This is a genomic window from Rubripirellula lacrimiformis (assembly GCF_007741535.1).
GTDB classification, from domain to species: domain Bacteria; phylum Planctomycetota; class Planctomycetia; order Pirellulales; family Pirellulaceae; genus Rubripirellula; species Rubripirellula lacrimiformis.
Genome location: NZ_CP036525.1, coordinates 6,574,536 through 6,689,878 on the forward strand (window position 1 = coordinate 6,574,536; position 115,343 = coordinate 6,689,878).

Below are 115,343 nucleotides of genomic sequence, written 5' to 3' on the forward strand. Positions count from 1 at the left end.
GTCGTGAGATGTCGGGTTAAGTCCCTTAACGAGCGAAACCCTTATCTTTAGTTGCCAGCGGGTAATGCCGGGGACTCTAAAGAGACTGCCGGTGTCAAACCGGAGGAAGGTGGGGATGACGTCAAGTCCTCATGGCCTTTATGTCTAGGGCTGCACACGTCCTACAATGGTACGGACAAACGGACGCTAAGCCGCGAGGTGGAGCAAATCCTAGAAACCGTACCTCAGTTCGGATTGCAGGCTGCAACTCGCCTGCATGAAGCCGGAATCGCTAGTAATCGTAGGTCAGCATACTACGGTGAATGTGTTCCTGAGCCTTGTACACACCGCCCGTCAAGCCACGAAAGTTGGAAGGGCCCGAAGTCGTTAAGCTAACCCTCACGGGAGGCAGGCGCCGAAGGTCAGTTCGACAATTGGGACTAAGTCGTAACAAGGTAGCCGTAGGGGAACCTGCGGCTGGATCACCTCCTTTCTAAGGATTCTTAGAACATGGTGTTCTCGGGTGACCGAGATCATCGAATCTGTGAAAATGACACTCCAACTGACTCAACAGAAAACACCGCCCTCGGGCGAGCTTCATCACCAACATATCAGCGAAAGACCCGCTTTGGCACGTCGCCAGCCAAAGCGGGTTTTTTCGTGCGCGCTCAGAATCGCAATTTCAACCTACGCGTCGACATACGCGTGGCACAAACTCGCGTGGCACAAACTCGCGTCGCCAAACTCGTAGCGCAACTCGCCAAGAGTTTCGGCCACCGCACCGCGTTCATTCAACGTTGGTGCGCATAAGGACGACACCCCAAACGCTTCATTCCCCACGTCCCATCCGTTTCGCAGCACGGGAATGCATGATTGCCGGATCAGCGTCGCTGCGTTACGAAATCCGTACGCACACCGCATTTTGTCGCCAAATGTAGGCCGGACCAAGCGAAGCGCCGCTCCGGCATCCCATCGACGTAACGGATGGACAAAATTGCCGGATGGGCGTCGCTCCGCTCCTTCATCCGGCCTACGTCGTCACTTCTCGTCGTCACTTCTCGTGGCCAAACTCGTAGCGCAACTCGCCAAGAGTTTCGGCCGCCGCACCGCGTTCATTCAACGTTGGTGCGCATAGAAACAACGCCCCGAACGTTTCATCACCCACGTTCCAATCGTTTCGTGGCACGGGAATGCGTGATTGCCGGATGGGCGTCGCTGCGCTCCTTCATCCGGCCTACATTTCTCACTCCTCTCACCGAGGCGATTTTCGGCGGGGCGGTTGGGTTGGCGCGGGGGCCCCGGCGACGGCGGCCATTGATCGGGGGGCTAGACCGGCCGCGATGAACAATTGATTCATCCCCACCATCAATCGGTGCCATGCGTCGATCGCCTCGGGCGTCCCGATCTGCAACGCGTCGCTTCGATCAAATCCCTTTTCACTGATCTGAATGATGGGATCCAGATGCAACAGAGCCTCGATCATCAAATGGTTTCGGCAATCCTGTTGGTCCAACCCCTCGTCATCGTAGATCCACAAATGCTGCTGCAGTGACTTGTCGATCGCCGCCAATGCAGCTTGCCGTGGAGTGTCGGCGATCAGGATTCCCTGGACGGGACCACATTGCACATAGAACTTTGCCACTGGATTTCTCCTCCGTGAGGGCGGATCATTCGGAATCCCCGGACAGACGTCCGAAGCATCGCCAATGCCGACGATTTTCATCATCCGATCAGCGACAAAAGAATGATCGCCCACAGGCATGACACGTTAGGTCACACCCGCTGAAACCGCCCTGATTCCAGTGTGTTTGCGATGCGTCCGGCGTACCGGTTGCGATGCGATGCCAGCCTTCGTGCCCCCCCTTGGCGGCACGCTGTTATGGCTGAGGCTGATCCTCGGGTTGAACCGCAGGCTGGACCGGTTCACCGAACTGGAACGTCAACAGCTCGGATCCAATTTCCGCGATCACGCGGCCGGTCACCGATTGAACATTCAGACGAACTTCCAGTTCATTGTTGCCACTGTGAATCGGCCGTCGTTCCTCCTTGAACCACTCTCGTCCGTCACGAAGATCCAGCCCCATAACGTCCAAGTACTTGCTCCGGCTCTGGACCGAATGAGTAAACGGGCTACGTGCCAAAATCAGGATGGGTGTGGCTGGTGCTTGCGTCAACGTGCATCCCCACGGTTTATCGAACTCAGTTCCCCAGCGAAGCGAGCCATCGTTCATCGAAATGGCAAACACCCCATGCGTGGTTTGGTGATACGCACCATCCCCGGTGCGAAGCTGTTCGATCATCTGAACTTTGGGCCGAACGATGCGTCGCTTGGGCAAGATGATCATCTGGTCATCCAACAACGTTGCGTACACCTCGTCCAGATCGTCAAAGGCGGGCAATTCGGGACGCCCGATCTCTCGACCATCAACCAAGTCCCAAATCAAAGCCTGGCCGCTACTTTCCAGCATCACCAGGTAACGTCCATCCACGATTCGGCCATAGGCAGCCCCCGCGGATTCCCCATCCGCAGTCTTCCCCGTGACCGTTTGTTGTTTGACTTGGTCGGTGAACGGGTCGACAAGCACCAACCGAAACGGACCCGCCACGTCGGCTGCGCCAGAGACCAAGTCATAGCCCAACACATGCCGGCCAACGGATTCCCAGACTTCGCCGTGAGTCCAACGTTTCGTTTCAACTTTGCGTCCATCCAGCACATCAAAGAAGACGATCTCGGAAGTCACCGGTGAAACCACCGCAACCAATTCACCGTTGCTGACAACGACGCCACTGCGTGGTGCGGTTGAATTCCGCCACAGGGTTTCCTTGGTCATCAAATCGACCGCCACTAGGTCACCGCCCTGAAGCATCAGCACGCGATCGCCCAGGATCGGGCCCATCTTGAATTCGGGAATCACCTTCGCCGCACTTGCCGAATTCATATAGCGATGGATCACTTGTTCGCCGAACGGGGTCGGCACCCCGCGACGGTTGGCGATCGGGTTTCCATCACCCGACAAATTCCGCTGCCACAAAACCGCCTCGGTATCATTCCCCAATAGCCCATACAGATTGATCATCGCCAATCCGTTGGGCAACAAGACCGACATCACGCCGCCACTGATCTGCGCCTCTTTGTCGATCTCTTCACTCTGGCGGCTGCCTTCGATCGGGATCATCCGCGGCGTCCCGTTCGGGTCGCGCAGTGCGAACGGCAGTGTCCCGTCGCTAATCAATTTCCAACCTTTGAAACGCTGGCCGGCAAGCACTTCGGTCTTGGACACCCGCTGGGAATGATTCCCAAAGCGAGTCCGCAGTTGACGAGATTCCCAATTCACCGAAACCTTTTCAGGCCAGTTGGCCGCAAAGATATTCACCTTCGCCGGCTGATCATCCTGCGCCGATGCATCGCCTTGTTTTTCGATCGCACGCAACACAGCCAACGAATCTTCGACCAATCCACCCTGCGCGTAGGCTTCGGCCAACAGCACCGCATCCTCGGAAGGCCAGTTGGCAAGATCGCTTGCCGAAAACAATCGAGTCCCCAACAGCATCCGTTCCAGCCTTAGAAAGTCACCTGCACTCTGATAACGTTGGGCCAGTTCATCGCGAACCGTTTTAACGCCTTCGAATGGCCGGAAATGACGATAGAAACGTTCTTGATCACTGGTCGAACTACTGGTGCGTTTGCCGGCGACGCTCGCCAACATTTCATTGATCGATTGAATGTCGTCTTCCGATGCAACCCGTGCGACTTCGTCCACCCGCGCCGCCAACCAACTATCCAACGTGCATTGCCGGGTCAGGTCATCAATCACCTGATCGGCAACCGAATCGGACATCGGCTCGGCAAGCAACAGCGACGAAAAGTCGATCAACAGTTTTCCGGCTTCCAGCGAATCCTGCTTATCAAGTGCAGATCGAATTCGCAGCGATAACAGTTCGACCCGTTGGGCAGGCCGATCGATCAGCGAGTCCAAGGTTTCGATCAACGCCGGATCAACATCCGCGTTCTGACGCAGCAAACCCAGCATGGCCGAAATGCTAAGCAAATGAACTTCGTCGTTATCGGGTTCCATCTGACGAGCCCGCTCTAGGTACTCCAACGCCTCGCTGCGCTGTTCGCGCTGGATCAGCAATTCCGACTTTCGCACCAGCGCCTCGAAATCGTTGGGATCGTTCTTCAGCATGCGGTTCACGATCGGTTCCAACGTGGCTTCGCCAAACGCGACGGCCAACGATGTCGGCCCCTGCGCGATCACGTCCCCGTCGACCGCAATCAAATTGCCCAACGGGTATCGGGTGTTGCGGCGTTGGAGAATGCTTCCGTCTTTCAAAGAAACTTGAATCAATTGATTCGTGGTCGTCGGCACCAAATAGGTTCCCTTTCCGAAAACGCCACGACCCGAAATCTGTTGTCCGGTGGTCAGTAGATCGCGAGTCGTCCATACGCCGGTACCGCTGCTATCCAACGAAAACGCACGCACCGCGTTCCCGCCGACGACATAAAATTGTCCATCACGAATCCCTGCCAAATACCGCATCTGCACGCGAGGCTTTTCGGCGAACAACGACTTGCCTGTTAGCAGGTCGAAACCGAACAAGCGATCCGATTCGATTGGCGTGACCAACACGGACATCCCGTCGGCGATTGCAGCACCGTTGTCCCAACGCTGCATCAACTGACTCGCTTCGACTCCCCGCCCCCGACCGCTTAACGATCGCAACATCTCTGTATTTCGTTCGTACATGGCCCCCCATCGCAACATCCGATCCGCTAGATCAATGGCAACCGTTGCGCCAGCACCGGTAGGACAGATCAGCACGCCCTCGTGATAGGTGGGCACCGCTCCGCCGACGCGACGGATGGGATCGTTATCGATGCCGCCCGATTCAACAGCCACCAAATGTTGTCGCCATATTTCGTTACCGGTCTCCGGGTCCAGACAACAAAGATTGATATCCCCCGCAATTTCGACCATCACGTACAGCCGACCATCGACGGGCAACGGAGGCCCCAGGAAGAACGCATCCGAAAGCGTCGACGCATCGTCTGCACCGGCGCCCAACATCCACGACAACTTGCCTTCGGTTGCCATTTCCAAAGCCACCAAGGTGTTGGTGCTCGTCTCGGCTGGGCGAGTGCCACGGAAGTTCATCATCGGATTGAACGACATCATCTCGACCTCGCCGAGATTGTCCAACATGAACGCGCGCGTTCCATCGCTGGTGACCTGGCCGTATGGAACATCGTTCCAAACCCGCTGGCCCAACAGATCGCCGACACCATCCTCCTGCGTCAAATCGTCGAATGCCAATTCGTCATCGTCGGCAGACTCGGCGACAGGTTGCCAGGGGTAAGTCCACACCCGCTTTCCCGTCCGATAATCGACCCCGACCAACCGCTCGGTCGTCCGCATCAGAAGATGGTCACCAACCCGGATTGGCATCCAACTAGGCGGCGGCAGCTTCCCGCTAGATGCCAGTTCCTCTGCCGCGACCCGCAGCGTTCTCTCTTGCCGCGGACTTGCCGTCGTGCCCAGCATCCAACGTAAATTCGTTAACGGAATCTGACCGGCCGATCCACCATTCCGGCTGGGAGACGCCCCAAACATCGCATAGTCCGACCCCGCATCGCGATCGAACCCGTCAAGCTGCCGCGAACGATCACTCAACCAATCAGCCTGCTGATCGACCGACGGAACGGTCAATGTGGATTCGGAATTCCCACTGCCGATCGCCATTTCACCGGGCGGCAGCGCTGGCACCGGACGCTTCGCCAACTGGCACGCCGACGCATGCAACACCAACACCGACTGACCAAGATGCTGCACCGCACGATCTTGTGTGACGACATCATCCAACAACAAAGACGCTGCCAAAGGATGTCCCAAATACATCTGTTCTTGGGCAAGCAACCAGGACGCTTCGAATCCAGAGAATGTATGGAAGTATCGCCGCCGCACCATCTGAACCTTTTCCCAGTCGCGATCCACGCTGGCCTGATTCAATAACTTCTTTGCGGTCGCGCCGTAACGAAGCTGGTAGGTTTCCATCGCTGCAGCCGGCAATCCACCGATCATCTGCCGAGCGGTGCGCAGCAAACTTTTCTGGACGGGTTGGCCAGGTCCGACCTCTGCATCGGCCAGGAAAAAGTCTTGACCCGACAGATCCGATTCATCCAACTGATCGGCATCTCGCGCCAACAGATCCCCCAGCACGACGACGGCATCACTGCTTCGCTGTTCTTCAAGCGCACGCTCGGCTTCGCGAAGCCGCTGCTCGACCACCCGTGGTGCATCGATAAAACGCCCCGACGCAACCCCCGAAACCGGACGTATGAACCCTTGCGCGAAAACGACCGATCCAACAAAAAACGGGGCCAGCAAACCCAACCCCGCCAATGCGACCATCCGTCGGATAGGCTCACCGAAACTCTGGATACCAGTAGTGGCGAACCAGGGACGATGCGATTGTCGCCGGGAGCACGAAGAAAGAAAAGCAACCACGTTGAAACCTGTCCTTGAAGAAGCCGTCGAGACTCCGTTCATTGTACAGTCCCCAAGGGATCTGCCAGCGGTCTGAAACGGCGAACTTGTCGCCATCAAGGATTCCGAAGCGACCGACCGCCGCCTACGACGAATCCCCCACCAAGGCGGGAAGGCCCCTACAAGAATTGGCCAGCAGCGAATGACCGGATAGGCCCCGATTGGCCCCACCCGATACGCTGATTTCCAGATGGATGACGCATACCAAGTTGGCAGGTCTAGACCTTCAAATGGTCAACGATCTGGTCGAACACTTCGTCGGGCGATCGCATCCCATCCACCGTTCGGACAAGATCGCGACCGGCGTAATAGTCCAAAACTGGCGCCGTCTGAGTATGAAAGACGCGCAGCCGCGCCGAAATGGTCTCGGCATTATCGTCCGCGCGGTCCTCGATCAGCGACCGCTTCAGCAATCGGTCGACCAGGGCTTCCTGCTGCGCGGCCAAGTGCAGGACGAGATTGATCTCGTCATCTTTCTGGGCCAGATAGTCATCCAGCAGTCGTGCCTGATTCACCGTTCGCGGGAACCCATCGAACAAACAACCGCCGGAGCAGTCCGACTGAGCCAATCGCTTGATCACGATTCGCATGACAAGATAATCGGGGGCCAAACGGCCGCCATCGATATAGCTGGCGACGACTCGTCCCAGCGCAGACTCGTTACGCGTCTCACGCAACATTTCGCCGGTGGATAGATGGGGAATCTGCAACCGCTCGGTCAAGCGATTGCACTGCGTCCCTTTGCCGGCGCCGGGCGGACCAATGAAGATGATTCGCATCGAAACATCCTCTTCGCTGCGCCGATTGATTGACAACACATCCGTTGCGGACGCCCGACCATCGTGATGGTGGGCAATCCGAACGCAAACCGAAAAACGTCTAGACGACTGGCGAAACGCCGCCACCCGCACCTTCAAGCAAACCGCGATAGTTCCGCATCACCAGGTGGCTGTCGATCTTTTGCACCAGGTCAAACGCCACACTGACTGCAATCAGCAATCCAGTACCGCCGTAGAAACCGGCGATCGAATAAGGCACGCCCAGCGAACCGTAAACAATCGTTGGCACGATCGCGACGATCGAAAGGAAGGCCGCACCGACGTAAGTGATCCGGACCATGACCTTTTCGAGGTAGTCCGTCGTCCGCTTGCCAGGCCGATACCCGGGAATGAACGTTCCGCTGTCACGAAGGTTGTCCGACATTTCCTTCGGATTGAAGGTGATGGCGGTCCAGAAGTAGCAGAAGAAGAAAATTAGCACGACGTAGAACAGGTTGAACACGAACGACCCTTGGTCATTCAATGTCAAACCGATCAGGTTCAATGGTTTGAACAGTGCACTTTCGCTACCGACAAAGCTGGCCAATCCACCCATCAACATGCCGGGGATGATCAGCAAACTGCTGGCGAAAATGATCGGCATCACGCCGGCCTGGTTGATCCGCAGCGGAAGGTGTTGGCGAGTTCCACCATAGACGCGGCGACCGCGAGTGAACTTAGCCGATTGAGTAGGAATCTTACGTTGCCCCAGCGTGATGAACACCACTCCAAAAACAACACCGACAAACAGAACAACCAACAACACCAAGGTTTCGATCCCGATCTGTCCGCGGCTAAGCCCCGTCAATTCGGTCTTCATGTTGCGAACCAATTCGTACAGTGCCTTTGGCATCTGAGCCAAAATCCCTGCCATGATCAGAAGGCTGATCCCGTTGCCAATTCCGTGCTCGTCGATCTGTTCGCCCAACCACATCAAGAACACGGTACCGCAGGTCATCACCAAGACGGCAACAAACTGCCAACCCCAGAACAATGAACCGTCGGCCGCCATGAAGTTCGGGTTGATGTCACCGTTGCCCGACGGGCCACCGGACATCAGCATGAACTTCAAATACATGTAGCTCTGCACGACGCAGATCAACACGGTCAGGTAACGAGTGTATTCGTTCAGTTTCTTGCGGCCTGCTTCGCCCTCTTTCTTCAGTTCCTCGAGCGGCTTGTAGACGCTCCCGAGCAACTGGAAAATGATCGATGCCGAAATGTATGGCATGATCCCGAGGCCAAAGATCGTTGCTTCGCGCAAATCGCTCGCAGCAAACAGCGTAATTTTCTCGAAGAACTCCGATGCGGTCCCACCAGCGTCACCGATGTTCGTAGCGATCATTGGTAGCGGAATGTGGAAACCGATCCGATAAATCGCCAACAATCCGATCGTCAGCATGACCTTCTTACGAAGCTCAGGAATCGAGAAAATGATGCGCAGCTTTTCAAACATGCGTCAGGTCCGTCTTGGATTCGCGGGGGCAAGTGAAACGAAAGCGTTCACCGCCGGGGAGAATTTTGGGGGAGTTTACCGGTTTGCGATCGGCGTGGCGATAGCAGGCTGGTGTGTTATGGATGAACGCCCAGTCGATGACACTAACTTGTTATTGGAAACAAGCCGGTGACTTCGGCTGGGCGTTCAACGAATGCCGATTGGATGACCCAAAGGGACAACTATTTCTTTGCTTCAGCCTTCAGTGCTGCGACTCGTTCGTCCGGAGTCCGCTTCGCAACCAGCTTGTTGATCGTTCCGCCAGCAGCGGTGATCTTCTCTTCAGCCGACTTGCTGAATCGGTGAGCCGATACGGTCAGTTTCTTGGTCAGTTCGCCATCGCCGAGGATCTTTACCTCGTCGAAAGTTCCCTTTGCCAAGTCTTTGGCGGCCAAGGCTTCCAATGTGACTTCGTCACCATCGTTGAACGCTTCGTTCAGACGTGCAACGTTCACCGCGAACACGGTCAGTGCCCAACGATTATTGAAACCACGCTTTGGAATGCGCCGAATCATCGGCATCGCACCGCCTTGGAAGGTCGGCTTGCGGCTGTAACCACTACGGCTCTTGTGACCATTGTGGCCGCGTCCAGAAGTCTTGCCGTGGCCGCTACCGGAACCACGTCCGATGCGTTTGCGAGGCCGTTTCTTCTGAATGCCGCGGTGGACATCGTTAAGTTGCATGACAAAAGACCGATAAAAACGTTGTCTGTTTACAAATGTGTTGGTGCTGCGTGGCCCCGCCAATGGAACCGCAGTTGAACTAGCCGGCTAGTTCTTCGACCGACAACCCACGCAGGGCAGCGACCTGATCAACCGTCCGCAACTGCGAAAGTGCATTGACGGTCGCTTTGACCAACGTCACAGGATTATTGGTGCCGTAGGACTTGGTCAGAATATCGTGAATTCCGGTCGCTTCGCAAACCGCACGCACAGCTTGACCAGCAATGATACCGGTACCAGCACCCGCTGGGATCAGAATCACCTTTGCCGCGCCGTACTTGCCGATGACTTGGTGAGGGATGCTGCCCTCGACCAAAGGAACATCGATCAGGCTTCGGCTAGCTTGCTTTTGAGCCTTTTGGACGCTTGGCGGAACTTCGTTCGCTTTTCCGTAGCCCCAACCAACCTTGCCGCTGCCGTCGCCGACAACAACCATGGCTGCAAAGCTAAAGCGACGACCACCTTTGACCACAGCCGCACAACGCTTGATCTTGACGACGCGATCGAGCATTCCGTCGGGTACGCTCGATTCTTCTTGCTTACGCTTGCCGCGTCCGCCGCCACCGCCGCCGCGATTTTGTGATGAGTTACTGATGGTTCTAATCCTCTTAAAGGACGCTTACGTCGTTGTAGGTTGTTGGAGGGTTCGGCAAACTTCGTCGACCGATTTAAAACTGCAGTCCGCTTTCGCGAGCAGCTTCGGCAAACGCTTTGACGCGTCCATGATATTTGTTATGGCCGCGGTCCATCTTGACCACGGTGATGCCAGCAGCGGTTGCCCGTTCGGCGATCATCTTACCAACCGAAGCGGCAGCGTCACAGTTGCCACCGATCTTGATCGATGCAGCTTTGTCCCGAGTGCTGGCGCTGACCAGCGTCTTGCCGGCCGCGTCGTCGATCAACTGGACGCTGAAGTGTTTCAGCGAACGGTGGATGCACAAACGCGGGTGCGTTGAATTGCCCCGCAGATTGTTGCGAACGTGGTTACGGCGCCGGAGACGCTTCTTTTGGATGATCTTGTTCTTGTCCATTTTGTGTCCGATCGATTGTGGATCGGCCTTAGCAATGGTTCGTTGGGCAAGCGAGTTGTTTGGCAAGCTCGCAAATGAATTCGAATGTTTTGTGCGGTGACCGGACTACTTCGTAGCCGACTTACCAGCCTTGATCTTAACTTGTTCGCCTTGATAACGAACACCCTTGCCCTTGTAAGGCTCGGGTTTACGCAGCGATCGGATCTCAGCTGCAAACTGGCCGACGGCCTGCTTGTCACAGCCTTGAATGACGACGTGCGTTTGATCGGGACAGGTCACGGTCAAATTGTCAGGGATCTTGCGATGCAGTTCGTTAGCAAAGCCAACACGCAACTGAAGGACACCGTTTGAAATCGCAGCCAGATAACCGACGCCGACGATTTCGAGCTTCTTTTCATAGCCCTTCGTCACGCCTTCGATCATATTGGCAACGATCGCTCGGGTCAGCCCGTGCAGCTCGCGAGCCACACGTTCATCGCTGTCGCGTGTCACGATTACTTCGTTGCTGTCTTCGTTCAACGCCACGGTTACTTCCGGGCGGTGTTCGAACGACAACTTGCCTTTGGAACCCTCGACGTCAATCGTGCAGCCAGAAATCGATACTTTCGCACCGTCGACCAAGGGCACCGGTTTGTTTCCAACGCGACTCATAACAAATGCTTTTGCTTCAAACAGGTACGTATTTTATCAATTCACAGCCGGGCCACATCGGCCAATTGGGCTCTGCTGTATCGCCTACGATTCGCTATTAAGCGATTTCGCAGACAACTTCACCACCCAGGTTGTCACGTCGCGCTTCGCGATCGCTGAGAACCCCACGGCTGGTGCTAATGATTCGGATACCCAGGCCGCCTAGGACGGGCTTGAGTTCCTTGCCGCGGCTGTAAAGCCGACGACCTGGCTTGCTGACGCGTTTGATCGTTTGGATCACGCGTTCGCCGTTGGGACCGTATTTCAGTTCCAAACGTAGCGTCGACGAAGGATTTTCCTCGTCAATTTCCTTCCAATCCCAGATAAAGCCTTCGCGCTTTAGCACGTCGGCGATGCCCTTCTTGAAACGGCTGGATGGAATATCGACATAAGGCTTCTCGACGCGAACCGCGTTACGGATACGTGTCAGCATGTCGGCAATTGGATCAGTCATCATAATGTTGTCGGCTCCCCTGTAGGATCGTTAATCACCAGCTGGCCTTACGAACGCCCGGGATCAATCCCAGGTTAGCGTTCTCTCGGAAACAAATCCGACACAGCCCGAACTTACGGTAAACCGATCGAGGACGACCACAAAACTTGCAGCGGTTCTCTTTTCGAGAGCTGAATTTCGGCGGACGATTCGCCTTTGCGACTTTCGATTTACTTGCCACGGGGTGACTCAGGTTTCTTGTTACAGGTCCAATGATTGTTTGTTAAAACCGTTTAGATCAGGCTTTCGCCATCCCTAAGCAGCTCCGGTAGCTTTCTTGTCCGCTTTGAACGGCATGCCGAACAAAGCCAACATTTCGCGAGCTTCATCGTTCGTATTCGCTGACGTCACGATGGTGATATTCATCCCTTGCGGGCGTGTGTATTTATCCGGGTTCAACTCTGGGAAGACCAATTGCTCGGTCAGCCCCATGGTGTAGTTTCCCCGACCATCGAACGCTTTGCGACTGATTCCGCGAAAGTCACGAACACGTGGCAGCACGATCGAAATCAACCGATCCATGAACTCGAACATCCGCTGGCGACGCAGGGTCACCATGCATCCGATCGGCATGCCTTCACGCAACCGGAAGTTTGCGATCGACTTACGGGCGATGGTGATCACTGGTTTTTGGCCAGCGATGTCGGTCATCGCTTCGTACGCCAGGTCAAGAATCTTCTTATCCCCGATCGCTTGGCCAACACCCATGTTCAGGGTGACCTTTTCGATCGTTGGGATTTGGTGTGGATTCTTGTAGCCGAACTTGTTCACCAATTCTGGTCGAATGGTGTCCTCGTATCGGACCTGCATGCGTGGTTTGTCGGACATGGAAATATTCGTTATCTGTTTTGCAGTGTTCAGTAATACAAAGCCGGTTACCGACCTTGGTCACGCCGAAGAGGCGTACTTCGTTGCGTGGCGTCTAGGACGCCGTGTATTATCTTACGCCTTGGCGGCGTGTTGGGCTCGTGCCGGAGCGATCTTGCCCAGGCTGTTGCCAGTTTTCTTGGCGTAACGTTCTTTGCTTCCATCAGCCAGGAAACGAACGCCGACGCGAGTTCGCTTGCCGTCGGCGGGATCCACCAACATGACGTTGCTGGCCGCGATCGGCATTTCTTTGTTCAGTCGTCCGCCCTGCGGATTTTTCTGGCTGCGACGCACGTGCTTCCAAACACGTCCTGCACCCTCGACGACGATCTTGTTGGCTTTGCGATCGATCTTCAGGACCTTGCCGCGGTGACCTTTGTCAGCGCCGGCGATCACTTCGACCTCGTCATCAATGCGAAAATTCATGGCAGAAACAGGTGTAGGGTATTAAGTTTTGGGTATTAGGTCGTAGCGGCGGTGTTTTGGGAATGGGCGTTCTGGCGATATCCGCCGATAAGCGTCACTTTCCCCGTCAAAACCGGTGCTAAACCACTTCGTTGGCCAGCGAAACAATTTTCATGAAGCTACGATCACGAAGCTCACGAGCAACCGCACCGAAAATGCGGGTTCCGCGAGGGCCTTTATCCTTGTCGATCAAAACCACAGCGTTGCTGTCGAATTTGATGTAACTGCCGTCAGCACGGCGAGTGGGTTGTTTGGTTCGCACGATGACCGCCCGGACGATAGCCTTTTTCTTGACTTCGCTGCCTGGGATCACACTTTTAACGCTGCAGACAATCACGTCACCCAAGCCGGCGACGCGGCGACGTGAACCGCCGAGGACTTTGATGCACATCACTTGGCGTGCACCAGTGTTGTCCGCAACGTCGAGTCGAGTTTCTTGTTGAATCATTTTCGTAAAGTCTTGTTAAATCTTTTCAGGTCGTTTGACGCACGTCAGGTTCGATGCGGGCATCGGCACGGTCGGTGCCGAATCCCTCGGACGCCTAACCTCTAGCCTTCGGCCGACTCTTCGCCACCACTGGCGGCCGCAACGGCATCCAGTTCGGCTTGCTTCCGTGCGGCACGCAAGGCAGCAACGTCAACTTCGGTGCTCTTTTCCAGCACTCGAACCAAACGCCATCGCTTTAGCTTCGACAACGGTTCGGATTCGATGATTTCGACGCGATCGCCGGCACCCGAGTCGTTGTTCTCATCATGCACATAGCAGACGGTACGACGACGAATGTACTTTTTGTACTTCGGGTGTTTGACCAAACGGGCAATTTCGACACGACGAGTCTTGCTCATCTTGTCACTGGTCACGATTCCGGAGACGACACGCTTAGGCATGGAACTTCTGTCCGATGTTTCTTTTATTCAGCAGTTGATTTGTTTGATTCGGCCAACACTTGCAGCGTTGCTTACTTCGCAGCAGCTACTTGCAGGCGCTGAGTTTGGATCGTCTTGATCCGTGCAATCATGCGACGATTCTTCATGATCTCGCTGGGCGTATTCAAACGCTCTGACTGCGATTGGAATCGCAAACGGAACAGAGTCTGAGCGGCCTCTTTGGCGGTCGCCTCGAGCTGCTCGTCGCTCATCTCGCGTAATTCAGTGATGTTGCTCATTGGAAAGCAATTAGGTAATAGGTGTTGGGTATTGGGTTATCAGGCTATCGAAGCAACAAGCCGGCGACAGACAATGCTGTCACCCGACACCTGTTACCTAAAACCAATCTTTAAGCAGGCCGACGTTCGACGAATCGAACTTTCACCGGCAGCTTGCTGGCCAAACGAGCGAAACAAACCTTTGCTTGTTGTTCCGTCACTCCGCCGAGCTCATAAAGGATCGTGCCAGGCTTGACGACCGCGGCCCAAAAGTCAGGCTCACCCTTACCTTTCCCCATCCGAGTTTCCAGCGGTGTGCTGGTCACTGATTTGTCGGGAAAGATTCGAATGTAAAGCTTGCCTTCGCCGCGGACGTACTGCTGTGCAGCAATACGACCGGCTTCGATCGTCGTGGCTTTGATCCAACCGGCATCCAAAGACTGGATGCCATAGTCACCAAAGACGACCGTATTGCCGCGAGTCGCACTACCTTTTATGCGACCTCTTTGGCTTTTTCGATGCTTGACCCGTTTGGGCATCAACGCCATCGGTTTCGTCTCCGTAAGTACCTTGGTTGATCCACACTTGAATCCCGATGTGCCCCTGTGGCGTCATCGCTTCGGTGAATCCGTAATCAATTTTTGCTTGTAGCGTGCTCAATGGAATCGAGCCTGCAATCTGCTTTTCGCGACGAGCCATTTCGGCACCGCCTAGTCGGCCGGCCAATTGAACTTTGATGCCTTTGGCACCAGCATCCATGGTCGTCTCGAGCGTTCGTTTCATCGTCCGGCGGAAACTGGACCGCTTGGACAGTTGTTGTGCGATATCCTGAGCCACCAATTGGGCTTGCAGTTCAGGGCGTCCGACTTCTTCAACCTTCAGGTTGATTCGGCGGCCGATCAGGTTCTGCAACTCAGCTTGCAGAACTTCGATCTCTTGCCCCTTCTTGCCAATGATCAGGCCAGGTCGAGCGACGTACATCATCACGCGAACTTCGTCGCGAGTACGTTCGATCTCGATCCGGTCGATCCCGGCACTCTTGTATTGTGTCTTTTTGGGATGGTTGGTAATGAAGTTACGCAACTTGCGATCTTCGACCAACAAATCGGCAAAGTCTTGCTTGGACGCATACCACCGACTGCTCCACCCACGGGTGACACCAGTACGGAAAGCGATTGGATTGACTTTTTGGCCCATCAGGGACTCGTTGTCTTTATGAGGGTTGGATGCGGTTGAATCAGACTTCGTCAATTGGCGTCAAAGCGACGCGAATATGACTGCTTCGTTTTTTGATCATGAACGCCGTGCCACGGGCACGAGGTCGGATCCGCTTGAACATTGGTCCGCCATCGACGCAGACTTCCGTTACCACCAATTCTTCGATTCGGTGGCTGCGACCGTTGTTTTGGTCAGGGTCCTGAGCATTGCCAATGGCGCTCTGGATAACTTTTTCCAGCATGCGGGCTCCACGCTGCGGCTGATACTTCAAAGTATCAAGCGCTTCGTCGGCGTACATGCCTCGCACCAAGTTCGCTAGTAAGCGAACCTTTTGGGCGCTGATTCGGGCACCTTTGTGCCGTGCATTGAATGTTGCCATGATTGTTTGCCTCGAAGTTTTACTTCTTGCCGCCCTTGCCGCTGTGACCCTTGAACGTCCGGGTCGGTGCAAATTCGCCCAACTTGTGGCCTACCATGTCCTCGGACACTTGCACTTTGACATGCTTGCGACCGTCGTGGACCATGAAGGTCTTGTTGATGAACTCAGGAACGATCGTGCACGCACGAGCCCAGGTCTTGATCGGTTCGTTGCCGCCGCCTTCGATCTGCTTCTGCACTTTGAAGAACAGCTTCGGATCGACGTACGGGCCTTTCTTGAGACTTCGACTCATAGGGGACGGTTTTAGGTGTTAGGTAGTGGTTGTTAGGAAACAAGCTGGTCTTGACTGTGATCGGCCTAGTGCAGCTTCAACTGGCCATAGCGACGACTCTTGCGACGGCGAACGATCGAGCTGTTACTGCCCTTCCGACGCTGACGAGTTGAACCGCCCTTAGCACTCTTGCCCTGCGGGCTAACCGGGTGACGTCCACCCTTGGTCCGGCCTTCACCACCACCGTGCGGGTGATCTACCGGGTTCATGGCTGTACCACGAACGTGCGGTCGACGACCCAACCAACGAGCCCGACCGGCTTTCCCGAGTCGAACCTTCATGTGGTCGGTGTTTCCGACTTGACCAATGACTGCACGACAGGTGCTTGGAACCCGTCGGATTTCGCCGCTAGGCAAAGCCAACTGAGCCCAATCGGCCTCACGTGCCATCAAAGTCGCTTGAGTTCCAGCCGATCGACAAAGAACCGCACCACGTCCGGCGCGAAGTTCAATGCAACAGATCGTTGTTCCCAAGGGAATGTTTTTCAGCGGCAGACTGTTGCCGACAACTGGGGCGGCGTCAGGTCCGTTCTGGACCTTGGCTCCTGCCTTCAATCCAGCCGGTGCGATGACGTACACTTTTTCGCCGTCGCTGTATTTCAGCAGTGCAATCCGAGCCGAACGGTTCGGGTCGTACTGGACCGAATCAACGGTTGCCATCACGCCATCTTTGGCACGACGAAAATCAACCACCCGGTACATCTGCTTGTGACCGCCACCGCGGTGACGTGCAGTGATTTTACCTTGGTTATTTCGTCCGCCGGTCTTTCGCTTTGGCTTCAACAGCGACCGTTCGGGCTTGTAGCCCTTGGTCAAGTCAGCGAAATCGCTGACCGACGCATTTCTGCGTCCGGCGCTGGTCGGCTTGTATATTCGGATGCCCATAATCAGTTTTCAGTTAGCAGTGTTCGATGTTCAGCAGTACGACGCGACGAATCAGACCTAGAAGAAATCAATGCGGTGATCTTCATGCAGTTGAACAATCGCCTTCTTCCAATCACTCGTCCGACCGTAGCGGAACTTGTAGCGTCGGAGCTTGCCCTTGCGAGTTTGCGTCCGAACCTTCTTAACCTTCACACTGAACAACTCTTCAACCGCAGTTTTCACGTCCAACTTGGTCGCGTCACGGTGGATTTGAAAAGCGTATTGATTGTTGCGTGAAGCCCGGTGCACACCTTTTTCGGTGACCAACGGACGCAGCAAAACTTGATGCGATTCAAGCTGAATGCCGTTTCCGGAACCAGCTGATGGTGATGGTGCTTGTGGTTTCATTTCTAATTCGCTTCGCTTGTTCGATTTTTCGCTTGACCAAGACAACCGTCATCACGGCGACCGGCGCCGGACAGACCAGTCTACTCAGCTACGTCTTCGTGGACATTCGCACTGAACGAACCGTCCTTGATCTTGTCCAACGCATCCCGAGTGATCAGCACTCGCTTCGGCTTCAGCACCGACAACGCATTCAGTTCCCGAACTGGGTGAACGACAACACCAGCGATGTTGCGTCCGCTCTTGTAAATTCCAGCGTCCTGTTCGGCCGTTGCCACCAAGGTGGTCGTTCCTTCAAGCCCCAAAGCCTTCAGCACACCAGCCATTTGCTTGGTACTGGGCGAATCGAAGCCCAACTTGTCGATCACGACCAATTCGCCGTCATCAATCCGCGAACGGACCGCCATACGTGTTGCCAAACGCAAAGCCTTCTTATTCAAGCGATAGCTATAATCGCGAGGCTTTACCGTCTTAGCAACACCACCACCAACGCGGACTGGCGAACGACGGCTACCTGCACGTGCGTTCCCGGTTCCCTTTTGGCGATACATCTTCTTGGTCGTACCGGAAACTTCACCACGAGTCCGCGTGTTGTGCGATCCCTGACGAAGGTTTGCTTGGTACATAACCACCGCATCGTGCAACAACTGCTTGTTGACGCGATTGGCAATTTGTTCGGTGTCGATTTCGTACGTGCCGACTTCGCTGCCGGACTCGTTAAAAACAGTTAGTGATGCCATAACCTTAACCCACCTTGTTCGTTTCGCGGATCGTAACAAACCCGCCATTTGGCCCAGGAACTGCACCGCGGACGAGAATCAAGTTGTTCTCGGCATCAACGCGGACAAGCTCAAGATTTCGCGAAGTCGTTTTCGTGTTGCCGTATTGGCCAGCCATCTTCTTACCGGCGAAGGTACGACTTGGCGAGGCACTCATACCAGTACCACCAGCGTGGCGGTGACACTTCTTGACACCGTGCGAGGCACGCTGACCAGAGAAGTTGTGCCGTTTCATGACACCAGAGAAACCGCGGCCTTTGCTAGTGCCGGTAACGTCGACCCGCTTGACTTCAGCAAACTGATCCGCAGTAACCGTCGCACCAACTTCCAAAGAGGTTTCGCCGCGGAATTCGCGAACAAAACGCTGTGGCTCGCAATCAGCTTTCGCCTGGAGCTCAACACCGGCGCCGGACAACTTCTTACTACGCTTGCTTTCCAACTTAGCGACGTGGCCTCGCTCGGCTCGTTTCGCCAAGCGACGCGGCTTGTCTTCGAAACCCAACTGAACGGCTTGATAGCCATCGCGATCTTGACTGCGAACCTGCAGCACATGACACGGACCGGCCTGAATCACGGTCACAGGAACTGCCCGACCGTCTTCCAAGTAAATCTGAGTCATCCCGACTTTGCGGCCGAGGATTGATGGTGACATAGCTTCTCTTCGCCCCGTTTGTTGCGGAGCGTCCGTCGTTCGTGTTGAATCCCAAGTTCGCCCGTGCCGAACTTCCAGTGACACCGAAATCTTCGAGACCTCGCCACACGCCGTGCCTTCAAGACACAAACCGCGACAGCAAAACCGAGACTGCGATGCACCAAAGTTATCGACCGGGCTTCCGTTTCATCCGGAAACCACTCGTGAAGTAACTTCGCGTTGGTGCCGACCGACCGCCCCACAGAGTGCGGGACAAGACGACCGATATAAAAAACTCTTAACTACCGTGCCGAGGCTTTGATTTTGATATCAACGCCGGCAGGCAGGCTTAACTTATTCAATGCTTCAATCGTCTTGGCGGTTGCCTGAACGATATCGATCAGACGTTTGTGAGTTCGAATCTCGTACTGTTGACGAGACTTCTTATTCACAAACGGTCCCGACAGAACGGTGTAACGTTCGATACGGGTCGGCAACGGAATCGGACCGTGAACTTCACTGTGCGTTCGCTTTACCGTGTCGACAATTTCTTGCGCACTCTGATCCAGGACGGCGTGATCGTACGCTTCCATACGAATCCGAATGACTTCGCTTGCTCCAGCAGACACTGATGGATGACCGGTAAATAGGAGGTGTTATAAAGTGGGTCCGCCAGCGATTGAGATGAGCTCGGAGAGACCTGCTCACCTGAATTCTTTCTGAATCGCCAGCTCGTGCGAGCCGATCTCGCTTCGAGAGAGCGGAAAATGTACGGCCGGTTGCTAAATGCGTCAACGGCTGTTGGGCTTTTGAGAAGAAAAGTTTTCAATTCAGGGAAGAAAACACGTGGCAGATAGGCAACCAGGGAACAATAGCGATGATTTAGCCGTGTTTTCATGCGATCAAACCGCCGTGCCAATTCCAGAACAACCAGCATTGTCCGACCAAACCGACCCGATTGATCCGGCCACGAACCGTTTTCGCGCTCGGTCGGACTGGTTTCTTCGCGCTTTGATGGGGCTGACGGCGATCTTGCCGATCGGATTGCTGGGGGTCGCCGGCAGTTTGCGGCCCAACAGCGCCGGACTGGGGACTCACCAGCAATTGGGGCTGCCGCCCTGTTCCATGCGAGTCATTTTCGGCATTCGCTGTCCGGCGTGCGGGATGACAACATCCTGGTCCTATTTTACTCGGGGGCAGTGGCCGGCGAGCGCCGAGGCGAATATCGCGGGCTTTTTGCTCGCTCTCATAGCCGTCGCGTTCTCTCCGATCGCGATTCGAGCCGCCATCACTGGCCGGATGCCATCACGCGGCACCCAGCGATACGCGACTCTGGCACTGGTTTCGATCGCGGCGATCGCCTCGGTCCAGTGGCTAGTCCGACTTTGGGTCGCTTAAACCCGCGGCAGTGAGTGTTCCATCGGGTTTACACGAGGCTCGGCAATGGCCTTCCGATCGGGCGGTGCACCCAGATCGACAAACCTGCACCGCGAAGAAATGAATTATCGGTGTGGCGAACATCGTCAAAAACTTCGTATGACGGCCCCAACACGCCATTTTTTTTGTTGATTCGGCCCTCCCCCGAAGGATTCGTCGCGATGTCGACTGCCCCAGCTGCCCCGTCCCGCCTGCACCGCCGACGCCTGGCCACCAGCGTCGCGCTCGGGTGCATCACGATCAGTGCGATCTTCCAGTCCGGATGTCTCGGATTGGCGTCCAACCTGATGCACGCAGTCGGCATGGACATGATCCCAGCGGAATACGAAGGGTTCGAAGACGCCGCCGTCGCAATCGTGACGGTGACCGATGGCAGCCAATATTCCAACGATATCGCATCGCGAGACCTTAGCCGCCGGGTCGGCGAAGTCCTGACCCGCAAGGTCAAGAAAATCCAACTGGTTCGCGACGACCTGATCGAACAGTGGCGTGATACCAACGGCTGGGATTCACTGGATTTCCAGTCCATCGGCAAAGGCGTCAACGCCAAACAAGTCCTAGCGATCGAGTTGAACGGGCTGCGACTTCGCGACGGCGCGACACTCTTCCAAGGCAGCGCCGACGTGTCGATCAAGGTGATCGACGTCGAAACGGGCAACGTGGTCTATTCGCGAAGCCTGGACGAATACACCTATCCGTCGATGACCGGCCAACACACCAGCGAGACCACCGAAACCAGATTCCGCAAGCTGTACCTCAGCATGCTAGCCAACGAAATCGGACGCTCGTTCCACCCCTACGACTTGAACGAGCGAATCGCACTGGACAGCAAAATCGCCAGCCAATGATGGTCTGACCGAGAGCCTGAACGGCGGACAAAATCGACAAACCAACAGCTCCACTGGTCGCCGGTTTCCGCAAGAAAGGGCAAGCCAGTGAAGTAGGCCGGATCCAGGAGCGAAGCGACGCCGATCCGGCAATCACAAACCCCGCGTGCGCATCAGCACGGGATCGTCCATGACGACGACCAGCAGGCCGCTATCGTAAACGGCTGATTCAATCGACAAAGTCTTGATGACTTCCCGCTACGAATCGCTTCCTAGCGTTTGCGTCTTGCTGCGAAGGCCGCCATGGATGTATAGCTATAGCCGGAAAGCCCTTCGGCTGAACCGATTCCCATTTTTGCTGCTGTTTGAGCCTGGAAGTCATGTCGCGTTTCTTTTTCGGAATGATCGTCGGTGCGTCGCTGCTGTACGTGGCAATGCATTACCACGTCGTTCGCGGCCAAGAAGGCGTTTTCTTGGTGGCAAAGATCAGCAACAACCTTTCCGATGTTTACGTCGACACGCGTCAGTACACGCTGAACGATTGGAAGCAGCACAAACCGTTGGCCGCGGCGATCATGCAAAGCAAGCAATCGCACCTGCTGGAAGACGCGTCGCTGAACGGATTCCGAACGACCGTGTCGGGATTGGTCGACGGCCTCTTCAGCGACCGATAGGGACAGCGATCCCCACCAGGCTGCAAACACCGGCGAGATCGCGATTCGCTCGCCAGCGGCGTCTTCACGCGTCTTCACGCGTCTTCACGCGTCTTCACGCGTCTTCACGCGACTTCCCATGGGCCGCACGCCCCAACGCCAGCACGCCGCGCAATGGGCGAAACCGGATTGATCCGCACCCAATGCGTAACGCGATCATTGGTTGCGATCGCTCCAGTTTCTAATCGGATCCAGAATCCGGGCTGGTAGTCCGATTCACTTCTGTAGGCCGCCCGCTGGACACTGCGGTGCCTGGCCGAACGTTTGCCTTGCAGCACCGGCAAACTCAACCTCCCACCTTCCTGATCGCCCTCCCGGCGGCCTCAATGGAATTGATGACCCATGTCAATGTACCGCAATCGTTATTTCCTGGCCGGCATCCTGCTGATCTTGCTGGGAGTTCAGTTTCGCATGGTTGACTCGTTCGTCTTGAACGAATCCACGACTCGAGCGTTGGCCCGGGTCACCAAGAGCACGCCTGTGGCTGACAACTCCAGCATGACCTCGTTCATGATGCAGGTGCATCCCAAACCGATGAAACGCGTCACCCCACCGCGATGGTTGGGATTGGCCATGATCGCGGTCGGTGCGGTGATTGGCTGTCATGCAATCGTGATCCCACGTCACAACCACTGATTCGACCACCGACAAGCAACCCGTCCCCGGGTCGAACGGGGATGAAGCACTGACAGCGATCGAGAACCGGAAAACCAATCGATGGTTTCCCACCCGCGAAGGAACGCGAACAGGCGAACGGAATACGGCCAATGCGTCCGAATCCTTGATGGATTCCAACGTCATCTGGCCCGAAATCGCTTCCCCCCCCAACTTCCTCGCTCCATTCGAGTTCGCCACAGATGTTTTTATTACCGATCATCCTTTGGTGGGCAAAAGAACCGATGCGATTTGCAATAGGCAAGACACGACGAACCATTTGCACCGCCATGATGGCCGCGATCGCCGTCGCTGCGACCGGGTCGGCGACCGACCAAAGTGCGTTTGCCGAAGACCGATTGGGACGCGGTGACCGGAACGCCGACGGCGCCGATCCCCAAGGCGGCAACCAGCGACTGGTCGTTGCAAAGGACGCCCCCCCAATCCTTCGCGAAGGAACCAAACTAGCGGCGACCGAAGGCCAGATCATCCTGCTGGGGCGACGTTGGGCCTTTGTCCCCGATACGGCGGATGAAAGCGATCGCGTTGCCAAACAGAAGACGCCCCAAACGTTTCGCCTAAGCAGCCGGCCGGTGATTTCCCCCGCCACATCCGCCGGATCGCGTTCACGATCGTCTCGATCCAATTCGGACTTAGCCAACGGTTCAGACGCCGCAATCCCGCCCGAAAAATCCAGCTGGAACTGGGGCAAAGGCCCCGAAAACACTCGAACCGAACAAGCCAGAAAGTTGCTCGGATCGATATCGATGGTCAAAACACGAAACGAATCGGACGGAAACGAGAACGCTTCGGCCCACCCGAAAACTCAGTTCCTGCTGACCGAAAACTTGAATCTACAACGCATCGTTGAAGCCATTCGCGACGACGCAGCGGACGAAAAGTGGGTACTGACCGGCGAAATCAGCGAGTACTTTGGCGAAAACCGACTGACCATCCGGACCGCCCAACGGTCCAACCACAAATAACGCCGCCCGATACCGCCGCTGCCCAGCGGAGGGACGCGTTCGGAAACAATCGGCAACCGGAGACCGCCAACCGGAGACCGGAGACCGCCAAGCAATCGCGCCAGCCGACACGCGATGAGGCTCATAAATTCGAGCCATCTCAGGCCGCAATTCACCCAAAGGGGAGATTCGACAACCTAATCACACGGCTAGGGGCATGCTGGCTCTGCAGAAGTTTGCACGTTCGCAACTGCAGTGATAGGCTTCCCCCGTGACGGCAACCGTTTCCGAACAAAATCAGAGAGACTCTCCTCTTATGTCCAACGACGAACTCCTTTGCGTTCGAGTGGAAGGTTCCGAGACGACTGTTTCTTTCTCGCCTGATCACATCAACCGAATGGAAACCGCACGGAGAATTTCCTGCGACCTATTCGAGTTGATCGAACATCAGCAGTCCGAAGAGACCGAATCCGATCACATCGTGCTGAACTTCGAAAACATCGATCGAATCGGCTCGGCCGGCTTGAACGAGCTGATTGGCATCAAAAGCAAAGCTCGCAGCCACGGTGTGCGACTGGTGCTCAGCAATGTCCAGGAATCCGTCCGCGACGTGTTTGCGATGACGCGACTGGAACGAATGTTCGAAATCGAAGGTCCCGAAGGCCCTGTGCCGACGCTGGGCTAAGCTACGGCATCGCTTACTGGGCAAGCTCTTATTGATCCGACGCGGGATCTTCGATCGGTGTGACGACGATCGTGTGGGTCACCGGCACGATGGCATCGGAGATCGCCTGAACCAGCGGAGCTCGAACGGCTTCGGTGCGTTTGACCGCCGCCTCGAAATCTTCCCGGCCCTCTTTGCCGTGGAAGATGTTCTTGACCTGTTCGGTCTCGTATCGCTGCTTTTGCGTGACCGCTTCGTCGGTCTTTCGAAAGACTTCGGAAAAGGGGTTGTTGGTGAATTCCTGAACCAGATTGATCCCCTTGGCCAGTTGGTCGGCGGTGAAGGTTTGCGACTGATCGCCCCAAGACACCTTGGCCGAACCACTTGGCAACGACGTGACGACCAAGGTGAACCGATTCAAGTCTTCGAAGAACGGCACAAGCGTCATTCCCGAACGCATCGAATTGGAATCATCCAATTTGCCTTCGGGGCAAAGCGGATGGCGACGGCTTGTGATCGTCATTTTTCCGGGTCCAGCATCGTCAACGGTGTGCCCATCGGATGCGTCCGCTTTGCCGGTACCAAAGTCCATCGTGAACGATCCGATGTTGCCGTCGATCCCGGTGGCGTGAAGGTACGCATAGGCCATCATCACGTGCCCCGCCCATCCGGGGTGAATCCCATCACGGCCGGCCACTTCGTAGGGCGGATCGGCACCGGCGTACTTTTTCGAAGTTGCAATTTGGGCTTTGTACATAGGCCAAAACACATCGGCGAATCGCACCTGTTCGGCCTCGGCAATCTCGATACCGATGTCGCGTAGCGCGCACAGGTTCAAGTTGTGTTCGTCCAGAGTCCCGTTTCGACTCTTCACCCAACTCGCGATTTTCCCGGAACAGCCTGGCGATCCCAAGACGACTCGCGCCCCAGCCGCCTTCAGTTTTCGGACGATCGCCGTGTAGTGATCGCGGTACCAACGGCCGTTGGTTTGGTCGAACGGACGATAGCGGGCGTCGTTCATTCCGTAGGACAAGGTCGCCACGGTAGGATCAAAACGCAGCACGTCCTGGTCCAAGCGACGCAACATTCCATCGGTCTTTTCGCCGCTCCAACCATATTGGCGTACCGAGATGTCCAGTTCTGGATGGCACAGCGTCAGGTACATTTCGATCAACCGCGAATACATCACTTGTTGAGTGATCGAGTCGCCCAAGATGGCCAAGCGGTCACCCTGGCGAAGCATCATTGGTCCCGGCTGAGGCGCCAGCATCGGATGAAACTTTTCCAGTTCCGGATCCGCCGGTTTCGACTCGTACGCGTAAGGACCCAATACGATCGGGGGCGACGCCACCAATTTTTCTTGGCTCCACACAAGATCGGTAGGCCCCATTGCCGCAGCAACGCAGCCCAACAACAGCATCAGTACATTTCGCATTCGGAGTCGCTTTCTAGAGATTCGAGGTTTGCAATGGTGTTGGTCGCTAGCGGCCCCAAGGATCATTCCCGAGCAAACACGGCTCGCAACATCCCTTCGGCTTTCGACCAGGTTTCGTATTCTTCGGTTTCTGGCACACTTCGGGCGGTGATTCCGCCACCGACCGGGATCTGCCAACGACCATGGGCCGACGTGATCGTTCGGATCAAGATGTTGAAATCCGCTTGGTCGCCGGCGCCGATGTAACCGATGGAACCACAATAAGCACCGCGAGGATGCTTTTCCAATTCGGCGATCGTTCGCATCGCCTCGATTTTGGGTGCCCCGGTAACACTGCCGCCGGGAAAGCAGGCCATCAACAGGTCGACCATCGATACATCGGGCAGCAAACGGCCTTCGACCACCGAGACTAAATGCTGGACAAATTCGTACCGTTCGACTTGGCAAAGCTGCCGAACGACGACCGAATCGTCTTCGCAAACACGCGACAAATCGTTACGCATCAGATCGACGATCATCACATTTTCGGCGCGGTCCTTCTCGCTTGCCACCAATTTCTGAGCCAGTTTCAGATCGATGTCGTCATGGCCGGTACGCCGCACCGTTCCCTTGATCGGACGCGTCTGAACGACGGGCCCTCGGACCTTCAAAAAGCCTTCGGGCGAACTCGACAGCACTTGGAAATCGCCGCCGTTGTAGTAGGCGCCAAATGGTGCCGGATTGGACTGACGCAGACTCTGGTAGAGCTCGCCTGCGGGCCGGTCAGCCTGACACAACAACCGCTGGGCCAAGTTGACTTGAAACGAATCGCCGTCGCAAATTCGGCGGACAATGTCGGCGACGGCGTCACAAAAACCTTGCCGAGTAAAATTGCTGACGACGCCTGCATGATCGGTCGCGAACTCGTATCCCGAACCGCCGTCCTGGCCAATCGGCGAACCCTCCGTGAGCTCGGGCGGGCAAACCGATGGCTCGCCGCCGACCGAGATCGAATGGGATATTGGCGGGCCAGCCAGCAAGGATTTGACGTCTGCGATGCGCTGCCGAGCAGCCGCCATACGCTGACCATCCGCCGGCGCAGTGATCCCGGACCAGCCCTGGGCGATGATCCATGCATGCCCGGTGGAATGATCCACCGCGATGGTCCAATCGTAGAGTCCGACGGAGATCGCAGGGGTGGGCAAATCGTCGTTCGCCGCACGCCCGATCGGTTCCAACCAATGTGCGGCTTCGTACCCGATCAAACCTGCCACGCCGCCTTGGAACGGAGGCAGATCGGGATCTAAATCCGACGTGATGGATTCACAAAGCTGTGCCAGGCCTGGCCAAGGGTCCGCGTCACCCGGTGACGCAACCAGCGATTGGATCGGGTCACAGGTCAAAAACGAATAGCGTCCCAATGCCGTGCCGTCACGATCGACGGGCCCCGAGGATGCGGAATCCAACCACAGGCAGCCAGCCCGTCCCGCCAGACGCTGAAACGCATCGAGCAAACAGAAATCTGCGGGCAAAGATTCAACCAACGGGAACTCAGATGATGACCGCTGCCGGTCCTGCGTCTCGCTCACGAATCCGACTGGACCTCGCCGGCCCCTCTGGGCTGAAACCGAAAGTTCTTGCTCTGCGAAAAGAACTCGATCGGGTTCTCGTAAACGACTTTTCGAATCAACGATTCGCGGTGGCCGCGACGCCGCATTTCGAAAATCAAATCGGGCACCGCGGTCGGCTTGCTGGGGCCCCAGTCACCCGCCGAATTCGCCAACAACCGTTCACCATCGTAACGTTCGATCATGTCCGCAGCCCGCTCGGGAGTGCACTTGGTGACCGGATACAGGGTCATGCCAGCCCAGAAACCGCGGTCCAAGACTTCGCCGATCGTGTGCTCCTCGACATGGTCCACCAAGACCCGCGATGGATCTAATCGAGAATCGTCGCAAAGCATGTCCAGAATCATGCGAGTTCCCTGGTATTTGTCTGCCAGGTGCGGCGTATGGATCAGGATCAACTGTTCGAACTTGGCCGCCAAATCCAAGTGTTCTAGGAAAATAGTGGCTTCGTTCTTGGTGTTCTTGTTCAGCCCGATTTCGCCGATCCCCAGGACATTGGGCGAGTCCAAGAATTCGGGAATCATCGCGATCACGTCGCGCGACAAGGATACGTTTTCGGCTTCCTTGGCGTTGATGCACAACCAAGTGAAGTGTTGGATCCCGTACTGCGCCGCCCGTTTGGGTTCGACATCGGTCAACTGCCGAAAGTAGTCACGAAAACCATCCGCGCTGCCACGGTCGTACCCCGCCCAAAAAGCAGGCTCGCTCATCGCAACGCAGCCCATTCGAGCCAGCGTGGCATAGTCGTCGGTGGTCCGAGAAACCATGTGGATGTGCGGGTCGATGTAGTCCATGGTGATCTTGTCAGTGGTTGGAGGCGGGAATTTGGGGCGGGGATTCAGCGGGACGGGCCGGTGACGTTCAAGGTTCCACCGTGCGTGGGATGCCAACAGCCACAGAGATCAGGGGTTGTCTCCCCCCGGTGTCAGAGTGAGGCTGCGATCGGCGGTGGCTGGCTTGATCACAACTGCATCGTTGAACGCCAATCCGATTGAAAGGGTCGCGAAAAAAGATGCTGCAATCTGGCGGCCCGATCGGCCCCGTCGCTGCTGGCACAGATCTCGATCGCAGCATCGATCTGTCCGCGACGGTCTTTCTGATCAGCCGATAGCCCAGCATGATCTTGGGCAGCGCGGTCAATCCGATCCAAAGTCGCGGCGACTTCCAACAACTTGGCGCGTACGTCCAAGAAAGATTCGTCCAAAATCAGATCAGCGTTACGGTTCATCGTCGGGGTCTACCGGAATCTAACGAGTGCGGTTGGATGGGGGATAGCGTGCAATTCGCCTGCGGCCCGCCTTCGAACAGTTTGGCAGTTCGGCGACGGCGAACGCAACCATACGGTCCATTATACCGATCCCGGATGGGGATGATTCTTGCCATCCATCATCCGCCTTGAATGGCGGGTTATCACGGGCACCAACGAGGCCGCCCGGGGGGGGTGGATCTGTGCGGTTCACGGCGTCCATTTTCTGCCGCGCCATGACGGCGGAGCGAACGATTTGCACCCGCAGAAGGGTTTCTCGAACCCGAGGAATCTTGAACTTGGGGTCCCTCGAACCGGCCTCCCCCCCGTCGGCGCCGCATTGTGGTAACGCCTGGGCTGGACACACCGATTGCACCATCGCCCCCCCTGTACCTGAACCTGATTCCCACGTTTCGGAGAAAGCCGGGCGGTTCAATGCGAGGTAGATTTCCAAACTGGCCCCACCTCCATTCCCGCTGCGCACACACCAACTGCGCACACACCAAAATCTGATCCATCTCGATCCGTTGGCAACATGCAAGGCATTTCCTCTACCTTTGAAACGCTTGCCACCACGCGAAATGAATCCGCGGCCGGTGTTCTGATCGATGCATTGAGCGACGCTGACCAGGGAACCCGAGAACTAGCACTGGCGGCTTTGCTAAGCCGAACCAATGACGATTCCCCGGCCAGATTGTTGGCCAACTGGGACAAAATCCAGCCGCAGGACCTGGTCCACATTCGCGGCAAACGAAACTGGATCTCCAAGGCAGTCGTCCAGTCGCTGAAATCTCATGACGACTCGCTGGGCCAGACGATCGAAGTTGCCAAGGTTTTGGGGATCAACGAAGCGATTCCCGATCTGATCCAACTCGCGGAATCTTGCGCCAACCATTCGATCCGCCAACAGGCCAGCTTGGCGGTCACCACCTTGGTCGCCCCGCTTGGCCGCGACGCCCGCAATGATCACCCACAGGGGACCGTACGAGACCCCATCCTGGCACGGCTATCGGATTCGGTTCAACGATTCTCGATGCATCGAAATGCTTTGCTAATCGAAGCCTTTCTGCTGACGGCCACCTGGGGTGACTCTGCACTTCGTCAGATCATCAACGACGGCGGGCCGATGCTGGACTTGATCTGCAAAAGCCTGGCCCAAAGCCAAACATCGGGCGTGATCGAACTGCTTGCCGGTTTTATCCATCGAAAATCGCTGCCGCCACGAATCATGGAACAGATGCGGTCGCGATCGGACGCCGCATTCCGAGACGAACTGCTGCGCTGCGTGGGCACCGATCCATCGCAAAAAGTAATTCGCAACCTGCGCGACATGAAGATGCCTCAATCATGCCGAGGCGGCGAAACCTTGATTTGCGAAGTTGCCCCCGACCGCCGCGCCGCCATCGTTCATCTGTACATCGCAGCGAACGACAATAACCTGGAAACCCTGCACCTGATCACGGCCGTCGTGCATCAAGGCGGTCCTGGATGTGTGACCGCTGCTGCCCTTGGCCTAGCGCGATGTGGCATTCCTACCTGCGAATTGTGGATGCAAGCTGCGGTTCTGATCGCCGACGGCGATGCCGAGGCGATCGCGTCGAACGAAAATGCGAAACTGCTGAATGACCTGATCGAACTGCTGGACCACGACGAACCCGCGCTGGTACGCGGGATCCAGCGTGTGCTTTCCCCCCTGCACACAGACGCGATCCTGCCGCAGTTCGAAACGCTGCGACTGCGCAGCCGACGAAGGCTGGGACGCGTGGTGATGATGGTCGACCCAAACGCAGTGGAACGAGTCCGTGACGCTCTGCGACACCCGGTATTGACCCGTCGCCTGCAAGCGATTGCGATGGCCGATGCACTTGCGATTGTCGACCTGTTGCCAGATTCCTTTACGCGAATTTCAAAGGAAGACCATCAGGAAGCACGCATGAAAGCGGCCGCTGCGATGGCCGATGCCAGAGGCAACGAGACACTGAAATTGCTGCAGGACATGGTCCAGATGCCCGAGAGCCCGGTACGTGACGCCGCTGTCGCCGCGCTCCAACAACGCCAATCCGCCCGATCCCGCTAGGTTCACCGCATGGCATTCTTGAATTCAGTGATCCAACACACCGCCTTGCTGGCAGAAACCCATCTGACCGAGCTCGCCGATCAATACCAAGATGCCGTCATTGAACCAGGAACTTCGTGGTGGTGGTACGCATGGATTCCAGCAACCATCATCCTGCTGGGCGGACTAGCAATGCGGTTTGCCGACCAAGCCCCAGCCATCACCAACACACCGCTGGGAATGCTCCGCGAACTGTGCAGCACACACCGAATCAAAGGCAAGTCGCGGGTGTTGCTAGAGGAGATCGCGGTAGCGGCGGCCATCGAGAACCCCGCCACGATCCTGCTGAACAGTCGCCGGTTTGACGAGGCAACCGCCATCGCAGCGAGAAGAATCACGTTGGACACCCGGCAAAAAGCATTGTTGGGAATCATACGACGCCGAGTCTTTGTCGACGATGCGGCATCGTAGCCGCCGCCCCGAACCCCGTTCGCCCCCGAGTGAACGCATAAAGCCGCAGGACGAAAACGCCGTCCCGCTTGGATTGCCGTGGAATGAACCGAAGGAGACGCGCAGGCCGGTGCACCGGAGCACTAGAACGACCGGGCAAACTCTGCGCCGAAGTACGAGCTTGGAGTTTGGAAGCGGGTTCACGGCCTGCTATTCCGACGGCAACTTAAACTTAAACTTAAACTTAAACTTAAACTTAAACTTAAACTTAAACTTAAACTCGAACTCGAACTCGAACTCGAACTCGAACTCGAACTCCTCGCCGGCACTCCCAAAACCCAAACTCAGCCGCGTGCCATCACCATCTCCCAAACGATCGTGTCACGCCCCCCATCCCAGCTGACTTATCACTGCCCTTCGTCGCCGGTTCGATCGTCCAAGGTTTCTTCGATCTTCGCGTAGCTAGTGATCATCGATTCCAACTGAGCTGCCAAGCGGTCCAGATCGCGACCATTGTCAAGCGATTCGGACAGCAACGGGCGTAGCCATTCTTGCATCAAGTGAAACTGGCCCTTGATCAATTCGGCCATCTCTCGGGGAACCTTGTATTGGACCAACACCTTTTGTTCGGGCGGAGCCAAGGCTTGTTGTGCGCTGATCTTTTCCAATTGTTTTCCGGTCGACGCCAACGATTGCGCCAACTCAGTGCCGGTCGCGGATAGGCTTTGACGCACCATATCAACTCGCGCGTCCATCCGTTCCTCGGCGCCATTGTCACGGGCCGCGATGGCACGAGAGAGGACTTGCCGGATCGATTCCAATCCGTCTCGCATCGACGCCAACTGACGCATCAACTGACCGGCCTGATCCTCGCTGTCCATGCCCGACATTCGAACACTTTCGACGTAGGCATACTTGATCCCGTCCCAACGTTCCTTTTCGTCGACCGACAGAATCCCCATCAGCTCTTTGAACTTCAACACGTTGGCTTCGTTATCGGTCGTCAACGTCTGGGCATCCTGTTCGTAGCTGCTAACGATCAATGACTGCAGCTCCGAATCATTCATTACGCTGGCTACTTTTTCCGCCATCCGGTTCATGTTCCGGTAACTTCCCTGCAACTTGAACGGAGGCTCGGTGCGGTACGCATCGGCCTGAGCCGCCGAACGGATGTAGGCTCGGTTCACTTTCAGCACGACGTCGCGCACCCGCAACAGCTTTCGCATCACTTCAAACATCTCGCGAACCTGATCCATCGACAGGTTGCTTTGCAGTTCGATGCCTTCCAGGGAATCGCGTCCTGCGGCGACGATGATCGCACGAGCGTCTTCGGGGGCGGCCGTTGAAAGGGGAGCCAGCACTTGATTGCTGGTCAAACAATTCTCGAGGTAACTCATTTCGAACGCATCCGCGGACTCGCCAATGATTTCGCCCAAGTTGTAAACGTCCGCTCGGTTGGAAAGCATATCGGGAACCTGAAAACGATCCCCCGATTCGGTGTACGGGTTGCCCGCCATGACAACAGCGACCCGCCGCCCACGAAGGTCATAGGTCCGTGTCTTGCCGTTCCGCACACCCTCGATTTTGCGAGTCGCATCGCATAGCGAGATAAACTTTTGCAGCAGTTCGGGGTGTGTATGTTGGATGTCGTCCAGATACAGCATGACGTTGTCGCCCATTTCGAGCGCCAAGTTCAATCTTTCGATCTCTTCCCGCGCCGCCGCATTGGGTGCTTCGGCCGGATCCAACGACGTCACACCGTGACCGATCGCCGGACCGTTGATCTTCATGAATACGATCCCCAATCGGTTGGCAACGTATTCCATCAACGTCGTCTTGCCGTACCCCGGCGGCGAGATCAACAGCAACAGCCCCATCCGATCGGTCCGCTTGTCCTCGCCGGCAGCGCCCATCTGTTTGGCCAAGTTATCGCCGATCAACGGCAGATAGACTTCGTCCAACAGTCGGTTTCGCACGAATGACGTCAACACGCGAGGCTTAAATTCTTCCAAACGCATACCGTCACGAGCGTCGTCGACCAATCGCGTTTTGGTTTCGTGCAGTCGGCGATAGCGTGGCACGACATCGCCACGGTAGCCACGCACGCGGGCCAGCATTTCATGGAAATGAACGGGCATCTTTCCAGACGCAATCCGCCCGTGACTGCCCGCCAAATGATCCAGAGTTCGAACGACCGGGGCATCAACCACCTTCATCGATCCAACACCACCATGGATCAGAATCCACGCCAATTCATCACGGTACCCAATGGCGGGGTCCGCCGAATCAGCATCCGCATAATCTTCCAAGAACGCATCCGCCCAGTTTCGTGCCAGTACAAACGAACGAATCGGATCGGCCACCTTTTCGAACTTAGCCGAAGACCTGGCATTGAACTTTTCCAACAGTTCCGCCGCCCGGTGACTCGCCACGGGCTTTTTCGGTGCGTGAGTCAACTCGTCAAACAAGTAGTGTGCGATCCGCTGCGGAGTCACTTGGTCGCCGAATAACGGCCCCCAAATTTCCTGATCCGCTGCTGACATCTCTGTTAGGCGTCCACGGAACTCGGCCGCGGGATGCGCCTGCGGGTAAGCCTTCGCCAAGGCGGCGAATCCACCGATCCAATCGACCAAGGCATTGCGATCCTTGGCGGCCAACAATTGAGTGAACCATAGCTGAGCCGCCGCACGGACCACGGGCGAATGCCGCAGCAATCCGATCTCGGAGTTCATTTCGATCAACGCGGCAAGAATCGCAGCGGCATCACGGTCATGAACGCCTTTGGAGTAACCTTCGTCGTATCGCCCCGACATTTGTTGTTGAATCAGCGTCACGCAGGCATCCAAGGCGTTCGGATCCGCAGCGGTTCCCGAGACGACCGGCAAACGCTGACCGCTTTCAAACAGGTCCACAGCCAAATACTCAGCCCGGTAGACGTCGCTGTTTTCGCTGATCAGTTCTTGATTCCACAAGTCCTGGGCAGCTTTCAAATCGGGATCGCGAAGCGGTTCAAAAAACTGAGTTCCCGTCAAATGCAGGCACATTTCACCGCCGCGCAACACCGTTGTCAGATCCAACGGCTGTGTGTTGACGGCAAAGCGCTGCTTGCCCAACCGGATGATGTCACCACCATCCTCGTACAAATCTTGACGATCCTTCAACTGGCGAGTGGAATCTTCGCGAATCGTTTTCAAACGGCTCTGCAAGTCTTCGACACGAACGGCATCGTCCAGATCGCCAAGCTGACCGATGATGTCGCGTACTTTTTCGACCATCAGGTCGCCGGCAAAGTAGGCTGCGATTTCGTCGGTCGACTCCATTTTGCCGACCCGCGAATCGATCCCTTTCAAAATCCGGCCAGCGGCCGACGCTAAAGATTCGGCTCGTCGATTTCGTTTCTCGACCAACTGAACCTTGCGAGATTCGAATGCCGCATAGACGTCTTCACGTCGCTGGGCCAACTGGACGACGAAGTCATCAAACTCGGCAAAACGCCCCTCCAACTCTTCCAACTGGACCATGACTTTCGTCAAGTATTCGTCGCATTTCGCGGGCGAATCGCTGACGTCCAAGTAGCCAGAAACGGTCTGTTCTAGCAGCTTCAACTGCGACGCAAATTCGGCCTTGCCTTCGACACTGGTCAGTTCACCGACCCGAGCCTTTAACGAACTTCGAACACGGTTCAACGACGCAAACACGTCGCCAATCGAATCGATAATTTCGGTCCGCTTGGTCGTATCCTCGATGCGCAGATTGCTGACCGTTTCCGTCAACAACTCCAACTGCGATCCCGCCTCGTCGATCTCTGTCCCAAGTTTTTTTGCATCAGATACCGTACCAACCTTGGCAACCTTGCCACCCGCGGTTTCGACTCGTTCGACGTAGGGGTCTAGGGATCCAGGCGTCAGCAAGAAATCCACACAACGGCGACTGAGCCGTTCCGATTGCTCGGCGGTTTCCTGTTCCAGTGTCTCGACGACGGCGGTGTCGACATAGCGAAGTTCGTTCAGCCCCAATGCGTGGCCACGCTGCTGGCGCAGTGAAGCCAGTGCGGCGACGTAGTCATCGATCGTTTCGAAGCGGCCACGCTGGATCGATTTGACCAACGCATCGACTGCGGTCTGGACCTCTTGGGTGCGTCCTTCGGTATCACGCCGAACTCGCACGACCTTTTCGAACTCTTCGACCGCCGCCCCCGCCGCTTGGCGAATTTTCTGCAACGGCTGTGATAACTGTTCGGCTTCTTCCTTGTCGATCCAGAAATAACTGTCCAGCACATCGGATGCCTTCTTGCCAAGATCGACATACAACCCTTCGTACGAGTCGTCTTTTTCGATCAACTGCAACAGTTCGTTGCATTCGGCCATTCCACGAACGATGTCTTTGTTGCCAATTTTGAACAACATCGAATCGGTTTGATTCTCTGGCACAAAGCTGGAATCGGTGAACGGGGTTTGCCAGATTTGAATGGCATGGTGTTTCTGTGGCTCGTCCTGAGTCCGAAAAACGACCATCTCGCCCCGTTCAAAGAACGTTTGCCCGCTGGACACCATCGGCGTTTCAACGCTCTGACGAATCAAGTTGTATCGCAGTTGGACGTAGGTACCCGATTGCCGATTGTAGAACAGGTACAGATAGTCCTCGCCATTGGGCGCGGCGATCGTGCGTTGGTAACGCATGTCCAACAAACCGTGGTCGAATCGTTTGAATTCGCCAGTTTGCAAATAGTACCCGCCCGGAAAAATGATCCCGTGATCGCCAGGCAGCATCACACAACAGCTAGCGATTTCATCCAAACGCATCGCTCGCCCGAGCTTGCCATTGAACAAAATGTAGCGAAAGTCATTCTCTTGATAGGGTTTGATTTTCATCAAAACCAAGTGCCCGACCACCGCATAGTAGATCTCGGAATCATCCAGAGTCTGGTCAGCGTGATCCACCGGTTCGGCGTAGATCCCTTGGCCGGTGTCGGTGTTGTTTTCGATCTTGATCGTCAGGTCACCACCGACCGTTTCGACAAATACACGATCCTCGATCGAAATGTGCGGGTGGGCCCCGTAGTGGTGCTGATCGCGTGTGGTGCGAGTCCAGCGGAATTCGTGCTGGGGCGGATCTTTGACTTCGTGATCGCTGCGATTGTCGATGTATTCGATCGTGTCGGCGGTTGCCCGCCACTTGAACGACTTGATATCACGTTCGGTCTTGCCAACCTGAAACACCATGTGCAGCATCGGCCCGACACGGAAGAAACGCGTGAACCGCGTGTCTTTGTAAAATCGGTACAGCTCGTGAAAATCGCTGACGAACCGTTTTTCCCCGATCACATCGAGCGACGATTCGTGGAACTGATTCTCACGCAGTTCGTAGACCGAAAATACGTCTGCCAATTCGATTTCGTTCTTCAGTCCGAATTGGACGTTGTAACCAAACAAAAATTCTTGACCGACCGACACGATGTCACGCGGCACACAATTGTGCTCGGTCGTGACGCGTTCGGTGGCGATCAGTGACGTTTCGATATTGCCGAATACGTCCGCGCGTGATTCGTTCAGCTTGGCCAAACGGTCACGAAGATCGGTTGCCGCTTCACGCAGTCGATTGCGCAGGACCTCGTAGGTACCAGCGGCAAGTTGAGTGTCAGTCATGCAAAGCTCCTGACGCGATCAACTCGCACGGTGGGCAAAGAGATTATCTGGCAAATCGATTCGGACATCGTCAATCGTTGTCGCTGGTGGATGGATGGCAAAGGTTTTCTGCCGCGGGTCTGGCGGCCGCCTGCTGACATGGCGAGCCACTGCCTTCAACATGCGGCTAGTGTCTTGCCGCTCACAAAATTGAATTCATAGGCTCGTCGGGCTGAAACCTCGTTGGCAACTTAGCCCGCTGGTTCGCTTAGGCGGACGCGGGCGGTCATACCGCCCGCGTTCGCACATCCAACGTTAGGCCTTCTTGCCGCCTATGGCTGGCTTGGCAGCTGCCAACAGTCGTCCGGCTTTTTGATCAGCGACGTTGGCGGTCCCGGCCATGCTTAGCAAGCTGGTCAGTTGCGATCGGACATCGTCGGCTTTGGTCATGCCCATCATTTTGGCAATCAAGGCCGCAATCGACAGGTCTTTGATGCCGTCGGTGTCAAGATTGAACTGTTTGACCAAACCCGAAAGCTGGTCTTGGAAATAGTCGGCATTGCCATCGAAGAACGTGTCCTTGATGTCCGTGGCGACTTTGCTGTTGTAAACAAAGCGGTCGATCGCCTTGCCGCCCTTGACGGCGCTGGTGATCTGGTCAAAGAACTCTCCATCACCACCAACAATATCGATGCGTGCACTCTTCAGCGCGTCGCCCATGACACTGGCTTGGCTTTCGGCGATGCCACGCTGTGCGTCGATGGCAGCGATTTCGACTGATTTTTCCTTGTCCAGTCGCAGCTTGAATTCTTCGTGATCCTTGCCGACGCTGTCCAACTGTTTCATCGCTTCGGCCTTTTCGGTAATCCCGATTGCTTCGCTGCGATACTTCTCTAGTTCGACATTGGCTTCTGCCAGACCCTGCTTCTCGCTGGCGGACGCCTTGGCTTCGATGACCTTCGCTTCGGCCAAACCACTGGCTGCCTGGGTCGCCATGGCTGCTTCGGCCAACATCTTGGCAGCTTCGGTTTCTTTCTCGGCGGCATCTCGACGTGCGTCGGCATCGATGCGGACCTTTTCGGCCAACAAGGTTGCTGAATCTCGTTCGGACTGTGCCGCTTTGGTGACGCGAATCAATTCTTCTTCGGCCTTCATGTCGGCCGCGGTGACTTGCACCTTCTTCAAACGATCGGCCTTGGCGATGTCTTCGGTGTCTTTGATTCGTTCTTGTTCTTCGACGACGGTGCGTTCGATCGCCACCCGCTCGCGAATCACTTCTTGAATGTTGCGTTTTTCAACTTCAATGGCCTTCTCTTTTTCGATCTCGGCCACACCTACCAAACGCAATCGTTCGGTCATTTCCAGATCGCGATCACGATTGACGCGTTCCAGTTCGACCGCGTCAGTTTTTTCTTTGTTCCGCATCGCGACCAAGACTTGGCGGCTCTTGTTTTCTTCGGCGACGCCCAGTTCTTCTTCGGTTTGAATCCGAGCACGTTCGGATTCCAAACGCTGCTCTTCGCGCACTTTGGCAGCCGACGCTTCCTCGCGTGATGTGATCTCAGCAATTTCGCGTTTCTGCTTCTCGACGGCTTCGACCCGTTGCCGTTCCAGCGACAGGATCGTTTCCTCGGCCTCGACGTCCTGCTTCTTCAGCGTCTTTTCTTTGTCCCGCGTGAACTGGTTCTCTTTGACCTTTTCGTTCGACGTCAGTTCGGTGATCTTCTTGATACCTTCGGCGTCCAGAATATTGGTCGGCGACAGCATCGACAGCGGGGTCTGTTCCAAGTAGTCAATGGCCGCGTCATCCAAACGGTATCCGTTCAAATCCGTACCGATGACCTTCAAGATCTCTTCTTTGAACTTGTCACGCTGGTCATACAGATCAACAAAATCGAACTGTTTCCCGACCGTTTTCAGTGCTTCGCTGAACTTGGCATCAAAAAGTTCACGCAGTGTTTCCAGTTCGCTACAGCGCCGGGCACCGATCGACTGGGCGACTTCCTTCATCTCTTCGTCGCTGTTATCGACACGAATGAAGAAGGCGACTTTGATGTCCGCCCGGATGTTGTCACGGCAAATCAGACCGGCGCTGCCTTCACGATCAATCTCGAAGCTTTTCAGCGTCAGATCCATGAATTCATATTGGTGGAACAACGGCACGATGAACTTGCCACCCGCCGTGGTGACATCCAAGCCGCCTAGACCCGATTTCACGATCGCTCGGTCGGGTCCGACCACGATGAAGTATTTTTTGAACGTCAGCAACAATGCCAAAAGGGCAAAGCACGCGATGTAGGTAGCGATCCATCCTCCCGAAAGAAAGTTGACCGCCAACAGTGGAGTAGACAGGGTCACGATGATGTCTCCGTAGGAAGATGAGTTACTTTGTAGATGCGTGTTTTTGAATCAAATTCGATGATGCGAACTTCTGTGCCCTTGGGGATGTCAGGCCCGTCGGTGCGGATGTTCAACAGCAAAGGGGCTGCGTTGGTGCGAAACTTTGCCTGCCCAAACTCGGATGTTGCTTGGGAGGTTGTGATTTCGCAGGTTGCACCGATCAACCGGGTTTGGTCATACGATGGTGGATCGACGAAGTAACCGACCAACGGCTGGGTCGCCAATTTGGTGATCCCGGTCGCGATGACCAAGTTGCGAATCGACAACAAGGTGCTGGTTAGCCAAGTGGGGTCGTAGCGATGGATATCGAAGTGGTGCCAAAGGCCGTAGGACACTGACCAAAATGCAACAGCGAAGACGCCACCCCACAGGATGACGGGCACCTTGGCAATGTTGGTCCAGCGAATTGTGGTTGCACCGATGCCGTGCAGAAAGTCGATGTCCACGTCCACTCCGCCAGCGTCTGGAACGTCGACGTCGACATCCAAATCGGGCAGATCCATCCCCAGATCGATCAAACCGACCAGGGCAAACAACGTATACAGAACCAGCAACGCCACTAGAATCGACGCGGGCCACACGGGACCGACGAACATTCGTTCAGCAAGCTGGGTCAGCGAATCGGTCACGGTTACGTCTAGCCTGTATGGGGGAACGTTGAAGCCTACGACCTAGGCACCGTCGGCCCGCCACCAGGGCGCTGATCCATCCTGAATTCTCCGCTTTGTTGGCGAACTTTGCCGAATTTGCGGAATCCTCCGTAGCCTAGCGCTGATCAAGCAAAAATGTCACGATGTCGACCAACTCGGCCTCGGTCAGCGCTTCATCCAGCCCAGCCGGCATGATCGATACCGCGCTGGCAGCGATCTGATCGATGTCGTCCGCAGCAATCGACTCCATCTTGCCGTTCGCCTGTTGCAACTGGATGGCCCCTCCGGCGTCCTCGACTACCACGCCCACAAAGGCACGTCCGTCGACGGTCAACACTTTGTGGGTTGTGTAATCCCGGACAATGCTGGCCGACGGAAACACGATCGATTCCAACAAATCGCTGGCGGATCGGTTGGCGCCGATGGTGGTCAGGTCAGGCCCAACTCGATTCCCTTGCTGGCCGATCCGGTGACAGGCACTGCATTTCGATTTCTCGCTATGGAAAACCATCCGCCCCCGCGCAGAATCCCCCTGGGACAGATGCTGACGAATGGAAGCCAGCCGATCCAGTTTCTGTTGCTGATGCTGTTTCAATCGATCCAAGATCCGGTTGGCCTGATCAAGAGTGTCGGGCGGGAACCTTAGAATCACATCAGAAAATTCATGGACGGCCAAACTTAGCAGCGCATCGGCGGAATCCATCGCATCCAGAAAGGATCGCGCAGCATCCGCGTCGACGGGACTGGCAAACAGCGGCAACAATTGACGCAATTGGGCGGGTGATGCATCGGGCAACAACTCAATCACTCGGGGCAACTGATCCGCCGCAATCTTGGTCGTACCGATGATCTGGATGACCTGATTGGATACCGACGGCGGCCCCAATCGATACCAAGCAAGCAAGCGATCCAACATCGACGATGACATGCCCGCACCGCCGGCGGCTCGGGCTGCCATCGCGCTGATTCGCAGCGAGATGGAACGCGTCTGATCGTCATAAATTTGAGCCAGCGGTTGATCAAAGGTATCCCCCGACATCGATGCGACCGCCGCGATTGTTGGATGAACAATCCTGTCATTATGATCGGACAGCCGTCGCTTGATCGAATCAATCCAACCGGGGTGCAAACCCGAGTGATTGCCATCGGCGATCGCACGCAACACCATCAACTGCGTTTGCTCCGGTGCACTCCCCTGCAATCCCATCGACGCCAGTTCCGCGACCGCTGGATCTGCGATGAACGCGGACATCAACTTCTCGATCGAATCGGACCAACCATTTCCATCGTCCACCTTCATAAGGTCCCGCATCCACTGAACGATCCTCGGCAACCACGCCGGATGCCCGATCGCAGTCTGAACTGCAAAACGGCGGGTAGGTGGATCGTTGGAAGTCAAACCCGATGCGATCTGCGAAAACGTCAATTCGTCAGGGCTGATCTGATCCAACGCGATCCAAACGCCACGTTGGACCGACGCATATTCCTTCGACTCGCGATCCAGTAAATCATCTTGCTCTACGGCGTCCCACGCCTGCCGAATCGCTGGCGAATCGCCGATTTCGATCAACGCGTAAATCATGGCATGTTCAGCGGACCGATCAATCGTATCGGACTGCAACGACCGGATCAGCGCGGGCACTGCGTCGACGGCACCGACCATCCCGAGCGTCGCGGCAGCTCGCCGGCGCACCCCCATCGATTCATCCGACAAACGCAAGATCAATGCGTCAACATTGACGTGCGGCCCACAGCGTGACAATCCCATGCATGCCGCTTGCCGAATCGTGGGATCCACGTCGTCTAGCGCGACAGCGATTGTCGTCGCAACATCGGACACCGCAGCATCATCAACGGCCAATCGCGTCAACGTCCAAACACTGTTTCGCCGAACCGTGGCATCATCGTCGGCAATCGACCGGCCCAGCGATGGCAACATCCGTTGTCCCCGCGCTGCAGATTCACTGATCGCACGCTGCCGAACCGCGAATCGCGGATCGCCCATTCGTTGGATCAGTTGCGACGGCGAAAGCATCGCCCAATCGATCTGAAGTCCACGCGGATCCAGGTCGGATACCAACTCGGGTGCTGACGTTTTCCGAATTCGATAGATGCCTCCCAACACATCGGGCTTGGCAAACTGGGACGTCGGACAACCTCGGTAAAACCATCCTCCCGTGTCGATCACCAACAAACTACCATCCGCGTCTTCCAACACGTCGGTGGGATGAAAATCGCGGCTAGTCGATGACAAGAATTCGTGCTGTGTCGCGGTATAGGTCGATCCGCTTGGTTGCAGATCAAGTCGAACGACCTTGCCGCCATTGAAGAAGGTCGCGAATAGGTTATCACGCCATCCATCATCCAACGCTCCGCTGCGATAACGTGTCATTCCAGAAACGGCGACATGTCCAAAACCATGCGTTGGTTCTAACACGTCGCCGGTGATCTTCATTTCTTCTAGCACTTGGCGTCGGTGTGGATACGCGCCACCGTGCAACCAGTGGACCAGCGCATCCACACGTGGGCGACTACGAATGATATTGACGCTGCCCAACAGATCACCCGAATCGGTGAAGTCAATTTCAACCGGGTTGTCCATGCCGCCGCCACAGTGGATCTGTTTATCGGAACCATCCGGCAGGCAGGAAAACAGATAGGAACCTTGACGCTGGCTGGTCACATTGCCAGCCTCGTCGCGAAATTCGTGACCGTGAAATCCGTCGGTCCAATACAACCGGCCATCGGGACCAAAGAAACAACCATGCACGCTGGCGGCATTGCCGTTGTAGCCAAACTTCGAAACCAGCACCTTGCGTTCATCGGCCACACCATCGCCATCGGTGTCGGTCAATCGCCAAATGTTCGGTGGGGATGCCACGTACAGTGACCCGTCATGCCAAACGCCACCCATCGGAAACGTCATCTTGTCAGCGAAAACGGTGGAAGCATCGAACCGCCCATCGCCATCGCGATCAACCAACTTGCGGATCGAATTGGGAAGTTGATCTTCCAACTGTTCCGCCGTTGCGTTCACGCCCGCGTTGTTGCAAACGTACAAGCAACCGGCGTCGTCAAAACAGGCCATCGTCGGATGGGTAACCAACGGTGGACCGGCGGCCAGTTCCACCGTGAATCCGGCGGGCACCTGGATTGATGCGGCGCCCAGCGGCGCGTCGCCGAAATCGTCCGCCCAGCAAAACCCCACAGCGATGCATCCACTTAGCCAGCACGATGCGGCCAACAAACGGCCCAAAAAGCGTTGATTCATGAAACGACTGCGACGATCAATGGAGGACGTAGGTGCGGTCTAAAACGGTCAACCGCCTACGATAGCCATCTGCGTCAACGATTGCGAACTGTTGCCCCGATCCTCCCTGAAGTTGATCCAACGAACCCTGATCGCCCGAGGTCCAAACTAGCGTGCGTCCCACCACCAATTTTGGACCACGCGTGGTCGGTCGGTGGGGACATTGGCCATCGACGAAAGCGATGGATAGTTGGCCACTTCGCCGACCAAGGTTGCCGAAGCGTTGACGGCGACCCCACCGCTAGCGATCAACACGTGGTGGATCTGCCTTGCGTGTCGAACCCGATGCAGCACGGCGATCGATTCGACCTGACGGGGCGTTGGCATGGTTGCCGAGGAGACGGAGGATGACGAAGTGGACGCCCACTGGGCGATCAATTGATGATGCCCGGGTGTCTTGACCGATCGCCTCAGCAACTCCGACACCGACGCCGCTTGGTAGATCGCTTCGAGAGATCCATAGACGGGGTACTTGCTGCGAATATCGTCAAAATGTTGATTGAAGTCGGCAACGAACATTTCCGTTCGAAAGTCCTTTGTCAAATTCCCTCGCGCCCCATCAGCCATCGCTCGCTCGTTCTCGCCCGACAAACGGATCGGCGAACCGGCGATTTCAAAAATGGTCCGCTCGGCGTCTGCGCGGACGCTGCGTGGTGACGCGGTGAACCAAAGTCGCAACAACAAACCATTGGGTGCCCCACGATCGATCGTGGCATCCGTCACATCCAAGTAGTTCATCGCATTCTCTGGCATCGGATGCACGCCCAACGCCAACTGTTTCATGTGCCGATCGGCTTCGACCATCAGATATCCGATCGATGTATCCCCCGGTGTTCCAAACACTTCGACTCGCTGCATCCCCAATGCCGCCATCAAAGCATCGGCCGACTTCCCGATCGGAATTCGATCCGCTTGCACATCGGCGGCTACCGCGGCAGAACGCTGAAGGCCGACCGTTGTTGGATCGATCGTGCAGCCAAACTTTTGTCCCGACAAAACGGATGCCAGCGAAGTGATCAAAAAATCCATCCGCAGCGCACCCTGCGTGGTCACGCGATCTCGCAGCACGCCATCGACCGACTCGATCCCGCCAACTTGACCCGCAATCACGATGTCATCACCACGGGGATCCAAAAACACGAAGCGGACATCCGACAATCCTGCAGTGTGCAACATCGCTGCAGACAATGGGGTTCCAGAGAACCGTCGGCGATTCGATTCGTCCAGCAACCGTCGCAGCGAAACGCAACGAAGTTGAGACGGCATCCGCCAACGATCCGCATCCGGCACCGCCGATGTTCGGCCGGCCAGCAACGATACTTTCAAATTTTCAAGTTCGTCCGATGCCGCGACTGTTTCACATGCATGAACGGTTCCCTCGGGGTCAACGTAAACGCCTTGCGAATATTCTTTCATCGAACTGGGGCCACCAAGAAGATCCCAGGTATCGGGCACAACGGTGGTCTGAATCAGGTCGATCAGCGAATCGAAATTGGCGAACGACGCACCGCCGGCTGCGCGAATATCATCGATCGCTTGCTGGCGAGCGGCGGGGGCGTTCATCGATCGAATCGTCGATTCGGCACCAGCCAGTTCGCCCGACGAACTTTGCGACGAGGCAATTTCAGCCAAAACGATCGGCTGTCGGTCAGCCGGCATCCCGCCCACCATCGCCGCGGCCGCCGCAAACTCACCCGCCGCCAAGTGGCTTGCAACATCCTCGGCCATGCCCCTGGTCGCACTCAGGCACACCAGCGTGCAACATGCGATTGCGATCGATCCCGTTGCCACTAACTTGCGTAGGTTCATTTCGGTCTCGCGTGTGTTGAAGAAGGAGTCATGCCGGTACGTTCGCCGGACATCATCTGTCGCCATCCGCAGCGACAAACATCAGCCGCTGGAAAGTGGCGGAACCGTATCCCAGAGATTATCGTCGAGTCGCTGTTGGGGCACGAACCGTGACTTGTAGTTCAGATGATCGTTGTCGGCGACGTACATCCCTAGATAAGCGTAACGCCGCCCCGAATCTTTCGCCCACTGAATTTGCTTCAAAATGGCGTAGGTCCCCAAACTGAACCGGCTGGCTGCGGGATCAAAGTGCGTGTAGACCGCGGAAATGGCCGATTCGCCCACGTCGACAATGGCGATCGCGATCAACGATCCGTCAAACCGGATTGATAGTTCGCGAGTATCGCAACACGTTTCGGTCAAAAACGATCGGTACGCTTCGGCTGTCACCGTTTCACCATCGGTGCCGAGATCACGAATCTGACGATGCTGGTTGAACAACCACACCCTGCGATCGTCGACCAGCGGCCGCCCCCATTGGACCTGCAGTTCACGGTCGCCGCGAACCAGAACGCGGCGCATGGAACGAGTCATCTGAAACTGGTCGACTTCGATTCGCGTTGGCTTGCACTCGCGGCACTGCGGGCACTCGGTGCGATAAAGGAACCCACCGCTGCGACGAAAACCGGCTGCCAACAATTGATCGGTCATGCGATCGGTGACCGGACCAACCGGCATTCGCAGCGGCATCCGAGCAACGACGTTGTCACGATACGGGCAGGGCTGCAGTTCGTCCTGGACAACGACCAGACGCAGTTCCCGCATCGCGTTGTCGGGCAGCGTTTCGGGATGACTCACACGTGAGCCCTCTTTCGCGAAGAAGCATCAATGGATAGACGCTCTCCATCTTACCCGATGCCGTGATACCGATGCGAACCCGCCCAATGGGTTGGCCGCTGGTTAGGGCCCGACAAGGCGGGCGCGAGCGTGGGGAAGGGGAGAGAGAGTTTAAGTTCGAGTTCGAGTTCGAGTTTAAGTTTCAGTTCAATACCGCTAAATTAGCGTTCCCAAAATCGAGCCTCCCTGCCAGGATCGTGGTGTTGAAATACATCACCCAGCAAGGAGGCTGCGATGAAAGAGCTTGGCGTTTTTTGTGGTTCAGAGCAAGCCAAATTTACGAGTCAGACCGTCAGCGAGCGAATCCGATGCCTCAAGAGGATCATCTCAAAACGCAAGGTCAATGCGATCATTGGCAAGGACAATCCTGACCGAAGGAAGTGTTCAAAATGCCCGGCTACCATGATGGTCTGGTTCACCATCGCACTGGGGCTTTTCGGCGATGATTCGTACCGACAAGTCTTTAAGTCACTGCACCGATTCGCCAAGAATGCGACACCGACTCGGAGTGCATTGACGCTGGCAAGAGCCAAGCTTGGAATTCCAGTGCTCGCCGAAGTCTACCGCAGTGTCGTGAAGTGCCTTTGTAATGAAACGACTCGCGGTGCCTTTTACCGTGGCTTACGATTGGTTGCCGTCGACGGGTTCGTTTTGGACTTACCCGACAGCGAAGCGAACTGCCGAGCCTTTGGAAAACCCAAGAACGGTTCTTCACTGGGAGCCTTTCCCCAGCTCCGGATCGTGGCGCTTTGCGAAGTCGGTTCGCACGTCTTCTTCGAATTCCTTGCCAAGCCGATTCGCTGTGGGGAAGTCACACTGGCCAAGCACGTTTATCGCAGCCTTCCTGCGGGTTCTTTGCTGACCTTTGACATCGGTTTTTTCGCCACAGAACTCGTAAAAATCGTCCTAGAACGGAAATCGCACTTCCTCGGTCGAGCGAAAGTCTCACGCATTCTCAAGCCGATCGAGACGCTGCGTGATGGATCTTACTTGGCAAAGATTTACGACACCGACTACGAACGAATTCACGATCGAAACGGAACCACCATTCGCGTCATCGAGTACACCTTGGATGACCCGCAACGTGTCGGACACAATGAAGTTCATCGCTTGGTCACCTCCATGCTTGATCCATTGGAACATCCCGCGACGGTGTTGATCGAACTGTATCACGAGCGTTGGGAAGAGGAGATCGCGATTGACGAGATCAAGACTCATGCACGCACTGCCGCGACGCTTCGCAGCCAGAGTCCAGCGGGTGTGATCCAAGAAGTCTACGGTCTGCTGACGGCACACTTCGTCGTTCGCAAAACGATGTTCGACGCGGCTTCGCAGGCGACAGTCGCGCCGCGTCGAATCTCATTCACTGGTGCATTGAAAATTCTCCGCGTTCGCCTCCCCGAGGCTCCTCGCAGCGATCGAGGGATCAAACAGTGGCACGATAACTTGATCGCCGAAATCAGCGAAGAAGTCTTGCCCGAACGTCGCAATCGAATCAATCCGCGAGTAATCAAAAAAACGCAAAGCAAGTGGCCCAAAGCACGGCCTGAACACCGAAAACTGCCGAAGCTCGAGAAGAAATTTCCAGACGCCGTCAAGGTGCTAATTTAGCGGTATTGAGTTTCAGTTTTCAAACCCGTTTCCCTGAGCTCAACTCGAACTCGAACTTGAACTTAAACTCGAACTTTTCCCCGGCGTTAAACGATGCCATCGCAGCGCAGCGATCCATCCCCGTCCTAGGCAATGGCCGGTCGATGGGCCCGACAAGGCGGGCGCGAACGTGGGGAAGGGGAGGGAGAGTTTAAGTTCGAGTTCGAGTTTGAGTTTAAGTTTTCAAACCCGTTTCCCTGAGCTCAACTTGAACTCGAACTCGAACTTGAACTCGAACTTTTCCCCGGTGCTAAACGATGGAGAAACCTCGACGCCACCTACCTTAACATCGACATCCGGCAGGCCAGCAATTCAAGTTTGCCAGCCCACCATTTGTCGAAGATCAATCCCACCACCACTGACCAGCGGCCAGATCGGCGGGACCGGCGGACTGTTTCACTTGCGTGTTTTCGCCCTTGGTGTCGATGGTGACGTGGTCTTTCTTCAGTGCGATGCGAGGCTGCATTTGGACGCCGCCACCGAGCGGGGTCATCAGTGTGTTGCCCTTCCAGATCGCGTTGACCGCGGTTTCCACTTGCTCGGGTGCTTGGTAGGTCTGAACGGTCACTTTCGATTCGTCCATCAACACGCTGGCGTCCCACTGGGCCTGTCCATAGAAATCTTGTTCTTGGATGTAGGCCGCTGCGATGGCCACATCGATCAATTGACGCAGTTCGCCATAGACTCGAACGCGTGACGCGATCAGGTTGAACTGTTCAGTGAAATCTCGGCAAAACGCTTGGCTGGCAGCATTGACGCGGCCACCCTTGACTCGTTTTCCACCGGCGGCGACCCGTTCGTTGGCTCCCACCAACTGGACACCACGTTCTTTGATCTTCATTGCCAAACCGTCTTCGCTAACGGCGACACCGTCGTAGTTCGGTTGGAAGTACCAACGTTCCATGGCGTTGGCTGCGACGCTGGATGGGCTGGCACGATCGACATAGCTTTGCAGTCGAACCGGCAGTCTTTCGAGTCCGATACCGACCAACTTCATTCGATAATCGGCTTCGACCAACACGCGGGCAAAGTGGGTGTCGGTGGGGATACCTTTGAAGGAAACCGTTTGCAGGCCCAGGTTGTTCTTCAGTCCCATTGCCAACCGGCGTGCATCGCTCGGTTGAACGCGGCCTCGAACCGAGGACAGAAAGTTCTGCATCGATTGCAGGCCTTCGGGGGTCGGATCGATCGAAACGCTGATCACCGAAGTCGCTTGGCTGCCAGGTGCGTAGGCGCGAAGTGCCGTCACCATGTCTTCTAGCAACACCACCGGGCGACCCGATTGCATCCCGATCAAACGGTCGGTCGGGTCGGCGAAGAATCCTTCGGCTGGCCCGGCGATCACGATGTCTTGAGTTTCGGGGTAATAGAAGACGTATTGAACGGACGTCAGCCCGGCCAAGGCCTTCATTTCGTCTTGGATGCTTTCGCCAGCAGCGATTCGATCGGCGATCGCAGCTTCCAAACGGTTCAGCGAAATCTTTCGCAGCGGGCTGGGATTCATCACGTTGGCGTCGCCAGCACCGACTTGGGCGCGGGCTGCGGCCAGACGCTGCACAGCGACTCGCGGATCAAACTGCTTGACCCGCAACACGCCGGTCGCATCGACGTCGATACCAGCGATCGGCTGACCGATCAGAAGCGTGTCTTGATTGGCGCTGCCATCCTGGGCATGCAGCGATTGCGAAGACGCCAGAGAGAGACCAGCGAGGGCCACGATGGCAAAGATGCGTTGGTACATGTTCATTGATGGGGGACGCCGAAGAAGTCAAACCGGGAAACGAACCGGGAAAAGGGGATTCCACACAGGCAGACCTGCCAGGTTTCCTCTCTGACGATAATCGCAAAATAGGCGTCCAGCAACAAAACAAGCGGTCCGTTTGGGTAAACAGGGCTACTTTCGAGCGGAATTTCGGGTCGTGCGGGATTTCTAGGTCCGGAGGCCTATCCAGCCCGGATCACTTGCCAGCCTGTCCCGATCCAATCCCACCGCAGCGTGCATCGGGGCAAAGATCCGTCCGATCTGCGTTTTTCGGCAAATTCCGCTGACGGGAACCTTGGAAGCCCAATTCGGGCCCCTGCACCAGCCACGACGGCGACGATGACCGGGGCTGGCGGGCCGAAAAGCGACGCTAGCCTGGGCCAAACCAGTCGCATGCTGGTCCAACCGGCGACCAGACCCTAAAATCCGCGGCTTGCACGACCACACGATTCCTAAACTTTTTCCCACGGAATAAATAATGAGCGGCGACTGTGACTTTGGTCTGATTGGATTGGCAGTGATGGGCGAGAACCTGGCCCTGAACGTCGAAAGCCGTGGGTACAAGGTCGCCGTTTACAATCGGACGACCTCCAAGGTAGATGCGTTGATGGAAGGCCGTGCGAAGGGCAAAAACTTCGTCGGAACTCACACCATCGAAGAGTTCGTCAAGTCAGTCAAACGACCTCGCAAGCTGATGATGCTGGTCAAAGCCGGCCCCGCGGTGGACGCGCTGATCGAACAATTGCTGCCTTTCTGCGAACCCGGTGACATCATCATCGACGGCGGAAACGAATTCTACGAAAACACCGAACGACGCACCAAGCAAGTCGAAGCGGCCGGCCTGCTGTACGTCGGCTGTGGCGTATCGGGTGGCGAAGAAGGTGCCTTGAAGGGCCCCAGCCTGATGCCAGGCGGTAGCGCCGACGCGTGGCCCCACATCAAAGAAATGTTCCAGTCGATCGCTGCCAAGGTTGGCCCCAACGACGACATCCCATGCTGCGAATGGCTGGGCAGTGGCGGTGCGGGCAACTACGTCAAAATGGTCCACAACGGCATCGAATACGGCGACATGCAGCTGATCTGCGAAGCCTACCAACTGCTGCACGAACTCGGCGGGCTGACCAACGACGAACTGTACGACGTCTTCGACGACTGGAACCGTGGCGAACTGCAAAGCTATCTGATCGAGATCACTCGCGACATTTTCAGCGTCAAAGACGACCAGGGTGGCAGCGATCACTTGGTCGACAAGATCCTGGACGTCGCGGGTGCCAAGGGAACCGGCAAATGGATGAGCCAACTGGCGCTGGACCTCGGTGTGCCTAGCACCCTGGTCACGACCGCCGTGTTCGCTCGCGGTCTGTCGGCTCAAAAAGAAGCGCGCGTGCGAGCCAGCAAGACACTCAACGGCCCCTCGCCATCGTCGAACCCCGAACTGCAAGCGATCGCAAAATCGCTGATTGGGGATCGAGCCGAATTCGTCGAAGCAGTCCGACAAGCACTGTACGCATCGAAAATCGTTTCGTACGCCCAAGGCTTTGTGCAACTGCAAGCCGCGTCGGCCGAACACGGTTGGGGCCTCGATTACGGGGCCGCTGCACTGCTATGGCGTGGCGGATGCATCATTCGCGCCCAATTCCTAGACCGTATCAAAGAAGCGTTTGACGCCGATGCGAACCTGGAAAACCTGCTGCTGACCGAGTACTTCGAGAACGCGGTCGAGAACGCTCAGGAAAAATGGCGCAAGGTTGTCGCCGTGGCGTCGGTGATGGGCATTCCCGTCCCCGCGTTCAGCACCGCCCTGTGCTACTACGACGGATACCGCATGGACCGCTTGCCCGCCAACTTGCTGCAAGCCCAACGTGACTACTTCGGTGCTCACACCTACCAGCGGACCGACAAAGAAGGCACCTTCCACACCGAATGGATCGATCTTCGCAAAGAACCCAAAGCCTAGTCGCAGCTGATGCCACCGCGCCTAGCGGTAGGCGATCTCAGCGCATCGATCAACTTCGAAAAGGGACGCAAGCCATCCGGCTGCGTCCCTTTTTTCGTGCCTATCGAAAAGTGAATGGTGCATCCACTTTAGGATGGATCAGGGATTGGAAACGGGATCGGGAGGGTGGGATCGACCGTTTGTTTTCCGGAGCGGGGTGGGAGGAGAAGAAGAAGTTCGAGTTCGAGTTTAAGTTCGAGTTTAAGTTTTAGACCTGGAAGACGTGCAGGAAACTTGAACTTGAACTTGCACTTGAACTTGCACTCCAAGCCCAGCAGTGTCAGTTCGACAGCACGGTCAGAAATTGCATGAAAGCGTGATCGTTGTCGGCCACGCGATGCTGCAGCGCGGTTGCCAGAATCCCTCGAACGGCTTCTCGATACGCTCGCGGCGAAACGTCATCGCGGTTCTCGATTTGCGCCAGCCGCTGCATCAGCTGCTGACTTCGATCCTGGCTTGGCGTGCTGGCGGCCAAACAGGCTCGCAGCGACACAACCAGTTCCGAGTCGCGGAGACCGCTTTCTCGGTGAGCGGCCAAGATGTCGACGACCAGCAGGCCCGACACATCCACCTGGTTCGAAGCCGACGACTGAGCCGCGCTGGCGCCCGTCGAATCAACGGCCCGCGGACGCCGGGACCTGCGCCGATCGGCTGCTTTGAGACTTCGTTTCAGGTCGTTGTTCTTGGCCATCTCAGATACTCACACCGGGGCGTCCTGCCTGAGAAAAGGACCCCAGGTAGGGCGATCACGATACCACGAACCAGGCCAGTAAGCAAACTTCGGCACCATTGCGCCAGTTCACAAAAACAACCTGAGTACAAAACGATCCCCACATGACCGCGTCCAATCCGATCGCCCCCCCGAAGCACAAACCGCAAACCAAGTAGGCGGGATCAAGGAGCGGAGCGACGCAGATCCGGCAATCACGCTCTCCCCACACATCTCTCCCCTTCCCTCTTGCTAGCTCCACCCCCAAACTCGCCCGAACGTCCGAACGGGCACGAAAAAAGCCCGCCATCGGATAGGGCACCGCTGCCGGGCTTCGAAGTGATCGATCGTCTTTGACGGGGTTCGGCCGAGGCCTACTTTCGCTTCAACATCGACGTCAGTTCTTCGTCCAACTCGGCCGCACGGACGTTGTGGCGGACGACTTTGCCGTCGGCGTCGATCAACATCATCGTGGGCAGGGTTTGGACACCGAGTGTTTTGGCCAGCCGGCTGGATTCCAGCCCACCAGGTTCGAACATTTGCACCCAAGGCAGGGGATTTTCACGCAGGTAGGCGGCCGCCGATTCGCCGGTGGCATCGACGTTGACGCCGACCAATTGCAGCCCAGCCCGCTGGTACGCCGCTTGCAATCGACGCAGCAATTTCATGTCCTGTTTGCAAGGTTCGCACCAAGTTGCCCAGTAGTGGACGACGACGGGCTTGCCACGCAGGCTCGCCAGGCTGAACGATTTTCCGTCGATCGTGCCGCCTTCCAATTCGATGCGACGTCCGACCGAATCCAAACGCCTAGCCGCTCCGGCTGCCTTTTCGCCGGCATCGGTGCCGGGGAACGCCGCAGCGACCTTTTTGTAATAGTCCAGCGCTTCGGCTTCCTTGTCCTCGAATTCCTTGCTGAGCGCCAGCTGCAGGTAGGCCTGAGCGGTCTCGGGGGTGCGAGGGTAGCGATCCACGAAACCGGTCAGGGCTTCTAAGTACCACTTTTGGACTTCGGCGAAATCGGCTTCGGGCGTTTGACGCAGCACGTATTCGGTACTGATCGCCTGATAGTCGGCATAGGCCGCCAACTGTTCGTCTTTGCTTCCGAAGCGTGGCGAGACTTTCCGCAACCGTTCCATCCCGTCGGGATAGGCACCGCTTTGGATGGCCAAGCTAAGCGTATCGACCAGCTGACGAACCCAAGAATCACGTACCGCGTCGCCTTCGGCATTGCTGATCAGATCTTCGATCACGTCCGCACGTTGACCATGCAGCTTCGCGATATCCGATTTATTGGTTGCCTCGGCCAGCTTGCCATCGACGGATTCCAATGCCGTCACCAAGCGCTGAGTCGCTTCGCCGATCCCGCCGGCTGCGGCACCGTTGGCGATACCTGATCCGCCTGGGGTGAAGAAGTTGCCGGTCGTTTGAGCGATCGCCTCGCCGTCACCACCCACCGAAGGCAGTTCGACCAATCGCCAAGCGTCGTCCGATCGGATCAAGGTACCGACCAACAACTGGCCGCCCTTGTCGGATTCTTCGAACATCGCAACGGCGTTTTCGTAAACCATCACGTCGGATGTCGAACCGTCGGTTCCCTCGGGCACGATCCCGGGAGGCGAAGCGGCGAACTGGACCCAACGGGCCTTGGATCCGACCGAGGACTGACGTTTCGCCAGCCCTTGGAAATCGCGAGCCGCACGATCCGCCTTGGCAGAGAGCAGTTCTGTTTTTTCTTTTCCGAGCCCTAGCGATTTCAGTTCGTCGGCGGTGATCAACAAACGCGCAAACCGAGCCGCGTCAGCGTCCCGCAGTGCAGCGACAAGTTCAGCCGAGACCTCTTCGGCCGAAATTTGTTTCCAACGGTCGATGCGGCCGTCTTCGTCATCATCCATCCCCCAGCGGGTGCCGCCGGTTCCCAACCAACGATACTGGTCCGCTTTGCCGTTGAAATCCTCGTCGACATCTCGATAGACCTCGACGCCGAATTTGTAATAGCTCCACAAGTCGATCTTCTTGTCGCCGTTGGTATCCGCAAATCGCCGCAGCATCATTCCGTCGGGCGAAACCACTTCCCACCCGAACCAACCCTTGCGGTCGATATCGTTCACGCTGCACTTGGCCGCGACATCGGGCGTGACCGTTTCAAAGTCGACACCGTCCTGAACAGGCTTCAGGGCCAATGCCGACACGGGGCTGGGCGAAGCAGCAACCGCAGACCCTGCCACGGACACCACCGATCCAGCCACGGCTCCGGCCACAATTAGTCGTAGACGTCGATTTCCAGCGATCATCCTGGTCCCACCTACGCGGGCTAGGAAACGTCGCAACAACAAATGATCCGTCATCCGGTTGAATCTCATCAGCAGAAAGGAAGGTTAGCTGCGAGACCCCCACCATTGATGGCGCCGGTCTCGCGGGGGCCACAATCACCATTGTGCCGAACCTAGCCGACAAAGAAAATGTCGATTCTGGACCAACAGCAACGATTCGGAACCAGTTTCTTCGACCTCCGAGCCGTTTATTTGCAGCGAAAATACCGGTAAAGACAGGCATTCTGGCCAGAAACCGGCAAGAAGATGCGAATTCGACTGCCAACTTCCCTTTACAGCGAAACCAGTTTCCGTAAACTTTGCCGCTCTGATCCAGCCACCTTCACGACTTGCTCGTAAACGGCGGCAGAGAACAGTACGGGCGTATAGCTCAGTTGGTTAGAGCGCGTCGCTGATAACGACGAGGTCCCAGATTCGAGTTCTGGTACGCCCATTTGATTGCCAGGCTGCAAACAGCAGCCCGGCGATGCCGAAAGGCACCAAGCCCGCACATCGCGGGCTTTTTTTTTGCACCTACGCCATTCCGGATCGGTTCACCGGCGCCTCGGCCGGGAATCGACAACGAGCCTTTCCCACGTCACCGCGGGTCTGGCTATCGCGGGTCTGGCTATCGAGGGCCAGTCATCTGGGGTCTGCCCATCGCGGATTTGGCGAGGCAATCTTCCTTCTTGAAACGCAGCCAGGCAGTCGCCCACCCGGCACGCCGCCACTCGCAGCCCAGCGAATCCGTTGCAACCGCGGATCAACCTGGGTAGCATCCGGCTTGCTGGTGGAAGAGATTTCCCAATCGTCCCCGGCAAACGTTAGCCCCGGCACCAGATAGGCCAGCCCGACGATGACCGAAATGCCACGGTTGACCGTGCTAGCAAATCGTCTTGCGACGAAACGCGGATCTTGCCCAAAGCCGACCAGTGGCATGCGTGGCCGACCGCCATTTCGACTGCCCTATTCCTTATCGGGCAAGCCTCGGCATTCCTTACTCGGCAAGCCTTGGCCAACCCAGACAACCTTTCCTCTGGCATACAATTCCCCGATACCTGTGCGCCGACTCCGCCACGCCCCCCGCCAATCGCCTCACCTGCAAAAAACCCCATGCTGCACCGATCACACACAACCATCCTGGCCAGCCTGCTGGCACTGACCATCGTTCCGCTTGTTGGCTGCGGCGGCAACGATACGAATCAAACCGGTGCCAGTTCGAACGAAATCCAGGACTACATCTCGGCCAACCCTGACAAGGCCGAATTGGCAGAGGACGGCCCCGTCAGCGAAACGGACGAGTTTGCCGCCGGCAACCAGTAACCGGCAGTCGAGCGCGGCGTCTGGATGGGAATCCGGCTGCTGCCAAACCGGCGGACCTTGTCGGATGGGGTCCCGCAGCGTCTAGAATTCACAGGCGAATCGGCAACCCACCGAAGGTTGCCCACGCCCTGCGCCTCAGTATCATTTTGATTTTGATTTTCATCTACCAGGCAAATCCATGAACATTTCCGTCCGCCGCAGCGGCTTCACGCTGGTCGAATTGCTTGTCGTGATCGCAATCATCGGCGTGTTGGTTGGGTTGCTGCTGCCAGCGGTCCAAGCCGCACGAGAGGCGGCGAGGCGAATGAGCTGCAGCAACAACTTCAAACAGATGGGACTGGGTTTCCACAACTACCACTCGGCATTCAACCAGCTGCCCAAAAGCCGCGGTGGCACATCCAGGCTTTACGGATCGACCTTGCAAGCACACCTGCCTCGATCGCCGGGCGGCCAATTTGGCGGCAACAACCGCAACAACCTCAGTGCGTTGGTCCCATTGCTGCCGTTCATCGAACAGCAGGGCCTGTGGGAACAGATCAGCAATCCCTTTGCGGTCACCGACCCAGCGACTCCGGAGCTTTACTACAGCGCGATGGGTCCTAACCCCGAAATGGGTCTGACCGGACACTCCAACGCACGCTACGACCCGTGGATGACGGATGTTGCGACCTATCGCTGTCCAAGCGATCCAGGAGCCGGGCTGCCGGCACAAGGGCGAACCAATTATGGCGTCGGCGTCGGCGATGCTCTGGGACAACAGAACACCGGCGGCGTCAAAGAAACTGGCGAGCCCGATGCGACCGAGTACCCACGTGCATCGAAGGCATGCCGTGGAATGTTCCGATCGCGTGTCCGAATGGCATTTCGTGATGTTCTAGACGGCCTTGCCAACACCGTCATGGCGGGCGAGATGAACACCGACCTGGGCGATCATGACGTCACAACCCAAGCCATCGATGATGCATCTTTCTCGGCCACGATCATCAACAACCCGTCGCTGTGCAGCACATCGATCCACATCGACCCGCAGCGTCCGTCGTACTGGGTGAACACATCCACGGCCTTTGCCGGAGGAGCCCAGATTCAACGCGGACTCAAATGGGCCTGTGGTTTCCCCGTTTTTTCAACGATCACCACGATCACGCCACCGAATTCGCCAATCTGCAGCACAGGCCCCAGCACCTGGCAACCAGGAATCTATGGCCCCAGCAGCCGCCACCAGGGCGGCGTGCACGTGTTGATGGGCGACGGGGCGGTGAAGTTCATCACCGATTCCATTGATACCGGAAACCAGACCGCTGGCAACATTTGGTGGAACGGAACCGGACTTCGCGCTGCCGGACAACCTAGCCCCTACGGGCTATGGGGCGCCCTGGGAACGCGAGCCACACGCGAAGTCATCGACCAAGAACTGTAAGCCCCCCACTCCCAAACACCCCGTCGTGAACTTCGCCAGCAGCCTCTCCCCAGCTATCCTCCCCACAAAAAGACGAGCCGGGCGGGGGATTCAAGCCGCACGGACCCGCGGGACGGGGCGCAATGCCCCCCGCAATGCCGCGCAAATGGGCCTCGATGCGGAATGCTAGGCTAGACCGCTATTATTCATAGCGAATCACGATCCCTCGCACCCGCTGCCGTGCCCCTGATGCCAGCGGCCCTTGCCAGCTCAGCATCCTGTCACAGGACCGATGCCGTTGTGCCTGCGATGCTTGCCCAGCCTTCTACCCTTGCAACGAGAGCAACGCGGTGACGAAATCGACGGCACAGACCGACCTGACAGTTGACGGGGTGGATCACAGCGTGATGGACGAAACCATGCTGGCAGAGCCAGCCAAGCCGCCATCCGACATCGATCCCGCCGGGAAAGCAAAACCCAGCAAAGCAGGGTCGTGGCGAATGGGCCTGGTGCTGGGCAGCGGACCTTCGATGAGCGAAGAATCGCATCGACGGCTGCAGGAACGACTGCGACTGGCATCGCTGCTGATGGGATCCGGGTTCGCCACGTACTTCATTTTGAAATTGCTGGGCATTTTCCATTCAACGGCCGAGCCTCGCCCGATCGTATTTTGGACTCACCTTGCCGTCACCATCGCTGAACTGGCCATCGGTTGGCGATTGTGCGTGAACTGCAAAATGGCGCTGCGGGGAATCCGGATCGTCGAGGCGATCGTTTTTGGTGGCCCCGCGATCTTCTTTGTGATGATCAACTTCCAAAACCTGAAAGATTCGCTCGCAGCGGGCTACATGGCGGACATCTCGCCGCCCTGGCTGCTGTTGCTGTTCACCTACGCACTTTTCATCCCCAACACTTGGCAACGAGCCGCTGCGGTGATTGTCCCGCTGGCGATGATTCCGCTGGGCATTACCGTGGGGGCCCGGCTGACATCCGGAACCTTTGCACAGGTGATGTCGGACGATCCCGATCTCCGATTCATGCTGATCCGGCTCTTTCTGACCATGATCTGGGCCGCCACGATCGCCATTTGGGGCGTGCGATCCATCCGATCACTGCGGCGTGAGGCCTTCGAGGCTCGCAAGATGGGCCAGTACCAGCTGAAGAAACTGCTGGGCAAGGGCGGCATGGGCGAAGTGTATTTGGCCGAGCACCGCATGCTGAAACGCCCCTGCGCCATCAAACTGATCCGCCCCGAGATGGCTCAATCGGCTCAAAACCTGGCCCGATTCGAACGCGAGGTGCAAGCCACCGCCAGATTAACTCACTGAAACACCGTCGAAATCTACGACTACGGCAACAGCGAAGACGGCACCTTCTACTACGTGATGGAATACCTTCCAGGGATGAACCTGGACGAAATCGTGAAGGGGAATCACCCATTGCCGGCCCAACGCGTGATCCACCTGCTAACCCAAGTATGCGACGCGCTGGCCGAGGCGCATTGCCAGGGGTTCATCCACCGCGACCTGAAACCTGCCAATATTTTTGCCGCCCGCCGCGGTGGGATGCACGATGTCGCCAAACTGCTGGACTTTGGCCTGGTCCGCCAAACCGCACCAGCATCGGGAACGTCCCAACCCGACAGCGACTCGGCGGACGACGGGCTGACCCGCGACGGGTCGATCACCGGGTCACCGCTGTACCTGTCGCCGGAACAGGCGATGGGCGAGCCCCCGGATCGGCGTAGCGACATCTATTCGCTTGGTGCGGTGGCCTATTACCTAACCACTGGGCAGCCGCCGTTCGTGGACTCCAACGCGATGCGGGTGATCATGTCCCATGCCCGAGACATCCCGACCAATCCGATGGTCCTGACCCCCGATCTGTCGCCGCAATTGGCCCAGGTCATCATGACCTGCTTGGAAAAGAAGCCCGAGAACCGTTTCGACAACGTGCATTTGCTCAAACACGCACTGCAGGATTGCGTGATCGATCGCCACTGGACCAATGACGACTCCGCGGCTTGGTGGAAAGACCATGGCTGCCCGCACAAAAAGAAGCTGGATGCCGAAATCCTACAACTCGCTGCAGTGTGAATGGGAACATCAAAATCGTCGAACGGTCCGAGTGGATCCTGATCGCGCCGAGCGATCACCCGTCGGGCTCTCGCGACAGCGAATCACCATTCCCCTGACGTCACCCCGGGAAACGGAACCTGGGCAGGAAGCGTTCCGAATGCAGGCAAAACACGGGCTGAATCTGGCGATCCGCCTTCGATTGCGATCACCCACTGTGTGGACGGCGAAGACGCATGTTCGCCGGGGCCCCACCAACCCACCCTGCCCGCCAGACCAAATGTCCGCCCCGCCCAGGGATGCTCTGGGGCGTAAAACCATCACCATCCGCACGATCTGAGCGTAAAAACTGGCCCCTGCGCATGAAAGTGACGAAAGGCATGTAAACAGGGCTTGCCTGGCAAATGCCTTCCCGTATACTTCCGCCCGTCCTACTAAGGATGGGCGTTCGCGGAACTGATTCAGGCCCGCAAACGTCGCTGGAAAGAGACACCGGATTCGCTGACGAAACCCAGGCAAACACTCCTGTCGCCCGTCACGAACTTCCTGTAATCTTTCTTCCCCGGGGGTATAGCTCAGTTGGGAGAGCATCTGCTTTGCAAGCAGAGGGTCGTCGGTTCAAGTCCGTCTACCTCCACTTTGGAAGTTTCGAAACCGGTTCATCCGATCGAAGCGACCATGGGAAACGTTGACCGATTCATTCGCTTGTGCAACAAACGAACCGAATCATCGACCTTCCCGAAACATTTTTCAAAAAACCGTCCTTTGGCCCTTGCGTCCAACGCCCGGATTTGCGAAAAACCCCGACCGCGACGAAAACAAACGTCGCCGAGAAGACCTCAAGAAAACATTTTAGATTTCTTGGCTCACCTCGGTTGACACGGCTCACCGGCCACTGTAATCTTCGCCCCTCACTGAGAAAACGACCGGCTGACTTCTTCACCTCGAAGAAGCTGGCCGGCTGTTTTCAACGACAGCGACTTCGCTCTTAAGGCCACAAGCCGGCGGCGAAAACTGATATTTGACAATTTGGTTGTTTGGTAGTTGGCATCTAAATAAGAAGCAACTGCGAAGCTTTGGACGACGGACTTCGGTCCGGAATTCGAAGCCTAGTAATATAGTTCTTTAAGAAGCGCGGCTAATGAAAGATCTTCGGATCGGAAGTTAGCCAATAGAATTCTAACATGATTCTGTGCGAGCTTGATGTCGTTCCACTGGCGAAGTCTTCACGGGCTAGTCTTTAAGGGCAGCATCAAGCACATGTGATATCGTTAATTATAGATAACTAACGAGATTACGGGTTTAGCCAACATTGAAGTAGTTCCGGTTTCGACCGGGGCTGTGTCAATGAAAGCTGAGTTCGGGATTTCGATGGCCAATCTATTAAGGGCACATGGGGGATGTCTTGGCGTTGAAAGAATGAAGGGCGTGGAAGTCTGCGAAAATCTTGGGGGAGCTGACAAACAAGTAATGATCCCGAGGTACCCGACTGCTGCACACTGAATACATAGGTGTGTTAGTAACAACCTGGTGAACTGAAACATCTAAGTAACCAGAGGAAGAGAAAGAAAAATCGATTCCGTCAGTAGCGGCGAGCGAAATCGGAATAGCCCAAACCGAGAGGGTTTCCCTCCCGGGGTTGTAGGACTCCAATATCGGATTGTGTGTTGTTAGTGGAATCTCTTGGAAAGGAGAACCACAGAGGGTGACAGTCCCGTACACGAAAATAAACACACACTGTAGGAGCACCTGAGTAGGTCCAGTCACGTGAAACCTGGACTGAATCGACGGGGACCATCCCGTAAGGCTAAATACTCTTCAACGACCGATAGCGAACCAGTAGCGTGAGTGAACGGTGAGAAGAACCCCTGCTAGGGGAGGAATGTGAACCTGAAACCATGTGCCTACAAGCGGTCGGAGCCCTATGGTCTAGCTTGCTAGAAAATGGGTGACGGCGTGCCTTTTGCATAATGATCCGGCGAGTTGTGGTAAACGGCTTGGTTAAGTCCTTCCGGGACGAAGCCCAAGGGAAACCGAGTCTGAATAGGGCGTATGTCGTTTGCTGCAGACGCGAAACCTGTGTGATCTACCCATGAGCAGGTTGAAGCGCGGGTTAAACTGCGTGGAGGACCGAACCCACTTAGGTTGAAAACTGAGGGGATGACTTGTGGGGAGGACTGAAAGTGTAATCAAACCAGGAGATAGCTCGTTCTCTCCGAAATATCTTGAGGGATAGCGTCGAGTTAATTAGTTACCGGGGGTAGAGAGACTGAATCGGATGGGGGCCCTTCCCAGGGTACCCCACCGAACCAAACTCCGAATACCGGTAGCCGTACCTCGGCAGTCAGTCCCTGGGGGATAAGCTCCAGGGTCGAGAGGGAAACAACCCAGATCGCCTGCTAAGGTCCCGAAGGACCACTTAGTCACTAAGGAAGTTGAAGTGCTGTGACAGCTGGGATGTTGGCTTAGAAGCAGCCACCATTTAAAAAGTGCGTAACAGCTTACCAGTCGAGCATTTCTGCGCCGATAATGAACGGGAGTAAGTGGTACACCGAAGCAGCGGATTCTAGATTTATCTAGAGTGGTAGGAGAGCGCCGATGATCAGATACGAGCCGTACGGTAACGAGCGGTGTCGGGGTCATCGGGTGATTATGCCGGAATGAGTAACGATAAAACAGGTGAGAATCCTGTTCGCCGAAAGCCTAAGGTTTCCTGGGGAAGGCAATTCCGCCCAGGGTTAGCCGGTACCTTACCCGAGGCCGAAAGGCGTAGGGGATGGATAGTGGGTCAATATTCCTACGCCAGGTACACATTCGATGCTGGGACGGCGTCCGGAAAGTGAGCGGTACGACTAGAAATGTCCGTAGCGACCACTGAGGTGTTGGGGGTTAAAAGACCCGACATAAGCCAAGGTATAGCTCGAGAGCACTTAAGTTCTCGAAGTCATTGGAAGGACGTCCAAGAAAAGCAGCTAAGTTATGTGTGTACTTGACCGTACTAAAACTGACACAGGTAGGCGAGATGAGAATTCTAAGGCGCTCGGGAGAACGGTGGTTAAGGAACTCTGCAAAATGGCCCCGTAAGTTCGCGATAAGGGGCGCCCTTGGCGGTTCACGCTGCTGAGGGCCACAGAAAATCGGCTCTAACGACTGTTTATCAAAAACACAGGTCTCTGCTAACACGCAAGTGGATGTATAGAGACTGACGCCTGCCCGGTGCTGGTAGGTTAAGGAAGAAGGTTAGCCTCACGGCGAAGCTTGCGACCGAAGCCCCAGTAAACGGCGGCCCTAACTATGAGGGTCCTAAGGTAGCGAAGTTCCTTGTCGGGTAAGTTCCGACCTGCATGAAAGGCGTAACGATTTGAGCACTGTCTCAACCACCGACCCGGTGAAATTGTAGTTGTGGTGAAGATGCCACATACCCGCGGTTAGACGGAAAGACCCCGTGAACCTTTACTGTAGGCTGATATTGGGTTGAGATATGTTCTGTGTAGGATAGCTGGGAGACTTTGAGATCGGCACGCTAGTGTCGAAGGAGTCGCTGTTGAAATACCAGCCTGGTCATATTTTAATTCTAACTTTGATCCCCTGAATCGGGGCAAAGGACAGTGTCAGTCGGGCAGTTTGACTGGGGCGGTCTCCTCCCAAAGAGTAACGGAGGAGTGCAATGGTACACTCAGCCTGGTCGGTAATCAGGCGTAGAGAGTAAAGTTAGAAGTGTGCTTGACTGCGAGACCCATAAGTCGAGCAGGGACGAAAGTCGGTCTTAGTGATCCGGTAATCCCGAATGGAAGGGTTATCGCTCATCAGATAAAAGGTACTCCGGGGATAACAGGCTTATCGCATCCGAGCGTCCACAGCGGCGATGCGGTTTGGCACCTCGATGTCGGCTCATCACATCCTGGGGGTGTAGAAGCTCCCAAGGGTTTGGCTGTTCGCCAATGAAAGTGGTACGTGAGCTGGGTTCAGACCGTCGTGAGACAGGTCGGTCCCTATCTGCCGTGGGCGTTCAAAACTTGAGGAGATTCAACTTTAGTACGAGAGGATTTAGTTGGACGTAGCTCTGGTGTACCAGTTGTCGCGCTAGCGGCACGGCTGGATAGCTAACTACGGATAGGATAAACGCTGAAAGCATCTAAGCGTGAAGCCCGCTCCGAGATTAGGTTTTGTAAGTCATTGCGACGAAAGTCCCCAAGAAGACGACTTGGTTGATAGGCTGGACGTGTAAGCTCGGTAACGAGTTAAGCTAACCAGTACTAACGGACGAAGGTTTGGCCATCGATATCCCGCACTCAGACTGTTGGAATTCGTGGCTTGAGCCGAGAAGTGAATCAGAGATGATTCAGCAAATGAAGAAGTATAGGTTCAAGCCTGCTTCGAAAAACAACTGTAACCGCATCTTATTTAGCGACGAGTTTGCCTAGGCAAATGAGTCACAACTACCAAACAACACGTCACGATCACGGTGAAATACCCGTGGTCGTGGCTTTCCGGCGACCATATCTTAAAGGTTATACCTGTTCCCATCCCGAACACAGAAGTCAAGCTTTAAGAGCCGATGATAGTGCATACCAGTGCGAAAGTAGGTATTGCCGGATTTTAAAAAACCTTCTTGGAACGCAAGTTCCAAGAAGGTTTTTTTATGCGCGCATCAGGACGAAAGGTCGGTCGCCTGCCAAGCAACCCCGTAGCGAGACTCGCCAAGAGTTTCGAAACCGACGCCCACAGGCCGAAAGTCTTGGCGACTTGCGCTACCGAAGCGCGAAGCCCGTAGCGAAACTCGCCAAGAGTTTCGAAACCGACGCCCACAGGCCGAAAGTCTTGGCGACTTGCGCTACCGAAGCGCGAAGCCCGTAGCGAGACTCGCCAAGAGTTTCGGCAGCGACGCCCACCGGCCGAAAGTCTTGGCGACTTGCGCTACCGAAGGGCGAAACCCGTAGCGAGACTCGCCAAGAGTTTCGGTAGCGACATCCACCGGCCGAAAGTCTTGGCGACTTGCGCTACCGAAAGGCTAAACCCGTAGCGAGACTCGCCAAGAGTTTCGGCAGCGACACCCACCGGCCGAAAGTCTTGGCGACTTGCGCTACCGAAGCGCGAAACCCGTAGCGAGACTCGCCAAGAGTTTCGGTAGCCGGCGCCCACCGGCCGAAAGTCTTGGCGACTTGCGCTACCGAAGCGCGATGCCCGTAGCGAGACTCGCCAAGAGTTTCGGTAGCGACACCCACCGGCCGAAAGTCTTGGCGACTTGCGCTACCGAAGCGAAACCCGTAGCGAGACTCGCCAAGAGTTTCGGCAGCGACGCCCACCGGCCGAAAGTCTTGGCGACTTGCGCTACGCAATGACGCCTCGCACCGATCCCGGAGCCAATTTTTCAATTGCGGCGACGCTGAACTTCGCTGTCCTCATCGCTCGGTTTCGGCGGTCTGCTATGATTGGCGTTCGGCGGTTCCCGAATCCGATTCGTCTCTTCTTTTGGAAGGTTGCCTATCTTGGCTGCTCCGTCCCGGCCCAAAATTTGGGCGATGCTTGGCGTCTTAGGTTTGGTGGTCGCGGCGCTGATTTATTTGAGTGGCGGATCAGACGATCAGTCGCAGTTGGTGGATTCACTGCGTCGAAAGAAGGCGGCATCGTTTACACCCGTGACCGATCGCGACGCGACTCCGGATATCGTGCAACTGACGCGAGACGTTGTCGCTCAGAAACGGGTCATTCCCGGTGCTTGGGTCGTCCAAAAGAACGATATTGCTCGCCCGCGTCTGGTTCTTCCCTTTCATTCACTCGATGGACATCCATCGCCAGCTCCTACAAGGGAGGCCGCAGATACGGCGGTTGCGGTCGCGACGGAGTTTCTTGGCGCCGATGCGTGCGTGGATTGCCATCAAGAGCGTCACCAGGGATTTGTGCACACCGCGCACCACCTGACCAGCAGCATGGTTCGCGATGGCGGAATACAGGGGCCGCTGAAATCGCCCGGGAATCAAATGACAACGGTCGACCCAGATCTTTCTTTTACCATGCAAGAAAAGGACGGTGTGGCCGTTCAAACCGTGGCGCTTGCCGATTGGAAGGTGGATGTTCCAATGGATATCATCACGGGATCAGGCAAAGTTGCGCAGACGTTTTTGTATTGGGACCAGGACCGACTATTTGAATCCTATGTCTCGTATTTCAGCGGTCCGCAGCAGTGGTTAGCCAGTCCGGGCTTTGTTGATTTGGATGCCAATTTTGTGCGACCGATCCTGCCGGAGTGCTTGGAATGCCACGTCACGTACATCCAGCAGACTGAACCACCCAATCGATACCTGACTTCGTCGGCGGTATGGGGCATTTCGTGCGAACGATGCCACGGACCGGGCAAATCGCACGTTGATTTTCACACGTCGAATCCCCAGGCAAAGGAACCTCGCCATATCTCTAACCCGAGCGATCTATCCAGAGAGCGACAGTTGGATATCTGTGGCCAGTGCCATTCGGGGGCGTTCGATTCGAAGAAACCTGCGTTCAGTTACCGCCCCGGCGAAGACCTGAGCGAATTCCATCAGACATTGAAGCCAGATTTCGACGATAGCGGAATCCACACCAGCAACCAATCGTCACGACTGCGGATGAGTGAGTGTTTCCAGAAGTCCGAAATGACGTGTACCGCGTGCCATGATCCCCATGTCCAGCAACGCGGCGATACAGATTTTTTTCGACAAGCGTGTTTGCAATGCCACGAATCGGAACACTGCGGGATGCGTTCCGAGCTTGCGTCTGAAGTTGCTGACCGTTGCGTCGAATGCCATATGCCAACCGCACAGATCGACGACTTGGCGGGAATGAAACTGCAGGGTCTGACATTGTCGATGGCGGACCACTTCATTCGGGTGGACCGGCAGGTCGCCGAGGAAGTCAACGCGTCGGTGATTGATTCCACCAAATGACACCGTCGGGTTCGTTGTTACCATTTTCGCGTAACAGATTGCTGATCGCGAAATCGACGGCTCCATCGTTGTCAAAATCAGCAACTTCGATCGACGCATGCTGGTGGATACTTTGCTGAAGCGATGTCTTCTTGAAGACGCCGGGTTCGGTTTGGATCAACATCAAAATGGACGCCATGTGCAGTTCCCCGACGTGATCGCCGACCGGACCAGCTATCAATGATCCGGCGACCACGTCCATATCGCCGTCGCCGTCAAAGTCAGCGGCTTTTGCTGTAAGAACGCCAGGCATTTCGCACAGTTGGTGATGTTCGTAGGGATAGGATCCGTCGTTTTCCAGCCAGCCGACGGCGTGGTACGGCTTGATCCCTCGGTCGAACGAGTCACCGTTGGTAAACAGAACATCCAGGTCGTCGTCCAGGTCCATGTCCACCAATTGAAGCCCGGATGAACCGTAGGCGGGGTCCGGAGCCTGGAAGATGACTTTTCGCTGGAACCCTCCTTCCCCATCGTTCAAGAATGCTTCGACGGTTTCGTGGCCCTGGCTGATCAAAGCGACGAAATCCATGTGCCCATCGCCATTGAGATCAGCGGCAGGAACATGAATCGTCCCATGGCGATCATCGACGACGTGAGGCAAGAAGTCATTGGCGGAAATGTTGGCGGGATCGATCGCATCGCCGGCCGCCGAGAGATTGTTTTCTAACATCACAATGCGGCCGCTGTTTCGCCAGCCAAATTCGGCGACCATCAAATCGATGTCTCCATCGCCATCAAAGTCCGCCGGTTGTACATCCGCAACTCGTCCCAATCCGTCCACCAGCACGATCTGTTGGAATTCTTCGCTATCGGGATCGCGACGCAACCAAACCACGCGTCCTAGATTGCTGTCGTTGGCATCGAACTCTCCGATATCAGCAACCACTAGGTCTTGATGACCGTCGTCGTCCAAATCGCATGCTTCGACATGCACCGGCTGAAACAGGGTGGCGAGTTGCTTGGTGATTCCGCCATCCTTTTGCGGCCAGTGAGCCACAACCGCACCGGTACCGATATCGCAATAAACCAACGCAGGCGAATCGGAGATCCCGATATCAAGCCAGCGGATATTGGCGATTCCCGGCGGCCGAGGCCGGCTTTCCCCCGGGGCGGTCAGACCGAAGCCTTGTTGATCGAACGGGATGTCGCACGGCGGATCTTTTTCGAACCATGGCGACCAATCGAATTTGCGAGGTGCCTGGGCTTTGAAAAATGTGATCACGTCATCGCGGTCGGGTACCTTCAGATCGGATCGCCCCGACAAGGTGTAAAGCATGAAGCCCTGGTCAACTTCGGCAACCCAATCGGATCGGATCGAACTGCTAGGCATCGGCATGACATGGCAATCGGCACAAAAGGACTCGATTTCACCTCGCACCTGCTCGACCCATTCCCGTTGATGAATGTTCGCAATCACGGGCGTATCCCTGGTGGCTGCCGAAGTCACGGGATCGGCAGCGGACGGCTGCCCGTCGGCAACAGTTTCGGACGCTCGATCGCGGCATCCAACACTGGCGGTAACGACCAGCAAGCATGATGCGAAGATTGAAAGTGTTCTAGATTTTGGCATTGGTACAATACGATTGTGAAATCGATGCATGACTTTCGGAAAGTGACTGAGTGACGAGGCCTCGCCTCGAAGCCGGGCAACACCATCCCCCCCCTGCGACGGACGGGTCTGACCGGTGGCGGCAGAATAAGGTCAGTACACTTCTTCACTGCTGCACCACTATTCTATTGCCAAGTCGATGCGCTGTCGCAATCGCGAGCATCCCCCCTAAGAACCTACGAGAACTAGACCGTGCTGGATCGCCAAACTGTTCGTCGATCATTTTCCGGGGCATCGTCTTGGGAATCGTTGGTTCGGCCGCGGCAATTCCAAGGCGGGCAGTCCGCCGGATCTCTATCCCGGTCACGGATTCGCCAACACCTGGCTGCTGTGATCGTCGGAATTGCGATGATTCCCGGCTGCACCCAGCAGCCCCAGCCCGATGTGCGGACACTTCCCGAACGCCCGCTTCGCAAACTGCAATCCGCAGCGAGTCGCCAACTGTGGCCTCAAGCTTGGCAATATGCAGACGCGGTTCTGGAAACGCACGGCGACGATGCGGACGCCATCGCAGCCGTGGCGATGGTGGCTCAGCAACTGGAAAAACCCGACCAGGTCGCGGAGCTACTCGCGAAGGCCTGCCGTGTCGAATCGTATCAAAACGACGATCGGGTGCGGCAAACGATGATCGCGATGGTCGCTGCCGGCAGGCTGTACTCTGCAATCGAACTGCTAGAAGACGCAACCCAGCCTCATCCGTCTCGGCACGTGACGCGGCGATGGTTGTACGATTTGTACATCAACGCCGGAAACACGTCGGCAGCCAAACCCCATGGCCAAACGCTGATCCGCCAACGTCAATTTGATCAGAAGCTGCTGCTGTCGATCAATTCGGACACTAGCGAAACCAGGGACGCTGGTTCCACCACCGAAATGGCCCGCCGGAATCCGGACGACAATCGTCCGCTCCTTCGTCGCGCGAAGATGCTGTTGGATTCAGGGGCAAACCAAGACGCCAGCGACCTGTTGCGACAAATCGTCGATCAGAACCCAGACTTTGCTCCCGCAGATGCCTTGCTAGGCCAGACGCTGGCGATCGCTGCGGACCGTGATGCATTCCTGCAGTGGGAAACCAAACCACACAACGACGCGACACGATCCGAAGCCGGGTACTGGATCGCCAAAGGCGATGCAGCGGTATCGGCCGGATCCCTCGGTGACGGGCTGCGTTATTTCTGGCAAGCGACTCAGCGGAATCCCGACCTTCCCGATCCGTGGTCAAAGATCCGGAACCTGATGCCCAAAATGGAAATCAGTGATCCGGAATTTTCCACCGCAATCACAGAACGTATCGAGCGTCTTCGACGAGTCCAGCAAACGATGGATCGCTTCGACCGGATGGGTGGCATTTCACGCCAGTTGGCCAGCGAAATCGCTACCGACCTGGCCGGGCTGGGACGACTTTGGGAAGCCGAAGCCTGGGCTTCGATGGCCACGACTCTGCCGCAAGACAAAAGCGTCGATGTTGAAAAGGTTCGAACGCAGATCATTGATCGGTTGAACGATCAGACTCCGTGGCAGATCACCGATGGGCATCGAGAACTGCAACCCGAATTGCCGCCTGCCGTGCAAGCAAAAATCTAGACCACCGCCGCCATGCGAAAGTCCGCCAAGGTGATTCCTCATCGAAGGTCGAACCCTCATGACGGTCTGTTGATTGAATGAGCCGTTTGGGCGATAGCCCCGGTTCTTGGGGGGACGTAACCGAGGCTATCGCCTAACGGATCATGAAATCAGCGACAGCGTTGACACCAGGAACCGCCCGAAACTTGGGAAGGCGTGGTTCACTGCGCCGGCGTTGGGAGCGCAAAAAAAACCGCCTCCCGGAAGTCCGGGAGGCGGCGAATGGAAATCGGTAGAACTCTAGGGCTTAGAATTCTTCGCTGATCACTTCTTTGCTAGCGCGAGTACCGAGAGCTCCCCACAATCCATAGGGGCTCTTCGCACCTGGATCGGGGAATGGAGCATTCGCGGTTCCAGCATCGATCGAATCGGTGATGAACTTGACAGCTCCGTCACCCATCAGCACGTGAACACCACCTTGGTGGCGACTGCTTGGAGGAGCGATCGCACCGTTTTCAGGCCAGCTATCGGCACAGATGCCTTTGTTGGGGCCCAAGATCGTGTTGACCGTTGCAAAGATCGGTCGAGCGTTGGCCCAACGTGATCCACGCGATGTTCCGCCACCTAGACCGCGAGGCTCGTCACCAGGCGATTGACCAGTTCCGGGACTGTCAGGATCGATCCAATACTGAGGACGCAATGGGTCCAAGAATTGTTCCTCACAGTGGTTCGGGTTGGTTTGGTAGGTACCACTGGTGGTCACTGCCAACGAAGTCCGTTTGTCGCCATCGCCTAGGTCCGAAGCGATTTCAGCCATTGCGATGGTATTGGACAATCCGTCCAAGATATCGCGGAAAGCCGACTTGTCGCGAGGAATGAAGAAACCACGGTTACGTGCTTTGTTCAAACCCATTGCCCAGCTGTTGGGCGTCAAGTTGCCGTTTTTGCCACCGTTCCAACGATTCATGTTGTCGCCAACACAAGGGGCGTAGTTGGTACGTCCCATCGCAGGAGCACCCTGGCCTGGGTCGCTTGGGCAACGCAGGAAAGGAAGGTCGGTCATCCAAGGCGAGTAGTAGTTCCGGTCAGATCCGCCTGGTGTTGGCGTTGGTCCCATGGGTGGGAACGTGATGTCCGGAGTGCCGTCACCATTGGTGTCAGCAGGGAACGGATTCGAAATCTGTTCCCAGGTTGCTTGAGCTTCGACGAACGGGGTCAAACCAACCAACATCGTCAGCAATTCGTGATTGCCGAAGTTGTTGTTGTTCCACCAATCATTCGCACCACCGGGACCCGCATTCAGCGGAGCAACGGGAGTCGTGCCGCCGTAATTGGTAGGCAACTGACTGAAAGCCGAGTGATAGTTGTGAACAGCCAATCCCAATTGCTTGAAATTGTTGCTACAGCTCATTCGACGAGCAGCTTCTCGTGCAGCTTGGACGGCTGGCAATAGCAGCCCCACCAAGACGCCGATGATGGCGATCACCACGAGGAGCTCGACCAGCGTAAAGCCGGCTCGAGGTTTCAAACGATTCAACATAAGGACTTCTCCAAAACGAAACAACGAAAAAGAAAACGCAAAAGAGTTCGAAAACAAGGGCGACATCTCTGCCGCCCTTTCGCTTGGCAAGCAATGAATCCTCGGTCGCGGATACAACCGGAAACCGATTCAAAGCGAGCCACTTGTGTATCTATGCAAGATTCGCAAATAGCAGACGGAAAACTAGTTCCCCATCTGTGCTGCCATTTCCTTGTCATATTCTGCTTGCTCAGCAGCGGTCAGCTCGACCGATTCTTCGGCGGCTTCCGGTGCAACCACTTCTGGTCCGCTGCCACCGCAACCGGTCAGCGAGAAGGAGAAACAGGCGGCCAAGAATGCAAGTGAAAGCAATTGTTTCATCAGGGGTAAATCCTTTCCTGGTCGTCGGCGCGCACATTTCCTACGCGACGGACGATTTAAAATTGAGATGCGCGGTAGCAACCGCGGTGTAAGAAAAACGCTCATCCGTTATCTTACCGTGAAGGCGCGTATCCACCGCCTTAAAAGGTGTCGCGGAGGTAAAAAATGTTAAAAAAGGTGCCTTCAACGCCATTTTCTTGGCGGATACCCCACCCCGATGGGTTGTTCCCAGGCTATTCTGGTGCTGATGCACACATGGACACACCCCGTCGGGGTGGGTGGTTCAGGGATCCAAGCGGAAAGCGTCCGCGTGGGACTCTGCGATAACCCAGGACAAATCACCTGTCAGCCCATCGAAATCTTGGGTTTGCCCACTGGGCCAAGTCACCGAGACCCGAACCGGTCCCTGATGATCCCCTAACCCCAGCACGATCTCGGGCTCGTCGCGGCAAAGATAGCCGTCACCGGTGGTCACTTGGTGATGATAGGTGCGATCCCCCGCGAAAACCTTGACCGAAGCCCCGATGGGATCTCGACAGGACTGGGTTCCGACCAACCGGAGTCGGATCCAGTGATGCGAAGTCGGGGTGCGATTGACCAAAATGGCGGACTTTTCGTTCAAATTCGTGACCGCGACGTCCTGCAACCCATCGCGATCGAAGTCCAGCCGCGCCATCGCTCGGCCCACGTGGGGAACGCCCCAATAGCCGCTTTCGTCATCGACTTTCTGGAGTTGATAGCGGCGATCTTTGAACACCAGCAACTGCATCGGCTGTTTGAACGGGCCAGTGGAGTCGGTGGAATCGTCGATGTAGCCGTTGGTGACGATCAGTTCGGGCAATCCATTCAGATCAAAATCCACCGCAGCGGTCCCGAAACCCAAAACATCAAAGCTGTGCCGATGCATGCCGGAACGAATAGAAAAGTCCCGAAACCCCGACTGGCAGCCATGAAAGAGCGATGATGGTTCGTTTTGAAAGTTGGTGATGTGCAGATCGGTAAGACCGTCCTGGTTCAAGTCGGCAGCCGCGATTCCCATCGATGCCGATGGATTCCCGTAGCTGCCAAACGCACAGCCACGAACCATCGCGTTCTCTTTCCAGTTCCGATCTTTCCCCGACGAACAGCTCCACAATCGATCGTTCCTTTGGTCGTTGCCGACAAAGATAGGGTTTCCGCCGGATGAATCTTGATGAGGGTTTCGAAGACCGACGACGATTCCCAACGACGTGTCGGGATTCTCCATCTTTGGCGAAATCACTTCGGTGGCATCCGATTCCCAGCCCTGTTCGGTTCCGAAGACGACAAGGTTCGGGGCGCCGGCAAAACTAGCGGGCCCGATCAGATACGTTGGACGGCCCTGTTCGTTGCGTGGTGGCTTGTCCCAAATCTTCTCGCTTTCGGCGTACGCCAAGACGATCAAATCCATCCATTGATCCGCGTTAACGTCAGCAATCGCAATCGACGCAGGCATCCATGTGGTTGGCTTGGTGATCATCACATCGCGGCGAAACGTGCCGTCGGTGTTATTGGTCAGCACGACAACGGATCCGAACTGATTGATCGCCAGGTCGTCAAATCCATCCTGATTCCAGTCGCCGGCGGTGACACCGATCGAATAGGAATCTTCGGATGATCCGGCCCATTGGCTGACCTCCACGACTTTTTGGCCCAGGTTTCGGTACAGCGGATTGGACGCGTCGGTCTTGAATTCAGGCGGATCCGCCGCCCCTTGGGCAAAATACAGATCACAGGCCCCGTCCAGGTCATAGTCCAACGCGGCCACACCGCCACCGAGAGCTTGGTAGATCGTGAAACCGTCTGACTGGTCGCTGGCGGCGACGCGAAACTGGTGATCCAACCCGACCGATTCGGCAACGTTGTTCCACCGTGCGGTTTCCGGTGGATTGGGACAGGAATGGTGTTTCCAAGCCAGTGGTGTCGCCCCGGATTGGCGCGATGCAAACGGGAACTTGCCGGCATCGCCCTTGGGCCATTTCATACCGGTCGGTGGAAACGCGTCCGGTGATTTTGCCAAGCGATTAAATTCAGTCTGCAGCGGCGTCATCTGCTCTGCCGAATCGCCCCGATGACTGGCAGCCATGGATCGCCATAACACAGCTTCCAAGGGTCGATCGAGCGGTTCCAGCCGATCGGCCAATTCATCCATTGTCTTCGCGATCGCGTCCCCTGCGGCGGGGTCATCTGTCCCGGTCATCGTTGCAATCTGATTGCTAAGCCGCATGGATTTCAGCAGATGTCGAAAGCGAACTTCCCATTTCTCGGCGCTGGTATCGTCGCCCGCCGTCAGGTAGGCCTGGCTAAGCCGCTGAATCGACGCGGCGTCGGTCCCGTCGATCGAAACCGCCACCGATAGTTGGGCGATTGCCGCATCCGTATCCCCCTGCCGCAGCGAAAGAATTCCTTTGGCGGCCCAGTAGTCCGAGTACATTTTTTGAAAGCGGTTGGCATCATCGATGCGTTTCAGAGCCGCTTCGTCCTGCTGGGATTCAGCCAAGATTCGAGTTCGAAACGCTTGCACGTCGGGCGGTACAAATTTGCCAGGCGATTCATCTTCGGCAGCCTGGAATTCGCTAGCCAACAAATCGGCAGCCGCCTGATAGGACCTTTGCTTGAACAGTTCACGAGCCTTGGCAACCGCCCCGATCGAGTCGGCGGCAACGGTATCACCGACGGAAATCAAGGTTGCCAGTTCCGATCGCCGGATATCACCGCTACGGCACAACGACCGCAAGGATCGCTTGGCTGCGTGTGGACGCCCCATCTGGGTCAACAATTTGGCTAGTCGACGATGGACCATGGCGGAATCGGGAACCGCGGCAAGAATCTTTCGATAGCACCCGATGGCTTCTTCCGGACGGCCCAATTGAATCAACCATTCCGACGCCGTCCCGAGCGCTGGCAACGCGGCGTCCGAGTTCTGGATGATCGGCTGTTGAAGCGTCTGCACCGCGTTTTCGAGGTCTCCTTGGGCAGCCATCAATTGCGCAAGCGTAAATACGGCTACCGGATCGTCCGGGTTGGCGACCAAATGCGATCGCAGGATCGCGTCGGCCTCGGCAAAGCCCTGACTTTGGATCAGCATCTGGACATGTTCGGCCTGAAAAGGCACGACCTTCGATTCCACCACATCGGATCTGGCCGCAGCCGGATCGACATCATCCAGTGAATTTTTCCCGGGCTGAACGGCAACCGGGTCAGCCGCTTGATCGGTGGGCGCTTGATCGGTGGGCGCTTGATCGGTGGGCGCTTGATCGGTGGGCGCTCGATCGGTGGGCGCTTGATCGGTGGGCGCTCGGGATGGGGGACCACAGCCGATCGCCAGCAGCAGAAGGACAGCGAACCAGCCCTGTAACAACGAACAGGGACGCAGGTGTTTTTTCGGTCGGTGATCATCCAGCACAGGGTCGCTCCGCATAGAAAAGTGTCCGGCGGACAACGACGGCAGCGCCGAGGTCCCCCAACGAATCCTAATACCGGCCGGTTCGGGATAGAATTTTTGCTGACGTCGCGGCGAACCCCGGTGACGATCTTGCGTTAACGCTGCAGCCACTTTCGACGAGAGGGTTCGCCATTCCAGGACCAAAAGCTGCGTCGACTTGGGTGACGAACCATCCGTCGCGGGCATTCCCAATGCGGACCTGGGCTGGCAATATAGCAGCTGCGCAGGTGCCAATCCAATTTGTGATCGGCTAAGGATCGGTCCCGAAACGACGCTGCGACTTGGTTGCCAGCGGCCGCAGCAAGGTTTTGACCGAAGCGTTGGGAGCGGAATTCGACATTTCCAGCCCAATCAACTCGTCGTAGCCGTCGACTTTCCCCAGGTCATTGATTGCCACCAGAATCCCGTCGGCAGGAATCAAATCCTTGGGATTCAATCACTTGAATTCTCTGATCCGCTGCGACGGTGCCAATCGCTTGGGTCTCGCCGCTTGGCCAATCCACAATGACGTCCGCTTGGGTTGCCGCCCCCAGCCCGAAGGAGACGACAGATTCGTTTCGGCATAGATAGCCATCCCCAGCGGTTACCATTTCCACACGTTCACATTTTCCAACCTGCACACGAATGAGTGCCCCAGTTCCATCTCGCTCGCTCTTCGTTCCCACCAAGTGAATCTGTAACCAATGGTGCCCACTTTGCGTTTGATTCAGTAACAGCGCCGAACGCTCACCGAGGTGCGTGACGACAAAGTCCGTTTTCCCATCCCGGTTCCAGTCAAGCTTTGCCAATCCACGTCCAAGATGCCCTTGATCCCAGTAACCCGAGTTCCTCTTAACCTCGACTTGTTTAAATTTCCCCCCTTCGTTGCGAATCAGTTGGCAGCGTTGGCGGAATGGTCCTGAGTTTTTGATGGAGTCATCAAGTTGCCCGTTGGTGACCACCAAATCTCGCCATCCATCATTGTCATAGTCAATCGCTTGGCAGCCAAAGCCGACCCTTGGACGAGTCGGGGAATCCAGGCCGTATTGGACACTGCGATCCTGGAACATTCCGTTGCCGTGCATGAACAGGCTAGAACTTTCGTTTTCAAAGTTGGCAATGTGGATGTCAAACAGCCCGTTGTTATCGAAGTCTGCGGCGGCGATGCCCATCGATCCCGTTGCAGTGCCATCAAACCCGTAGGCGCAGCCAATCAGGGACGCCACATTCGACCACTTTCCCCGCTCGGGATCACGGCCCCAGAGCTGATTGGGGTACAGGTCATTGCCCACAAAAATCTCGTTGCCAGGCATGCCATCAAAATTTGCGATGAGCACTCCTAGTCCTGGTAACCCAGCGGATTGTTCCATGCCAACGGATGGGCTGACACGCCCCTGGCCATCATTGATCATCAGTTGATCCGCGGTGTGGCTGAAATCACCCGGTGAAACCTGGTCAAGAACTCGATTCGATAAGTCTCTGGGCGGCTTTTTGGCGATTTGGGGATCGTCCACGTAGTAGACGCAAAAAAGATCCGGCAACGAGTCGTCAGTCACGTCCGCCATCGCGATCGACGAAGGCAGGCGTTGAAGATTGGGAGTATCAGCTAGCGGACGGCTGGTGAACGTTCCATCGCCGTTGTTGATCAGGAGCGTGTTCACGCCCAGGTTGGCTGAAACGAGATCAGGAAAACCGTCCTGGTTCCAGTCGCCACTGGCCACACCCAGCGAATACCGTGTCTCGCTCGCATCGGCGCGTTCGGTGACATCCAACAGCGAATGGCCGACGTGACGAAAGAGCTGATTGGAAAGTTGGCCACGGTAGGTTGGCGGTTCCGCAGCCCCTTGAGCAAAGTACAGGTCGCACGCACCGTCCAAATCAAAATCACAGACCGCAACTCCACCACCAAGTTGCTGGTAGATCGAAAATCCATTTCCCGTCGGCTCGGCAGCGACCTGGTACGTATGATCCAACGCGATCGCAGCAGAAAGATTCTCGAATTTGGCGGGCGCCGATTGGCCGATCCTGTGCGAGCAGACCGCAGGATTTTCCAGCGATGATGTTGCCACAAACACATTTTCTGGCAGCGGATACGTTAGCAAATTCGATCCATACAATCGAACGCTCGCCGATGGAAAACCACGCTTGGCAGCCACCAGACGTTCTCGCTGCTGGCGTAATCGAGTCAGCATTTGCCTCGTGTCGGCGTGCTCTGCGATCCCTTCCGCACCGGTAGCGGGATCCGAAAGCACGCCAACCGTTGCCACCCATTTCCAGAGAGTGGCTTCGAGTGGACGGTTGAGTTCCGCCAGTGATTCGGCAAGTTGCAATGCCTTTGCCGACTCTGCAGGGTCAGCGGCAGCCAATTCACGATTGAGTTTCATTGATTTCTTAATCGCGAACGAATAGTCTTGCCATAACTTTGCCTGTTCCACCTCACCGATGGTCTGCAGCGCTTGGCGAAGCCGGTTGACCGAGCGCAGGTCAGTAGGGTCACGGTCGATCGCTTCGGCCAGCGCTCGGATGGCCGTTTCGAACCGCTGCTGCCCCAATTCCAGTGTGCCAATCGCGGCCCAATAGTCAGCGTGTTTTTGGGTGTCTTCGTCAACTTGTGAAAGCCACCATTGGATGGCCGTGTCGTGTTGCCCCTCGCAAACCGCCCGGCCATAGAGCGCGACCACGGACGGCGGTGCCAGACCCTGGGCGATCATCGGACGCACTTGCTCGCCCGCCTCGCGATACCGTTTCTCGGTGAACAAATGCCTGGCGATCCCGGAGGAGCCGATCGGCCAGTACATTCGCTGGTTTGGATTCGCCGCGGCGTTTGACGTGTCTTCGGGGGCGTCATGCATCGCCGTCGACAACGAAATCAACGAATGAAGCTCGTCTTGCCGAATATTTCCTTGTCGGCATAATTCGCGAATATGTACGGCCGCTTCGTGTCGACGGCCTTGGCGGTTGAGCAGATAAGCGAGCTGACGCCGAGCTCGAATGGCGCTGGGAACGGCGGAGATTACTTGAAGGTATCGACGCTCGGCTTCATTGTACCGTTCCAACTGAAACAGCCAGTCGGCCGATTGTCCGAGGGCGGCAAGCCCGGCTTCGGGATGATCCCAGGGGATTTGCTCGAGTAGGTCAACGGCCATGTCCAGTTCGTTGGATCCCGCGGTTAGCATCGCCAAGAAGAACAGTGCCTCGGTATCATCGGGGCTGATTATTAAAACTTGCCGCAACCGAGACTTAGCGGCTTCGGGATCCCGACCGGCAAGCTGCCTGGATTCGTCCCGCAACCGCTTGCAAGTGCGTTTCTGATTCGCCACTCCAGATTCCACCTCGGCGATCGGCACCGACAAGGCTTGCGATGGAGCAGGTTTCTGCCGTTGGATATCATTGCTGGTCTGCTGCCCAGAACCTTCTGGTGAGACGCGTGAAATCTCCTCAGGGGGCAGGCGTTCGCAGCCAGTCATGCACTGCGCCGCAATCAGAATCCCGGTAGGCAACCATTTCATCAAACCATTCCTCTCGTGACTAGTCATCGGCAGAGCTTGATTTCGGTTCTCCCGGCCCTTGCAGCGTACCGGCAGCGAAGCGCACACGCAAATTATCGCTGGACACTGAATTCTTGCTCGTTCTGCGGTAGCCCCCTGTGGCGATTCTGCGCGAACGTTTCAGCCACCCTTTGTCGATGCCAGCCGCGGTGCGAGGGTTGGACCGTCGCTGGACGCCATGCATAATAGGCTTCCCCCCCCAGCATTCCCCTGGTTTCCCCTCCTGAAAGATTGGCGTCACTTGATCAACCAGCCGGAAAACGAGCCAGCAGCCGTCGACATCGATGGCAAAACGCCTTGGGGGCTGGCGACGCAACAGCCCGCGGTATCGTTTGTCATCCCAACGATGGACGAAGAACCGTCGCTCGCAAAACTGCATTCGGAAATCAGCCGAGTTTGTGCAGAGCAGCAGATCGAACACGAAATCATTTTTGTCGACGACGGGTCCAGTGACGGTTCATGGCGGTTGATCGCATCGCTGGTGGCAAGCCATCCGGGCACCGTGGGAATTCGATTTCGCCGCAACTTCGGCAAGGCGGCCGCGTTGGAAGCTGGGTTCGCCGCAGCAAGAGGAAAATTCATCCTGACGATGGACGCCGACTTGCAGGACGATCCCAAGGAAATCCCTCGTTTCCTAGCCAAGATGGACGAAGGTTTCGATGTCGTTAGCGGATGGAAACGTGTTCGGCATGACCCCTGGCATAAAGTGCTGCCCAGCCGCGTCTTCAATGGCATGGTGAGTCGATTGACCGGGGTGAAGTTGCATGATCACAATTGCGGATACAAATCGTATCGGCGCGAGATCTTTGACGAGGTTCGGCTGTACGGCGAACGGCATCGATTCGTTCCCGTGTTGGCGGCCGCCCGCGGATGGCAGGTCGGCGAGATCGAAGTGGAACACCACGCGCGTGAATTTGGCAGTTCCAAATACGGTGTTTCGCGGCTGGTCAAAGGGTTCCTGGATTTGCTGACGATCTATTTCGTGACCAGGTTTTCGGCACGTCCGCTGCACCTGATCGGCACCTTCGGTTTGCTTAGCTTTGCCGCCGGCGGGATGGGCATCGTGTATCTATCGGTTCGCTGGTGCGTGTCCCGGCTTTCAGATTCGATGGTCGATTTGCACCTGCACCAAACGGCCATCTTTTACTACTGCATTCTGTTTGTCCTGCTGGGATCCCAGCTCTTCTTGGCCGGATTGTTGGCGGAACTGATCGTTTCCAAGACCGACGACCGACGCACCGTTTACAACATCGCCGATCGATTGCCCAAGTGATCAGCCCGCCAGCTGTTCCTCCCTGTGAACCGCTTTCTTCTTTACCCGTCACCACTTCACAATTCCGTCATGCGTAAAGAAGAAACTGCTCGTCAACAAACCCGGTCCATCATGGGTCTGATGATCCTGATCTGTTTGTCGATCGCCGCAGGCCGTATCGCGGTCGTCACCAGTCCCGAGGGGAACACGGCGTTCCTGTCGGCGAACGACCGCAGTCGATGGTGCACCATTTCCAGCTTGGTCGAAGACGGCACCTACGCGATCGACCGACAGATCGCAATCAGCGATCCGGTGCATCGCAATCGCCGACCTTGGGGAACGATCGACAAGGTTCGGCACACAGGATCGGACGGGCAATTGCACTACTACAGCAGCAAGCCGCCGCTGTTGCCGACGATGATCGCAGGGGTCTACAAGATTCTGAACCTGTGCACCGGGATGACCATGACGGCACAGCCGATCTATGTTCCGCGAATCTTGTTGGCGTTGGTCAATCTGCCCCTGTTGGCAATCTTCCTGATCGCGACCGCGCGCGTGATGGAACAAGTTTGCCAGAGTCGGGCGGGTCGAATCACGGGGACGGCGGTGACCTGTTTTGCGACCATGATGTTGCCGTTCACCGTCTCGCTGAACAATCACTTGGTGGCCGCAGCGTCAACGGCATTGGCAATGGCGATCTACTTGTTCATCGCTGATCGCATCGCCGGTGCCCAACGTGGCGACCGACTGGGCGTTGGTTGGTGGTGGTACGGCGCCATCGGAATGGCATCCGCCTTTGCCGCTGCCAACGAATTGCCCGCACTTTCGATGACCGCGCTGTGGATGGTGCTGTGCTGTCTGTTGAACTGGCGTTCGGTGACACCCTTCATCGGTGGCGTGGCGGTGGTTGCGATCGGCTTTTTTGGCACCAATTGGATGGCGCACCAAAGTCTAAAGCCGGCCTACGGTCACCGTGGTGTCGGCAGCCTGATCGCTCGGATCGACTCGGCCGGCGACTCATCCAGCAATGATCCCGATTCGCCGTTGGCAACGGAAATCCAGTCGATCCTTTCCGACAAAGGCCTGGCACCGTCCGATGCGACTTTCCAAATCACCCCATCAGATGAAGCGGGGCGATTCGTGGTCCAGGCCGATGGGCACCTGTTCGCACTGGTCAACCAGGAATCCGCCTGGCAACTTTCCCACTGGGACGACTGGTACGAATACCCCGGCAGCTACTGGAAAGACGGCCGACGCCGCGGTGTCGACAGGGGCGAACCGTCCAAAGCGGTGTACCTGTTCCAAATGACATTGGGGCACTACGGCATCTTTTCGCTAACCCCCATCTGGCTATTGCTACCATTTGGGTTCGCGATTTCATTGCGAGTCGGCGCGTCGGAATACCGCTGGATGGCGGGCGCTACTTTGCTAGCAACCCTGGTTTGCATTCTGTTTTATGTCAATCGACCGATGATTGACCGCAATTACGGGGGCGTCAGCACGTGTTTTCGGTGGGTTTTGTGGTTCGCACCGCTGTGGTTAGCGATCATTGCACCGGTTTTAGACGAATGGTCCGAGAGCCCCAAGCGAAGGCGGATCACGGGTGCATTGTTTGCCGCCAGCGTCTTCTCGATGTCGACGGCGCTGGCGTCGCCGTGGCAATCCCCTTGGCTATACCGGTTTTGGCAGTTTTTGGGGTGGATCGGCGCTTAGCGGCAGGCGTACCATCGGCGATTAGGGTGTGCACAGTCTGTGCATCTTCACGCGCGAACCAAGGGACGGTTCGGCAAAGCCATCGGAAGGCACCACAGCATTGGCCGGCACGACGCAAAAGGCGCAGCCACGTCGATCGGGACGCATGTCGCGATGGTTGTTTGCTGCGCTGATCGTGGCCGCGTCGCTGTTGGCGATCCGTTCGTTGGCCCCACAAACGATCGGTGAAACGGCGCGTTGCAAATTTCTAAGCCAGCTTCGCGAGCATTATCCCAACCACGATGTCTCGGTCCGCCACGGGCACTTTGACCCCAACGTCGGGTTGGTGTTCGAAGATTTGCGGATCAGCGAACCGGCATCGTCGATGCTGCAATTCCGGTCTCGTGAAATGGTCCGGATCGAACGGCTGACGGTGATCGGGGATCTGCACGCCGAAAAGCTATTGGATCAACAGAATCCACTGGTGACTCGCCGTGTCTTGGTCGAGGGACTGACCGCCAACCTGTGGCTTGAAGACGACGACCAACTATCGATCCTGTCGTTGCTGCCCCTGCCAAAACTCGGGCCGGCCGCACCACGCATCGATCTGCGGCAGGTCCGATTGCGGCTATTGGGTGATTCCCCCAGCAGTCGCCCGATCGACGCCGAGATGTCCGAGGTGGTGATCCTGAACCACGTTCATCCCGATCAATCGGTCGACACGGACATCACCGTGGTCGGCGCCACGGACTTTGCCAACGACGTCAAGTTGAAGGTGTCGATGCGAGGCGGTTCACTGGACGTTCGCTGTGCGGCCAACGGCGTGCACTTCAACCGCCGTCTGTACGACAACCTGCCATCGGGTTGGCGACAAATGGTGCACCACGCCAAAGACCTGAACTGTGTCTGCGATTCATCGATTTCGTACCATCGAACCGCGGCGGGGAAAACCAACTACCAAATTCGAACGGCGATCCACGATGGGCGTTTCGCGCACACACGGTTGCCCGAACCCATTTCCCAGATCCGTGGCTTGATCGTGTGTGACCCATCGGGGCTGACGATCGAAGCATCGCAAGCCAACCTGGGTGACGCGATCATGCAGATCACCGGCAAGTTTGCTGACCTGAAATGGCCATGTCAGGCCGACCTGGAAATCCGCACCCGCGGATTGTTGTTGGACGATCGGTTGTCATCCGCACTGCCGGCATCCCTGCAAGAAGGGTGGCGAAAACTGCAGCCCTTTGGCCGCATCGATATCGACGCCAAATTGGCCCATCGCGACGGCCAGTGGCAAACCGATGCTGACTTGACCTGCAAAGGCGTCGACGTACGTTACGAAAAGTTCCCCTATCCGATCGAACAAGTCGTCGGCCCGATCCGACTTCGCAACAACATTCTGACGACCGAAGGTTTAAGCGGACGGATCGCCAGCCAATTGATGCAGTGCGCATTCCGGCTGCCCACCAAGCCAGAGATCACCCACGAAAAATCGTTAGTCGTCACCACCGACGGTCCCATCCCGATCGACAATTCGTTGCTGAAATCGTTGTCGCCGCGAGGCGCCGATACGACCGGGTTGGAATCATTCGTCCGCTCGCTACGCCCGCGTGGTTCGATCCAACTTGGGATGGCGGTTTTTGCGACCGATGCGCGGGGGCACCAAACCAAAAAGATTGAACTGAAAGTCATCGACGGTCACATGCGGTACGACAAATTCGCGTACCCGTTGTACAACGTGTCGGGCGGCATCGTCGTCGACAATGACCTGGTGACACTGTCGGGATTCCGTGCAACCAATGCCAATGCTGGCGTCATCACCTGTGATGGCACCTACCGAATGCCGACCACGCACACGCCGCCCGCCCAGTTCCGAATCACGGACGACCAGGTCGTCGCGCCGTCGGTATCCCGACTAGACATGAATTTCCAAGCATCGAACGTACCGATGGACGAATCGTTGCGGTCGTCGTTGCCATGGACGACTCAGCAAACCTGGGATGCGATCTCCCCGAGCGGTGTGCTGGACGAATTGAACTTACGGCTGGGCAAAACCGGCGTCGATGGTCCCATCCAATTGGACATCACGGCCCGTCAACGGGATCACGGACAGGTCACCAACCGCATCCTTAGTATCCGACCGTCATCGCTTCCCTATCGGTTGGATGTCACCGGCGGCGTGGTTCACTTTGATGGATCCAGTGTCAAAATCGAATCGTTGTACGCCAGCCATGATGCATCCAAGCTATCGGCCGAAGGGGTTTGCGTGCAGGACGACGATGGCCGCTGGGTGCTAACCGCACAACTCCATAGCGGCAGTCGGCTTCACCCGGATGCCGAGTTGATCGCGGCCCTGCCAAGTCAGATGCGGGAAGCGATGCGACGACTGCAACTTCGCGGTCCGGTCAGCATCCGTGGCAGCACACGATTGACGATCCCCGACGAAGCCCGCCCGGAACCGATCATCGATTGGGACTTGGACCTACAGCTGGAGGGCAACCGAATTGCGGATGTCGGACCGGTGCATTCGCTGCGTGGCGAGATCTCCATCAAAGGCACTCGAAACGAATCGATCTTGCAAGCCGACGGGCAAGTCAAAATTGACTCGATGCACATCGACGACCTGCAAGTCACAGGAATCAGAGGCCCGTTTTCAATCAACGACGATCGACTGTTGTTGGGCGGCAGATCGACACAGCGTCGCATTCCGGCATCGTTCCGCACATCGAACGTTGCCCCATCAATCAGCGGCCGATTGTTCGACGGTTCGATCGACATGGACGGCGAGGTGATCCTGTCGTCGGGAGACTTCGATGTTGGTGTCGCCGTCCAAAACGCACGCGTCCCGACCCTGTTGGCTGACTTCGGCTACGGCGATGCCGATCTGACGGGGACGTTCACCGGACAAACGAAACTACAGGGCAACCTGGGCAGCAGCGACTTACTAAAAGGCAATGGCGCGGCGCGAGTCACCGGAGCGAACCTGTATCAGTTGCCCATGATCGTGAAGGTCATGAACTTGATCAACCTGAAGCCGACCGAAGACGTGGCATTCACCGACGGGGAAGTCGAGTTCACGATCTTTGGCGATGCCGTCACGTTCAACGATCTACAGATTTGGGGCGACCTAGTATCGCTGCAAGGTGGCGGCACCATGAACCGACGCCAGGAATTGGACCTCACCTTCAACACCCGAGTCAGCCCTCAGAATACGTTCACCAAAATCATCCGACCGCTACGCAGCCAGCGATACACTTTGATGACGATCGACGTCACCGGACCACTTAGCAATGTCCAAATCGAACGCCGGGCGTTGGATGGCGTGGGAGAAACCCTGGGCAGAATCTTCCCCGGAATGGGCGGGCAAGAACCCGAAACATCCGCCGATTCAGGGGGTGGGTTTGGTGGCTGGTTCCGCTAGTTTTCGGGTTTGGATGGTGGAGCAGAGGAGAGTGCGAGCAGACGGGGTAGGACGAAAGTGGAGAAGGAAGGACGGGGAGTTTAAGTTCGAGTTTAAGTTCGAGTTTAAGTTCGACAAGTTGGAGGAGGAGGACAACGGTTTGATTAGAATGGGGGCGAGATGTGATGAGTCGAATGAGATTGTCCGTTTTCTAAGCCGGAGACTGTCCCGCGATGAATATCAATCCGACGCCAGCAGCGGCTTCCGTTGCAGGCGTGTCACGTGCCGTCGCCAAAGGTGGCGAAAGCGAAAAACAAGCAACTGACGCGACCAATAAATTGGCCGCATCGGAAACGCCCGGCGGCAACCACGCCGAACTCAGCGAGATCGACAAGGGAAGCCCCACCGGTGATCGCGGTGGCGATGGACGTCAAGACCTGGACACCTTCGAAGGTCATGACGATGAATCCCAGAATTCCGATGACAACGGTGAAACCGGATCATCGGACATCGCGGCGACGGCGAAGCAACCGACGACGGACGCCGATGGCCACTTGGATTTCGAAGCCTAGTGGTTTGCAACGAATCGAACGACAGATTCTCGCCAGCCAACCATCGCCGACCTTTCCGGGTTGATCACTAGCAGCCCGAGCGAATCGCAAATTTCGCGGTCAACGAAATCCCCGGTTCGCCCCGCAACCAGTTCGCCCCGCAACCAGTTTGCCCCGCCACCGGTTTGCCCCGCCACCGGTTCGCCCCGCCACCGGTTCGCCCCGCCACCATCGCTGTCCCCGGTCGGGCGTCCGCAGATCCAGCGCAATCGTCAGCGTCAGAATCCGTTTCCAAGACTTCGCGTCCCGAAGCATCGGTAGATTAGGAACCGCTACCACAGCGATCTACCATGACGATAGCCGTCGTTCTCCGACAGGCCAGCAGCGACGATTCTCTATTCCTCGTCGTGCTGCGATCATCGCTTCATTTTCTTCAGGCTGCCGTTATGACGGACCAGATCGAGCACATTGAATCCAACGTCCGCGGTTACGCAAAATTGTTTCCGACGGTTTTCGATACCGCGATCGGATCGACACTGTGCGACCAATCCGGAAAAACGTTCATCGACTTTTTCTGTGGCGCCGGAACGCTGAATTACGGGCACAACCATGCGGGAGCCAAAGAAGCGTTGCTGCGATACATTTCACGCAACGGCATCCAGCACTCGCTAGACACCGTGACGACTGCCAAAATCGATTTCTTGACAGCCTTCGAAAACACGATTCTAAAACCTCGGCAACTGGACTACGTCGTTCAGTTCACCGGGCCGACGGGAACCAATGCGGTCGAAGCCGCGATCAAACTGGCAAAGAAACGCACCGGCCGATCGCACATCGTTGCCTTTACCAACGCCTACCATGGCCACACACTCGGGTCGCTGGCGTTAACCGGCAATCGATATTTCCACAACGACCTGTACGGTTCTCATAACGACGTCACCCACTTGCCATTTGATCGATACCTGGGCGACTTCGACACCTCAGCGATCCTGGCCAAAATGCTATCGGATTCAAGCAGTGGGTTGCCACTGCCGGCGGCCGTGATCTTAGAAACCGTCCAAGGCGAAGGCGGCATCAACGTCGCCAGTACCCAGTGGCTTCGCAAGATTGCCGAACTTTGCACGGCTAACGACATCCTACTGATCATCGATGACATTCAGGTCGGCAACGGACGCACCGGAAAGTTCTTCAGTTTCGAAGAATCCGGCATCCATCCGGACATTGTCTGTTTGTCGAAATCGATTGGTGGCGGACTGCCGATGTCATTGGTTTTGATCCGCCGTGATGACGACGTCTGGCAACCAGGCGAACACACTGGCACGTTCCGCGGAAACAACTTGGCATTCGTCGCGGCGACGGCCGTCTTGAAACACTGGGACGATCCCCACTTCGAATCTCAGATCGAAACACGCAGTCGTGTGATCCAGGCTTGGTTGACGGAAACCTGCCAACGTTACTCATCGCAATCGTTTGACCGTCGCGGACGCGGACTGATTTGGGGCTTGGATGTGCGATGCGGCAAACTGGCTCGCCAGATCATCGATCGTTCGTTCGATGCGGGATTGCTGATCGAAGCCTCTGGCGCCGACGACCAGGTATTGAAACTGTTGCCCGCGTTGACGATTGAAATGCCGCTGCTGGTCGAAGGATTGAACATTCTGGATCGGGCGATCGCCGCGTCGATCCAACCGGCGAATTCGACCGCCGCCAATTCCACGGTTCTAACGCCGCACTTTCCTGCGCCTGCATTCTCGGGATTGCTGAGCGAATCGGCGGCATCGGGAACCACGCGTTCATGATTTCGTCGTCGATCCAACCGTCCGAAGACTTGGTCGCGTTTCCTCGGTTATGGTCGCGTCAGGTCGCCAGAACTCCGGACCGCATCGCGATCGTTTCCGAAGATGGCCAGTGGACGTACCGGCAACTCGATGCGATGTCGCTGCGGATCGCATCGCAGTTGCACGCCGCCGGCGTCCGCGCGGGCCGGTGTGTCGGGTTATGCGTCGATCGGTCGCCCGAGGCCATCGCGTCCATGCTGGGGATCATGCAACTAGGTGCCATCTTCGTGCCACTGGATCCCGAGTATCCGGTTGACCGACTTGCCTACATGGTTGCCGACGCCAACATCCACACGATTGTCGGCCATCCCCATCATCGCGATTCGATGGGCGACGCGATGTTGGACGATCAACGCGGGCCATGTCGCTGGATCGATTGTGATCCGAGTCTGTTCGGTTCAACGGGCACCGATGCGCCGATGAATCCCTCGGGCGATCCGGTCCGTTTCGACCTGCCCGAAATCGCGCCGACGGATCTGGTTTACATCATGTACACATCGGGGTCGACCGGACGCCCCAAGGGAGTTGAAATCGACCATCGGGCGTTGGCGACTTATTGTTTTGCCGATATCGATTGTTACCAGGTGGTCGAAAGCGACCGGACCTTACAGTTTTCGACACTGAACTTTGACATCGCGATTGAAGAGATCTTTCCGCCGCTGTTGACCGGCGGCGCCGTCGTCATCCGGCCGCGAGGGCGGGCAAGCGATTCGAACGAATTGTCCAGCCTGATCGACCGCTTTGATGTGACCGCCATCCATCTGGCCACCGCCTACTGGCACCAATGGGTCGATCTGATGGTCGCTGCCAAACAACGGGTACCAAGCACACTGCGATTGATGATCGTGACGGGCGAAAAAGTATCGGTATCGCACTACCGAAAATGGCAATCCATCTGTGACCAGGACGTGCTGTGGTGCAACGCGTATGGACCTACCGAAGCAACCGTCAGCGCGACCGTGTTCATTCCCGACGATGGTTTCGATGCCGCCAACATGCCGATTGGCAAACCGCTGAAACGTTATGACGCATTCGTGTTGGACGCAGACCTGAACGTTCTTGGCGAAAACGAAACAGGTCAATTGTTCCTGGGCGGTCCGGCACTGGCGCGAGGCTATCACAATCGCCCCGACCTGACCGAGGCCGCGTTCATTGAAACCGAAATCGATGGCGTCCAACATCGTCTGTATCGAACCGGCGACATCGCTCGTTGGTTGCCTGACGGGAACATTGACTTCGGCGGCCGCATCGATCACCAAATCAAGCTGGGTTCCTATCGAATCGAACCGGCCGAAATCGAGGCCGTCATCAATGACCATCCCCAGGTGCTTGAATCGCTAGTCAGTTACGACGAAGTCGATGGAAAGAAGTTTCTAGTGGCCTACTTGGCTATCGGCAGCGAAACGGTCACCGCAAATCCGATCGCCAGCTATCTGAGATTGAAACTGCCACCATACATGGTGCCCTCTCGATACGTTTTTGTGGACGCGTTCCCCAAAACGATCAACGGAAAGATCGACCGCCGCCGACTGCCTGCGCCGGACCAGGGGCAAGTGCCACGCCAGGATTCCTATGTCGCCCCGGAAACCGACCTGCAGAAATATCTAGCGGATCTGTGGCAGGACGTTTTGAACCTGCCTGAAATTGGCATCCACGACGACTTTTTCTTGTTGGGTGGCAGCTCGCTGTTGGTGACCCAGATCGTGGCACGCTTGACGACGGACATGGCGATCGAGTTGCCGGTCCGCGATTTCTTTGCGAGCCCAACGATCGCCAGCGCAGCCAGGCATCTGGAAGGCATGCTGGACAACGAGTGCAGCAATGACAACGACGAACTGGTCGCGGCAAGGTCGAAACTGCCGCTGGTCGACGCGGACTATTTCACCAGCGATGGTGACCGACTATTCAGCGTTCGGTATGCCCCCAAGTCTTGTCGCGCCAGCAAATCCATCATCCTGTGCCATTCGATCGGCCATGAATACGCACGCGGACATCGCAATCTGCAACAACTGGCGATCCAGCTTTGCAAAATCGGTTACGAAGTATTGCGATTCGATTTCGCATCGACCGGAAACTCCGAGGGCGACTGTGAACGGCTGGACCTTGCGACGATGCAACAGAACTTGGTCGACGCCAAACGGTTCATGCAGATGCGTAGCGGGACCGAAAGTGTTTCCGTCGTGGGACTGCGGTTGGGTGCTTCGATCGCAGCCTTGATGCCGACGGGAACGTTCGACTCCGCCGTGCTTTGGGATCCCGTCATTCGCGGCGATCAGTTCCTGGCATCGCTGGACCAATTCCACCAGCATGCTCTCGAATCGCTGACTCGGTTCAATCAAATCCGATCCGCCGGCCCCATTCCGCAGCGGTATGGGCAAACGATGACCGACCACAATCGCAGCAGCCTGGAATCGTTACGTTTGGATCAATCCGATTGCGGACAGACGGACCTAGGATCGATCAAGCGAGGCCAGCCGGACACGCTGGTCGTGCTGACCGACGGTTGGGATTCGACACCGGCCGCATTGCATTGGCAGCAACGACAGCCCAACGTCGTGCAAACTCAAGACGTCGCTGCCTGGAACGATCATCGATTTACCGAAAGCGCGTTCTCGTCGCCGGAAAGTTTCCGTGCGATCCTCCACTACTTTGGCAATCGAGACTAATCATGGACCATGCCATTGTATTCGGATCCTACGACCACCTGCTGGGTGTTTGGAACGACGCCGAAACCACTGCCGCCGATTCAACTTTGAACACCGCATCCGATCGACCGGGGCTAGACGATGACGTGGCCGTCGTGATGGTGACCGCGGGCATGCTACATCACGTCGGTCCGTTCGGATTGCACTGTGATTTGGCTGCTGAATTGTCGCGATCGGGAATCCCGTCTCTACGATTAGACCTTTCGGGAATCGGCGAAAGTTTGGGCATTGGTGTGGGTGGACGATCCATCGACAGGGCGGCTGACGAGATTCGTCAGGCGATCGACTGGATCAGTCAACAGCGCACCGGTCGGCCGATTCGCCGCATCGTGATGTTTGGACTCTGCAGCGGAGCGGACGATTCGATTCACGCTGCACTTTCAGATGATCGGATCATTGGCGTGGTGGCAATGGACGGATGCGGATACCCGGCGGGGGCCTTCACTTGGCATCGTATGATCGGCCATTATCTGCCCCGACTTCGGCAACCACGCAAGTGGAAACAATGGTTGATGTCCCGACTGCAAAACGATCAAGCGGCGCCCAGTTCGCTACAGCCTGGGTCAGACATGCGTGAATTCCCATCACGCTGCCAAGCCGCCCAGCAAATCCTGTCACTAGCCCAACGGTCGGTTCAGGTGCATTTCGTTTACACCGGCGGGGTCGACGACTATTACAACCATGCTGGCCAGTTCGCCGCAATGTTCCCCGAGTTAAAAAACAGCCAGGGGATCACCAGCCACTATTTCCCGCAGATGGATCACGTCGCACTGTTGGCCCAGGATCGATCAGAATTGATCCACCACGTTTCTGACAACGTCCGTTCGATGTGTCGATTGTCGGCAGTACCGCGTCTGGAATCTGAGTCTGACGTCGAACAACGCAAGGACTTGGCAACCGCGTAATCACGCTCGTTGGCATTCCCCCAGTCCAAGCCCAGACCGGTCGTGGGGAAAGCGTGCTGCCCGGGGGGGGATCATTCCTCTTCGTCGAACATCATCACGCTGGCCGACAAGTCATGCTCGTCTTCCAACAACGTGTCTTCCAGCGCGGTGCTAGAGAGCGACAACTGATCACAATATCGGCGACAGATCTCGGTTGCCAGATTTTTGTAGAGCTGTCGGCCCAGCTTGGGAAACCGTCGCGAGAGCGCATCAAAGCGACGCCGCGAAATGAACTGCAGTTCTGCATCCTCCGAGATGATTGCTGACGAAAGTGGATTGCCGCCTCGCAGCAACATCGTTTCGCCAAAATAGGATGGGCTGACCAATTCGACTTCTCGTCCGTCGGGCGTCTCCAGTGCAATCCGTCCTTTGTGGATGAAATAGACACCGGCATCGGGCCCGTTCTTCACCGCCAATCGCTGGCCGGCCGACGCGCAGACCAAATCCGAATGGTTCAGCAATCGCATGGCTCGGCTTTCCGACAAACCTTTGCATAGGAACGAATCCTTCAACAATTTCAGTCGTCGCCGCAGATCCTCTGGTCCCCCGGTCGGATCATCGCCCGGGCGGGCCAGCAAGGTGATGGCGGTGATGTTGTCGGAACCACCGGCATTCATCGCATACTCGATCAAGGCCGATGGTGCCGACTGCAACCATTGCCGATCGACCAATTCGCCCAGTCTTGCCGCAGCGGGCAGGTAGTTGCTTAACCCATCGGAACATAGAACACAGACGTCATCGGGGAACAAATCGAACAGCAGCGTTTCCACCTCGACAGTGCCTCGAGTCCCGATGGCACGCGTCAGCACGTGGCTGTAGCGGTCCAGTTCCGGGGCGTCCGGCGACAGTTGCCCCTGGCTGATCATTTCGTTGGCCAACGTATGATCGGTACTCAATTGATGCACCCGATCATCACGAATGACGTACAACCGCGAATCACCGACGTGCCCCATGATCGCTTTGGCGTCCAACACTAGCACCAACGTCAGCGTGGTTCCCATGCCTTGATGGCCAGCGAGGACCATTCCCAATCGATACAGTTGGTCGTTGGCAAATTGAATTGCCTGTTCCAACATTTCGACGACCTGGAAATATCCACCGGGTGACTTTCCGGCGGTCGCCAAAATGGACTTCCGTTCTTGGATGTACTGGCTGGCAAACGCGATGGCACGCTCGGACGCAACTTCGCCCGACGCGTGCCCGCCCATGCCATCGCAGACCATATACAACCCGATCGATTCGTCGATCAGAAACGAATCTTCGTTTCCCGTACGGACTCGGCCGACATGGCTATCGCCGGATGCTGTGATTCGCATTGCTAAGTTCCTTCATCAAGAGTCGTCGTCGTTTGCCGTTTGACCGACACATGATGGCTCGCACATGCGTATCAAATCTCGTGCGTTTTACCGTCTTCTTCGTAGACGATTTTGTACATGTCGCGTTTGCGATCGTTCCAGTTTTGGACTGACCCTTGTTCACGGTGCCGTCGCAGTTGTTCGAAATCCAGGTCATGAATGATGACCGTTTCGACGTTGGGATTGCATTCCGCCGCGATCGCATCGCGAGCGAACTCGGCGTCGGCGGGGGTAAAGATCCCGGACTGGGCATAGTGAATATCGGAATTTTCCACGAACGGTAAATTCCCGGTGCACCCCGAGATCGCCACATACAAGTGGTTTTCGATGCAACGCGCCTGGGCACAATACCTTACCCGCAAATATCCATGGCGGGTGTCCGTATTGAATGGCACGAAGACGATCTGTGCACCTTTCTGGGTTGCAATCCGTGTCAGTTCTGGGAATTCGATGTCGTAACAGACCTGGATCGCGATCCGTCCGCAATCGGTATCGAACACTTCGACCGATTTCCCTGGATTGACTCCCCACCATTTTCGTTCACTTGGCGTGATGTGAATTTTGTACTGTTTGCCGATCGACCCGTCGCGGCGGAACAGATAGGCAACGTTGTACAGCGTGTCATTTTCGACCACGAACTGTGACCCACCGATGACGTTGATGTCGTACTTGATCGCCATCTCGGTAAACATGTCCAAGTACTTTGGCGTATAGTCGGCCAGTTGGCGGGCCGCTTGGCCTGGCCGCGAAGCATCCACTCCCGGCAGCGACAGCAGCTGGGTCGTGAACAGTTCCGGGAACAGCACAAAGTCGCACTTATAGTCCGATGCGGTATCCAAAAAGAATTCACACTGCTTGGCGAACTCTTCAAAAGTCTGGATCGTCCGCAACTGGTACTGAACCACACAAACGCGGATCGGTTCGATCACGTGATGGAATCGGCGTTTGGCGCCCGAGATGTATTCCAGGTTGCTCCACACGGCGTGCGTGGCGTACCCACAGGATTCCGTATCCGAGGGCAGGTAGTTGGGGGTCAGACCACGAACGACAAAGCCGTTGGACAGTTGTGCGGTCAGCACCGGGTCATAGCTATTCTTTTCCAGCACACTGTCGATGTACTCGCGAGCCGACATTTCCTGGGCAAATTTGTGATAGCCAGGGATCCGACCGCCGATGATGATCTGCGATAGATTCATCCGGCGGCAAAGATCTTTGCGTGCATCGTACAGACGCCGCGAAAGTTTCATCCCACGGAACTCGGGATCCACCATGATCTCGATCCCATACAAGGTGTCACCCTTGGGTTTATGGTTTCGAATGTAGCCCGAATCGGCGATCGCTTTCCAGTTATGCCATTCCAGACCGGCGTCATATTCTAGGATCAGGCTGGACGAGGAAGCCGCCAGTTTGCCATCGATTTCGACGCAAAGTTGCCCCTCGGGGAAAACCGCCAACTGGCTTTCAATCTGGTCGCGGCCCCAGGGTTCCATTCCCGGAAAACACTTGCGGGCCAACGCGATCAGGTCATCAAAGTCGTCGATCGTCAGTGGGCGAACGACCATCTTCCATTCAAATTCAGCTAAATCAAGCGGTTCCATGGCAGACTTCCAAATCCCTCAACAGGCATCGCGGTTACTCATTGCGACGAAAGACCTCGCAGGCAGAACGCGGGCAGCATTAGAGCTATTCGCGATCCGACGACAAGTGATTCTTGACTGATTTTGCGGGAATCGACAGCCAATATTTCAATGGCACTGAAAGCTCCAATCGGCGTAGACTGCGGCTGTCACCGCGGAATCATTCTTGCCATCGTTCCCGGCGTTCACTCTTTTCCTAATCGCGAATTCAAGCAGAGCATCCCATGATCAAGCTAGGTATCCTGTCGACCGCCCCTCGTTGCTACAGCACTCGGCGCCTGGTCGCCGCCGCCAAGGATCGTGGGCATAAGGTGTCTGTGGTGAACACCCTGAAGTGTTCCATCGATCTGCAATCCGGCAAGCCAGACCTGTATTATCGCGGCAAGCCCATTGCTGATTTCGATGCGATGGTTCCTCGGATCGGAGCCAGCATCACCTACTTTGGTACCGCCGTGGTGCGCCAACTGGAACAGATGAATGTGTTCGTTTCGAACAGTTCGGGAGGGATTTCCAATAGTCGCGACAAACTGCGCAGCATGCAGATCCTTAGCCGTCACCACATCGGCATGCCGCGGACCACGTTTGTCCGAGACCGTGCGGATGTGATCCCATCGATCGAGCGAATCGGGGGTGCGCCGGTGATCATCAAACTGCTGGAAGGCACCCAAGGCGTCGGAGTGATCTTGGCCGATTCGATCAAGATCGCCGAAGCCATCATCGAAACCCTGCAGACAGCCAAACAGAACGTGTTGGTGCAAGGCTTCGTCGCCGAAAGCAAGGGACGCGATGTACGAGCGTTCGTGATCGGCGATCGAGTGATCGGTGCGATGCGGCGAGTCGCCCAAGGCGACGAATTCCGCAGCAACGTACACCGTGGCGGCCAAGTCGAAGCGATCGAACTGGATGACCAATACCGCGAAACCGCGATCCGGGCCGCCCAGATCATGGGGCTGCGGGTCGCAGGCGTGGACATGTTGGAAGGCAAGGACGGTCCACAGGTCATGGAAGTCAACAGTTCGCCCGGACTGGAAGGAATCGAAAGAGCGACTCAAACCGACATTGCCGGGGCCATCGTCGACTACTGCGCCGCCCATATCGATTTCCCCGAAATGGACATTCGACAACGGTTGACGGTCAGCCGCGGCTACGGTGTTTGCGAACTGGCTGTGCCCGAAGGATCTCACTTTGTTGGCATGACGATCGCCGAGGCCGCGTTCACCGACAAGGACATCAACGTGCTGACGCTGTACCGCGGCAAAACCGTGATCCCCAACCCAAAACATTCACGAACGCTAGAACCGGGTGACCGATTGCTGTGTTTCGGTAAACAGGAATCGATGAAGGGGATGGTCCCCAGCAAGACCCGGAAACAGCGTGCTCCGAAGGTCAAATCGCTGGATGCCGAAATGATCAGCGAAGCAGCATCCGGATCCCACACGTCCTAGTGGTGAGAGTTCGATGCCACGGGTGTTCGCAGGTTTTCGGCCTGCGGTGCCCGCTCTGGGCTGTGCGGTAAACTAGAACATTTGCCGCTGCATGTTGAATTGGCGCGCTCGATCAGAAACAATGGGTGGACTGAAACCCCCACCGGGGTCCACTGGCCCCATTTCTTTTCGCATCGATTCAATATGCCGGACCATGTCTCTACACACTCAATCCCGCCGCGATGGAGTCGGTTCGGCGCGATTGCCGCATGTCTTGCGATAGCGGCGGTTCTGAATTGGCCCTATTCGTACTTGGCGGTGGAACGAATCTCGCGTGGGGGCATGGACACGGTAGTGGATTTCGGATCCCTGGCTCCCGCACCGCCAACCATCGGCGGCTGGCCGGTTCGGTACTGGGTATCGTATCCGCCGAGCAGTGATACAGCCGCCAAGGTCCATCGTTTCTCCTGGGCGGCGCTCGCGATCAACCTTGCCGCGATCGCCGTGGTGGCCGGCCTGCTGACGATCTATGTTCGCCGACGAAATCGAGGTCGCGTTGCGACGCCCCAGCGCGGCATTCGGATCTCGATCGCCGATGTCTTGTTAGCGACCAGCTTGGTTGCCATCGGGTTCGCTCTTTGGCAACGGCTAGAAGGACATGCCAAACAATACCAAGAAAAGGCTCTCACATTTAGCAACATGGGAGCCGCCTATGTGGCCGAAAGCTGGGTCCCAGAGATCATGGCCGATCATATTCCCCAAGCCGTCACCGCGCGGATGCGGAAGTTCCGATTTGTTCGAATGGAACAACCCAATTCGGCGCAGTTGCAATCAATCGTTGACCTGGACGAACTGCAGGGGCTGCGAATTGGCGGTGGCGATTACGATCTAAAAATCTTCGAACAGCAAGTCAACAACATCCATCTTGTCGACTTGCGACTAGCCGGACGACCATTGGATGTTCGCACGTTCCAAGCGATCGCTGCGATCCCCAGGCTAACCACATTAAACCTGAACCGAACCAACGTTACCGCCGATGTGTTGCAGCGTTTGGATCCGATGATGTCGCTGCAACGGCTTAGCATCATGCACACCGACGTGGTCGCAGACCAGTTGGCTGCAGCGATGGACGGATCGTTTTCTGGCGATCCCCAACCGTTCGCTCGGACGCTTCGCGAATTGCGTTTGGGGCATCCGATGCCAGGCGATTCGGATCAATTGAAAATCATTGGCTGGCCCCATTTGGCGTCGTTGACCATCAACGAATTGGAATCGCAACCCAATTCAAACGCCATGACGATTGAACTGGCCGAGCTGCCGTTATTGAAAACATTGGCTCTCGATTCGTTTCAGAAGTACGACCTAACGCTTCGTGATGTCCCTGTATTGTCCAACATCAACGAACAAACCTATCAGTCGATTGAACGTCTTCCCCGCAACGCATCCATCCCCGGCGCATTATGGTTTCGTCGCATTCAAATCGATGGGGCACCACAGTTGCAACAATTGTCATTTGACGCGCGAAGCATCGAAAGTTTCCGTTACAAGGACACTCCCCAACTGAACAAGCTTGGCATCGCCGCCTACGACCGAGCCCGGCAAGGATCGCAACCGCTGAAACAATTGTCATCGGAAGCAACGCAGGCGATCATCGCCGGAATTGGCGGTGGTGATGGGCCTGCGTTGATCGACCTGGACCAGGTTCCGCTAGGCGATGTCGACCTATCGCCGCTGGCCGAGAATAAGGGCATCACCGAATTGCACATGGCGGGATCGGGCGTCACCAAAGACCAGTGGCGAAAATTGGCGGCGATGGCGCAATTGACCAGCTTCGCAGTGGATTCAAGCGACACCGATTCGGCCGATGTGAAATGGATTCTGGATTCGTTCCCGCGACTGGAACGACTGCGATTGTCGCCGAAAACGGACACCGACAGCGTCATGTACTTTGGAATGAATGCCGGAATGGAAATTCCGTCGCTGTCCATCATCGATCGCCCCCATCTGAAATCATTAGAGATTGGCGACACGATGACAGCCTATTTGGAAGAGGCAAAAATCATTCGATTACCTTCGTTGGCGATGGACCTTCGGCTGGGGAATGTCGGTCACCTTGAATTGATTGACGCCCCCGCCCTCCGAGGATTCTCTTTGCAGGGACCACTGTCTGCCAACAGCACCATCAGCGGCCTGCGTGACCTGCGATTCTTTGGCGTCGGCGGTCCCGGAGTCACCGATCAAACGCTGGCTGCCCTGGAAAGTTGCCAAAACATCGACCAGCTAACCATCGCTTACCCCGACGTAACGGCCGACGGTCTGCGTTCGCTGCGGATCCGCGACACGATGACGTCGTTGAACTTACCCGGCACGCCGCTGGACGATTCGATCGTGCTGACATGGCCGAGGCTTTCGGTCCTGACGAACCTGAACCTGCGGGACACGAAGGTGACGGGCAAAGCGATCGCGCATCTGTGTTCCAATTCGGCACTGACGCGATTGGTGCTGGATCACTCGTCGGTTGCCGACACCGAATTGGACTTCCTATCCAGTTGCCTAGAACTGAAAGAACTGTCGCTGCGTGGTGTCGGGATCAGCCCACAAGCGCTGGATGCATTGCTGGCGAACAACTCTCTGGTATCGATCGATTTGGAAGACGCCACGCTGACCGAGGCACACTTCGACGCGATCATCCAATCAGGACGATCCTTGCGATGGATTGGAATCGGCGACAACGAGATACCGGAGGCGACCTTGGCACAACTGATGTCCCGTGTGCCGGAGTTAAGTCTGAATGTCGAACCGACACGATATTCCACGGAACTCGCTGCCAAACTGATTTCTTCGGGACGAATCGTCGACCGTGATCAGTGGCAGATGAACCAACTGCAAGCTCGTTGGATGCAGCAAGCGCAAGCAGGCAGATTTTTCGCAGCCTCGATGATGGGCGGAATGTCGCATGCCGAAGAATTGATCAACATTGACGCCTTTGCCCAGTTGAAAGAATTCGCCCAACAACCGGCCGGTCGGGTCAGTGGCAATCCGGCGGCAATCTTGATCCCAGAGAGTCCCGCCGATCCGGATCGCGCCGTAGACGACGTGCTGCCAGACCTTCGATCCGACGAACCAACCGAAGCCCCCAAATCGAACCTGAACCCGAACGAGACAAAATCATGAACCGCAAACTAGCAGTTGGGTTCCGGGTTCTATGCTGGACGACGATCCTGTTGGCGGCGGTCGGTTGCGACGATCCGGTGTTTCGCCCCGTAGCGTGGATACCGCCGACAGCCGATTGGACGTTGGCGGATAGTGACGACTCATCGACCTATGAATGGCCGATGACCAATTCGGGGTATCAAGTCAACCGTCCGCCGCAGATGGCATACGTCACTTCATTCGATCAAAAGCTGACCTGTCCCGACCCGGTCACCGCCGAATTGGTGCCTTGGCCAACCGAAGGAAAGGATCAAGCGATGCTGACTTTCCTTGAAAAAGCTTATGCGGACCCGGCCCCCGAACTAGACGTCCTGGTGGAACTCGACAAGACGCAGTTTCTAGGCCCGCAAGCCTTCGATGTGTCGTCGGACGGTTCGCGTATGGTGTTGATCGATGCCCAGGGGCTGGCGATGTACAAGATGGACGATGGATCCCTGGTCGGGCACTTGGCACTTCCCGCGGTATTCGCCGCCGGCGCGGCTGCCCCCGAAGCGGTTCGTTTTTGTGGCAACAGCAAGGACATGCTGGTCGCATCCGCCGACACCATCGTGCGGATCAGCAGCAAGGACGGATCGGTCATCGGCCAGTGCGACGGTGTCGGTGATCCCATCGCCCAATGGTTCGTGAACATCAACGACGATACGACATTGATGCGGACCGAGTCGGGCCAATTGTTCGGCGGTGATTCGCAGCTGAAAACATGGAACGACTACAAGCTGCGGAACCAAGCCAAAGTCTCTGCTGCGGCACTGAGCGACGATGGGTTGAAAATCGCGGTTGCCGTCAACCAGGTTCCACGCCTCTACGTCCAAAAGGACTACCAGATCGTCGAATCGGTCAACGATGACGGTCCCGAATCGGTGCGATTGGATCCCAACATCGACGTCGCGATCAGTGGAGGCCAATGCGTCTGGGCCGACCAAGACGGCATTTTCCAGCTCTACTATCAAGACGGAAAGCTGGAGCCGGAAAAGCTGCTGTACCACATGTTTTGGCAGCCGCATTTACTTTCGCCCGTGAAACCGGATGACGAATCCCATACTTTCTTAATTGCCGGCACACGTTTCTACCAAGGTGCCGAACAGCCCATCCTGTTCTTTTACAACACACGCAATCGAGCGCACTCGCCACCCAAAATTCTAAAACAGATTCCCACCCGGATCGCTCACAGCCGCAGCGGTGACCGGCTAGCGATGTTGGAGGCCGGGCAACTGAAAATTTGCCAACAAGTCAGTTGGCCCAAACACGGTTCCGGGCAAGTCAAATGGTGGGCCTACTGGCGTACCGTCGAGGGCAAGTTTGACGTGCTGGAGGAATTATTGGCGATCATCGATACCCAGCACCGCCTGGGCTATGGCCGGACATCCGAGTCGCTGCGTTCTTCCCTGTTGGCGGGCATCGCCTATCGGGTAAGAGAACTGATCGAATCCGAACCGGACGGGGAAGCGATGAAAAAGTTCACCGCCTGGAAAGAAAGCGGCAGCACGATCGCGCTGACAGCCGATGGCATCGGGAACCATGACTACGCTTGGCAATTGCGCGGTTCCGGCTTCGCGAGCAGCGTCACGGCCAGCGGCTGGGAGGGGTTCGAAAAACACATCCAATCGGCGAACAAATCGCTGCAGCTAGCGATCGATTCGGGCGAAGACCTACCGCTGGCAGCACTGGAAGCGTTCCTGACATGTCGCCTTGAAACCGACGGCAGTCTCGACAACATCGACGCGATTGCCCGTCAAGCAACACAGCGGTATCCCGGCGAACTAGAGCCACACCTGTCGATCATGTTCAAACTGATGCCGCAGTGGTACGGCGAAGAGGGTGACGCTGCCAGCTTCGCCATTTCAGTCGCAAAAATGCTTGAACAACCCTACAGCGATCTGTTGTATCTAAAACTGGCAGCGATTTCCGCATCATGGCGGGATGCCAGCAACCGGAAGTTCGATTCCCAGCGGGCAGCCCGAGGATTGGCTGAAATGGTGCGTCAATCGGCTGTCCACGACAACGTGTTATGGGACCTATGGGTAGATTTATTCATCGACCGCTCGCACGCCACATTGATGGACGCCACGTTCGTGCACCTGATGGAAACCACCGCTGCCGTTCCCCAAACATTGGGGAACGGCCACTACCGTGGAATCGAAAACAATGTTCACGGTGTCGCCCAGGCAATTCGCAAAGGCGAGTTTCGCAATTCGCAATGATCAGTCCGCCAAGTACTTCTTGCGGTACTTTTGGAACAGCATCGTGTGCCGGCTTGTCAAATCGACCGTTCGCCCACCGATGTAAGCATCCGTCACTTGAGTCTGCGTTTGCAGGATATCGCCGTCGCACACGATCAGCGTCGCGTCTTTGCCGACCGTCAGCGAACCGATTCGATCGTCCACCCCCAATATCTTTGCGGCGGTCAATGTGATCGCCTCGATCGCTTTGTCCGCTGGCAATCCGTAGGCAACCGCATTGGCCGCATGATACGGCAAATTACGAGCATTGGATGATCCACCGGGATATCCAGGTCCTTCGCCACAGATGGAAAACGTCACTCCCGCGCGGCGCAGCCGATCGGGCAACGTGTACGGAGCATCGTAGGGATCATCGCGATGCATCGGCAATCGATAGGTTCCGGCAACGATCACCGGCACGTGATAGCGTTTCAACAGATTGGCACAGGATTCGGCATCGTAACCGCCATAGATCACCAGATCGATGTCACGGCCCACCGCGTAGGCAACCGCAGATTCAATCGAAGCCTGGCGGTTGGCTTCCACAAACATCGGTTGCTGTCGACGCAGGACGGGCAACAGTGCCGCCAACCGCAGATCCGAATCGACATCGATCTCGCCGGCTTCCACCGCCTTGCCGTAACGTTCGGCTTGATCAAACCACTGATCCAAGTCTCGCAGTTTCTCGTCTCGCTTTTTGGCCTCGGCCGCAGCGTCGTTGTCCCTGGGCATCAGCGCATCCCACTGAACGCTTAGACCGGCCGGTGCACGCAGATTCATTTCCGCAGCTGTCCATCCGTCCAATTGCATCACGGCGGTTTGCCCACGCACAAAAGGGCCACCGGGGGACACGTGCGCGATCAGCACACCGCCGGCACGGGCGACCGGGATCAGTTCGCTGTCAGGGTTCACCGCGACCCAGGACCGGACGTTCGGATTTCGATCGCCGCGTTCCTGCGAATCGACGGTCTCGCCAACCGACAAGATCTCTCGCAGCCCCAGGTCGGTCATCGACTCGATCAGCCCCGGGTAGACATGTTTGCCACTGCCGTCGATCACTTGCGCGTCCTGGGGTTCATCCACGGATTCCCCGACCGCGACAATTCGACCTTGGTCAAACAGGATCGATCCGGTTTCGATCACGGCGCTATCGACAGGATGAATCGTCGCCCCGCGGATCAGGATTGGACGCGACTGTGGCCGTCCGGGAATCTGATCGTTGGCGGTCAGGGTCGTTCCCATGACCGTGATGCATGCGAAGGCTAGGACACGTATTGGACTATTTGAAAACATCATTGTTGACCTCCGCGGTTTCCACCGGCATTACAGAATTCGTCGTATCGCAACCATCGATCTTGTTCATCCACCGATTCTTTCTTGTCCTTCTTGCTAGCCGGTTCGCCCGAACCGGCCGCCATTTGAACCAACCGAGCCTTCCATGCCTGATCTCGTTCTCGCAGTTCTTGTTGCATCCGCAGCGAAAAATATTGGCGGCCATCAATCCAAGACTGCTCGCACCGCGTCGTCGTTGACAACGGCGGTCCGCTCCAAACGATCAGGTCGGCATCTTTGCCGACTTCGATCGATCCAACACGATCGTCGATGCGAAGTTGTTTGGCGGGATTCAGCGTGACAAACTTCAACGCTTCTTCCTCCGGCACGCCACCGTACTTGGTTGCCTTGGCCGCCTCGGTGTTCAGGTGACGGGCCAGTTCGGCATCGTCACTGTTGAACGACACGACCACGCCGGCGTCATGCAACAGAACCCCGTTGTAGGGAATCGCATCGAAGACTTCGAACTTGTAGGCCCACCAATCGGCGAACGACGAAGCCATCGCACCATGTTTGGCGATCCGGTCGGCTACCTTGTAACCTTCCAGAATGTGTTGCAACGTTCCAATTTGGACGTGAAATTCTTCCAACACGTCCAACGTGGCGACGATTTCGTCTTGGCGATAGCTATGGCAATGCACCCAGCGATCCCCGCGTTGAATTTCCACGATCGCATCCAGCTGCAGATCGCGACGCGGCGGCAGTGTGTTGCGGTCCCCGCGATCCCAAGCTTGCCGAGCCGCGTCGTACTGCCGGGCCGCCAAGAATTGGTCTCGCAAAATCTGTTCAACGCCCATCCGAGTATTGGGATACCGATTGGGCGATCGTTTGACGTTCTCACCGAGCGCGAACTTGATTCCCGCGGGCGCTCCGACAAACTTCATCCCGTCCATCGACGCACCCCAGCGAAGTTTCAGCGTCTGGCTTTGACCGCCGATGGGGTTCGCTGATCCGTGCAAAATATTGGCCGTGGTCACGCCACCGGCCAGATGGCGATAGATCGAAATGTCACTGTTGTCGATGAAGTCCCCGATCCGAACCTCGGCCGTCACGACCTGGCCGGACTCGTTCACGCCACCGTCGGTGCCAATGTGCGAGTGACAATCGATCAGCCCCGGAGTGATGTGTTTTCCACGGGCATCCATGATGCGGCAACCGGGTACCTCCGCCAACTGCGTCCCGACATCGACGATTTTCCCATCGCGCACAAGGACGTCACCGTTGACGATTTTCCCCTGGTCGCCACAGGTCCAAATGGTTGCTCCGCGGAACAAGACGACATCGACCGCGGGCGGTTGGGCAAGACCGTAGGCACCCAAGGGGTACACCACATCGATCGGCAGATCGGTATCAGGCTGTGCTGCGTTTGAATCGGCGGCGACGGACTTCGGCGCGTCCGGCTTCGAAGCATCCGACTGCGAATCGGCATCGTCGGCAGGTTCGGGCGGTGCATCTTTCTTGGTTTCATCGGCTGTGGATGTGACTGTTGAATCATCCGACGGTGACGATTGGGAATGGGACGATTTGGGCTGGACCGAACGAATCGCGATCCCCTGGGTGTCCCCGCTGGGCGGCGTCCAGGTCGCTAATACCTTCACGTCGATGTCGTCGTCACGCGTTGTTTCGACCGTCAACAGAGTGAAAGTGGATATCCCCTCGGCAAAACGATCGTCCAACGCGTGCAGCTTGGCCTTTCCGGATAACCGACCGCGTTGCCGGATCAAATCGGTCAACTTCACCGATCGCGGCTGGTCAGCGGCCGGTGCATCGTCGGATTCTGCGTCGTCGGATTCTGCATCGCCGGATTCCTTGCTGTCGGAATCATTGTCATCCGATTCCACATCCTCGGACTCCACCGGTTCAGCTTCTTTGTCCTTGGCTTGCTTGTCCGCGGCTTGCTTGTCCTTGGCTGCATCCGACGGGGGATTCGCCAAGCGAAGGGTCGCCTCGATTCCCTTTTTCTTCTTCACGAACTCGACCGTTGCTTGGACAGGCCCGTCACTTGTCGTCAGCCCGATTTCCCACTGCCCAATCAAGGGGTCATCCGGTCGGCTGGAATCAGCGTCGAATTCAAATCGTTGACCGGCGACCCAAGTTTCGACCAACTTGGTTTCCGTGTCGAACAGATCCCCGCGGGTGATCACTAGGCTAGCCAACATCCCGGCTTCGACACGGCCAAGCGAATCATCGACGCCCAACCATTTTGCCGGTGTCGTGGTCAGCGCGGCGTGAGCGACGGTGGGATCGAGACCGCGTTCGACAGCGACGCGGACCTGTTTGATAAAGTCGTCGACATTGTCCAAACCATCGGTGGTCAAACAGAAGGGCACACCGGCTTGGGCAAGCCGAGCGGGGTTTTCCGGAGCCAGATGCCAATGCATCCAGTCCACTAGCGGCGTATTGCGAACCTTATCGACGGTCGCCGTGCTGGGTGCGTCGGGGAAATCGACAGGCACCAAGATCATCCGCCCCATCGACTTGATTTCATCGATGGCTCGGTACTCGCGGCCCGATCCACGCAGAATCATGTTCAGTGAAAATTCGTCGGCAACGTTTCCCGCTCGCAGCGCCATCCGTTCATTGGCCGCATCGATCACAACGGTTCCCGAGTGCATCATGTCTGCGATCTGTTGCAGATCATCGCTGGGGTCGGGTCGCGATAGCCCCGGGTCGATCTGGTAGGTCCGCATGGCGTCCTGGTACCACTGGGCATCGTAGAACGTTTGTCGCAGCAGCGCCGTGGCGCCCATCGGCGAATTGGGATAGCGATCACGCGACTGGCCGCGTGGTTTGGTCAGCGTGGCATGGTGGAAAACATCCGCGACAATCAGACGTTGGGCATCGTCGGGATCGACCAGGGCCACTAGGCAGCTGGTCCCTTTGAAGATCCCGCCCTTGGGAGCCAGTAATTGCGCGGCAATGCCTTGTTTGCGTAGTTTTTCGATTCCGTCATGCGTCTGGTTGGCGACGTGGACCGCCCGATTGCGTGGTGTAACGTTCCCATTCCAATGTTTCGCCACTTGCGGCGCCGTCTTCTCCGGCACATCCACATCGTGCATCGCGTCGATCAGGCCGGCATAGATACGTCGTCCGCTAACGTCGATACGCTCGGTCCCATCAGGAACCCTTAGCGGTCGCCCAACCGCCACAATGGTTGTGCCATCGATCAGCACGTCGGCATCGATGGGATCGGCACCCGGCGCGGTCACGACCTGACCGCCTTCAAGCAATCGTGGTGCTGCTGCAGAACTGCGCAATCCTTCGGCAGGCTGGACCGAAGTCGCATAGCGACCTGTGGTTTGGGAATACGCCATCGGCGCGAACATAGCGGCGGACAACAAGCCAACCGTGATCGCGAGGGAATGTAAACGCGTCATGCAGAGCACCGGGAAAGGGATCAGCGAACAAAGTACTGGCCCCCAATTTAATCCAATCCCGATCGACAAGCAGCTTGAAAGCGGGCAGCGAGCCAGTTCTTTCTGCAGCTGCTAGTTTTCTGCGCATCGTATGCAAACGACATCAGCAGCGGGCCAGCTACCCCCACCGCCCGCCCGGCATCGGCATGACCATCATCATCCGATTTTTCAAATTTTTCCGTCGGTGCTCAGTCGCGGAATCGCCACCCCAATTTGGTCGACGGCGTCGCCGCCATCCCAATTAGGCCATCACCGACCGATTGCTTGGCACGGTCGCTGGTCGCCCAGATCGGACTTCGGCCTTCGGATTGCATTGCACCCTTTCGACAGCGGATGACTTTGCAGCCAGCCGAACACCGACTGATTGCAAACGACGCTATCACGCAGCGAGCCATCGCAAGGAACCTTGGCCGCGTCCCTCTCTAACCCCGTTCCATTCTGTTGATCTCATGAACACTCGCTTCCGTACCGTACGAAGTCGTCTCGCATTTACCCTTGTCGAACTGTTGGTTGTCATAGCCATCATCGGCGTATTAGTCGGCCTATTGTTGCCGGCCGTGCAGGCGGCTCGTGAAGCTGCCCGACGCATGCAATGTTCAAACAATCTGAAACAACTCGGATTGGCCATTCACAACTACCACGGAACGTTCCAGCAGTTCCCCGCCAACATCGGCACTGACAAAGACCTGTGGGAAGGATCCAACCGGACCAGCAACGCGTCCTGGCTGACCATGATCTTGCCGCAAATTGAAGAGTCAGCGGCGTACGAGCAGTTCACCTTCTCGGGCACTGACTTTACCGATACCGGCAGCGGTACGAACTACAACTGGGAAGTGATGTCGAACCTGCGGGTTCCAGGCTACAACTGCCCATCCAACCCGATGCCCAACGAACGGACGCACACGGCAACGGCAGGCACCCAGGCGATCGGGGCCCCGGAGACCTACAACATCCAGATCCCTGATTATGTGGCAAACGTGGGCTTCTATTTCCGCCCCGGAGCCGACTCATTTGCTTGGGATCGATACTACGCCAACACCGCGACCTGGACCGGCTACGGATGGCTTCAAGACGACGGCTTTCTGTCGATCATCAACAATGTTTTTCAGAAGCGCCGCTTCTCAAGCGTGACCGATGGCACCTCGCATACGCTGGCCGTCGGTGAACACTCCAATTTCCTGCATCACTTCGACGGAACCAAACAAGACTCGCGTCCAGGACGCGGAGCAGGCGGTGCTTGGGCTGCATGGCCCAGCCATTTTGAATGGAGCTCGGCATCGGGCCGCACCAGCAACGTGACCGTACCTCGCTATCCCAACAATAGCTTGTACGCCAACAACTACACCCAGAAAGACGAGAACACACTGCACAACGGTTACCGATCCGCTCACACCGGCGGCGTCCAGTTTGTGATGGGTGACGGATCCGTTCGATTCATCACCGACAGTGTCGACTTCGTCAATGTCTTCCCCGCTCTTGCCGGTCGTGCAGACGGCTACGTGATCCGCGAAGAACACTGATCCCAATCGCGAACCACTTTTCGACCCATTGCGTTTCCATGTTTCCAACACAGCACTCCCTATCCACGTTCAATCCAATGTCCATCAACAAAATCTCATTGACTCTTGCAATCGGATGTCTCACCTTGGCTGGCTGCAGCCCTTCGGGTCCCCCCATGGGATTCGTCAGTGGCTCGTTGACCATGTCAGGCCAACCGATTGAAAACGGCAGCATTGAATTCGTCCCGCTGTCGGGCGGCCGACCCTCTCTAGCTCTGTCCAACTCGGACGGCGAATACGAGGCCTATTACCTGCCAGGCGTGGCCGGTGTGATCCCAGGCAAGTACAAGATTCGGTTCGAAATCGGCAAAAGCAGTCCCAGCGATGCTGGGATCGATCGTCCCAAACGGGGCCGTCGCCCCACGGGCAAACTGGTGCTGGAACCAAGCGAAATCGAAGTGCTAGCTGACACCAACGAAATTCACTTCCAGTTGGTCGAACAAAACAGCTAGTTCAGACGGTGGCGGCTGGTCCTTTGTCTGGGGGCACCCGGCCAGCCGCCATCAATCTGCGACATTGAAATTCCAAGGGCCGTGGGCGAACAGACGTTGAAAGACGTCCCCGCCCGCGGCCTTTGGTATTTCGGTTCCCGAGCTTGGATTTGCAAGGTTTGCGTTTCCACAATCCACCCCCGGCACAAAATCGGATGCCGGCTTAGAACCGGATGCCCAGATTCGGACATCACTGGCGAACCATAACCCCGCATCGGTTCCCATCAACAACACTTGATCGGCAGCGACCAGTCGCGATGGTGTCAATCGCTGCTTTCGCCACGGGATCGACTCTGCCGCCGCCCATTGCTGGACCATCTTTTGTGTCACGCCCGGCAAGACCTGGTCCTCCGGTGGCGACGTGATGATCCCCGATTCCACAATCGCCAAGTTTGCGATGCTAGTTTCGGTGATCGATCCGTCCGCATCCACCAAAACCCCCGCGGCCAACGGATGCACCGATCTTGCGATTTGGTCGGCACGAAAGTAGTGCAACCGGCAGCGTGTCTTGATCGACCGCGACCATGCGTCCGGCGATGGCTGACAAACCGAGGTGACCACCAACGGTTGCCCTGTCGCCCAACGTCGGCGGTGGGCTGCGTCATCCAGACGGTTCAGGTGCATGCCAATGGTTGGCAAACGGTCCGCCGCATCAATCCCAACATTCCCAGGCGTTGCGAACCAGGTGATGCCAACGTCATCCGTCGCCGAGTCCCAATCACGATTACGAACCAATAACTGGTTCATCAACGACCGCATTTCATCGGGCGGGGGTGTCCCCACGATCCCCAGGTAGTCGAGCGATGATTGCCAGCGGCGGAGATGCAAATCGACCTGCCAGGGTACACGGTTGTAGGTCCGCAATCGTTCCACCACGGTGACAGCCTGGCGAAACCCGGCGTCATCCACCGAAACTGACATTTCGGAATGATTCACCCAGCGTCCGCAAAGGTATCCAACGGGTTGCGAAGTGGAATCGGGCATGTGCACTACTGGGTGACCAGGTCCGAGTGGATCAACCGAGCCATCCCGGCCCCCGCATTGCACGGCGATTGGTAGTAATCTAGTTCCGAATGCTGCAGCCCGACCACGGGCGCACAATCACGCGAGTGCACCGGAAGCTTGCTTCCGTCGATTCGCGGCGCGAATGATCGCGGACCGGTGTACCCCAAGGCCAACTGACCGCGGACTCGGTCGATCAACCAATATCGCTTCAGCACCGCGTCGCGTTGATTGTAGAACAGGAACAATTCGCCAAGATTCTTGGTCGCTTCGCTGTGATAGCCACCATGGTTCATCCAGTTACTGGCGATTGCCGGTGCCACCAATCCCGCATCCACGTTCATTCCAACGATGGGCGGTCCCGATAGCACGCGTCCCCCCAACGATCCGCCGGCCAGTGCGTGCAAGGATCCCGTCACCACGCGGGCGCCGAAACTGTAACCAATCAGACTGGTCGGTGTCGCGGATTCAGCATGATGCCTTAACAGCCAAGCCAAGTACAATCCTTGCGCATCGGTGCGTTGTGCTTTCAGCCGGACGTCGTGGGCTAATATTCCTTGTTGTTCACTAGGCCAACTAAAGATGACCCAATCGAGCGGTTCGCGGCTTCGAAACTTGGCGATGCTGCGATACACCGTCAGCCCCCGCCCCACGACGTCGCCGGCATCCATCCGATTGCCGTGCACATAGACAACGGTACGCCGACCTTCCGATCGGCTTGCCAGATAGTCTTCGATCGACGAACTGGAACGCTGCCCACAACTGTTCAGCTGATCGATATCGAATCGCGGCATGTCCAGGTCAGCGCATCCCGAACTGCTGGTGATGCGACGGGTGCTGAACAACCACAGCCGGTCCGCATCGCCAACACTCAGCACATTTCCATGCAGCACATTGCCGCCAAGGACGTCTTCACAGACGACGTCGTGATTCAGTGGGTCGCCGTTTGGGACAGTGCTGTTGATTCCCCCCGGCGTCGCTGACTGGTCCAGGATCAACGGATACTTGGGGGGTTCGGTTTGTAGGGCGGCATCCAGTAGTGCGCGATCCCCCGCGATCGGGTCATTTGACTCCATGGCGGGTTTCGCCAAGTACGGTTCGGGCTGCCAATCCACGGGCAATGGGTTGCCACCGTGCAAAGACAGACCGCTTCCTAATAGAGAAAGAGTCGAACAAGCGGCAAAAACAGCGGCTCGCGCAGATTTTCGAAAATGAAAGATCATGTTGATTCAAGATTGGCAGGTCGTGGGGTGTTGCACCATGTCACCAGATTGTTGCCTAAAAAAAACGATGTTGCGTTTGCACAACACACATAGCGTCGTACTTTTGTTCGGTCTCCTACTCGAGATCACCGAATACGCTCGCTATGCATGTCAAGGAAACAATAATGAATCAACGAATTGCAACGATTATGACGGCGGCAACGCTGTTGATGGTCAGTTCGGGATGCGGCACAATCCGGAACTTCATGTTCGGCCGGGGCGCCCAATGCGGCCTGTGCAACAAGCTAGGCAGCTGCCTTCCCTGTGGTCGGTTTGGCAACATGGCACCGGCGGCGGCACCGTGTCAGTCGGCACCACTCGCTGCGCCAGCATACGCCCCGACCTATGCGCCGGCCTATGCCCCGGCGGCACCCACCTGCCAAGCGCCCGCGCAAGGAGTGGTCACCGCTCCGCCATGCGGATGCCAAAACTATGCCGGCATGGAACAATCGTCCGACGTTTACTCCAGCGGGATGTGCGGCTGTGGCAATGATTATGCCCCAGGCGTCCAAGATCCTTACCTGCAGTCGTCCCCCTACATGGGGACCATCCAAGGTGGGTCGACCAATTACGGCGAACAGATCATCGGCGACACGGGATACCCTCAGGGTGCCCCTGTCCAACCGGAGAGCAACTGGCAGAATCGCACTCAGTCTCGAAAATTCGATACCGACGGTGCCAAGATTCTGTATGAAGATCCGATCCCATCGAACGCCAAACCTTTGTAAGCATTGATTGACGGTCGAGTTAAAATATGAAATGCGTGTGGGCGTCGTCGCCGACCCTGCACTGCAATGTAGTGAATTGACAAACAGAGCGACGGTCGGAGTGGAACTGCTTTTCGCAAGCAGATTTCTGCTCCGACCGTTTCGGTTTTTCCCATCGAAGGTTTTCGCTGTGCTGATTCCCCGAAACCACCTGACCGCCTTTTCGCGCCGACAATGGTTGACCACCGCAGCATGCGCCGGCGTGGCATCTTTGACGGCCGGTCCGCTGGCCATGGGCCAAGCCAACGCCCAGGTACCAGACGGCGGCGCGTCCAATGATTCAGGTTTGGGTGGTGGGACTGGTTCCGATCCCGGAGATACTTCCGGTGCCAGTTCAACAGCCAAAGAACGGCTGATCTACCAGTCCCCCCAAACACAGAACTGGAAAATCGGTCTGATCCTAAACACACCGGTGACTTGCACCAATGTGCTAGCCACGTTCATCGTGCCGATGGACTGGCCCGAACAAACGGTCACAGTCACCGGCAGAACGATCGACAATGCAGTCTCGGGATGGAAGACGCGTGACCTGCCCGGCGGTGCGCGCCAAGTTGTGTTGCAGATGGCACGTGTTCCCGGCGGTTCGACGGTGGAGATGACATTCGAATTTGCGATCGCACGATCACGGATTTTGCCACCGGACCTGACGGACGACTTAGTCATTCCATCGCGTCCGCCTCGCGACCTCCGCGTCTTCATGGGCAATAGCCCCAACATCGATACCAGCCACGGCAAGATCCGAATGGTGGCTCGCGATCTGAAGAAAGAACCGGCGGACAACGATTGGCAACGCGTCGAACAGATCTACGACTATGTACGCGATAACGTCGAATACATCGAAGGCCCCATTCGAAACGCATCGGATGCTTTGAAGGATGGCAAAGGCGACTGCGAAGACATGACCAGCCTGTTTGTCGCGTTGTGCCGTAACAACGGCATCCCAGCACGGATGGTATGGATCCCCGACCACTGCTATCCCGAGTTCTATCTAGAAACTCCTGACGGCGAAGGCATTTGGTTTCCATGCCAAGCCGCTGGAACACGTCAATTTGGACGGATGGACGAATACCGTCCGGTCCTGCAGAAGGGCGACCGTTTCAAAGTGCCCGAGAGTTCGTCGCCGCTGCGTTATGTCAGCGAATACTTTCGTTGCGATCGCAAAGGCAAGTCGGACCCGCGGCCGAAGTTTGTGCGCGACATGATCGACGTTTGATTCCTGCCGGATCGGATGGCGCAGCGGTCGGGAATGTGGCGGAGACGAAAAAGGCTGAGTGGTGGCGGTGGGGAATTCTGGCGAATCCCACTACGGGAGTGTGGAGGTCGATTCGACGTCGTCGGCTGGGGAAGCATCTGCTTCGTCCGCGTCTTGCGATGCTTTCGATTCAGTGGGGTCTTCCATCGATGCGATCTCGATCTGCAATAAAATTTCTTTGCCATCGCGGCTGATCTTGAATTCTTGGAACGATCCCACTGGCAACCGTTCGATCGCGGATTGCAAACTGGCCGCATCGCCGACATGCTCGCCATCGATGGCGATGATCACATCAATGGGCTGGATACCACCGCGCTGGGCTGCAGATCCTTCGATCACTTGATGGACCAAGACACCTAGCCCGACCGGCAGCTTGAACATCGCTGCGATCTTGGGATTCAATTCAGCGATTCGAAGTCCGATCGCAGCGCGGCGGACCTGGCCATGTTCAGCCAGTTCGTTGGCGATCCATTTGGCTTGGTTGATTGGGATGGCAAACCCGATCCCCTGATAGCCACCGTTACGAGTGGCGATCGCGGTACTGATCGCGACGACCTGTCCATCCAAGTCGACCAACGGACCACCCGAATTGCCGGGGTTGATCGCGGCGTCCGTTTGGATCATTCGGCCGCGAGTGATCCGACCTAATTCTCGGTTCTTGGCACTGATGATCCCTGCGCTGACCGTTGCTTCCAAACGGAACGGGCTGCCGATCGCTAGTACCCAGTCGCCAATTTCCAGTTGTTCGGAATCGCCCAGGTCAGCGAATGGCAGGGGTGCGTCTCGATCGATTCGCAGCGTTGCCACATCACTGGCCGCGTCACCGAACACTTCGGTCGCGTCAAATTCGGTTTCGTCCGACAATTGCACGACGACTCGCTTGGCACCGGCGATGACATGGTTGTTGGTAATCACGCGACCGTCTTCACTGATGATCACGCCGCTGCCGATTCCCGTCAGCTGTTTGTCGTCGGTTTCCGGATCCTGGGTCGGTGATGAATCCTGATCCGAATCGGGCGATTCATTGGAACCGCCGCGCTGGGTCCCACCGTTCGGGGGCACGCGGCCCAACGTCGGTGCGACCGGTTGCCCGTACGACAAGATGGTGACCACTGCGGGTGTCGCACGCCGGGCGGCAAATCGAAACGCACGAGACAGAGCACGCGGCCCGGCCTGGACTTCGGCAACGACCTTGGACGGGGTGTCAGCTTCGGAAACCTTCGGTGAATCTGCCGGCGTGGCGTCTACCGCATCGGCGGTCGTCGGTGACTGCGCCAACACGGTCGACCCGCTGGACAACCAGCAGAAGGCCCAACCGAGAACCAAAACAAGAGTCAATCGAAGGTGCATGCGGGGATCGCGGTCAATCATCGTTGTTATTCCTAGCGAATCGCTTTGATCGTAAGATGGCAATATAACGATCAGCTTTGTGTCTGTCGGCGACTGAACCTACCAGAATCTGTGAACCGGTCATGCTTGCGTCTACCTTGCTGGCAAAGAAACGCGACGGCCACGAACTATCCGATGACGAAATCCGATTTCTGATCCACGGTTTTTGTCAGGGGGACATTACCGACTATCAGATGTCCGCGTTGGCGATGGCAATCTGTTGCCGCGGAATGACGTCCCAGGAAACCGCCACGTTGACCGTTGCGATGCTGGAAAGCGGATCACGGTTGCCTCGCACAATGCATGATCGGCCTCGAGTCGATAAGCATAGCACCGGCGGGTTGGGCGACAAGGTTTCCCTGATTTTGGCACCGCTGCTTGCAGCCTGCGATGTGGACGTCCCGATGGTCAGCGGGCGAGGCCTCGGGTTGACCGGCGGTACGCTGGACAAATTGGAATCGATCGAAGGATTGACGGTTGACCTAACAGCCGAACAGATGGCTGGACAACTGGCCCAAACCGGCTGTTTCATCGTCGGGGCCAATGATCAAATTGCCCCCGCAGATCGTCGCCTGTATGCACTTCGCGACGTGACGGGTACGGTCGAATCGATCGCGTTGATCACGGCCAGCATCCTTAGTAAAAAGCTTGCGGCCAACTTAGATGCATTGGTCATGGATGTGAAAACGGGATCCGCCGCTTTCATGAAAACGGAAGCCGATGCCGTCGCGCTGGCAGAGTCCCTCGTGTCGGTCGGCCGCCAAGCCGGGCTGAACACGATCGCGTTGATGACGGACATGGACCAACCGTTGGGATCCACGATCGGCAACGCCATCGAAGTCAACGAATCGGTGGACGTGTTAGGTGGCCAGCACGGCCCAGTACGTGACCTAACCGTCCGGCTAGGTGCCGAACTATTGGTCCAAGTGCAGATGGCCGAAACCGTGGACGCCGCGGAAGAGCGATTGTGCCGAGCGATCGACGGCGGTCAGGCGATGGAAAAATTTGAATCGATGATCCGCGGCCAGGGGGGACGACGAAGTGGCCCTCTGACGCTGCATCCGCCGACTCCGATCCTAGCGGATGCCGACGGTTACATTGCAAGTTTCGACAACCAAACGATCGGCCAGGCGATCGTTGCATTGGGGGGTGGCCGACGCAAGGCGGGCGACCCGATCGACCATCGGGTGGGCATCCAGGTTCGTCATCGAATTGGCGACAGGGTCCAGCGTGGCGAACCGATTCTCGTCTTGCATTGCCACACCCACCAAGCCAGCGAGTATGCTGAACGCCTGCATCAGGCGATCACGGTCAGTGAAACTCTGGTCCGCCGGCGAGAACTTATCCTGAGGCGATTCCACTAGGCCGGCTGCAGATTTGCGTCGTGACACGCTGTCGCTATCGGCCATGGATCGCCTGTTTTGACCAAGCCCCAACCATTTGCATCTTTTCCTTTCCGCCAGACGAAGAACATGCTCGAGCTGAAACCTCACGAAGTGGAACAGTTGGTTCATTCAGCCATCAATGCTCGCGACCAGGCATACGCGCCGCACAGTCACTTCTATGTCGGTGCAGCGATGCTGATGGATGATGGTGAAATCGTGTGCGGATGCAATGTGGAAAACGCCAGCTATTCGATGTGCCTGTGTGCCGAACGGGTTGCAGCGTCCAGTGCCGTCGCGGCCGGTTATCGCAAGTGGCGAGCGATTGCAATCGCCAGCGTCGGCGGAGTATCGCCGTGCGGAGCCTGTCGTCAATTTTTGGCTGAATTCGGTCAGACCACGACCGTGATCATGGTCAACGTGCTGGATGGCAGTCGCAAGATCCGAAAACTCGCGCAGCTATTGCCCGACGCATTCGACGCGTCGAACCTGCCAAGCCACCCGTAATGAATGACCGCGGCGCGGTTCAATCGGCGATGCGATTTACAGATTGGCCGGTGCGGTGACCGACCACCCCAGCGCCCACTGCAGTCGGAACTGAGCTTGGTTGTGCGAGACGACCGATTGCAGGTAGGCCCGCTTGGCCGATTCAAGAGCCTGCACCGCTTGCAGAACTTCGATCGGCAATCCTTCGCCATCGCGAATTCGTTCCACGTTGGACAGGTACGACTGCTGGGCCGTTCGAATGGCTTGCTGAGTCATGTCGATCTGTTGGCGGCGGAAATCGACTTGGCTGTAGGCTTCTGAAACCTCCAATGCGACTTGGTCCATCACCTGCAGTTTTTGGTACCTGGCCTGTTGGACCCTGGCGGCGGATCCGCGACGGGCAGCCCGTTCGCCGAAGCCAAGGTTGCGAACCTGCCATGTCATGGCGGCATCAAAATCATACCGGCCATCGACGTCATCGATATCGCCACCGAGTCCACCACCAAAACCGCTGGTGCTGTAACCGAGCAAAACGCTGGGGACGAACGGAGCATACTTTTCTCGCTTGAATGCTTCGCAGGCTGCGGCCACCAATGCTTGTGATTCTTTCAGCTCGGGACGCATCGAAAGGCCGGTGCTGATCAAGGATCCCTTGTCAGCATCGATCGCGACCAGATCCAACGGGACCACGTTGACGTCCATCGGCTGAATCTCGGTCCCGGCATCGATGCTGATCGCTTGTGCCAAGCGTGCCGAAGCGATGGAGATGCGTTCGCGGACGCCGATCAATCGACTTTCCATCAACGTCAACTCCGTGCGCATTCGATCCGCATCCGCCTGAAGCCCTTCGCCGGCCTGAGCGTAGTCGCTGGTAATTTTGGACAGCTCGGCTGTCCGATCACGAGATTCCTCTGTGATCCGAGCATCTTGATGAGCATCCAACAGTTCGATG

Annotated in this window: 84 protein-coding genes, 2 tRNA genes and 3 rRNA genes (2 of these 89 cut by a window edge); 37 read left to right on the forward strand and 52 right to left on the reverse strand. The window is 56.7% G+C overall.

Annotation, left to right across the window (positions count from 1 at the left end; all coding sequences use genetic code 11):
• A 16S ribosomal RNA gene (locus K227x_RS23000) occupies nt 1–472 on the forward strand; it begins 1,065 nt to the left of the window's first position.
• A gap of 759 nt (nt 473–1,231) precedes the next feature.
• Here K227x_RS23000 and K227x_RS23005 read toward each other — a convergent pair.
• From K227x_RS23005 to rpsJ, 24 genes are all read right to left on the reverse strand, one after another.
• A complete protein-coding gene (locus K227x_RS23005; RefSeq protein WP_145173376.1) occupies nt 1,232–1,621 on the reverse strand; it encodes a hypothetical protein in 390 nt (129 codons plus the stop codon).
• 235 nt (nt 1,622–1,856) lie between these two features.
• Nucleotides 1,857–6,266, reverse strand: coding sequence for an outer membrane protein assembly factor BamB family protein (locus K227x_RS23010; protein WP_218933475.1), 4,410 nt, complete (start codon nt 6,264–6,266; stop codon nt 1,857–1,859).
• A gap of 476 nt (nt 6,267–6,742) precedes the next feature.
• Nucleotides 6,743–7,303, reverse strand: coding sequence for an adenylate kinase (locus tag K227x_RS23015; protein ID WP_145173382.1), 561 nt, complete (start codon nt 7,301–7,303; stop codon nt 6,743–6,745).
• Nucleotides 7,304–7,403: 100 nt separating this feature from the next.
• Nucleotides 7,404–8,798, reverse strand: coding sequence for a preprotein translocase subunit SecY (gene secY, locus K227x_RS23020; protein WP_145173385.1), 1,395 nt, complete (start codon nt 8,796–8,798; stop codon nt 7,404–7,406).
• 221 nt (nt 8,799–9,019) lie between these two features.
• Complete coding sequence (rplO, locus tag K227x_RS23025) at nt 9,020–9,520, reverse strand: 50S ribosomal protein L15 (protein WP_145173387.1); 501 nt, start codon at nt 9,518–9,520, stop codon at nt 9,020–9,022.
• A 79-nt stretch (nt 9,521–9,599) separates the two neighbouring features.
• The gene (gene rpsE / locus K227x_RS23030) at nt 9,600–10,070 is read right to left on the reverse strand and encodes a 30S ribosomal protein S5 (RefSeq protein WP_145173390.1); all 471 of its coding nucleotides are present in this window, start codon (nt 10,068–10,070) and stop codon (nt 9,600–9,602) included.
• Nucleotides 10,071–10,227: 157 nt separating this feature from the next.
• Nucleotides 10,228–10,590: a 50S ribosomal protein L18 gene (gene rplR, locus K227x_RS23035; protein ID WP_145173394.1), complete on the reverse strand. Its 363-nt coding sequence runs from the start codon at nt 10,588–10,590 to the stop codon at nt 10,228–10,230.
• 105 nt (nt 10,591–10,695) lie between these two features.
• A complete protein-coding gene (rplF, locus tag K227x_RS23040; RefSeq protein WP_145173397.1) occupies nt 10,696–11,241 on the reverse strand; it encodes a 50S ribosomal protein L6 in 546 nt (181 codons plus the stop codon).
• A gap of 97 nt (nt 11,242–11,338) precedes the next feature.
• A complete protein-coding gene (gene rpsH / locus K227x_RS23045; protein WP_145173400.1) occupies nt 11,339–11,737 on the reverse strand; it encodes a 30S ribosomal protein S8 in 399 nt (132 codons plus the stop codon).
• A 31-nt stretch (nt 11,738–11,768) separates the two neighbouring features.
• Nucleotides 11,769–11,954 (reverse strand): type Z 30S ribosomal protein S14, encoded by a 186-nt coding sequence (locus K227x_RS23050; protein ID WP_145173403.1) that lies wholly within the window; start codon nt 11,952–11,954, stop codon nt 11,769–11,771.
• A 74-nt stretch (nt 11,955–12,028) separates the two neighbouring features.
• On the reverse strand, nt 12,029–12,601 hold the full coding sequence (gene rplE / locus K227x_RS23055) for a 50S ribosomal protein L5 (RefSeq protein ID WP_145173406.1): 573 nt from the start codon (nt 12,599–12,601) through the stop codon (nt 12,029–12,031).
• 114 nt (nt 12,602–12,715) lie between these two features.
• Complete coding sequence (gene rplX / locus K227x_RS23060) at nt 12,716–13,066, reverse strand: 50S ribosomal protein L24 (RefSeq protein ID WP_145173409.1); 351 nt, start codon at nt 13,064–13,066, stop codon at nt 12,716–12,718.
• A 118-nt stretch (nt 13,067–13,184) separates the two neighbouring features.
• Entirely contained in the window at nt 13,185–13,553 is a 369-nt protein-coding gene (gene rplN, locus K227x_RS23065; RefSeq protein ID WP_145173412.1) for a 50S ribosomal protein L14, read from the reverse strand.
• Between the two features lie 101 nt (nt 13,554–13,654).
• Nucleotides 13,655–13,993 carry a 30S ribosomal protein S17 gene (gene rpsQ / locus K227x_RS23070; protein ID WP_145173415.1) on the reverse strand — a complete coding sequence of 113 codons (339 nt, stop codon included), beginning with the start codon at nt 13,991–13,993 and terminating at the stop codon, nt 13,655–13,657.
• Between the two features lie 71 nt (nt 13,994–14,064).
• A complete protein-coding gene (gene rpmC, locus K227x_RS23075) occupies nt 14,065–14,271 on the reverse strand; it encodes a 50S ribosomal protein L29 (protein WP_145173418.1) in 207 nt (68 codons plus the stop codon).
• Between the two features lie 110 nt (nt 14,272–14,381).
• Nucleotides 14,382–14,798, reverse strand: a complete 417-nt coding sequence (gene rplP, locus K227x_RS23080) for a 50S ribosomal protein L16 (protein ID WP_145173421.1) — start codon at nt 14,796–14,798, stop codon at nt 14,382–14,384.
• Nucleotides 14,737–15,447 carry a 30S ribosomal protein S3 gene (gene rpsC / locus K227x_RS23085; RefSeq protein WP_145178344.1) on the reverse strand — a complete coding sequence of 237 codons (711 nt, stop codon included), beginning with the start codon at nt 15,445–15,447 and terminating at the stop codon, nt 14,737–14,739. The genes rplP and rpsC overlap by 62 nt, the downstream gene beginning before the upstream one ends.
• A gap of 40 nt (nt 15,448–15,487) precedes the next feature.
• Entirely contained in the window at nt 15,488–15,847 is a 360-nt protein-coding gene (gene rplV / locus K227x_RS23090; protein ID WP_145173424.1) for a 50S ribosomal protein L22, read from the reverse strand.
• Nucleotides 15,848–15,866: 19 nt separating this feature from the next.
• A complete protein-coding gene (rpsS, locus tag K227x_RS23095) occupies nt 15,867–16,139 on the reverse strand; it encodes a 30S ribosomal protein S19 (protein WP_145173427.1) in 273 nt (90 codons plus the stop codon).
• A 65-nt stretch (nt 16,140–16,204) separates the two neighbouring features.
• Entirely contained in the window at nt 16,205–17,062 is an 858-nt protein-coding gene (rplB, locus tag K227x_RS23100) for a 50S ribosomal protein L2 (protein WP_145173430.1), read from the reverse strand.
• Between the two features lie 57 nt (nt 17,063–17,119).
• Nucleotides 17,120–17,449: a 50S ribosomal protein L23 gene (gene rplW / locus K227x_RS23105; RefSeq protein ID WP_145173433.1), complete on the reverse strand. Its 330-nt coding sequence runs from the start codon at nt 17,447–17,449 to the stop codon at nt 17,120–17,122.
• A gap of 80 nt (nt 17,450–17,529) precedes the next feature.
• Nucleotides 17,530–18,186 carry a 50S ribosomal protein L4 gene (gene rplD, locus K227x_RS23110; protein ID WP_145173436.1) on the reverse strand — a complete coding sequence of 219 codons (657 nt, stop codon included), beginning with the start codon at nt 18,184–18,186 and terminating at the stop codon, nt 17,530–17,532.
• Between the two features lie 4 nt (nt 18,187–18,190).
• The gene (rplC, locus tag K227x_RS23115; RefSeq protein ID WP_246146877.1) at nt 18,191–18,844 is read right to left on the reverse strand and encodes a 50S ribosomal protein L3; all 654 of its coding nucleotides are present in this window, start codon (nt 18,842–18,844) and stop codon (nt 18,191–18,193) included.
• A 314-nt stretch (nt 18,845–19,158) separates the two neighbouring features.
• Entirely contained in the window at nt 19,159–19,485 is a 327-nt protein-coding gene (rpsJ, locus tag K227x_RS23120) for a 30S ribosomal protein S10 (RefSeq protein ID WP_145173442.1), read from the reverse strand.
• A gap of 283 nt (nt 19,486–19,768) precedes the next feature.
• Here rpsJ and K227x_RS23125 point away from each other — a divergent pair, with 283 nt between their 5' ends.
• From K227x_RS23125 to K227x_RS23150, 6 genes are all read left to right on the forward strand, one after another.
• Nucleotides 19,769–20,254, forward strand: a complete 486-nt coding sequence (locus K227x_RS23125) for a DUF2752 domain-containing protein (protein WP_145173445.1) — start codon at nt 19,769–19,771, stop codon at nt 20,252–20,254.
• A gap of 200 nt (nt 20,255–20,454) precedes the next feature.
• Nucleotides 20,455–21,141 (forward strand): hypothetical protein, encoded by a 687-nt coding sequence (locus K227x_RS23130; protein WP_145173448.1) that lies wholly within the window; start codon nt 20,455–20,457, stop codon nt 21,139–21,141.
• Between the two features lie 359 nt (nt 21,142–21,500).
• Nucleotides 21,501–21,794: a hypothetical protein gene (locus K227x_RS23135; protein ID WP_145173451.1), complete on the forward strand. Its 294-nt coding sequence runs from the start codon at nt 21,501–21,503 to the stop codon at nt 21,792–21,794.
• Between the two features lie 381 nt (nt 21,795–22,175).
• Nucleotides 22,176–22,469, forward strand: a complete 294-nt coding sequence (locus K227x_RS23140) for a hypothetical protein (protein WP_145173454.1) — start codon at nt 22,176–22,178, stop codon at nt 22,467–22,469.
• Between the two features lie 263 nt (nt 22,470–22,732).
• Nucleotides 22,733–23,473 (forward strand): hypothetical protein, encoded by a 741-nt coding sequence (locus K227x_RS23145; RefSeq protein WP_145173457.1) that lies wholly within the window; start codon nt 22,733–22,735, stop codon nt 23,471–23,473.
• Between the two features lie 295 nt (nt 23,474–23,768).
• Nucleotides 23,769–24,137: an STAS domain-containing protein gene (locus tag K227x_RS23150; RefSeq protein ID WP_145173460.1), complete on the forward strand. Its 369-nt coding sequence runs from the start codon at nt 23,769–23,771 to the stop codon at nt 24,135–24,137.
• 28 nt (nt 24,138–24,165) lie between these two features.
• Here the strand turns inward: K227x_RS23150 and K227x_RS23155 are convergent, their stop codons facing one another.
• The 4 genes from K227x_RS23155 to K227x_RS23170 form a co-directional block, all read right to left on the reverse strand.
• Nucleotides 24,166–25,551 carry an SGNH/GDSL hydrolase family protein gene (locus K227x_RS23155; RefSeq protein WP_246146093.1) on the reverse strand — a complete coding sequence of 462 codons (1,386 nt, stop codon included), beginning with the start codon at nt 25,549–25,551 and terminating at the stop codon, nt 24,166–24,168.
• Between the two features lie 62 nt (nt 25,552–25,613).
• Nucleotides 25,614–27,074, reverse strand: coding sequence for an anthranilate synthase component I family protein (locus K227x_RS23160; protein ID WP_218933476.1), 1,461 nt, complete (start codon nt 27,072–27,074; stop codon nt 25,614–25,616).
• A 41-nt stretch (nt 27,075–27,115) separates the two neighbouring features.
• A complete protein-coding gene (locus K227x_RS23165) occupies nt 27,116–27,952 on the reverse strand; it encodes a TatD family hydrolase (RefSeq protein ID WP_145173466.1) in 837 nt (278 codons plus the stop codon).
• 167 nt (nt 27,953–28,119) lie between these two features.
• The gene (locus K227x_RS23170; protein WP_145173469.1) at nt 28,120–28,386 is read right to left on the reverse strand and encodes a hypothetical protein; all 267 of its coding nucleotides are present in this window, start codon (nt 28,384–28,386) and stop codon (nt 28,120–28,122) included.
• A gap of 553 nt (nt 28,387–28,939) precedes the next feature.
• Between K227x_RS23170 and K227x_RS23175 the strand changes: the two genes are divergently transcribed.
• Nucleotides 28,940–30,481: a hypothetical protein gene (locus tag K227x_RS23175; RefSeq protein ID WP_145173472.1), complete on the forward strand. Its 1,542-nt coding sequence runs from the start codon at nt 28,940–28,942 to the stop codon at nt 30,479–30,481.
• 9 nt (nt 30,482–30,490) lie between these two features.
• Nucleotides 30,491–30,931: a hypothetical protein gene (locus tag K227x_RS23180; RefSeq protein WP_145173475.1), complete on the forward strand. Its 441-nt coding sequence runs from the start codon at nt 30,491–30,493 to the stop codon at nt 30,929–30,931.
• Between the two features lie 386 nt (nt 30,932–31,317).
• On the opposite strand, the gene K227x_RS23190 is transcribed toward K227x_RS23180, so the two are convergent.
• From K227x_RS23190 to K227x_RS23215, 6 genes are all read right to left on the reverse strand, one after another.
• On the reverse strand, nt 31,318–36,555 hold the full coding sequence (locus K227x_RS23190; RefSeq protein ID WP_145173481.1) for a DNA repair ATPase: 5,238 nt from the start codon (nt 36,553–36,555) through the stop codon (nt 31,318–31,320).
• A gap of 294 nt (nt 36,556–36,849) precedes the next feature.
• Nucleotides 36,850–38,841 (reverse strand): SPFH domain-containing protein, encoded by a 1,992-nt coding sequence (locus K227x_RS23195; protein ID WP_315854365.1) that lies wholly within the window; start codon nt 38,839–38,841, stop codon nt 36,850–36,852.
• Between the two features lie 47 nt (nt 38,842–38,888).
• Entirely contained in the window at nt 38,889–39,563 is a 675-nt protein-coding gene (locus tag K227x_RS23200; RefSeq protein WP_145173487.1) for an OB-fold-containig protein, read from the reverse strand.
• Nucleotides 39,564–39,699: 136 nt separating this feature from the next.
• Nucleotides 39,700–42,855, reverse strand: a complete 3,156-nt coding sequence (locus tag K227x_RS23205; protein ID WP_145173490.1) for a PVC-type heme-binding CxxCH protein — start codon at nt 42,853–42,855, stop codon at nt 39,700–39,702.
• A 147-nt stretch (nt 42,856–43,002) separates the two neighbouring features.
• Nucleotides 43,003–44,703: a DUF1598 domain-containing protein gene (locus K227x_RS23210; protein WP_218933477.1), complete on the reverse strand. Its 1,701-nt coding sequence runs from the start codon at nt 44,701–44,703 to the stop codon at nt 43,003–43,005.
• 81 nt (nt 44,704–44,784) lie between these two features.
• Complete coding sequence (locus tag K227x_RS23215) at nt 44,785–45,540, reverse strand: arginyltransferase (protein WP_246146111.1); 756 nt, start codon at nt 45,538–45,540, stop codon at nt 44,785–44,787.
• A 273-nt stretch (nt 45,541–45,813) separates the two neighbouring features.
• Between K227x_RS23215 and K227x_RS23220 the strand changes: the two genes are divergently transcribed.
• Nucleotides 45,814–47,190: an IS4 family transposase gene (locus K227x_RS23220; protein WP_145173496.1), complete on the forward strand. Its 1,377-nt coding sequence runs from the start codon at nt 45,814–45,816 to the stop codon at nt 47,188–47,190.
• 382 nt (nt 47,191–47,572) lie between these two features.
• Here the strand turns inward: K227x_RS23220 and K227x_RS23225 are convergent, their stop codons facing one another.
• The gene (locus K227x_RS23225; RefSeq protein WP_246146113.1) at nt 47,573–48,970 is read right to left on the reverse strand and encodes a DUF1598 domain-containing protein; all 1,398 of its coding nucleotides are present in this window, start codon (nt 48,968–48,970) and stop codon (nt 47,573–47,575) included.
• 499 nt (nt 48,971–49,469) lie between these two features.
• On the opposite strand from K227x_RS23225, the gene gnd reads away from it, so the two are divergent.
• Nucleotides 49,470–50,948, forward strand: coding sequence for a decarboxylating NADP(+)-dependent phosphogluconate dehydrogenase (gnd, locus tag K227x_RS23230; RefSeq protein WP_145173501.1), 1,479 nt, complete (start codon nt 49,470–49,472; stop codon nt 50,946–50,948).
• A gap of 319 nt (nt 50,949–51,267) precedes the next feature.
• Here the strand turns inward: gnd and K227x_RS23235 are convergent, their stop codons facing one another.
• Both K227x_RS23235 and K227x_RS23240 read right to left on the reverse strand, forming a co-directional pair.
• The gene (locus K227x_RS23235; RefSeq protein ID WP_145173504.1) at nt 51,268–51,678 is read right to left on the reverse strand and encodes a hypothetical protein; all 411 of its coding nucleotides are present in this window, start codon (nt 51,676–51,678) and stop codon (nt 51,268–51,270) included.
• A gap of 392 nt (nt 51,679–52,070) precedes the next feature.
• The gene (locus K227x_RS23240) at nt 52,071–54,056 is read right to left on the reverse strand and encodes a redoxin domain-containing protein (protein ID WP_246146115.1); all 1,986 of its coding nucleotides are present in this window, start codon (nt 54,054–54,056) and stop codon (nt 52,071–52,073) included.
• A gap of 329 nt (nt 54,057–54,385) precedes the next feature.
• Here K227x_RS23240 and K227x_RS23245 point away from each other — a divergent pair.
• The 9 genes from K227x_RS23245 (at nt 54,386) to K227x_RS23285 (ending at nt 65,722) form a co-directional block, all read left to right on the forward strand.
• A tRNA-Ile gene (locus tag K227x_RS23245) sits at nt 54,386–54,459 on the forward strand.
• A gap of 659 nt (nt 54,460–55,118) precedes the next feature.
• Nucleotides 55,119–55,328 (forward strand): hypothetical protein, encoded by a 210-nt coding sequence (locus tag K227x_RS23250; protein ID WP_145173510.1) that lies wholly within the window; start codon nt 55,119–55,121, stop codon nt 55,326–55,328.
• 178 nt (nt 55,329–55,506) lie between these two features.
• Complete coding sequence (locus K227x_RS23255) at nt 55,507–56,745, forward strand: DUF1559 domain-containing protein (protein ID WP_145173514.1); 1,239 nt, start codon at nt 55,507–55,509, stop codon at nt 56,743–56,745.
• Nucleotides 56,746–57,074: 329 nt separating this feature from the next.
• Nucleotides 57,075–58,052 carry a protein kinase family protein gene (locus tag K227x_RS23260; RefSeq protein WP_145173517.1) on the forward strand — a complete coding sequence of 326 codons (978 nt, stop codon included), beginning with the start codon at nt 57,075–57,077 and terminating at the stop codon, nt 58,050–58,052.
• A gap of 12 nt (nt 58,053–58,064) precedes the next feature.
• Entirely contained in the window at nt 58,065–58,820 is a 756-nt protein-coding gene (locus K227x_RS23265) for a serine/threonine protein kinase (RefSeq protein ID WP_261343466.1), read from the forward strand.
• Nucleotides 58,821–59,363: 543 nt separating this feature from the next.
• Nucleotides 59,364–59,436, forward strand: a tRNA-Ala gene (locus tag K227x_RS23270).
• 736 nt (nt 59,437–60,172) lie between these two features.
• Nucleotides 60,173–63,078: ribosomal RNA gene (locus tag K227x_RS23275) — 23S ribosomal RNA — on the forward strand.
• Between the two features lie 210 nt (nt 63,079–63,288).
• A 5S ribosomal RNA gene (rrf, locus tag K227x_RS23280) occupies nt 63,289–63,397 on the forward strand.
• 891 nt (nt 63,398–64,288) lie between these two features.
• Nucleotides 64,289–65,722 (forward strand): multiheme c-type cytochrome, encoded by a 1,434-nt coding sequence (locus tag K227x_RS23285; RefSeq protein WP_246146118.1) that lies wholly within the window; start codon nt 64,289–64,291, stop codon nt 65,720–65,722.
• Here K227x_RS23285 and K227x_RS23290 read toward each other — a convergent pair.
• Complete coding sequence (locus K227x_RS23290) at nt 65,691–67,331, reverse strand: FG-GAP repeat domain-containing protein (RefSeq protein WP_145173523.1); 1,641 nt, start codon at nt 67,329–67,331, stop codon at nt 65,691–65,693. The genes K227x_RS23285 and K227x_RS23290 overlap by 32 nt on opposite strands.
• Before the next feature lie 231 nt (nt 67,332–67,562).
• On the opposite strand from K227x_RS23290, the gene K227x_RS23295 reads away from it, so the two are divergent.
• Entirely contained in the window at nt 67,563–68,954 is a 1,392-nt protein-coding gene (locus K227x_RS23295; RefSeq protein WP_246146120.1) for a tetratricopeptide repeat protein, read from the forward strand.
• Between the two features lie 286 nt (nt 68,955–69,240).
• Here K227x_RS23295 and K227x_RS23300 read toward each other — a convergent pair whose 3' ends face one another.
• The 5 genes from K227x_RS23300 to K227x_RS23315 all read right to left on the reverse strand — a co-directional run bounded on the left by K227x_RS23300 (nt 69,241) and on the right by K227x_RS23315 (nt 77,784).
• The gene (locus K227x_RS23300; protein ID WP_145173526.1) at nt 69,241–70,473 is read right to left on the reverse strand and encodes a DUF1559 domain-containing protein; all 1,233 of its coding nucleotides are present in this window, start codon (nt 70,471–70,473) and stop codon (nt 69,241–69,243) included.
• 183 nt (nt 70,474–70,656) lie between these two features.
• Nucleotides 70,657–70,833, reverse strand: a complete 177-nt coding sequence (locus K227x_RS30805; RefSeq protein ID WP_218933479.1) for a hypothetical protein — start codon at nt 70,831–70,833, stop codon at nt 70,657–70,659.
• 283 nt (nt 70,834–71,116) lie between these two features.
• Entirely contained in the window at nt 71,117–74,272 is a 3,156-nt protein-coding gene (locus K227x_RS23305) for an FG-GAP-like repeat-containing protein (protein ID WP_145173530.1), read from the reverse strand.
• Nucleotides 74,273–74,546: 274 nt separating this feature from the next.
• Entirely contained in the window at nt 74,547–74,693 is a 147-nt protein-coding gene (locus tag K227x_RS23310; protein ID WP_218933480.1) for a hypothetical protein, read from the reverse strand.
• On the reverse strand, nt 74,680–77,784 hold the full coding sequence (locus K227x_RS23315; protein ID WP_218933481.1) for an FG-GAP-like repeat-containing protein: 3,105 nt from the start codon (nt 77,782–77,784) through the stop codon (nt 74,680–74,682). The genes K227x_RS23310 and K227x_RS23315 overlap by 14 nt, the downstream gene beginning before the upstream one ends.
• A gap of 319 nt (nt 77,785–78,103) precedes the next feature.
• Here K227x_RS23315 and K227x_RS23320 point away from each other — a divergent pair, with 319 nt between their 5' ends.
• The 7 genes from K227x_RS23320 (at nt 78,104) to K227x_RS23350 (ending at nt 90,166) form a co-directional block, all read left to right on the forward strand.
• Nucleotides 78,104–79,096 (forward strand): glycosyltransferase family 2 protein, encoded by a 993-nt coding sequence (locus tag K227x_RS23320; protein WP_261343467.1) that lies wholly within the window; start codon nt 78,104–78,106, stop codon nt 79,094–79,096.
• Nucleotides 79,097–79,165: 69 nt separating this feature from the next.
• Complete coding sequence (locus K227x_RS23325) at nt 79,166–80,788, forward strand: hypothetical protein (protein WP_246146122.1); 1,623 nt, start codon at nt 79,166–79,168, stop codon at nt 80,786–80,788.
• Nucleotides 80,789–80,933: 145 nt separating this feature from the next.
• On the forward strand, nt 80,934–84,188 hold the full coding sequence (locus tag K227x_RS23330; RefSeq protein WP_145173542.1) for an AsmA-like C-terminal region-containing protein: 3,255 nt from the start codon (nt 80,934–80,936) through the stop codon (nt 84,186–84,188).
• A 212-nt stretch (nt 84,189–84,400) separates the two neighbouring features.
• Nucleotides 84,401–84,739: a hypothetical protein gene (locus tag K227x_RS23335; protein ID WP_145173545.1), complete on the forward strand. Its 339-nt coding sequence runs from the start codon at nt 84,401–84,403 to the stop codon at nt 84,737–84,739.
• Nucleotides 84,740–85,068: 329 nt separating this feature from the next.
• The gene (ectB, locus tag K227x_RS23340; protein WP_246146124.1) at nt 85,069–86,517 is read left to right on the forward strand and encodes a diaminobutyrate--2-oxoglutarate transaminase; all 1,449 of its coding nucleotides are present in this window, start codon (nt 85,069–85,071) and stop codon (nt 86,515–86,517) included.
• A complete protein-coding gene (locus K227x_RS23345) occupies nt 86,514–89,222 on the forward strand; it encodes an amino acid adenylation domain-containing protein (protein WP_145173548.1) in 2,709 nt (902 codons plus the stop codon). Before ectB ends, K227x_RS23345 begins: the two co-directional genes overlap by 4 nt.
• Nucleotides 89,223–89,224: 2 nt before the next feature.
• Complete coding sequence (locus tag K227x_RS23350) at nt 89,225–90,166, forward strand: serine aminopeptidase domain-containing protein (RefSeq protein WP_145173551.1); 942 nt, start codon at nt 89,225–89,227, stop codon at nt 90,164–90,166.
• 71 nt (nt 90,167–90,237) lie between these two features.
• Here the strand turns inward: K227x_RS23350 and K227x_RS23355 are convergent, their stop codons facing one another.
• Both K227x_RS23355 and K227x_RS23360 read right to left on the reverse strand, forming a co-directional pair.
• On the reverse strand, nt 90,238–91,521 hold the full coding sequence (locus K227x_RS23355) for a protein phosphatase 2C domain-containing protein (RefSeq protein ID WP_145173554.1): 1,284 nt from the start codon (nt 91,519–91,521) through the stop codon (nt 90,238–90,240).
• A 71-nt stretch (nt 91,522–91,592) separates the two neighbouring features.
• Nucleotides 91,593–93,158, reverse strand: coding sequence for a bifunctional GNAT family N-acetyltransferase/carbon-nitrogen hydrolase family protein (locus K227x_RS23360; protein WP_145173557.1), 1,566 nt, complete (start codon nt 93,156–93,158; stop codon nt 91,593–91,595).
• Between the two features lie 266 nt (nt 93,159–93,424).
• On the opposite strand from K227x_RS23360, the gene K227x_RS23365 reads away from it, so the two are divergent.
• The 3 genes from K227x_RS23365 (at nt 93,425) to K227x_RS23375 (ending at nt 100,035) form a co-directional block, all read left to right on the forward strand.
• Nucleotides 93,425–94,642 carry a RimK family alpha-L-glutamate ligase gene (locus tag K227x_RS23365; protein WP_145178356.1) on the forward strand — a complete coding sequence of 406 codons (1,218 nt, stop codon included), beginning with the start codon at nt 93,425–93,427 and terminating at the stop codon, nt 94,640–94,642.
• A 333-nt stretch (nt 94,643–94,975) separates the two neighbouring features.
• The gene (locus tag K227x_RS23370; protein WP_145173560.1) at nt 94,976–97,795 is read left to right on the forward strand and encodes a leucine-rich repeat domain-containing protein; all 2,820 of its coding nucleotides are present in this window, start codon (nt 94,976–94,978) and stop codon (nt 97,793–97,795) included.
• Nucleotides 97,792–100,035: a hypothetical protein gene (locus K227x_RS23375; protein WP_145173563.1), complete on the forward strand. Its 2,244-nt coding sequence runs from the start codon at nt 97,792–97,794 to the stop codon at nt 100,033–100,035. The genes K227x_RS23370 and K227x_RS23375 overlap by 4 nt, the downstream gene beginning before the upstream one ends.
• On the opposite strand, the gene K227x_RS23380 is transcribed toward K227x_RS23375, so the two are convergent.
• The 3 genes from K227x_RS23380 to K227x_RS31480 form a co-directional block, all read right to left on the reverse strand.
• Nucleotides 100,036–101,349: an amidohydrolase family protein gene (locus K227x_RS23380; protein WP_246146129.1), complete on the reverse strand. Its 1,314-nt coding sequence runs from the start codon at nt 101,347–101,349 to the stop codon at nt 100,036–100,038.
• Nucleotides 101,346–104,762 (reverse strand): amidohydrolase family protein, encoded by a 3,417-nt coding sequence (locus tag K227x_RS23385; protein WP_145173566.1) that lies wholly within the window; start codon nt 104,760–104,762, stop codon nt 101,346–101,348. The genes K227x_RS23380 and K227x_RS23385 overlap by 4 nt, the downstream gene beginning before the upstream one ends.
• 227 nt (nt 104,763–104,989) lie before the next feature.
• Nucleotides 104,990–105,115 carry a hypothetical protein gene (locus K227x_RS31480; RefSeq protein ID WP_261343414.1) on the reverse strand — a complete coding sequence of 42 codons (126 nt, stop codon included), beginning with the start codon at nt 105,113–105,115 and terminating at the stop codon, nt 104,990–104,992.
• A gap of 135 nt (nt 105,116–105,250) precedes the next feature.
• On the opposite strand from K227x_RS31480, the gene K227x_RS23390 reads away from it, so the two are divergent.
• Together K227x_RS23390 and K227x_RS23395 are read left to right on the forward strand one after the other, a co-directional pair.
• Nucleotides 105,251–106,321 carry a DUF1559 domain-containing protein gene (locus tag K227x_RS23390; protein WP_145173569.1) on the forward strand — a complete coding sequence of 357 codons (1,071 nt, stop codon included), beginning with the start codon at nt 105,251–105,253 and terminating at the stop codon, nt 106,319–106,321.
• A gap of 77 nt (nt 106,322–106,398) precedes the next feature.
• Nucleotides 106,399–106,812, forward strand: a complete 414-nt coding sequence (locus K227x_RS23395; protein ID WP_218933482.1) for a carboxypeptidase-like regulatory domain-containing protein — start codon at nt 106,399–106,401, stop codon at nt 106,810–106,812.
• Between the two features lie 51 nt (nt 106,813–106,863).
• On the opposite strand, the gene K227x_RS23400 is transcribed toward K227x_RS23395, so the two are convergent.
• Entirely contained in the window at nt 106,864–107,835 is a 972-nt protein-coding gene (locus K227x_RS23400; RefSeq protein ID WP_145173575.1) for an aminotransferase class IV, read from the reverse strand.
• A gap of 5 nt (nt 107,836–107,840) precedes the next feature.
• Nucleotides 107,841–109,076, reverse strand: a complete 1,236-nt coding sequence (locus tag K227x_RS23405; RefSeq protein WP_145173578.1) for a hypothetical protein — start codon at nt 109,074–109,076, stop codon at nt 107,841–107,843.
• A 164-nt stretch (nt 109,077–109,240) separates the two neighbouring features.
• Between K227x_RS23405 and K227x_RS30810 the strand changes: the two genes are divergently transcribed.
• The gene (locus K227x_RS30810; RefSeq protein ID WP_218933483.1) at nt 109,241–109,843 is read left to right on the forward strand and encodes a hypothetical protein; all 603 of its coding nucleotides are present in this window, start codon (nt 109,241–109,243) and stop codon (nt 109,841–109,843) included.
• Between the two features lie 169 nt (nt 109,844–110,012).
• Nucleotides 110,013–111,095 (forward strand): transglutaminase-like domain-containing protein, encoded by a 1,083-nt coding sequence (locus K227x_RS23415; protein WP_246146131.1) that lies wholly within the window; start codon nt 110,013–110,015, stop codon nt 111,093–111,095.
• 90 nt (nt 111,096–111,185) lie between these two features.
• Here the strand turns inward: K227x_RS23415 and K227x_RS23420 are convergent, their stop codons facing one another.
• Nucleotides 111,186–112,505, reverse strand: a complete 1,320-nt coding sequence (locus tag K227x_RS23420; RefSeq protein WP_145173581.1) for a S1C family serine protease — start codon at nt 112,503–112,505, stop codon at nt 111,186–111,188.
• A 101-nt stretch (nt 112,506–112,606) separates the two neighbouring features.
• Between K227x_RS23420 and K227x_RS23425 the strand changes: the two genes are divergently transcribed.
• On the forward strand, nt 112,607–113,887 hold the full coding sequence (locus K227x_RS23425; RefSeq protein ID WP_145173584.1) for a thymidine phosphorylase: 1,281 nt from the start codon (nt 112,607–112,609) through the stop codon (nt 113,885–113,887).
• A gap of 108 nt (nt 113,888–113,995) precedes the next feature.
• Entirely contained in the window at nt 113,996–114,412 is a 417-nt protein-coding gene (locus tag K227x_RS23430; RefSeq protein WP_145173587.1) for a cytidine deaminase, read from the forward strand.
• A gap of 36 nt (nt 114,413–114,448) precedes the next feature.
• On the opposite strand, the gene K227x_RS23435 is transcribed toward K227x_RS23430, so the two are convergent.
• A protein-coding gene (locus K227x_RS23435) for a TolC family protein (RefSeq protein WP_145173590.1) crosses the window boundary here: on the reverse strand, nt 114,449–115,343 show its end. The gene runs 983 nt beyond the window's last position; the window shows 895 of its 1,878 coding nt (coding positions 984–1,878); its start codon lies off the right edge, out of view — the gene reads right to left on this strand; the stop codon is at nt 114,449–114,451.

Bases quoted from the DNA above. Each gene is read 5' to 3' on its own strand.
- K227x_RS23015 (WP_145173382.1), bottom strand. From the start codon at position 7,303: ATGCGAATCATCTTCATTGGTCCGCCCGGCGCCGGCAAAGGGACGCAG.
- secY (WP_145173385.1), bottom strand. From the start codon at position 8,798: ATGTTTGAAAAGCTGCGCATCATTTTCTCGATTCCTGAGCTTCGTAAG.
- rplO (WP_145173387.1), bottom strand. From the start codon at position 9,520: ATGCAACTTAACGATGTCCACCGCGGCATTCAGAAGAAACGGCCTCGC.
- rpsE (WP_145173390.1), bottom strand. From the start codon at position 10,070: ATGCTCGATCGCGTCGTCAAGATCAAGCGTTGTGCGGCTGTGGTCAAA.
- rplR (WP_145173394.1), bottom strand. From the start codon at position 10,590: ATGGACAAGAACAAGATCATCCAAAAGAAGCGTCTCCGGCGCCGTAAC.
- rplF (WP_145173397.1), bottom strand. From the start codon at position 11,241: ATGAGTCGCGTTGGAAACAAACCGGTGCCCTTGGTCGACGGTGCGAAA.
- rpsH (WP_145173400.1), bottom strand. From the start codon at position 11,737: ATGATGACTGATCCAATTGCCGACATGCTGACACGTATCCGTAACGCG.
- rplE (WP_145173406.1), bottom strand. From the start codon at position 12,601: ATGTCCGACAAACCACGCATGCAGGTCCGATACGAGGACACCATTCGA.
- rplX (WP_145173409.1), bottom strand. From the start codon at position 13,066: ATGAATTTTCGCATTGATGACGAGGTCGAAGTGATCGCCGGCGCTGAC.
- rplN (WP_145173412.1), bottom strand. From the start codon at position 13,553: ATGATTCAACAAGAAACTCGACTCGACGTTGCGGACAACACTGGTGCA.
- rpsQ (WP_145173415.1), bottom strand. From the start codon at position 13,993: ATGCCTAAGCGTGTCGTCTCCGGAATCGTGACCAGTGACAAGATGAGC.
- rpmC (WP_145173418.1), bottom strand. From the start codon at position 14,271: ATGAGCAACATCACTGAATTACGCGAGATGAGCGACGAGCAGCTCGAG.
- rplP (WP_145173421.1), bottom strand. From the start codon at position 14,798: ATGGCGTTGATGCCCAAACGGGTCAAGCATCGAAAAAGCCAAAGAGGT.
- rpsC (WP_145178344.1), bottom strand. From the start codon at position 15,447: ATGGGCCAAAAAGTCAATCCAATCGCTTTCCGTACTGGTGTCACCCGT.
- rplV (WP_145173424.1), bottom strand. From the start codon at position 15,847: ATGGCAACATTCAATGCACGGCACAAAGGTGCCCGAATCAGCGCCCAA.
- rpsS (WP_145173427.1), bottom strand. From the start codon at position 16,139: ATGAGTCGAAGTCTCAAGAAAGGCCCGTACGTCGATCCGAAGCTGTTC.
- rplB (WP_145173430.1), bottom strand. From the start codon at position 17,062: ATGGGCATCCGAATATACAAGCCGACCAGCGCCGGACGCAGAAATGCG.
- rplW (WP_145173433.1), bottom strand. From the start codon at position 17,449: ATGAAACCACAAGCACCATCACCATCAGCTGGTTCCGGAAACGGCATT.
- rplD (WP_145173436.1), bottom strand. From the start codon at position 18,186: ATGGCATCACTAACTGTTTTTAACGAGTCCGGCAGCGAAGTCGGCACG.
- rplC (WP_246146877.1), bottom strand. From the start codon at position 18,844: ATGACTCAGATTTACTTGGAAGACGGTCGGGCAGTTCCTGTGACCGTG.
- K227x_RS23130 (WP_145173448.1), top strand. From the start codon at position 20,455: ATGTCGACTGCCCCAGCTGCCCCGTCCCGCCTGCACCGCCGACGCCTG.
- K227x_RS23135 (WP_145173451.1), top strand. From the start codon at position 21,501: ATGTCGCGTTTCTTTTTCGGAATGATCGTCGGTGCGTCGCTGCTGTAC.
- K227x_RS23140 (WP_145173454.1), top strand. From the start codon at position 22,176: ATGTCAATGTACCGCAATCGTTATTTCCTGGCCGGCATCCTGCTGATC.
- K227x_RS23145 (WP_145173457.1), top strand. From the start codon at position 22,733: ATGCGATTTGCAATAGGCAAGACACGACGAACCATTTGCACCGCCATG.
- K227x_RS23150 (WP_145173460.1), top strand. From the start codon at position 23,769: ATGTCCAACGACGAACTCCTTTGCGTTCGAGTGGAAGGTTCCGAGACG.
- K227x_RS23155 (WP_246146093.1), bottom strand. From the start codon at position 25,551: ATGCGAAATGTACTGATGCTGTTGTTGGGCTGCGTTGCTGCGGCAATG.
- K227x_RS23165 (WP_145173466.1), bottom strand. From the start codon at position 27,952: ATGGACTACATCGACCCGCACATCCACATGGTTTCTCGGACCACCGAC.
- K227x_RS23170 (WP_145173469.1), bottom strand. From the start codon at position 28,386: ATGAACCGTAACGCTGATCTGATTTTGGACGAATCTTTCTTGGACGTA.
- K227x_RS23175 (WP_145173472.1), top strand. From the start codon at position 28,940: ATGCAAGGCATTTCCTCTACCTTTGAAACGCTTGCCACCACGCGAAAT.
- K227x_RS23180 (WP_145173475.1), top strand. From the start codon at position 30,491: ATGGCATTCTTGAATTCAGTGATCCAACACACCGCCTTGCTGGCAGAA.
- K227x_RS23190 (WP_145173481.1), bottom strand. From the start codon at position 36,555: ATGACTGACACTCAACTTGCCGCTGGTACCTACGAGGTCCTGCGCAAT.
- K227x_RS23205 (WP_145173490.1), bottom strand. From the start codon at position 42,855: ATGAATCAACGCTTTTTGGGCCGTTTGTTGGCCGCATCGTGCTGGCTA.
- K227x_RS23210 (WP_218933477.1), bottom strand. From the start codon at position 44,703: ATGAACCTACGCAAGTTAGTGGCAACGGGATCGATCGCAATCGCATGT.
- K227x_RS23220 (WP_145173496.1), top strand. From the start codon at position 45,814: ATGAAAGAGCTTGGCGTTTTTTGTGGTTCAGAGCAAGCCAAATTTACG.
- K227x_RS23225 (WP_246146113.1), bottom strand. From the start codon at position 48,970: ATGTACCAACGCATCTTTGCCATCGTGGCCCTCGCTGGTCTCTCTCTG.
- gnd (WP_145173501.1), top strand. From the start codon at position 49,470: ATGAGCGGCGACTGTGACTTTGGTCTGATTGGATTGGCAGTGATGGGC.
- K227x_RS23235 (WP_145173504.1), bottom strand. From the start codon at position 51,678: ATGGCCAAGAACAACGACCTGAAACGAAGTCTCAAAGCAGCCGATCGG.
- K227x_RS23240 (WP_246146115.1), bottom strand. From the start codon at position 54,056: ATGAGATTCAACCGGATGACGGATCATTTGTTGTTGCGACGTTTCCTA.
- K227x_RS23250 (WP_145173510.1), top strand. From the start codon at position 55,119: ATGCTGCACCGATCACACACAACCATCCTGGCCAGCCTGCTGGCACTG.
- K227x_RS23255 (WP_145173514.1), top strand. From the start codon at position 55,507: ATGAACATTTCCGTCCGCCGCAGCGGCTTCACGCTGGTCGAATTGCTT.
- K227x_RS23290 (WP_145173523.1), bottom strand. From the start codon at position 67,331: ATGCCAAAATCTAGAACACTTTCAATCTTCGCATCATGCTTGCTGGTC.
- K227x_RS23300 (WP_145173526.1), bottom strand. From the start codon at position 70,473: ATGTTGAATCGTTTGAAACCTCGAGCCGGCTTTACGCTGGTCGAGCTC.
- K227x_RS30805 (WP_218933479.1), bottom strand. From the start codon at position 70,833: ATGAAACAATTGCTTTCACTTGCATTCTTGGCCGCCTGTTTCTCCTTC.
- K227x_RS23305 (WP_145173530.1), bottom strand. From the start codon at position 74,272: ATGCGGAGCGACCCTGTGCTGGATGATCACCGACCGAAAAAACACCTG.
- K227x_RS23315 (WP_218933481.1), bottom strand. From the start codon at position 77,784: ATGAAATGGTTGCCTACCGGGATTCTGATTGCGGCGCAGTGCATGACT.
- K227x_RS23325 (WP_246146122.1), top strand. From the start codon at position 79,166: ATGCGTAAAGAAGAAACTGCTCGTCAACAAACCCGGTCCATCATGGGT.
- K227x_RS23330 (WP_145173542.1), top strand. From the start codon at position 80,934: ATGTCGCGATGGTTGTTTGCTGCGCTGATCGTGGCCGCGTCGCTGTTG.
- K227x_RS23335 (WP_145173545.1), top strand. From the start codon at position 84,401: ATGAATATCAATCCGACGCCAGCAGCGGCTTCCGTTGCAGGCGTGTCA.
- ectB (WP_246146124.1), top strand. From the start codon at position 85,069: ATGACGATAGCCGTCGTTCTCCGACAGGCCAGCAGCGACGATTCTCTA.
- K227x_RS23345 (WP_145173548.1), top strand. From the start codon at position 86,514: ATGATTTCGTCGTCGATCCAACCGTCCGAAGACTTGGTCGCGTTTCCT.
- K227x_RS23350 (WP_145173551.1), top strand. From the start codon at position 89,225: ATGGACCATGCCATTGTATTCGGATCCTACGACCACCTGCTGGGTGTT.
- K227x_RS23355 (WP_145173554.1), bottom strand. From the start codon at position 91,521: ATGCGAATCACAGCATCCGGCGATAGCCATGTCGGCCGAGTCCGTACG.
- K227x_RS23360 (WP_145173557.1), bottom strand. From the start codon at position 93,158: ATGGAACCGCTTGATTTAGCTGAATTTGAATGGAAGATGGTCGTTCGC.
- K227x_RS23375 (WP_145173563.1), top strand. From the start codon at position 97,792: ATGAACCGCAAACTAGCAGTTGGGTTCCGGGTTCTATGCTGGACGACG.
- K227x_RS23380 (WP_246146129.1), bottom strand. From the start codon at position 101,349: ATGATGTTTTCAAATAGTCCAATACGTGTCCTAGCCTTCGCATGCATC.
- K227x_RS23385 (WP_145173566.1), bottom strand. From the start codon at position 104,762: ATGACGCGTTTACATTCCCTCGCGATCACGGTTGGCTTGTTGTCCGCC.
- K227x_RS31480 (WP_261343414.1), bottom strand. From the start codon at position 105,115: ATGCAATCCGAAGGCCGAAGTCCGATCTGGGCGACCAGCGACCGTGCC.
- K227x_RS23390 (WP_145173569.1), top strand. From the start codon at position 105,251: ATGAACACTCGCTTCCGTACCGTACGAAGTCGTCTCGCATTTACCCTT.
- K227x_RS23395 (WP_218933482.1), top strand. From the start codon at position 106,399: ATGTCCATCAACAAAATCTCATTGACTCTTGCAATCGGATGTCTCACC.
- K227x_RS23400 (WP_145173575.1), bottom strand. From the start codon at position 107,835: ATGCCCGATTCCACTTCGCAACCCGTTGGATACCTTTGCGGACGCTGG.
- K227x_RS23405 (WP_145173578.1), bottom strand. From the start codon at position 109,076: ATGATCTTTCATTTTCGAAAATCTGCGCGAGCCGCTGTTTTTGCCGCT.
- K227x_RS30810 (WP_218933483.1), top strand. From the start codon at position 109,241: ATGAATCAACGAATTGCAACGATTATGACGGCGGCAACGCTGTTGATG.
- K227x_RS23420 (WP_145173581.1), bottom strand. From the start codon at position 112,505: ATGATTGACCGCGATCCCCGCATGCACCTTCGATTGACTCTTGTTTTG.
- K227x_RS23425 (WP_145173584.1), top strand. From the start codon at position 112,607: ATGCTTGCGTCTACCTTGCTGGCAAAGAAACGCGACGGCCACGAACTA.
- K227x_RS23430 (WP_145173587.1), top strand. From the start codon at position 113,996: ATGCTCGAGCTGAAACCTCACGAAGTGGAACAGTTGGTTCATTCAGCC.